Origin of the sequence: Paenibacillus chartarius, assembly GCF_042432825.1 — a bacterium.
Taxonomy (GTDB): Bacteria; Bacillota; Bacilli; order Paenibacillales; family NBRC-103111; genus Gordoniibacillus; species Gordoniibacillus chartarius.
The window spans coordinates 57,022-154,175 of record NZ_JBHLWN010000014.1 but is presented as its reverse complement, the minus strand read 5'-3'; the positions used below and the strand labels follow the sequence as shown (position 1 = coordinate 154,175).

General features: G+C 55.4%; 105 protein-coding genes, 3 tRNA genes, 1 rRNA gene and 3 riboswitches (1 of these 112 running past the window's edge). Of the genes, 81 read left to right on the top strand and 28 right to left on the bottom strand.

Going from position 1 to position 97,154, the window contains the following annotated elements:
* Window positions 1-123: 123 nt before the first annotated feature.
* The 8 genes from rrf (at window position 124) to ACFFK0_RS02725 (ending at window position 5,712) form a co-directional block, all read left to right on the top strand.
* Window positions 124-240: ribosomal RNA gene (gene rrf, locus ACFFK0_RS02760) — 5S ribosomal RNA — on the top strand.
* Between the two features lie 17 nt (window positions 241-257).
* A tRNA-Ala gene (locus ACFFK0_RS02755) sits at window positions 258-333 on the top strand.
* Window positions 334-337: 4 nt separating this feature from the next.
* A tRNA-Asn gene (locus ACFFK0_RS02750) sits at window positions 338-413 on the top strand.
* A 5-nt stretch (window positions 414-418) separates the two neighbouring features.
* Window positions 419-492: transfer RNA gene (locus ACFFK0_RS02745), tRNA-Pro, on the top strand.
* A 147-nt stretch (window positions 493-639) separates the two neighbouring features.
* Complete coding sequence (locus tag ACFFK0_RS02740; RefSeq protein WP_377468351.1) at window positions 640-978, top strand: hypothetical protein; 339 nt, start codon at window positions 640-642, stop codon at window positions 976-978.
* A 319-nt stretch (window positions 979-1,297) separates the two neighbouring features.
* Entirely contained in the window at window positions 1,298-2,593 is a 1,296-nt protein-coding gene (locus tag ACFFK0_RS02735; RefSeq protein ID WP_377468350.1) for a Gfo/Idh/MocA family protein, read from the top strand.
* A gap of 264 nt (window positions 2,594-2,857) precedes the next feature.
* Entirely contained in the window at window positions 2,858-4,483 is a 1,626-nt protein-coding gene (locus tag ACFFK0_RS02730) for an ATP-binding protein (RefSeq protein WP_377468349.1), read from the top strand.
* Between the two features lie 134 nt (window positions 4,484-4,617).
* Complete coding sequence (locus tag ACFFK0_RS02725; RefSeq protein ID WP_377468348.1) at window positions 4,618-5,712, top strand: DUF3900 domain-containing protein; 1,095 nt, start codon at window positions 4,618-4,620, stop codon at window positions 5,710-5,712.
* Between the two features lie 42 nt (window positions 5,713-5,754).
* On the opposite strand, the gene ACFFK0_RS02720 is transcribed toward ACFFK0_RS02725, so the two are convergent.
* The gene (locus ACFFK0_RS02720; protein WP_377468347.1) at window positions 5,755-5,979 is read right to left on the bottom strand and encodes a DUF3231 family protein; all 225 of its coding nucleotides are present in this window, start codon (window positions 5,977-5,979) and stop codon (window positions 5,755-5,757) included.
* Window positions 5,980-6,132: 153 nt separating this feature from the next.
* Here ACFFK0_RS02720 and ACFFK0_RS02715 point away from each other — a divergent pair, with 153 nt between their 5' ends.
* The gene (locus ACFFK0_RS02715; RefSeq protein ID WP_377468346.1) at window positions 6,133-6,642 is read left to right on the top strand and encodes a phosphoesterase; all 510 of its coding nucleotides are present in this window, start codon (window positions 6,133-6,135) and stop codon (window positions 6,640-6,642) included.
* A gap of 33 nt (window positions 6,643-6,675) precedes the next feature.
* Here ACFFK0_RS02715 and ACFFK0_RS02710 read toward each other — a convergent pair whose 3' ends face one another.
* Window positions 6,676-6,993, bottom strand: coding sequence for a hypothetical protein (locus tag ACFFK0_RS02710; RefSeq protein WP_377468345.1), 318 nt, complete (start codon window positions 6,991-6,993; stop codon window positions 6,676-6,678).
* A gap of 181 nt (window positions 6,994-7,174) precedes the next feature.
* Here ACFFK0_RS02710 and ACFFK0_RS02705 point away from each other — a divergent pair, with 181 nt between their 5' ends.
* The 7 genes from ACFFK0_RS02705 (at window position 7,175) to ACFFK0_RS02675 (ending at window position 12,083) form a co-directional block, all read left to right on the top strand.
* On the top strand, window positions 7,175-8,548 hold the full coding sequence (locus ACFFK0_RS02705) for a sensor histidine kinase (protein ID WP_377468344.1): 1,374 nt from the start codon (window positions 7,175-7,177) through the stop codon (window positions 8,546-8,548).
* Window positions 8,545-9,246: a response regulator transcription factor gene (locus ACFFK0_RS02700; RefSeq protein WP_377468343.1), complete on the top strand. Its 702-nt coding sequence runs from the start codon at window positions 8,545-8,547 to the stop codon at window positions 9,244-9,246. Before ACFFK0_RS02705 ends, ACFFK0_RS02700 begins: the two co-directional genes overlap by 4 nt.
* Before the next feature lie 179 nt (window positions 9,247-9,425).
* Complete coding sequence (locus ACFFK0_RS02695) at window positions 9,426-9,629, top strand: cold-shock protein (protein WP_377468342.1); 204 nt, start codon at window positions 9,426-9,428, stop codon at window positions 9,627-9,629.
* A gap of 101 nt (window positions 9,630-9,730) precedes the next feature.
* Entirely contained in the window at window positions 9,731-9,928 is a 198-nt protein-coding gene (locus ACFFK0_RS02690; RefSeq protein ID WP_377468341.1) for a cold-shock protein, read from the top strand.
* A 163-nt stretch (window positions 9,929-10,091) separates the two neighbouring features.
* Window positions 10,092-10,787, top strand: coding sequence for a futalosine hydrolase (locus ACFFK0_RS02685; protein ID WP_377468340.1), 696 nt, complete (start codon window positions 10,092-10,094; stop codon window positions 10,785-10,787).
* Window positions 10,784-11,629 carry a 1,4-dihydroxy-6-naphtoate synthase gene (locus tag ACFFK0_RS02680; protein ID WP_377468339.1) on the top strand — a complete coding sequence of 282 codons (846 nt, stop codon included), beginning with the start codon at window positions 10,784-10,786 and terminating at the stop codon, window positions 11,627-11,629. The genes ACFFK0_RS02685 and ACFFK0_RS02680 overlap by 4 nt, the downstream gene beginning before the upstream one ends.
* Window positions 11,630-11,735: 106 nt before the next feature.
* Window positions 11,736-12,083: a hypothetical protein gene (locus tag ACFFK0_RS02675; protein WP_377468338.1), complete on the top strand. Its 348-nt coding sequence runs from the start codon at window positions 11,736-11,738 to the stop codon at window positions 12,081-12,083.
* A 16-nt stretch (window positions 12,084-12,099) separates the two neighbouring features.
* Here ACFFK0_RS02675 and ACFFK0_RS02670 read toward each other — a convergent pair whose 3' ends face one another.
* Window positions 12,100-12,621 carry a GNAT family N-acetyltransferase gene (locus ACFFK0_RS02670; RefSeq protein WP_377468357.1) on the bottom strand — a complete coding sequence of 174 codons (522 nt, stop codon included), beginning with the start codon at window positions 12,619-12,621 and terminating at the stop codon, window positions 12,100-12,102.
* A 123-nt stretch (window positions 12,622-12,744) separates the two neighbouring features.
* Here ACFFK0_RS02670 and ACFFK0_RS02665 point away from each other — a divergent pair, with 123 nt between their 5' ends.
* Window positions 12,745-13,188 (top strand): hypothetical protein, encoded by a 444-nt coding sequence (locus ACFFK0_RS02665; RefSeq protein ID WP_377468337.1) that lies wholly within the window; start codon window positions 12,745-12,747, stop codon window positions 13,186-13,188.
* On the opposite strand, the gene ACFFK0_RS02660 is transcribed toward ACFFK0_RS02665, so the two are convergent.
* Window positions 13,148-14,530 carry an aldehyde dehydrogenase gene (locus ACFFK0_RS02660; RefSeq protein ID WP_377468336.1) on the bottom strand — a complete coding sequence of 461 codons (1,383 nt, stop codon included), beginning with the start codon at window positions 14,528-14,530 and terminating at the stop codon, window positions 13,148-13,150. The two genes, ACFFK0_RS02665 and ACFFK0_RS02660, sit on opposite strands and share 41 nt — an antisense overlap.
* Before the next feature lie 140 nt (window positions 14,531-14,670).
* On the opposite strand from ACFFK0_RS02660, the gene mgrA reads away from it, so the two are divergent.
* The 5 genes from mgrA (at window position 14,671) to ACFFK0_RS02635 (ending at window position 19,421) form a co-directional block, all read left to right on the top strand.
* A complete protein-coding gene (mgrA, locus tag ACFFK0_RS02655; RefSeq protein WP_377468335.1) occupies window positions 14,671-15,666 on the top strand; it encodes an L-glyceraldehyde 3-phosphate reductase in 996 nt (331 codons plus the stop codon).
* A gap of 165 nt (window positions 15,667-15,831) precedes the next feature.
* Window positions 15,832-16,176, top strand: coding sequence for a hypothetical protein (locus ACFFK0_RS02650; protein WP_377468334.1), 345 nt, complete (start codon window positions 15,832-15,834; stop codon window positions 16,174-16,176).
* A 332-nt stretch (window positions 16,177-16,508) separates the two neighbouring features.
* Window positions 16,509-16,814: a hypothetical protein gene (locus ACFFK0_RS02645; RefSeq protein ID WP_377468333.1), complete on the top strand. Its 306-nt coding sequence runs from the start codon at window positions 16,509-16,511 to the stop codon at window positions 16,812-16,814.
* A gap of 51 nt (window positions 16,815-16,865) precedes the next feature.
* Window positions 16,866-17,234, top strand: coding sequence for a DUF423 domain-containing protein (locus ACFFK0_RS02640; RefSeq protein WP_377468356.1), 369 nt, complete (start codon window positions 16,866-16,868; stop codon window positions 17,232-17,234).
* A gap of 36 nt (window positions 17,235-17,270) precedes the next feature.
* On the top strand, window positions 17,271-19,421 hold the full coding sequence (locus ACFFK0_RS02635; RefSeq protein WP_377468332.1) for a putative bifunctional diguanylate cyclase/phosphodiesterase: 2,151 nt from the start codon (window positions 17,271-17,273) through the stop codon (window positions 19,419-19,421).
* A 60-nt stretch (window positions 19,422-19,481) separates the two neighbouring features.
* On the opposite strand, the gene ACFFK0_RS02630 is transcribed toward ACFFK0_RS02635, so the two are convergent.
* Complete coding sequence (locus ACFFK0_RS02630) at window positions 19,482-20,006, bottom strand: hypothetical protein (protein WP_377468330.1); 525 nt, start codon at window positions 20,004-20,006, stop codon at window positions 19,482-19,484.
* Between the two features lie 220 nt (window positions 20,007-20,226).
* On the opposite strand from ACFFK0_RS02630, the gene ACFFK0_RS02625 reads away from it, so the two are divergent.
* The 3 genes from ACFFK0_RS02625 to ACFFK0_RS02615 all read left to right on the top strand — a co-directional run bounded on the left by ACFFK0_RS02625 (window position 20,227) and on the right by ACFFK0_RS02615 (window position 21,974).
* Window positions 20,227-20,529 (top strand): YunC family protein, encoded by a 303-nt coding sequence (locus tag ACFFK0_RS02625; RefSeq protein ID WP_377468329.1) that lies wholly within the window; start codon window positions 20,227-20,229, stop codon window positions 20,527-20,529.
* 76 nt (window positions 20,530-20,605) lie between these two features.
* Window positions 20,606-20,818, top strand: a complete 213-nt coding sequence (locus ACFFK0_RS02620) for a DUF378 domain-containing protein (RefSeq protein ID WP_377468328.1) — start codon at window positions 20,606-20,608, stop codon at window positions 20,816-20,818.
* Window positions 20,819-20,972: 154 nt separating this feature from the next.
* A complete protein-coding gene (locus ACFFK0_RS02615; protein ID WP_377468327.1) occupies window positions 20,973-21,974 on the top strand; it encodes a Gfo/Idh/MocA family protein in 1,002 nt (333 codons plus the stop codon).
* A gap of 90 nt (window positions 21,975-22,064) precedes the next feature.
* Here the strand turns inward: ACFFK0_RS02615 and mtnA are convergent, their stop codons facing one another.
* Together mtnA and mtnK are read right to left on the bottom strand one after the other, a co-directional pair.
* Window positions 22,065-23,138 (bottom strand): S-methyl-5-thioribose-1-phosphate isomerase, encoded by a 1,074-nt coding sequence (mtnA, locus tag ACFFK0_RS02610; RefSeq protein WP_377468326.1) that lies wholly within the window; start codon window positions 23,136-23,138, stop codon window positions 22,065-22,067.
* 15 nt (window positions 23,139-23,153) lie between these two features.
* On the bottom strand, window positions 23,154-24,359 hold the full coding sequence (mtnK, locus tag ACFFK0_RS02605) for an S-methyl-5-thioribose kinase (protein ID WP_377468325.1): 1,206 nt from the start codon (window positions 24,357-24,359) through the stop codon (window positions 23,154-23,156).
* 155 nt (window positions 24,360-24,514) lie between these two features.
* Here mtnK and ACFFK0_RS02600 point away from each other — a divergent pair, with 155 nt between their 5' ends.
* Both ACFFK0_RS02600 and ACFFK0_RS02595 read left to right on the top strand, forming a co-directional pair.
* Window positions 24,515-24,961, top strand: a complete 447-nt coding sequence (locus ACFFK0_RS02600) for a Dps family protein (protein WP_377468324.1) — start codon at window positions 24,515-24,517, stop codon at window positions 24,959-24,961.
* A gap of 90 nt (window positions 24,962-25,051) precedes the next feature.
* Window positions 25,052-25,234, top strand: a complete 183-nt coding sequence (locus tag ACFFK0_RS02595) for a hypothetical protein (protein WP_377468323.1) — start codon at window positions 25,052-25,054, stop codon at window positions 25,232-25,234.
* Between the two features lie 63 nt (window positions 25,235-25,297).
* Here the strand turns inward: ACFFK0_RS02595 and ACFFK0_RS02590 are convergent, their stop codons facing one another.
* The gene (locus tag ACFFK0_RS02590; RefSeq protein ID WP_377468322.1) at window positions 25,298-25,468 is read right to left on the bottom strand and encodes an asparagine synthase; all 171 of its coding nucleotides are present in this window, start codon (window positions 25,466-25,468) and stop codon (window positions 25,298-25,300) included.
* 143 nt (window positions 25,469-25,611) lie between these two features.
* On the opposite strand from ACFFK0_RS02590, the gene ACFFK0_RS02585 reads away from it, so the two are divergent.
* From ACFFK0_RS02585 to ACFFK0_RS02555, 7 genes are all read left to right on the top strand, one after another.
* Window positions 25,612-26,181, top strand: a complete 570-nt coding sequence (locus ACFFK0_RS02585; RefSeq protein WP_377468321.1) for a DUF1802 family protein — start codon at window positions 25,612-25,614, stop codon at window positions 26,179-26,181.
* Window positions 26,182-26,354: 173 nt separating this feature from the next.
* Window positions 26,355-27,182 carry a Fe-S cluster assembly ATPase SufC gene (gene sufC / locus ACFFK0_RS02580; protein ID WP_377468319.1) on the top strand — a complete coding sequence of 276 codons (828 nt, stop codon included), beginning with the start codon at window positions 26,355-26,357 and terminating at the stop codon, window positions 27,180-27,182.
* Window positions 27,183-27,201: 19 nt separating this feature from the next.
* Entirely contained in the window at window positions 27,202-28,494 is a 1,293-nt protein-coding gene (gene sufD / locus ACFFK0_RS02575) for a Fe-S cluster assembly protein SufD (protein ID WP_377468318.1), read from the top strand.
* The gene (locus ACFFK0_RS02570; protein WP_377468317.1) at window positions 28,491-29,717 is read left to right on the top strand and encodes a cysteine desulfurase; all 1,227 of its coding nucleotides are present in this window, start codon (window positions 28,491-28,493) and stop codon (window positions 29,715-29,717) included. The genes sufD and ACFFK0_RS02570 overlap by 4 nt, the downstream gene beginning before the upstream one ends.
* Window positions 29,704-30,141, top strand: a complete 438-nt coding sequence (sufU, locus tag ACFFK0_RS02565; RefSeq protein WP_377468316.1) for a Fe-S cluster assembly sulfur transfer protein SufU — start codon at window positions 29,704-29,706, stop codon at window positions 30,139-30,141. The genes ACFFK0_RS02570 and sufU overlap by 14 nt, the downstream gene beginning before the upstream one ends.
* A gap of 33 nt (window positions 30,142-30,174) precedes the next feature.
* A complete protein-coding gene (sufB, locus tag ACFFK0_RS02560; RefSeq protein WP_377468315.1) occupies window positions 30,175-31,572 on the top strand; it encodes a Fe-S cluster assembly protein SufB in 1,398 nt (465 codons plus the stop codon).
* A gap of 490 nt (window positions 31,573-32,062) precedes the next feature.
* Window positions 32,063-32,638 carry a CBO0543 family protein gene (locus ACFFK0_RS02555; RefSeq protein WP_377468314.1) on the top strand — a complete coding sequence of 192 codons (576 nt, stop codon included), beginning with the start codon at window positions 32,063-32,065 and terminating at the stop codon, window positions 32,636-32,638.
* Window positions 32,639-32,734: 96 nt separating this feature from the next.
* Here ACFFK0_RS02555 and ACFFK0_RS02550 read toward each other — a convergent pair whose 3' ends face one another.
* The 3 genes from ACFFK0_RS02550 to ACFFK0_RS02540 all read right to left on the bottom strand — a co-directional run bounded on the left by ACFFK0_RS02550 (window position 32,735) and on the right by ACFFK0_RS02540 (window position 35,200).
* Window positions 32,735-33,208: a CBO0543 family protein gene (locus ACFFK0_RS02550; RefSeq protein WP_377468313.1), complete on the bottom strand. Its 474-nt coding sequence runs from the start codon at window positions 33,206-33,208 to the stop codon at window positions 32,735-32,737.
* Window positions 33,209-33,284: 76 nt separating this feature from the next.
* Entirely contained in the window at window positions 33,285-33,857 is a 573-nt protein-coding gene (locus ACFFK0_RS02545) for an HAD family hydrolase (RefSeq protein ID WP_377468312.1), read from the bottom strand.
* Window positions 33,858-33,931: 74 nt separating this feature from the next.
* Window positions 33,932-35,200 carry a DUF2515 family protein gene (locus tag ACFFK0_RS02540; protein WP_377468311.1) on the bottom strand — a complete coding sequence of 423 codons (1,269 nt, stop codon included), beginning with the start codon at window positions 35,198-35,200 and terminating at the stop codon, window positions 33,932-33,934.
* A 182-nt stretch (window positions 35,201-35,382) separates the two neighbouring features.
* Here ACFFK0_RS02540 and ACFFK0_RS02535 point away from each other — a divergent pair, with 182 nt between their 5' ends.
* Window positions 35,383-37,035: a copper amine oxidase N-terminal domain-containing protein gene (locus ACFFK0_RS02535; RefSeq protein WP_377468309.1), complete on the top strand. Its 1,653-nt coding sequence runs from the start codon at window positions 35,383-35,385 to the stop codon at window positions 37,033-37,035.
* Between the two features lie 78 nt (window positions 37,036-37,113).
* Here ACFFK0_RS02535 and ACFFK0_RS02530 read toward each other — a convergent pair whose 3' ends face one another.
* Complete coding sequence (locus ACFFK0_RS02530) at window positions 37,114-37,308, bottom strand: type II toxin-antitoxin system antitoxin (protein WP_377468308.1); 195 nt, start codon at window positions 37,306-37,308, stop codon at window positions 37,114-37,116.
* A gap of 12 nt (window positions 37,309-37,320) precedes the next feature.
* A complete protein-coding gene (locus ACFFK0_RS02525) occupies window positions 37,321-38,163 on the bottom strand; it encodes an SPFH domain-containing protein (RefSeq protein ID WP_377468307.1) in 843 nt (280 codons plus the stop codon).
* A gap of 163 nt (window positions 38,164-38,326) precedes the next feature.
* On the opposite strand from ACFFK0_RS02525, the gene ACFFK0_RS02520 reads away from it, so the two are divergent.
* The 4 genes from ACFFK0_RS02520 (at window position 38,327) to ACFFK0_RS02505 (ending at window position 41,561) form a co-directional block, all read left to right on the top strand.
* Entirely contained in the window at window positions 38,327-38,674 is a 348-nt protein-coding gene (locus ACFFK0_RS02520; protein WP_377468306.1) for a thioredoxin family protein, read from the top strand.
* A gap of 89 nt (window positions 38,675-38,763) precedes the next feature.
* Window positions 38,764-39,717, top strand: a complete 954-nt coding sequence (locus tag ACFFK0_RS02515) for a COX15/CtaA family protein (RefSeq protein ID WP_377468305.1) — start codon at window positions 38,764-38,766, stop codon at window positions 39,715-39,717.
* Window positions 39,718-39,841: 124 nt separating this feature from the next.
* On the top strand, window positions 39,842-40,822 hold the full coding sequence (locus ACFFK0_RS02510; protein WP_377468304.1) for a DMT family transporter: 981 nt from the start codon (window positions 39,842-39,844) through the stop codon (window positions 40,820-40,822).
* A gap of 19 nt (window positions 40,823-40,841) precedes the next feature.
* Window positions 40,842-41,561, top strand: coding sequence for a Cthe_2314 family HEPN domain-containing protein (locus ACFFK0_RS02505; protein ID WP_377468303.1), 720 nt, complete (start codon window positions 40,842-40,844; stop codon window positions 41,559-41,561).
* 66 nt (window positions 41,562-41,627) lie between these two features.
* On the opposite strand, the gene ACFFK0_RS02500 is transcribed toward ACFFK0_RS02505, so the two are convergent.
* Window positions 41,628-42,176, bottom strand: coding sequence for a hypothetical protein (locus ACFFK0_RS02500; RefSeq protein ID WP_377468302.1), 549 nt, complete (start codon window positions 42,174-42,176; stop codon window positions 41,628-41,630).
* 185 nt (window positions 42,177-42,361) lie between these two features.
* Window positions 42,362-42,610 (bottom strand): NifU family protein, encoded by a 249-nt coding sequence (locus ACFFK0_RS02495; RefSeq protein WP_377468301.1) that lies wholly within the window; start codon window positions 42,608-42,610, stop codon window positions 42,362-42,364.
* A gap of 122 nt (window positions 42,611-42,732) precedes the next feature.
* Between ACFFK0_RS02495 and ACFFK0_RS02490 the strand changes: the two genes are divergently transcribed.
* Complete coding sequence (locus ACFFK0_RS02490; protein ID WP_377468300.1) at window positions 42,733-42,993, top strand: YuzB family protein; 261 nt, start codon at window positions 42,733-42,735, stop codon at window positions 42,991-42,993.
* A 9-nt stretch (window positions 42,994-43,002) separates the two neighbouring features.
* Here ACFFK0_RS02490 and ACFFK0_RS02485 read toward each other — a convergent pair whose 3' ends face one another.
* Window positions 43,003-44,070 (bottom strand): NAD(P)/FAD-dependent oxidoreductase, encoded by a 1,068-nt coding sequence (locus ACFFK0_RS02485; RefSeq protein ID WP_377468299.1) that lies wholly within the window; start codon window positions 44,068-44,070, stop codon window positions 43,003-43,005.
* Window positions 44,071-44,118: 48 nt separating this feature from the next.
* Window positions 44,119-45,219, bottom strand: coding sequence for an aminofutalosine synthase MqnE (gene mqnE, locus ACFFK0_RS02480; RefSeq protein ID WP_377468298.1), 1,101 nt, complete (start codon window positions 45,217-45,219; stop codon window positions 44,119-44,121).
* A 204-nt stretch (window positions 45,220-45,423) separates the two neighbouring features.
* Between mqnE and ACFFK0_RS02475 the strand changes: the two genes are divergently transcribed.
* From ACFFK0_RS02475 to ACFFK0_RS02455, 5 genes are all read left to right on the top strand, one after another.
* The gene (locus ACFFK0_RS02475) at window positions 45,424-45,645 is read left to right on the top strand and encodes an aspartyl-phosphate phosphatase Spo0E family protein (RefSeq protein WP_377468297.1); all 222 of its coding nucleotides are present in this window, start codon (window positions 45,424-45,426) and stop codon (window positions 45,643-45,645) included.
* Between the two features lie 52 nt (window positions 45,646-45,697).
* Complete coding sequence (gene erpA / locus ACFFK0_RS02470) at window positions 45,698-46,060, top strand: iron-sulfur cluster insertion protein ErpA (protein WP_377468296.1); 363 nt, start codon at window positions 45,698-45,700, stop codon at window positions 46,058-46,060.
* A gap of 125 nt (window positions 46,061-46,185) precedes the next feature.
* Window positions 46,186-46,716 (top strand): hypothetical protein, encoded by a 531-nt coding sequence (locus tag ACFFK0_RS02465; RefSeq protein ID WP_377468295.1) that lies wholly within the window; start codon window positions 46,186-46,188, stop codon window positions 46,714-46,716.
* 64 nt (window positions 46,717-46,780) lie between these two features.
* Window positions 46,781-47,005 carry a spore germination protein gene (locus tag ACFFK0_RS02460; protein WP_377468294.1) on the top strand — a complete coding sequence of 75 codons (225 nt, stop codon included), beginning with the start codon at window positions 46,781-46,783 and terminating at the stop codon, window positions 47,003-47,005.
* A gap of 293 nt (window positions 47,006-47,298) precedes the next feature.
* Entirely contained in the window at window positions 47,299-47,451 is a 153-nt protein-coding gene (locus tag ACFFK0_RS02455; RefSeq protein WP_377468293.1) for a sporulation histidine kinase inhibitor Sda, read from the top strand.
* Between the two features lie 78 nt (window positions 47,452-47,529).
* Here the strand turns inward: ACFFK0_RS02455 and ACFFK0_RS02450 are convergent, their stop codons facing one another.
* The gene (locus tag ACFFK0_RS02450) at window positions 47,530-47,775 is read right to left on the bottom strand and encodes a hypothetical protein (RefSeq protein ID WP_377468292.1); all 246 of its coding nucleotides are present in this window, start codon (window positions 47,773-47,775) and stop codon (window positions 47,530-47,532) included.
* Window positions 47,776-48,120: 345 nt separating this feature from the next.
* Between ACFFK0_RS02450 and ACFFK0_RS02445 the strand changes: the two genes are divergently transcribed.
* The gene (locus ACFFK0_RS02445) at window positions 48,121-49,311 is read left to right on the top strand and encodes an NAD(P)/FAD-dependent oxidoreductase (RefSeq protein WP_377468291.1); all 1,191 of its coding nucleotides are present in this window, start codon (window positions 48,121-48,123) and stop codon (window positions 49,309-49,311) included.
* Window positions 49,312-49,335: 24 nt separating this feature from the next.
* On the top strand, window positions 49,336-49,614 hold the full coding sequence (locus ACFFK0_RS02440; protein WP_377468290.1) for a hypothetical protein: 279 nt from the start codon (window positions 49,336-49,338) through the stop codon (window positions 49,612-49,614).
* A 141-nt stretch (window positions 49,615-49,755) separates the two neighbouring features.
* On the opposite strand, the gene hemQ is transcribed toward ACFFK0_RS02440, so the two are convergent.
* On the bottom strand, window positions 49,756-50,502 hold the full coding sequence (gene hemQ / locus ACFFK0_RS02435; protein ID WP_377468289.1) for a hydrogen peroxide-dependent heme synthase: 747 nt from the start codon (window positions 50,500-50,502) through the stop codon (window positions 49,756-49,758).
* A 192-nt stretch (window positions 50,503-50,694) separates the two neighbouring features.
* Between hemQ and ACFFK0_RS02430 the strand changes: the two genes are divergently transcribed.
* From ACFFK0_RS02430 to dnaI, 3 genes are all read left to right on the top strand, one after another.
* Window positions 50,695-50,979 (top strand): YuiB family protein, encoded by a 285-nt coding sequence (locus tag ACFFK0_RS02430; protein ID WP_377468288.1) that lies wholly within the window; start codon window positions 50,695-50,697, stop codon window positions 50,977-50,979.
* A 159-nt stretch (window positions 50,980-51,138) separates the two neighbouring features.
* Window positions 51,139-52,680: a replication initiation and membrane attachment family protein gene (locus ACFFK0_RS02425; RefSeq protein WP_377468287.1), complete on the top strand. Its 1,542-nt coding sequence runs from the start codon at window positions 51,139-51,141 to the stop codon at window positions 52,678-52,680.
* Window positions 52,681-52,691: 11 nt separating this feature from the next.
* Window positions 52,692-53,642, top strand: coding sequence for a primosomal protein DnaI (gene dnaI, locus ACFFK0_RS02420; RefSeq protein ID WP_377468286.1), 951 nt, complete (start codon window positions 52,692-52,694; stop codon window positions 53,640-53,642).
* A gap of 155 nt (window positions 53,643-53,797) precedes the next feature.
* Here the strand turns inward: dnaI and ACFFK0_RS02415 are convergent, their stop codons facing one another.
* A complete protein-coding gene (locus tag ACFFK0_RS02415; protein WP_377468285.1) occupies window positions 53,798-53,947 on the bottom strand; it encodes a YqzM family protein in 150 nt (49 codons plus the stop codon).
* Window positions 53,948-54,193: 246 nt separating this feature from the next.
* On the opposite strand from ACFFK0_RS02415, the gene ACFFK0_RS02410 reads away from it, so the two are divergent.
* From ACFFK0_RS02410 to uvrC, 3 genes are all read left to right on the top strand, one after another.
* The gene (locus tag ACFFK0_RS02410) at window positions 54,194-54,577 is read left to right on the top strand and encodes a MerR family transcriptional regulator (RefSeq protein WP_377468284.1); all 384 of its coding nucleotides are present in this window, start codon (window positions 54,194-54,196) and stop codon (window positions 54,575-54,577) included.
* A gap of 57 nt (window positions 54,578-54,634) precedes the next feature.
* Window positions 54,635-54,949, top strand: a complete 315-nt coding sequence (gene trxA, locus ACFFK0_RS02405) for a thioredoxin (RefSeq protein WP_377468283.1) — start codon at window positions 54,635-54,637, stop codon at window positions 54,947-54,949.
* A 100-nt stretch (window positions 54,950-55,049) separates the two neighbouring features.
* Window positions 55,050-57,158 (top strand): excinuclease ABC subunit UvrC, encoded by a 2,109-nt coding sequence (gene uvrC / locus ACFFK0_RS02400; RefSeq protein WP_377468282.1) that lies wholly within the window; start codon window positions 55,050-55,052, stop codon window positions 57,156-57,158.
* A 274-nt stretch (window positions 57,159-57,432) separates the two neighbouring features.
* On the opposite strand, the gene ACFFK0_RS02395 is transcribed toward uvrC, so the two are convergent.
* Complete coding sequence (locus ACFFK0_RS02395) at window positions 57,433-59,067, bottom strand: CPBP family intramembrane glutamic endopeptidase (RefSeq protein ID WP_377468281.1); 1,635 nt, start codon at window positions 59,065-59,067, stop codon at window positions 57,433-57,435.
* Between the two features lie 225 nt (window positions 59,068-59,292).
* A riboswitch (cyclic di-AMP (ydaO/yuaA leader) is annotated at window positions 59,293-59,472 on the top strand.
* Window positions 59,473-59,540: 68 nt separating this feature from the next.
* Between ACFFK0_RS02395 and ACFFK0_RS02390 the strand changes: the two genes are divergently transcribed.
* The 3 genes from ACFFK0_RS02390 to ACFFK0_RS02380 all read left to right on the top strand — a co-directional run bounded on the left by ACFFK0_RS02390 (window position 59,541) and on the right by ACFFK0_RS02380 (window position 62,259).
* Complete coding sequence (locus ACFFK0_RS02390; protein ID WP_377468280.1) at window positions 59,541-60,896, top strand: TrkH family potassium uptake protein; 1,356 nt, start codon at window positions 59,541-59,543, stop codon at window positions 60,894-60,896.
* Between the two features lie 15 nt (window positions 60,897-60,911).
* Entirely contained in the window at window positions 60,912-61,577 is a 666-nt protein-coding gene (locus tag ACFFK0_RS02385) for a potassium channel family protein (RefSeq protein ID WP_377468279.1), read from the top strand.
* Between the two features lie 169 nt (window positions 61,578-61,746).
* The gene (locus ACFFK0_RS02380) at window positions 61,747-62,259 is read left to right on the top strand and encodes a GyrI-like domain-containing protein (RefSeq protein ID WP_377468278.1); all 513 of its coding nucleotides are present in this window, start codon (window positions 61,747-61,749) and stop codon (window positions 62,257-62,259) included.
* Between the two features lie 51 nt (window positions 62,260-62,310).
* Here ACFFK0_RS02380 and ACFFK0_RS02375 read toward each other — a convergent pair whose 3' ends face one another.
* Window positions 62,311-63,201 (bottom strand): LysR family transcriptional regulator, encoded by an 891-nt coding sequence (locus tag ACFFK0_RS02375; RefSeq protein WP_377468277.1) that lies wholly within the window; start codon window positions 63,199-63,201, stop codon window positions 62,311-62,313.
* Between the two features lie 237 nt (window positions 63,202-63,438).
* Between ACFFK0_RS02375 and ACFFK0_RS02370 the strand changes: the two genes are divergently transcribed.
* From ACFFK0_RS02370 to sdhB, 3 genes are read left to right on the top strand one after another with little or no spacing between them, the layout of a single operon-like run.
* Window positions 63,439-64,101 carry a succinate dehydrogenase cytochrome b558 subunit gene (locus tag ACFFK0_RS02370; protein WP_377468275.1) on the top strand — a complete coding sequence of 221 codons (663 nt, stop codon included), beginning with the start codon at window positions 63,439-63,441 and terminating at the stop codon, window positions 64,099-64,101.
* A 17-nt stretch (window positions 64,102-64,118) separates the two neighbouring features.
* Window positions 64,119-65,879: a succinate dehydrogenase flavoprotein subunit gene (sdhA, locus tag ACFFK0_RS02365; RefSeq protein WP_377468274.1), complete on the top strand. Its 1,761-nt coding sequence runs from the start codon at window positions 64,119-64,121 to the stop codon at window positions 65,877-65,879.
* A 2-nt stretch (window positions 65,880-65,881) separates the two neighbouring features.
* Entirely contained in the window at window positions 65,882-66,649 is a 768-nt protein-coding gene (sdhB, locus tag ACFFK0_RS02360; RefSeq protein ID WP_377468273.1) for a succinate dehydrogenase iron-sulfur subunit, read from the top strand.
* 373 nt (window positions 66,650-67,022) lie between these two features.
* Here the strand turns inward: sdhB and ACFFK0_RS02355 are convergent, their stop codons facing one another.
* Entirely contained in the window at window positions 67,023-67,349 is a 327-nt protein-coding gene (locus tag ACFFK0_RS02355) for a hypothetical protein (protein WP_377468272.1), read from the bottom strand.
* 278 nt (window positions 67,350-67,627) lie between these two features.
* Between ACFFK0_RS02355 and ACFFK0_RS02350 the strand changes: the two genes are divergently transcribed.
* The 4 genes from ACFFK0_RS02350 (at window position 67,628) to ACFFK0_RS02335 (ending at window position 69,551) form a co-directional block, all read left to right on the top strand.
* On the top strand, window positions 67,628-68,095 hold the full coding sequence (locus ACFFK0_RS02350) for a YiaA/YiaB family inner membrane protein (protein ID WP_377468271.1): 468 nt from the start codon (window positions 67,628-67,630) through the stop codon (window positions 68,093-68,095).
* A 186-nt stretch (window positions 68,096-68,281) separates the two neighbouring features.
* Complete coding sequence (locus ACFFK0_RS02345) at window positions 68,282-68,884, top strand: TetR/AcrR family transcriptional regulator (protein WP_377468270.1); 603 nt, start codon at window positions 68,282-68,284, stop codon at window positions 68,882-68,884.
* Entirely contained in the window at window positions 68,881-69,240 is a 360-nt protein-coding gene (locus tag ACFFK0_RS02340) for a DMT family transporter (RefSeq protein WP_377468269.1), read from the top strand. The genes ACFFK0_RS02345 and ACFFK0_RS02340 overlap by 4 nt, the downstream gene beginning before the upstream one ends.
* On the top strand, window positions 69,240-69,551 hold the full coding sequence (locus ACFFK0_RS02335; protein ID WP_377468268.1) for a DMT family transporter: 312 nt from the start codon (window positions 69,240-69,242) through the stop codon (window positions 69,549-69,551). The genes ACFFK0_RS02340 and ACFFK0_RS02335 overlap by 1 nt, the downstream gene beginning before the upstream one ends.
* Before the next feature lie 310 nt (window positions 69,552-69,861).
* On the opposite strand, the gene ACFFK0_RS02330 is transcribed toward ACFFK0_RS02335, so the two are convergent.
* Both ACFFK0_RS02330 and ACFFK0_RS02325 read right to left on the bottom strand, forming a co-directional pair.
* Complete coding sequence (locus ACFFK0_RS02330) at window positions 69,862-70,524, bottom strand: DUF6483 family protein (protein ID WP_377468267.1); 663 nt, start codon at window positions 70,522-70,524, stop codon at window positions 69,862-69,864.
* Window positions 70,525-70,545: 21 nt separating this feature from the next.
* Window positions 70,546-71,532: a zinc-dependent alcohol dehydrogenase family protein gene (locus ACFFK0_RS02325; RefSeq protein ID WP_377468355.1), complete on the bottom strand. Its 987-nt coding sequence runs from the start codon at window positions 71,530-71,532 to the stop codon at window positions 70,546-70,548.
* Between the two features lie 220 nt (window positions 71,533-71,752).
* Here ACFFK0_RS02325 and sleB point away from each other — a divergent pair, with 220 nt between their 5' ends.
* The 13 genes from sleB (at window position 71,753) to atzF (ending at window position 88,634) form a co-directional block, all read left to right on the top strand.
* The gene (gene sleB, locus ACFFK0_RS02320; protein WP_377468266.1) at window positions 71,753-72,400 is read left to right on the top strand and encodes a spore cortex-lytic enzyme; all 648 of its coding nucleotides are present in this window, start codon (window positions 71,753-71,755) and stop codon (window positions 72,398-72,400) included.
* 150 nt (window positions 72,401-72,550) lie between these two features.
* Entirely contained in the window at window positions 72,551-75,025 is a 2,475-nt protein-coding gene (locus ACFFK0_RS02315; protein ID WP_377468264.1) for a trypsin-like peptidase domain-containing protein, read from the top strand.
* A 159-nt stretch (window positions 75,026-75,184) separates the two neighbouring features.
* A complete protein-coding gene (locus tag ACFFK0_RS02310) occupies window positions 75,185-75,667 on the top strand; it encodes a DUF2975 domain-containing protein (protein ID WP_377468262.1) in 483 nt (160 codons plus the stop codon).
* A gap of 10 nt (window positions 75,668-75,677) precedes the next feature.
* Complete coding sequence (locus ACFFK0_RS02305) at window positions 75,678-75,899, top strand: helix-turn-helix domain-containing protein (protein ID WP_377468260.1); 222 nt, start codon at window positions 75,678-75,680, stop codon at window positions 75,897-75,899.
* A gap of 7 nt (window positions 75,900-75,906) precedes the next feature.
* Window positions 75,907-76,425 (top strand): hypothetical protein, encoded by a 519-nt coding sequence (locus ACFFK0_RS02300; protein WP_377468258.1) that lies wholly within the window; start codon window positions 75,907-75,909, stop codon window positions 76,423-76,425.
* 215 nt (window positions 76,426-76,640) lie between these two features.
* Entirely contained in the window at window positions 76,641-78,257 is a 1,617-nt protein-coding gene (locus tag ACFFK0_RS02295) for a diguanylate cyclase domain-containing protein (protein WP_377468256.1), read from the top strand.
* A 228-nt stretch (window positions 78,258-78,485) separates the two neighbouring features.
* Window positions 78,486-78,603, top strand: a riboswitch (guanidine-I (ykkC/yxkD leader).
* A gap of 161 nt (window positions 78,604-78,764) precedes the next feature.
* Window positions 78,765-79,814 (top strand): ABC transporter substrate-binding protein, encoded by a 1,050-nt coding sequence (locus tag ACFFK0_RS02290; protein WP_377468254.1) that lies wholly within the window; start codon window positions 78,765-78,767, stop codon window positions 79,812-79,814.
* A gap of 21 nt (window positions 79,815-79,835) precedes the next feature.
* Window positions 79,836-80,636, top strand: a complete 801-nt coding sequence (locus tag ACFFK0_RS02285; protein ID WP_377468252.1) for an ABC transporter permease — start codon at window positions 79,836-79,838, stop codon at window positions 80,634-80,636.
* A gap of 1 nt (window position 80,637) precedes the next feature.
* The gene (locus tag ACFFK0_RS02280) at window positions 80,638-81,444 is read left to right on the top strand and encodes an ABC transporter ATP-binding protein (RefSeq protein ID WP_377468250.1); all 807 of its coding nucleotides are present in this window, start codon (window positions 80,638-80,640) and stop codon (window positions 81,442-81,444) included.
* A 16-nt stretch (window positions 81,445-81,460) separates the two neighbouring features.
* Window positions 81,461-81,605, top strand: a riboswitch (guanidine-I (ykkC/yxkD leader).
* 51 nt (window positions 81,606-81,656) lie between these two features.
* The gene (locus tag ACFFK0_RS02275; RefSeq protein ID WP_377468248.1) at window positions 81,657-82,373 is read left to right on the top strand and encodes an urea amidolyase associated protein UAAP1; all 717 of its coding nucleotides are present in this window, start codon (window positions 81,657-81,659) and stop codon (window positions 82,371-82,373) included.
* A gap of 34 nt (window positions 82,374-82,407) precedes the next feature.
* Window positions 82,408-83,058, top strand: a complete 651-nt coding sequence (locus tag ACFFK0_RS02270) for an urea amidolyase associated protein UAAP2 (protein ID WP_377468246.1) — start codon at window positions 82,408-82,410, stop codon at window positions 83,056-83,058.
* 36 nt (window positions 83,059-83,094) lie between these two features.
* Window positions 83,095-86,853, top strand: a complete 3,759-nt coding sequence (gene uca, locus ACFFK0_RS02265) for an urea carboxylase (RefSeq protein ID WP_377468244.1) — start codon at window positions 83,095-83,097, stop codon at window positions 86,851-86,853.
* Window positions 86,850-88,634 (top strand): allophanate hydrolase, encoded by a 1,785-nt coding sequence (gene atzF / locus ACFFK0_RS02260; protein WP_377468242.1) that lies wholly within the window; start codon window positions 86,850-86,852, stop codon window positions 88,632-88,634. The genes uca and atzF overlap by 4 nt, the downstream gene beginning before the upstream one ends.
* Window positions 88,635-89,092: 458 nt before the next feature.
* On the opposite strand, the gene ACFFK0_RS02255 is transcribed toward atzF, so the two are convergent.
* The 3 genes from ACFFK0_RS02255 to ACFFK0_RS02245 form a co-directional block, all read right to left on the bottom strand.
* Window positions 89,093-90,193, bottom strand: a complete 1,101-nt coding sequence (locus tag ACFFK0_RS02255; protein WP_377468240.1) for a metallophosphoesterase — start codon at window positions 90,191-90,193, stop codon at window positions 89,093-89,095.
* Between the two features lie 170 nt (window positions 90,194-90,363).
* A complete protein-coding gene (locus ACFFK0_RS02250; RefSeq protein ID WP_377468238.1) occupies window positions 90,364-91,314 on the bottom strand; it encodes a cation diffusion facilitator family transporter in 951 nt (316 codons plus the stop codon).
* A gap of 403 nt (window positions 91,315-91,717) precedes the next feature.
* Entirely contained in the window at window positions 91,718-92,608 is an 891-nt protein-coding gene (locus ACFFK0_RS02245) for a manganese catalase family protein (protein WP_377468236.1), read from the bottom strand.
* A 447-nt stretch (window positions 92,609-93,055) separates the two neighbouring features.
* On the opposite strand from ACFFK0_RS02245, the gene ACFFK0_RS02240 reads away from it, so the two are divergent.
* The 5 genes from ACFFK0_RS02240 to ACFFK0_RS02220 form a co-directional block, all read left to right on the top strand.
* A complete protein-coding gene (locus ACFFK0_RS02240) occupies window positions 93,056-94,099 on the top strand; it encodes an ABC transporter substrate binding protein (RefSeq protein ID WP_377468234.1) in 1,044 nt (347 codons plus the stop codon).
* Window positions 94,100-94,169: 70 nt separating this feature from the next.
* Window positions 94,170-95,078 carry an ABC transporter permease gene (locus ACFFK0_RS02235; protein WP_377468232.1) on the top strand — a complete coding sequence of 303 codons (909 nt, stop codon included), beginning with the start codon at window positions 94,170-94,172 and terminating at the stop codon, window positions 95,076-95,078.
* A complete protein-coding gene (locus ACFFK0_RS02230) occupies window positions 95,078-95,872 on the top strand; it encodes an ABC transporter ATP-binding protein (protein ID WP_377468230.1) in 795 nt (264 codons plus the stop codon). Before ACFFK0_RS02235 ends, ACFFK0_RS02230 begins: the two co-directional genes overlap by 1 nt.
* Before the next feature lie 142 nt (window positions 95,873-96,014).
* Window positions 96,015-96,464 (top strand): MarR family winged helix-turn-helix transcriptional regulator, encoded by a 450-nt coding sequence (locus ACFFK0_RS02225; protein WP_377468228.1) that lies wholly within the window; start codon window positions 96,015-96,017, stop codon window positions 96,462-96,464.
* Window positions 96,465-96,472: 8 nt separating this feature from the next.
* Window positions 96,473-97,154, top strand: partial view of an MFS transporter gene (locus ACFFK0_RS02220; protein WP_377468354.1) — the 5' portion only. It continues 494 nt past the right edge of the window; only the first 682 of its 1,176 coding nucleotides appear in the window; the start codon lies at window positions 96,473-96,475; its stop codon lies off the right edge, out of view.

The following is a 97,154-nucleotide window of genomic DNA, read 5'->3' as shown; positions in this document are numbered from 1 at the left end:
ATGTGTGGAGCTGACGAATACTAATCGGTCGAGGGCTTATCCAAATAAACAACCGAAAGAACACTACGCAGACCTGTTTCGTATCTAGTTTTCAGGGTGCAACTCCCTGAAACAAAGCAAACGTTTGGTGGCAATGGCGGAAGGGAACCACGCGTACCCATCCCGAACACGGCCGTTAAGCCTTCCAGCGCCGATGGTACTTAGACCGCAGGGTCTTGGGAGAGTAGGACGTCGCCAAGCGTTTGCACATAAAATATGGGGCCATAGCTCAGCTGGGAGAGCGCTTGCATGGCATGCAAGAGGTCAGCGGTTCGATCCCGCTTGGCTCCACCATTATTCCCTGATAGCTCAGTTGGTAGAGCACTCGACTGTTAATCGAGTTGTCACAGGTTCGAGTCCTGTTCGGGGAGCCACATTACGGGACGTAGCTCAGCTTGGTAGAGCACCTGGTTTGGGACCAGGGGGTCGCATGTTCGAATCGTGTCGTCCCGATCATATGCAAAAAGAGAAGGAGAATTCACCAATGTGGATTCCCCTTCTCTTTTTGCTGTGTTTCAACGTAGGCAGGCATCACGAACTTCACGGGATAAGCACCCAAAACTCCACTTTCTTCATACGATGCATTGCAAGCATTCATGATTGGAAAGGGAGATTATCGAATGGGTTACAATCAACATTACCACGGTCAGCATCCGCAGCATCCGCAGCATCCGCAGCATCCGCACCACCCGCAACACCCACACCATCCGCACCATCCGCACCATCCGCATCACCCACACCATCCGCACCATCCGCATCACCACTTTCCTCATTATCCGTGGCATCAGGTATGGCCATACTATGGCTATTACCATTATCCTTACGGACATGGCGTGCAACATCGCTGAGCCAATAAAAAATGCTGTTGAGAGTATTCTCAGCAGCATTTTTATTTTCATTTATGAGATGAAAAAATTGCTTCAACTGATAAAAGTATAAGTGTACAGTTCATACATTTTTATCTTGAAAACGCTGACATTACTTGTTACAGTAAGGAATAGCCCTGAGGCTGGACAGTCGTGCGCGATCGGGAGGGCTTGAATGAAATTTTCGGCTCTACGGTTTAGAATGAGGCCGGGTGTGAAGATGCAGGGCTACCGTGCAAGCGAAGTTAAATTATCTTTCGAAGAACCGATGCAGGTTCATCAAGCGAATTTCCGACCAGCGCGTTAAGGGTAGCAATAAGATGATCGATGAATTCATGCAATTTTATTAAGGCAACGAGAAGGACTATGCAGATGAAGGGGCTTTGAGATCGATGAGAAAACGATATGCAGTATGCGGTGTCAGCAACAGGGCGATCAACATGTTTATCGGGCCAATGCTAGGAACGTTCTCGGAAGGCAGCGAGCTTGTCGCTTTGCTTGACGCGGATCCGCAGCGGCACATTATTTGCAAGAAAAAGTATGCTGCCATTGCCAATGTACCGGAGTATGCTCCAGACGAGTTCGACCGTATGGTACGGGAGACAAAGCCCGATGTAATCATCGTAGCGGGACGTGACGACACGCATGTGGAGTATATTGTTCAAGCGCTGGCACGCGATCTCGACGTGATGACGGAGAAGCCGATGGCGACGACGGGGGCGGATTGCCGGCGCATTTTGGATGCGGAAGCCGCGAGCAAAGGGAAAGTAACGGTAACGTTCAACTACCGCTACGCACCGATTCACCGCCGAATTAAAGAGATGGTGCTTGAAGGAAAACTCGGACGCATTACGTCGATCGATCTGAATTGGTACATCGATACGTATCACGGCGCCAGCTATTTCAAGCGGTGGAACCGGCTGCGCGAGGTGTCCGGCGGACTGTCGATCCATAAGAGTTCGCACCATTTCGACTTGGTCGGCTGGTGGACAGGGCAGCGGCCCGTTGAAGCTTTCGCCTACGGCGCGCTGAATTATTACGGTCCGGACGGCGAGCTCAATCCGCGCCGCGAGGACGGAAGGTTCTGCGGCACATGCGATGTACGCCAGCAGTGCGCGTACTACATGCGCTGGTCGTCGCGGAGTGCAGATATTCAAGTGCGAGACGATCATATCGGCACAGTGAAGGTAGCTGGCGCGGGAGCGGAAGCACAGCAAGGCTACACCGGTTACCGTCCGGATGCGTGCATCTACGATTCGGAGATCAATATCGAAGACACGTATACAGCAACAGTCCGTTACGACGGAGGAGCATTACTCAGCTACTCGGTTAACTTCTCGCTTCCTTATGAAGGTTACCGTCTCGCGATCAACGGAACGAAGGGAAGGCTGGAAACAACTGAGTATCATATGCCGGCTCGTGTACCTTTCCCAACGCCGGAGCAGACGATCGATTACTTCCCGCTGTTCGGCTCGAAAGAAACGATTCATGTCGTACAGCGTGAAGGCGGCCACGGCGGCGGCGATCCGGTGCTGCTGGAGGATTTGTTCCTTGGTCCGGATCCGCTGCGCACGTATCCGATACTGTCGGGAGCTGCGGATGGTGCGTATTCGGTCGGCACTGGCGAGGCGGTCTGGCGCTCCGTCAAGGAAGGCCGTCCCGTTCGGCTTGATGAAGTATTGAAATAAGTATACATGCCGCGATTTCCCGGCTGATTCATCGTCCTTCTTGGCCCCGCTCTCAATCAGTTTATGGAGACGTTCTCGAAGTAACGCGAAGCTAACCGCTTGCTGCCTCCGGGCCCAGGCGGTTTTTTTCTGTTGATGATCAGCGGACTTTGATTTGGGGATCTGTTCCACTAGTATCTGTTATTGCCGTATAGCCTACAACCACGTAAAATATGAAGGAGTTCATCTAATGCTGACTATAGTTCGGGGAATAAAGGTGATTCCATGCTGAGTGAATATTTCTTGCAGATTGGACTCATTCTCTTCCCGATTACAGTATACCAAATATGGACGTTCGGGAAATCCTTCAATCAGCTGCCATTCAGGTCTTGTCTGATGGGGCTGTATGGCGGCGGATCGGCAATCTTATGCGAGCTTACGCCGGTTCATATCTTCGGTGTGGTCGAGAACTTCCAATGTGTTCCCATCATATTGTCCATACTGTACGGAAAAATGAGGGCGGGTATGCTGTCGATCGGTCTTCTTTCCGCATACCACTTGCTCGTCATGCCTCCCGATACCGCACTGATAAGCATTGCCGCCATGTTCGCTTATTCGGCGCTCCCCTTATTGGTTTGCGGAAGATTTGAAGAGTCCTCGCGCAGCAGGCGCTTTGCGATCGCCAGCGTGCTGTCGCTGCTGACGATGGTCATTCAGATTTTGTTCCTTACCGTGTACTTCTCCATTTTATTTGGTGCGGATGGACCCGGCAGGCTGCTTGTCGAATACGGCCATTTTCTAGGCGTGGCATGTGTCATTCAGCTGCTGCTAATGGCCGCGGCGTTCTTGCTGCTGGAGCATATCATCGATAACGGACGTGTCCGGCGAAGACTCGAATCGCTAGTCAAATATAATCCTGTCGGGATCAGTGCATTTGATATGGACAACCGGTTCGTGTCGGTCAATCCCGCGTATGAAAAAATAACCGGCTACAAGGAATCGGAGCTGTTAGGCAAATCCAGGCTGACGCTCTGGTTTGAAGACGATCACCATCTAGCCGAGAAGCTGCTCCAATACGCTCTGGATGGCGAGATCAAGAAAGACAAAGAGGCGGTCTTGCGCCATAAGCAGGGGCACCAAATTCACGTGCGGTTTACGGTCGTGCCGATCGTGGAAGGGGAGCGCATGTTTGGATATTTTGCCCTCGTTACGGATATTACCGAATCGAAGCTCGCGGAAGAGATGCTCCGCAATTCCGAGAAGCTGACGGCGATCGGGCAATTGGCCGCCGGTGTCGCCCATGAAATCCGCAATCCGCTGACATCGATCAAAGGCTTTCTGCAGCTGATGTCCGCCTCCGCAAATCCCGCGCATTCGAAGTATTACGAGATCATAGGCAGCGAGCTGACGCGGATCGAAAGCATCGTCAGCGAGATGCTGATCCTCGCCAAGCCGCAGGCGATTATGTTCCAGCACGTTTCGGTGCGCACCAGGCTGGAGGAGGTCGTCAGCCTGCTGGCAGGCGAAGCGAACATGCAAGGAGTCGAAATAATCACAGAGCTGGGAGAGTGTCCCGATAGCGTCATGGGAGATGGAAATCAGCTGAAGCAAGTGTTTCTCAATGTGGTGAAAAATGCGATCGAGGCGATGCCGGACGGCGGTAAGCTGAGCATTCGCTTATTGGATGAGCAGGATCGCGTGACCATTGCCTTCGCCGACGAAGGGGTTGGAATTCCGGAGGAAATGCTAAGGAAGATCGGCGAACCGTTCTATTCGACCAAGATGAAAGGCACCGGTCTCGGGTTTCTCGTCAGCAAACGGATCATCGCCAATCATCAAGGTACGATGCATATTTCAAGCGCCGTTAACGAGGGCACGACAGTTACGCTTTCTTTGCCGAGGGCCGTTTAGGGCGGCGGCATCGCATTCCAGCAGAAAGCTTTTGACACATCGGGACCTCCCCCGTTACAGTAGAATACGGTGTCATTCTTGCGGGCACCGGGATCGAAGCAGCAATAAGCATTGAGAAGGAGCGCTGGCCTCATATGGATTTTATCGTACAATTCGCTTCCTTCTTCGTCATTCAGACGGAGGACGACCGACGATATAAGCATTATCAAACGATGGACGGAGACGATTACGAGGACAGCGAATTGAAGCCGTTCCTGGATGGCGAATTCGCACGGATCGTCAAGCGCAAGGCGGAACGCAATCCGGTGTCGGAGAACGTGCCTACCAAGATCGGCCGGTTTGCCGTCGAGCCGGGCTTTGAGCTGGACAGCAACCCTAACTACAATTTGTTCCGCCGGCTGCGGCAAGCGGAATCCAAGGAGCAGTTTTTGAACTGTACGGACGAGCTCATGCGCGCCTACCTCGATACGAGCGCCGTTCGCGGCGGTGCGTTAATTGTAGTGAGAGCCCGTTGGTATCAAGTATCGGACGATCCGATGCTGTTCGTGTTAAAATGCGACTTCGAGCCGAAGATCGCCCGCATCGCCGACGAGAAGAAGCTGATCGACCAAGTGGAGATGGCCATTTCAGCCCGTAACATTAAATCGATCCAATACCCGCATATGCCGGAGGAAGGGGCTTTCGACGAATGGGAGCTCAAGATTCATCAGGCGTCGCATGCGCGGTATTTTGAAGATTTTCTGAAATACGTGTCGTATGAGAAGACGATGCCCGAAGTCATGAACGATCAGGTCATGACGATGGTCGGCAGCTATTTGCAGGAGGAGCTCCAAGCTCCGGACATTACCGAAGTACGGCAGCGCGAGCTTGAAATCGAGGCGCAGAAGTACGAAGTGTGGGCCGCAAGCGAGAAGCGGGAGCTGCAGGAGAGCTGGCCGCATGAGCGGGTCGTCGAAGCGACGAACTGGCTCGTCGAGCAGAAGCCGGATCTCGAGCTGAAGCTGAAGCTGGACGGCGTTCTTGTCAAAGGGAAGATGGCCGATTACGGCGGCCGTATCCATATTGCCAGAGTCGGCGGGAAATATGCCGTACTCATCACGGGAGATTTGTTTGAATTCGAGCATGGCGTTTCGCCGGTCGAGCTGCTGCAGCCCGATGAGCTGGAGCAGGTGCTGGAGCGGCTGGAGAACGGCCCTCGTCTTGAAAGGGACGATGAGATCCCCTATTGATCCGTGTTGGACAGGACCGTTCAGTCGGCTATTTGCTGCCGATCAACGCGCGCCGGTCCGGCGCTTGCGGCGGCTCTTCCAGCCAGCGGTGTTGCGGCTCGACGAGTCGTAAGCTTGACGAACGGCGGCATGGATCTCCGGGTCCTTGATGTTGTTGAGAAAATAAGACAAGATGCGAATGCTCATGCTCTCGGTCATGCAGGAATTCCATAACGCAGCGATTTCGGCTGAAGTAAGCTCAGCCCGGTGCTGCTCTTGACGGTTCAATTGTACTACCTCCGGGTATGGGATGCCCATAGAATCCCACAGCGGGAAACGTATCATACACATACGACACAAACGCGCGCTATTACGGAGATACGCGGCTGGTGTATACTGGGGTCATAACGATTTCGCATCGTAACATGGAGTGTGATGCTTATGCAAAATGTGTTTCTTACTTCAGACCACCATTTTGGCCACCGTCATATTATCGATTACGAATCGCGGCCGTTCGAAGACGCCGAGCAGATGAACGAAGCGCTGATCGAGCGCTGGAACGCCGTTGTCGGGCCGAAGGACCGGGTGCTGCACCTTGGCGACTTCTCATTTCTCAATTTGGAGAAAACACGGGCGATCGTGTCGAGGCTGAACGGCTCCAAGCAGCTGATTCTCGGCAATCATGACCGGGGCCGCTCCAGGAGCTGGTGGCTGGATGCCGGCTTTGACGAAGTAAGTGAGTATCCTATCGTGTACGGAGGCTTTTTCCTGCTGTCGCACGAGCCGATGTATGTGAATAAGCATATGCCGTACGTCAACATCCACGGTCACATCCACGGGCAGCGCTACGCCAGTCCGCAGTATGTCAACGTCAGCGTCGAGCTTTGGGACTACAAGCCGGTTTCGTTCGAAACGATCAAAGCTTCCGTCGTACCCGGCGAAGAGCAGTGAAGCGCGATAGGCGGGGATACGCAAATCGTTGAGTTATAGGCCGGGTGCTCGGTCAAGCTGAAAACGCCGCACTTGGTCCGCATGGCCTGCCCGTTTCAGGATTTCCGCTTGCTTGCGGCCGATCAGATCGAAGTGAGGAAACGGGGGCCGGTGGTGAATGTAGGCGGGATTGAGACCGTTCTCCTTGCACCATGCTGTCAGCTTGGCGAGATCGGCGCAGCCTACCTTCGTTACGGTACGTGCGTCCGGGAACCGCGGGTCCAGCCAATAATGGGTCAGAAAGGCGATTTCCCCGCGGGAAACCGCCTCTTTCCATTGGGTAAGCTCCGATCTTGTAATGCCGAATGCCATAGGCGATCCTCCTCTCCGGGTCGGTAATATTGCAATTATAACGCAGAGCAGGCCACAAAGTTTCAATCGTCAGGCAAAATGTACCCACAGGCGCTCAAAATTCGTGTATGATGAAGGATGAACGGTTTTAAGGATCGGTCCTTTTCGATTCATAACTTGTAGCTTCTAAGGGTGAGCCTTGATGATCTTTGTTCTGCTCATGCTGTGGACGGTGACGCTTGTACTGCTCGCAGCCGACGCTAAGCGCCCGTCGATCCGCTGGCTGAGCTTCGTTGCTTTCGCAGGAGGCGCAGGAGCATTGTCGGCCGTCCTCGGCGATACGGTCTTGCCGGGCATCGCGCCAGACAGCCCGTTGTACGGCACGCTATTCATAATGGAAAAAGCCGCCTCACTCGTGCAATATTACGGACTTCCATATACGTATGTGTTATTTGCGATTCATTATAACCCGGATACGAGGCTATTTACACATCGCCGGCTGCTGACGGTGCTGCTGCTGGTGCCGCCTGCGCTCACGCTGGGGTTGATTCGTCCGATGTATCCGGTTCCGTTCGCCCAGGCTGCCCTGTGGGTGCTGCCTTATATGGTGACTGGCTCGTGGATCATTATGGCGAAGCGCGAACCGGTGCCGGCGCTGCGGCGCATGCATCAGGTCACGGCTTGGGCGATTGTTCCGACCGTAGTGCTCTGTACGCTGTTCAGCTTCGTGTTTCCGCTGCTCGGCGTTTACGAGATGTGGCGGTACAATATCTGGGTTATCGCAGCCGCATTTCTGGCATTTGTCGTATCGATTTTCCGCTTCGGCTTTCTCGGCATCCAGTTTCTGTTTGAGAAACGGCGTCTCGATCACGCGTTCCGCGCCATCACATCGGGTACCGCCATTCTGAATCACGCCATCAAGAACGATTTGGGCAAAATGAGCCTGTTTACCGACAAGCTGCTTGCGGAAGCCCGGGAAGGCGGGTTGACCGAAATGGAGAAAGACCTGCGCATCGTGCAGTCGTCGGCGCGCCATATCGGGGAAATGATCCAGCGCGTGCATCAGCAGACCCAAGACGTCGTTCTGCGGCTAGCGCCGGTCGATTTGGCCGCGCTGCTCGAAGAGCTCCTCGACAGTATGGGACCGCTTCTGGCCGGCTACAGGGTTAAGGCGGCGTATCGGGTGAGACCGGTAATCGAGGGCGACGGCGCGCACATTGCCGAGACGGTGACGAATATTGTCACGAATGCGGTGGAAGCGATGCCGGAGGGCGGTGAGCTGAACATTCGCTTGTTCGAGACGAAACGGAGCTACTATGTGCGGCTGAAGGATACCGGTCCGGGCATTCCGAAGGAGCAGCTGAGGCGCGTGTTGGAGCCGTTCTTCACGACGAAATCGAAGCTGAACTTCGGACTCGGACTTGCGTATGCGTATAAGGTCATGCAAGTGCATGGCGGCAATCTGGAGATCGAAAGCGTCGTCGGCGAAGGAACGACGGTATATATCAGCTTTCCGAAGGCGAAGCCGGGGACGGGGCGGCGCTTCTGGAGAATGGGAAGGAGTTGGGGATCGTGACCGAATTCGAAGCAGGACCGCTTGAGAGGAACCGCATACGCATCGCCGTTGTGGAGGACGACGCGGATTGGCTGCGCGGCCTGCAGGCGTATTTGGCGAAGGAACCCGACTTCGACATCGTCGTGACGGCATCGAGTCTGGAGGAGGCGCGCGAAGCGCTCGCACCGGGCGGCTTCGACGTCGTGCTGATGGACGTCATGCTGGTATCGAGCTCCCGTGAAGGGATCGCATTGACGGCGGAAGTGACTTCGCAAACGGGCTGTAAAGTCATTATGCTTACGTCGATGGAAGACAAAGATATCATCATGGATGCGTTCCGGGCCGGCGCCGTTGACTATCACCTGAAATCGAACTACTACGATATCCCCGGGGCGATCCGGTCCGCTTTCCGCAATCGGCCGACGATCAGCGCCTCGGTTTCCGATACGGTGCGCAGCGAGCTGCAGCGGCTGGCCGGCGTCGAGCACGAATTCAAGAAGAAAATGACGGAGGATTTGGTTACGCCGACGGAGCGCCAAATTTTGCAATTGATCGATCAAGGCTACAGCCAATCGCAAATCGCCGATCGGTTTGTCGTTTCACTCCGGACGATCAAGGTGCATGTCGGCAACATTTTACGCAAAATGGGTAAGCCGTCGAGTAAGGAAGCAGCGGCTGAGCTTCGCAAGATGGGCTTGTTTGACGAGAGGGAAAAATAAGAGGAAGTAGTGCTTGCTTTTTACAGGATGATGTGATAAGCTTACTGTATTCGTGTATATGAGATCAATAATTCACAACGATGCAATAGTATTCGCGAATCCGATGGGATGCTTCTGCGTATTGTGAATTTTTTTCGAATCATACGGATATAATTGGGAAATTTGTGGAGGGTTTACACATGCAAACAGGTATCGTAAAATGGTTTAACGCAGAGAAAGGCTTCGGCTTCATCGAAGTTGAAGGCAGCAACGACGTATTCGTTCACTTCTCGGCTATTCAAGGCGAAGGCTTCAAGAGCCTCGACGAAGGCCAGAAGGTAACTTTCGACGTAGTTGAAGGCAACCGCGGTCCACAAGCTGCGAATGTCGTGAAAGTATACTAATAGTTAAGTAAGCTGCGAAAGAACTGTTCCATGATTTGGGCAGTTCTTTTTCCATTGGAGGACTGGCAGCATTTCGTTTACATGTGAAGGAGGCGGGGGATTTGAACTTTTCGAAAAGAACGAATGAACCGATTCCGGAAGAGATGACTGTGGTGTGGACTTGTGTCAAGCAAGGCTGCAAGGGCTGGATGCGGGATCAATTCAGCTTCTCCGTGAACCCGATTTGTCCGTTATGCCGTTCCGCAATGGAGAAGAATACGAAGCTGCTGCCTGTCATACAGGGCATGCATCATAGCTGAAATCGTCGTCCCCGACCCGCTTAGGCGTGCCGGGGATTTTTCTTTTTGGGTTGGGTCTGTTCGGAAGGAGTTCCTTGCAAGCGCAATTCCCGTTCGTTTCGTGGTAAAATGTAAAGATGCAGCAATGTTGGCGAAAATGTTGGCGAAAGGAGATACGCACTTGATGGAGGAATCGCGAAGGAACGAACGGGAGCGCGGAGCCGCTGACCTTGGCGGGAAAGTGCTCATCATGACGGCGGTTGATGTGGAAAGGGATGCGGTGCTTCGCGGCCTGGGCGGCGAAAGGGCCGGCTTCGATGTTCTTCTGGCCGGTGTCGGACCGGCCTCGGCGGCGGCGCGCACGTCGATGGCCCTGGCCGGCGGCAGATACCGGCTTGTTGTAAGCGCGGGGATCGGAGGCGGCTTTACGGGCAAGGCGGAGATCGGCTCGCTTGTCGTGGCGAAGACGATCGTGGCCGCGGACCTGGGGGCGGAGACGCCGGACGGCTTTCTCCGTGTGGACGAGCTTGGCTTCGGCTCCTCGGTCGAGCGGGTTGACGGGGCGGCGGCCATGAAGCTCACGGAGGCGCTGCGCCAGGCTGGACTGCCGGCTCAGCTGGGAGCGGTGCTGACGGTGTCGGCTGCAACCGGTACGGCGGAAACGGCGGCGGACCGTGCGGAGCGTATACCGGATGCCGCGGCAGAGGCGATGGAGGGCTATGGCGTGGCGGTAGCGGCGAGCCTTGCCGGACTGCCCGTACTGGAGCTGCGTGCGATTTCGAACGCCGTCGGTCCGAGAGATCGCGGAGCTTGGAAAATCAAAGAAGCGCTGGACGCCTTAGAGGCGGCTGGAAAAGTACTAGCGGAGGTATTCAAATGACATTAGACATCGCTTTTTCGCCATGTCCGAACGATACGTTTGTTTTTCATGCCTGGGTGAACGGTCATCTGCCTGGGGCGCCGAAGCTGAACGTCCGGTACGCGGACATCGATATTACGAATGGGCTGGCCGCTTCCGGCAACGGTCCGGACGTGCTGAAAATTTCGTTTGCGGCGCTGCCGTGGGTATTGGAGGAGTATGCGCTGCTTCCTTGCGGCGGGGCGCTGGGCCGGGGCTGCGGTCCGCTCGTTCTGACCGCCGAAGGCGGGGCGAAGTCGCCGGAGGAGCTTTCCGGACTCCGGGTTGCCGTGCCGAGCGAGCGTTCGACGGCGTATCTGCTGTTCCGGCTGTGGGCGGCGCAGCAGGTGCCGGGCGGCGTCGGCAGCATCATCGTGATGCCGTTTCATGAGATTATGCCGGCCGTACGGGACGACAAGATCGATGCCGGTCTCGTTATCCACGAGGCGAGATTTACATATCAGACATACGGGTTAACGATGCTGGCCGATATGGGGGCCTGGTGGGAAGAGGACACGGGACATCCGATTCCGCTCGGCGCCATCATCGCCCGGCGCAATCTGGATGTGCAGGCGATCGCAGGCTGGACCCGCGCTTCGGTTGAATATGCCTGGGCCAATCCGGAGGCGTCCGCTAAGTATGTCATGGAGCACGCCCAAGAGATGGACCCGCAGGTCGCGAAGGCGCACATCGAGCTTTACGTGAATGAATTTACCGCCGACCTTGGGGAGAGCGGCTTCGCCGCGATCGAGACGCTGCTCGGCCGCGCCGCCCGGGAAGGGCTTCTGCCGGCGGTCGATCCCGCTCTCTTGCATAGGCGATAGCCCGATAACAGCGGCTGCCCTATGAAACCCGGAGCTCCCTTTCGAAGTGTATAGCACTTCCGCAGACCGGCGGGAGAAACCGCAAATCGAAAGGGAGAGGATCGGCATGGAACGTTACCCTTCCAATGGCTATCACTCGCACGAAGAGCGGCATCATCCGGAGCGGCGTCCGACTCCGCAGCCCTCCAAGGCCTGGTATCAGCAAGGATGGCTGTGGATGATCATGGCGATGATCGGGATCAGCGTCATCGGGCTTGGCCTGTTCGGTTTAGCCGACCAGGCGGCGGAGCTGAACAATTCGGTGAAGGAACAGACGGACGTGCTGCGGGAGCAGAATGGGCTGCTCGCAGGGATACGGGAAAGCGCGGATCACATCGCCGGAGCCGTTCGACACGGGTTCGGGCGAGTCGTCGACGCCATCCAGTCTGCGGCCGACCGGATTGCTGCCGGGTAACGCCAAGCTTCCCGCTTTAGATCGACTTGTAATAGATCACAGTTGCTGCCAAAGAACCGTCTGCGGATCGGGCAAAATTCGGGATGGAGCCGGCTTCCGTATAGCCGATCGACCGATACAGAAGGTTGGAAGGATCGCCGGCTCGCGTGTCCAGGATGAGCAGGCTTCTTCCCAGCTGTTTGGCCCGATTCTCGGCGGCCTGCATAAGCATTCTCGCCACACCGTTCCTGCGTCCGGAAGGATGAACCATGAGCTTGGCGATCTCGGCGCGATGCGAGCCGTTGGGCTTCATCGCAAGATGCAGCTGTACGGTACCGACGAGTCGTTCTCCGCATATGCCAATCCACAAGTGGACGCCGGGCTCGATAACGTGCTTCCAATAAGCGCGAGCTTCATCGCGGTCAAGCGGCGGCAGAAAGCCGATCGAGGCGCCGTCCGCGACGACGTCGACGAGCAGATCGGCAAGCTCCTCCAGCAGCTGTGGGGACAGGTCGCTTAGTTCGATGACCTTTATCTTGTAGGTTGTCATATGTCTCAGCTCCCTCGAAGATTCGATGATAATCATTATGCCGGAAAATCGGAGAGACCGCATCCGCGGTCTCTTTGTCATGAGCGGAAAGCTTAAGCGTTCAAGCTTTAGATGTCATGACGGGCGGGTACTATGAATAGTAGTGCTGTTAGCGATTCTCGGTTGACGTTACATCACCTGTCTCACGCCGATGCGGTGCTGCTCGCACTTGTGCTGCTAAAGGAGGCGGCCTTCGCCGTTAACGATGCTATAGCCGAACGGTTCGCCAAGCTCGGCGGCGAGATGGTGCCGCTGCAGCTCGTCGAGGAGCTGGCGGCCAAATGGCGGCCTGGTCGAGCCGGCCAAATGGCGGCTGTCAGCGTGTCCGACGGGCGGAAAGGGGAGCGGATCGTCCTGATCGTGGGGAAGGCCAAGCCCGTTAAACCGCTTCAGCATAGCGGCACAGGCAGCATGCCGGCCAAGGAGCCGCGGCTTGCCGACTTCCGCGAACTGCTCTGCAGCGGCAAGACCGATTATGCCGCGCTGAAAGCGCGCCTCACTTCAGCAGACGCTTCATCAGCGCCAGGGAGCCTTTGAAGTTCATGTAACGAAACGGCAAGTCGAAGGAAGTCGTCTGCTTCAGCACGCTCTTGTGATGCGAGAACGTCTCGAAGCTCGCTTGACCGTGGTATGCGCCCAGCCCGCTGGCGCCGACGCCGCCGAAGGGCAGGTACGGGGACGATAGATGGTAGACCGTATCGTTGACGCATCCGCCGCCGAACGATACGCGGCGGAGCACGTCCCGCTGGACGGCGCCGTTTTCCGTGAACACGTACAGGGCGAGCGGCTTCGGACGCTCCTGCACGAACCGGATCGCTTCCTCCGTCTCTCCGTAGGAGATAATGGGCAGAATTGGTCCGAAGATTTCTTCCGACATGAGCGGCGATTCGGGGTCCGGCTCATCGACGAGCGTCGGCTCCAGCCGCAGCCTGCTGGCGTCGCCCCGTCCGCCGTAAAGCACGTGCTGTCCTTCGAGCAGACCGAGCAGCCTGCTGTAATGCTTCTCGCTGACGATACGCGGATAATCCGCACCGCCGAGCGCGTCCCCGGCTTGGCGTACGATTTCCGCCTTCAGCGCATCGACAAAGCGCCGCTTCACTTCGCGCTGGACGAGAATATAGTCCGGGGCGACGCAGGTTTGGCCTGCGTTCAGCAGCTTCCCCCAGGCAATCCGCCGCGCAGCGAGCTCAAGACGGGCATCGCCGTGTACGATGCAGGGGCTCTTGCCGCCCAGCTCCAGCGTATGCGGGGTCAGGTGAACGGCCGCTGCTTCCATCACTTTACGCCCGATCGCCGTACTGCCGGTAAAGAAAATATAATCGAACGGCTCGCGCAGAAGCGCTTGACTTGTATCCGCCTCCCCCTGGACAACCGCGACGTATTCCGGCGGGAACGTCGCCGAGATCAGCTCGGCGAGAACGCCGGAAGTCGCCGGTGCAAGCTCCGAGGGCTTGACGACAGCGCAATTGCCGGCGGCAATCGCACCGATCAGCGGCGGCAGCGACAGGAACACCGGGTAGTTCCAAGGAGCGATAATCAATACGGAGCCGTACGGCTCCGGGATGATCGTCGAGCGGGTGCCGAAATGCGTCAGAGGGGTTCGAACCTTGCGCGGCCTGGCCCAACGATGAAGGTTTTTCAGCGTGAAGCTGAGCTCCGCCATCGTAACGCCAAGCTCGGTCATGAACGCTTCCGTCTCCGACTTGCCGAGATCGGCGGCAAGCGCGTCCTGCAGGGCCGGCACGAAGCGGCGAATCGCCTCCTGCAGCTTACGGAGCATCCGTATGCGGAAATCTGCGTCCAGCGTTTCTCCGCCGGCATGGTATTGCTTTTGGCTTTGTACGAGAGAAGCAAGGTTCATGCGGGATACAGCCTCCATTGTCGATGTGCCGGCTATGCGCAGTTGAGGAGAATACTTGCTTATAGGTAAGCAAGATACATTCATTTCAGCTCTTTCCAAGTGTTGCCTAGTTACCTATACTGTAACATAGATCTACTGCCAAGGAGGCTGTAATTTAAATGGTATACGTTGCAGAACCGTCCCGATATGCGGACATGCCTTACCGGCGTACCGGCCGATCCGGCTTGAAGCTCCCGGCGATCTCGCTCGGTTTGTGGCACAATTTCGGCGGTGTAGACTCGTACGAGAACGGCAGAGCTATGCTGCGCAGCGCCTTCGATCAGGGCATTACGCATTTCGATTTGGCCAATAATTACGGTCCGCCGCCGGGCTCCGCCGAAACGATGTTCGGGCAAGTGCTGAAGCAGGACCTCGCACCGTACCGGGACGAGCTGATCATCTCCACGAAGGCCGGCTATTATATGTGGCCGGGGCCGTACGGCGATTGGGGGTCGCGCAAATATTTGGTCTCTTCGCTGGATCAGAGCTTGAAACGGATGGGTCTCGATTATGTTGATATTTTTTACTCGCACCGGCCGGATAAAGAAACACCTATGGAAGAGACGATGATGGCGCTCGATCATATCGTGCGCTCCGGGAAAGCGTTGTATGTCGGCATATCCAATTATAGCGCGGAAGAGACGCAGCGTGCGGCGGCGATCCTGAAGGAGCTCGGTACACCGCTTCTCATCCACCAGCCTCGCTATAATATGTTCGACCGCTGGATCGAGGACGGCCTTCAAGAAGTGCTGGATGAGCAAGGTGTCGGCTCGATCGTTTTCTGCCCACTGGCACAGGGACTGCTGACGAACAAATATTTAAACGGCGTGCCAAGCGACTCCCGGGCGGCGAATCCGAACAGCCCGTTCTTGACCGAAAACAGCATTCAGGCGGACAAAATCGCCAAAGTGCAGAAGCTGAATGAAATCGCTGTACAGCGAGGACAGAGCCTTGCCCAAATGTCGCTAGCGTGGGTGCTTCGCGGCGGGCGAGTGACATCGGCTTTAATCGGCGCCAGCCGGGTAAGTCAAATCGAAGAAAACGTCGCCGCAACGCGTAACCTTGAATTCAGCACGGAAGAGCTGCAGCTGATTGAGAGCATATTGAGAGCATAAAGAGGATTGGTTCGCTTGGAAGCCCGCGCCGGATTCATCGCCGTGCAACGGGCTTCCATTTGTGTATAGGGGATGACGAGCGCTAAGTGGCTCTTTTGCTGCGAGGCATTTTGTGTTATAATTCAAATGTAAGCGCTAACATATATTTTGAAAGGGGTACCGGCCATGCATGTAGCTCCGGACAAAGAGAGGGCGTTCGAGGAATTTGTGCTGGAGAGGGATATCCTGTACTTCCGAGTGGGCGACCATGGTCTAGTCAGCTTCCACGGACGGAATTTCAACTGGAGGAAGAGATTCTCGACCGAAGAGCTGCGGAAGGTTACTTCGCAGCAGGCCTTTTTTCAAGTGAATACCGATTGCTACGTGAATACGGCTAGAGTGTCGGTCATTCGGGACGGTTGTGTGTATTTCGATACCGGCGAATTGGACGGCAAGTCGGTTATGATTACGAAGCTGAGACAAAGCCGTCTGAAGGATATGTTAAGCCGTCGTTTAGCGAAAGAAGCGTAAGCGATTTCAACGAAAGCGGAGAACCGTCTTCACCGGGAAGTTTGCTCGGTGAGACGGTTTGTTTTTTTTGCCATATTGGAATTCAATTTCGCATGGCGAACTGTACGGTCGGATTGGCATGAAATGCTTCCTCTTACGCCGGGTCATGCTTCCTGGATAAGCTCCGAATAGGGGCTTTTCTTACCATGCCGCACGGTTCCTGTTGTCGGAATGGTCAAAATTTAACTTGTTCGAAACCAAGGACTCATCGTACAATGGAACTACTTGACGACAAATGTCGAATAATAGCTAAATTGCCAGGCTGATACCAAACGTGCAAGGGGAGAACAAACATGAGCTTTGAATTGCTGCAGCAGGTAAGAATTGTCGATATGAATAACGAGCTGTTAACGGAAGTTACGTTCCGCCACGGCAGCTATACCGGAATCGCGGTGGCGGTAGGCGCTACGGTCATCAGCTATCCCCTCGGGCTTAAGGAATTCGAAGTCGTTTACGACCGCCGCAGTCATGAGCCTGCACACTACAAGATCGTCGATATCGAGCTGGATCTGCTGGCGGAGCCGGTCGTGACCCGGGTACTGCTCGAGAAAGTGACTTTGATCGTAGGGCAGCACGACGTCGGCCAAATCGTTGAATGAGCCTTGCTCCGTATGGTAAGGTAAGAAGAAAAAAAGGAGTATCTTGCCATGCTGAAGATATTTGTCGCGCTAGGCGGGTTCAGCGCATTTCTGGCCGTCGCGTTGGGAGCTTTCGGAGCTCATGCCTTGAAAAATTTTTTAACCCCCGACAGATTGGCCATATATCAGACCGGGGTTCAGTACCATTTTATTCATGCTTTGGGCTTGCTGCTCGTTGCGTTGCTTGCGGACAAGCTGGGCGGCGGAACGCTAGTTTCCGTATCCGGCTGGGCGATGTTCATCGGCATTGTCCTGTTTTCCGGAAGCTTGTATGCTCTCAGTCTGAGCGGCGTGAAGGTGCTCGGCGCCATTACTCCGCTCGGGGGCGTAGCTTTCCTGATCGGATGGGTATGCCTTGCAGTCGCGGCCCTGCGGGCTTAATTCATAGTCGGCAACTTAAGAAGGGGGAGGGGTAACATGAGCAAATGGTTCTCGAAGCTTCAGCGGACAGCTCAGCCGGAGGACGCTTTGCAGTCAGAGCACCTTCTTGAGCTGTTTGCCGAGTGGTTCGGCCAGGCTCCCGACCCCATTCTTTTCATTCAAGCCGAGCCTCCGTTCCGTATGATTGAAGCCAATGCTGCCGCATGCCGTATGCTTGGCTATGAGCATGACGAGCTGCTCAGCTTGAATCCTGCGCATGTGATTCAGGAAATGGCCGTACAGGCGGATTTGGCCCAGTGGACGGAAAGGCTGCTTGCGGATGAGGGACGGACGTATGTATGGAAGCTGCGGTCAAAGGACGGGCGGGATATTCCGTCGGCGATTCATTGTCGGGCGGTCGGCACGGAAAGGGACGCTCCATTCTTGTTTGTGGAAGTCAGGGACTTGTCCGAGCGGCTGCGGACGGACCGGGACTTGGCGGAATCCGAACAAATTTTCGATTCGTTGTTTGCCCATAACCCGAACGGTATCGGCATATTCGACCATGAAGGACGGTTTCAGAAAGCGAACCCGATGATGGGGCTCATTCTTGGATACGACTGCTCCGAGCTGACGGGATTGCCGCTTCTGTCTCTTGTGTCCGAAGAACATCTGTTAACGACTATAGATATCGTGGATCGCTTCCGTGACGGACAGCCCGTGGGCTTCGATACGGCAATGCTGCATAAACGGGGTTACCGTGTCGACATCCATGCAACAGGAATACCGCTCCATTCCGGACAAGAGGTCAACGGGTATATCGTCGTTTGTCAGGACATAACGGAGCGTAAGCGGACCGAAGAGCAGAACCGGTACTTGGCGTATTTCGACGATCTGACAGGACTGCCGAATCGGCGCTTTTTCCGCGAGCGGCTGCAGGAGACGCTTGAACTCAATCGGCGGAGCGGTCTTCAGACGTCCGTGTTTTATTTGGACATCGATCGATTTAAGCTTGTCAACGACAGCTTCGGTAACGATTACGGCGATATGCTTCTGATGCAGGTCGCCGAGCGGCTGCAGCACCTGATCCGGGAAACCGACCTGCTTGCCCGTACCGAAGGGGATGAGTTTGCCATTTACTTTTCGGGGTTGACGGATTACGGGGATCTTCTGCTGCTCGTGCCGAAAGTCGAGAAGGTGCTGGAGCAGCCGTTTGCTTTGGGCGAATATCAGATCCACGTTACCGTTTCGATAGGCATCTCGCTCTCTACAGGCAGCGGGGATGAAGCCGGCCTGCTGATGAAATATGCCGATATCGCCCTATCCAGAGCGAAGGAACGGGGCAAGAGTACATATCAAATCTATAATGCCGATATGAAGTCGGTATCGCTGAAGAAGCTGACGCTGGAGAACGAGCTGCGCAGAGCGCTCGCTCAGCAGGAATTTCTACTGTATTATCAGCCCCAAATGGAAATCGAGACCGGTCAAATCGTCGGCATCGAAGCGCTGATTCGTTGGCATCATCCGGAGCGGGGCATGGTTCCGCCGAAAGATTTTATTCCGTTCGCCGAAGAAAGCGGACTGATCGGACCGATCGGCGACTGGGTGCTGTATGAAGCATGCCGGCAAAATAAGGCTTGGCAGGAGGAAGGCTATCTGCACGTACCGATATCGGTCAACTTATCGTCGCGGCAGTTTCTGAAGCACGATCTGAAGACGCGAATCGCCGATGTATTGACCGAAACCGGACTGGACGCGCAATATTTGGAGCTTGAGATTACGGAGAGCATGACGATGGATGTGGATCATGCGACGAGCTGCCTGTTGGATTTGAAGCGGCTTGGCGTTCATGTGAGCATCGACGATTTCGGTACAGGCTACAGCTCGTTATATTATTTGAAGAAATTTCCGATTGACAAGCTGAAGATTGATCAGTCCTTCGTGCGTGATATTATGACGGATCCGAATGACGCGGCTATCGTCGCCACGATTATTTCGATGACCAGGCATTTGAACCTGAAAGTGATCGCCGAAGGGGTGGAGACGGTGGAGCAGCTGCAATTCCTGCATCAGAACCGGTGCAACGAGGTGCAGGGCTATTGGTTCAGCCCGCCGGTCGCAGCGCAGCGGATGGAGGAGCTGCTGCAGAGGCATAGCCAAGCTGCCGCAGCAGCGGTGCCGCCGGAAACGGAAGATTCGCCGCAATAGTATACAATAAAGAAAAGCAGGGCCGGCGGGCCCTGCTTTCATTCGTCTTTTCGGAGCGATTCATCGTGCCTGCAGGTCTTCAATTTCGCTCAGACTGAATAAGTACACTTTCTTCTCATCGACATGATACACGGTCACGTTCTGAGATGCGGGATCGAAGTTCAGAATGCGGCAAGGCAAGCTTAGCCTGATTCCTTTCCCTTTCACGATCGTCATTCGGATTAGCGTATTGTTGGCTTTGTAACGCTCGATTTCGTCATGGAAGGATAGGCCCGCTCCGGCTTCGGTTTCGGAAGGAGCGGGTTTATTCGCTGCCTTGTCCTTAGCTGCCGGCTGCTTCTCTGCGCCCGGCGTCTTGGCGGTAGCTTTCTTGCTTGACGCTTGCTCTCCCTCCGCCTGAAGTGCGGCTTCGATCGTCTTGCCGAGCTCGATGCCGCTGACAATCCGATAGTCCTTCACATCCGCGGAGTTCAACAGTCGCAGCAGGCGCTCGAGGGCTCTGCCGTTATGGTCATTCTCGATCAAGATGTCCACGGTGAACAGATGACCGCGTACTGATCCGGTTAAGGATGGTTCGATACTCATGGATTCTCGCCTCGAGAAAAGGATTATGTGTCCATTATATCACGATCGGTTGTGAAACAACAGAAACTGCTAATTTGAACAGATAGTACATAGTATGGGCTTGCTTCGAAGGAATTACTCCTTGACTGTACTTCCGAATTAGGCGGGCGCTTGCGGAAACAATTCGCTGCTCATCTTCGTATACTGTAACCAGCATACTGGATGAAGGGAGACGATCACCATGATGAATATGACTCCAATCGAGCTGGACGGTTCGCACGTGATCGGCATCGAAGTCAAGCTGCCCAAAACTACGCTGCTTGCCGTAACGACAGGCAAAGGTTACATCATGTGCGGGGCGCTCGACATCGGTTTGCTGAACGACAAGCTGAAGGACCGCGGCATTATCGCAGGCAGAGCCGTCGGGGTAAGAACGCTGCAGCAGCTGCTCGATGCGCCGCTGGAGTCGGTAACCTTTGAAGCTGAAGCGATCGGCGTTAAAGCGGGCATGACCGGACGAGACGCAATTCTGAGAATGCTGTAGCTTAATTTTGAATAACCATAGGCAGCGCTGCGCATATTACCCATAGCAAGTACATCCGAATAAAGAGGTGGAAGCTATGGGTAAAATTGCGCTGACGCTTGTCATTATTGGAGCGCTGAACTGGCTGCTGGTCGGTTTGTTCGAGTGGGACCTCGTGGCGGCTTTGTTAGGTGGGGACTATCATCGGGAGTCGTCCTGGTTCAGCCGGATCGTATACATTGTGGTTGGTCTCTGCGGGTTATACTGCTTGAAATATTTGTTCATGGACGAGTCCCGGGCGAGAACGTAAGGTAGACGGAGCAAAGGGAGGTCGGCGTTTGCCGGCCTGTTTGGCTTTTAGGTTGTCAACATTCGTCCGTTTTTTCAAGAACTTATCGTTCTCAGTAAGCGCCTAAAGTGATAAAATATAGAAGAATGTGGTGAGAAATGGAGGCGCTTACAGAATGATTCGAGTGGCGATGTTGAGCTATTGGCACGTGCATGCGGGAGATTATGCCAAACAAGCAAGTGAGCACCCGGAAACGCAAATCGTTGCGGTTTGGGACGAACTGCCGGAGCGCGGGCAGAAGGAAGCGGATCTGCTAGGCGTAAAATTTTATGCGGATGTACACGACTTGCTTGCGCAGACCGACATCGACGCGGTGATCGTAGACGCGCCGACGAACCTTCACCGTGACGTGCTGGCTGCTGCGGCGAAGGCCGGGAAACATATTTTTACGGAGAAGGTCGTCGCTCCGACGCTGGAAGAAGCGAACGAAATTATCCGCGCTGTAGAGGAAAGCGGCATCAAGCTGACCGTATCGCTGCCTCGTCTGTACGAAGGCTATACGACGGCAATTCAGGAGATCGCGGAGCAGGGACTGCTCGGCCAGCTGACGCTTGTTCGAACGAGGCTGTCTCATAACGGAGCAACACGCGGCTGGCTGCCGGAGCACTTCTTCAGTAAAGAGCAGTGCGGCGGCGGCGCGATGATCGATTTGGGCTGTCACCCGATGTATTTGGCCCGCCTGTTTCTCGGCATGCCGCAATCGGTCAGCTCGACCTACGGTTACGTCACGGGAAAGGAAGTGGAAGACAATGCGGTTGCGGTTCTGCGCTATGAAAGCGGTGCTATCGGGATTGTTGAGGCGGGTTTTGTCAACGAGCATTCGCCGTTCGCGATTGAGCTTCACGGGACGGAAGGCTCGGCGCTGTTCTCGTCAAAGGAAAATACGGTTAAGCTGCGTTCCGCCCGGCTGGAAGATCAAGCAAGAGGGTGGATTGCCCGCGGGATTGCGGGGAATAAGCCGTCCGCGTTCGAGCAGTGGGTCAATCATATCGTAAACGGTACCGTCGCATCGGAAAATATCGCATTAGCCGTCGACTTGACGAAGCTGATGGAAGCGTCCAACCGTTCCGCCGCAGAGGGCGGCCGGCCGGTCGCCATAGCCGATCTGCGGGGGTAGCATCTTTGCAGTCGTCTAGTCGAATGAAACGCATGCAAAGAGGGACCCGGCTCGAAAGCCAGGTCCCTTACGTATCTAAGCCGAACGATTTTACTCAAACAGCTTGCGCAAGTTTTCCTCGTAAGGAGCTCTCACAGCGCCCTTCTCCGTAATGATCGCCGTCACATACTCGCTTGGCGTCACATCGAACGCCGGATTGAACACTTTAATTCCTTTCGGAGCGGTCCGCTTGCCGAAGCCCTGCGTAATTTCGTCCTCGTGCCGTTCCTCGATCGGAATATCGGCGCCGGACGGCGTTTCCAAGTCGATTGTCGACAGCGGGCAGGCGACATAGAACGGGATGCCGTGCGCTTTCGCCAATACGGCTACGCTGTAGGTGCCGATCTTGTTGGCGACATCGCCGTTCGCCGCTACACGGTCGGTGCCGACGATGACAGCCTGCACCCAGCCTTTGGACATGACATAGCCGGCCATATTGTCGCAAATAAGCGTCACGTCGACTCCGGCCTGCTGCAGCTCGAACGCGGTCAAGCGGGCACCCTGCAATACCGGGCGCGTCTCATCCGCGAACACTTTGAGCTTCATGCCGCGCTCCTGCGCCAAGTACATCGGCGCCAAGGCCGTGCCATAACGCGCTGTAGCGAGCCCGCCGGCATTGCAGTGAGTGAGCACACCCATGCCGTCCTGGAACAGAGCAAGCGCGTGCTCGCCGATCAACCGGTTCGTTTCCTCGTCCTCGGCTTGAATCCGCTGCGCTTCGGCCAGCAGGGCGCTCTTGAAGCGCCCAGGCTCCGCGCCTTCCGCCGCAAGCTGCTCCGCGCTCGCTTTCATCCGGTCCAGCGCCCAGAACAAGTTCACGGCCGTCGGGCGCGACGTGGCCAAATAGTCCGCATGCCTTCGTACTTCCGCCAGCAGCTCCGCAGCTCCGCCGGGGGCATCAGCGATGCCCAAATATACGCCATATGCAGCGGATATGCCGATCGCCGGGGCTCCGCGCACCTTCAGCTCACGGATCGCTTCCCAGACATCCTGCACCGTATCGAGCGGCAAATAGACAATCTCTTCCGGCAGAAGCCGCTGATCGAGCAGATCGAGCCTCGTGCCGTTCCAGCGTACCGACTGCAGCCACTCCGGCGCCGCCGTTTCCATCTCTTTTGCTGTCATTTCCGCATTCACTCCTTATTTCGTGGCCGACAGCGCGATGTCGAGCACTTCATCGATGGAACGGGCCGAACGGCCGCGCTTGATCAGCGCCGTACCGATCGCCAGCGCCAAGCGCTGCGCCCGCTCGCGAACGGCTGCATCCTCGATGCGGTCGATGTCGGCGACATGGGAGAGACCGTGGATACGGCGTACCATCTTCGCACCGGCAAAGCCGATCGTATCCTGTAGCAGGCCAGCTACATACAGGTCCTGATAGCCCGGCGTCTTCGCCATGCGATCGGCAGCGTGCTCGTTCCAGAGCGCCCTGAAGCGAGTCTCGAACTCCGTCCATACGTCCCGGACCGTATCGAGCAAGTACCTTCTGTAGTCAGCACGATCGGCATCGCTTGGACTCCAGCCTTCCTGGCCGGCATAATTCAGCAGCAGGTTTGCGATGACCGCGCCGATATCGAAGCCCATCGGTCCGTAGTAAGCAAATTCCGGGTCGATCACTTTCGTCGAATCCGGTTTAATAAAAATGCTGCCCGTATGCAGGTCGCCATGCAGCAGCGCCTGAGCCTTGGTCAAAAACTTCTCCCGCAGCAGCGCCACTTCGAGATGCAGCTCCGTATCCGCCCATATCGACTCAACCGCATCGCGAAGATGCACATCGAAGCTGTTGTTCGGGGAGTCCGTATACGGGTCGTCAAAAATCAAATCCTCGGTAATTTTGCACAGCTCCGGATTAATGAACGCTTTCACCTGCAGCTTCTTCTCCTGCTGATTCATCGCCAGGTCGGAGGTGAAGAACAGCGTCTTTGCCAAGAACTCGCCGATATGGCCGGCAAACAGCGGGTACCGGTTCCGCTCCATTAAGCCGCGGCGCATGATGATATGATCGCTGAGGTCCTCCATGACCGTCAGCGCCAAATCCGGCTCATAGGCGTATACCTTCGGCGTAAGGTCCGGGCACAGCCTTCCTTGAATGATGAGCGCCTCGCTTTCGATACGCGCGCGGTCGAGCGTCAGCGGCCATGACTCGCCGACAACTTTGGCGTACGGTACAGCCTGCTTCAGAATGACGCTGCGTCCCGAGACCGGGTCCGATATATGAAATACGAGGTTTAGATTGCCGTCACCAATTTCCCTGCTTACGAGCTGCGCGCCCTCGGGGAACATTCCCTCGATGCCGCGTGCATACTCGATCGCTTCGGCTTCCGTAAAAGCATGATAATTGCTCATTGTCCGATCCCTCCGATACCGATTCACTATCTAGCCTAGTATAGAAAAACCGCGCAAACTCGTCAATCCTGAGCAATTGATCCGAAAATCATACATAGCGCAGCGAGTTTTGGTACATACTGGCGCTAGACCCATTCTCGACAGGAGGCATTCACATGACAGTAGCGACACTAACCGTAACCGAAGTTCTGAGCAAGCAGATCGCCAATTGGAGCGTTCTCTTTGTTAAGCTCCACAACTTTCACTGGTATGTTAAAGGAAATCAATTTTTTACGCTGCATGCGAAGTTTGAAGAGCTGTATACGGAAGCCGCCCAATATATCGACGAACTTGCCGAACGCCTGCTAGCTATTCAAGGCAAGCCGCCGGCGACGATGAAAGAGTATTTGCAGCTTGCTACCATTAAGGAAGCGAACAATGGGGAGTCGGCGACGCAGATGGTCGAAGCGACGGTGAAAGATATCGATACGCTGACAACGGAGCTGAAGCAAGGAATGGAAGTCGCTCAAGCTGCCGGTGACGAGACGACGTCGGACATATTGCTGGCAATCCACACATCGCTGGAAAAGCATCGCTGGATGCTGAGCTCGTTCTTAGGTTAAAGAATTTTTACATTTTGTTAATACGAGTGTAATACGGAATTAACGCAGATGGGTACAATGAGGGAATATACTCGGACGGAGGATGTCCCTATGAGCAGAGCGCTTCACATTGTCCTGTTTGCCGCAACGTGTGCGATCGTTATATACCTTGCTGCCGAAAGCGATCCGGTACAGGGAACGAACGGTGCAGCCAAAGACCCTAATCCTATGAAAATCAATCAAGAGCAATTCAACCGGATGCAGCAGCAGCCGGAGCAGTTCGTTTCCCGATAACATGGACAAGCCCGGTGCCATATTGGCGCCGGGCTTTCGAATATGTGTACAGGCTTAAAGCGATTAAATCCAATCTTGGCGGCGGTGCTCAACGAGATCGATGGCGCCAAGAACGATGTGAGCCGCGCCGAAGCCCATGATGCCCATAGCGAGGTTGCGGTTGCGGCCAAGGAGTGCTGCTCCGGTAGCGGTGACCGCCGTTCCCAAAATAGCAGGAATAAGACCTTCTCTCATTGTCATCGTTTCTCCTCTCGGTCGATTTTTGATGGTTTACGGATATAGAATAAGCCTGACCGGTTATTTTCATACGGTTTGCATTTGCATTGTTTTGCCTGCAACTTTATAATTGAAGAACGTGCGAAAGGGGGATTTTCCAGTTGACGGAGCGTATAGCTTTGAAGGAGTGGGCGTCCACCGTCGCAGCGCTGCGGGAAGGGAAGCAGATCGTACTGCTGCGCAAAGGGGGCATCGCGGAGGAAACGAGAGATTTTCGGCTTCGCTCGCATTCATTTTACTTATTTCCCGCCTATGAGCATCAGAAAAAAGAGCTTCTGAAGGAAGAATACCGCCCGCTCGTCGATGAGACACTAGCGGTGTGGAGTCCGGAAGACGAGACCGTGACGATAGATTGCCGCGCCGAGGTGGCGGAAGATATCGAACTGACCGAATTGTCGGACGTTGAGAAGCTGCTCCCTTATCATATATGGACGGAACGGTTTGCCGAGGAGCGTCTGCACTGGAAACGTCTGAAGCCGCTGCATCTTCTGATCGTTCGGGTGTACAAGCTCGACACGCCGTTAGAGCTGAGGCTGGATCCCGGGTATTTCGGCTGCAAGTCTTGGGTAGAACTGTTGGAAGAGCCTGCCGGGCGGAGCGGGACCGCCGTTCTGCCGGACAGCGAATTTCAGAGCAAAGTCGACGACATTCACAGGGCGCTGCGGAGATAAGCGCCGTCCACTTGCATTGCGAAACTCCGTGAAGGAGTTTTTCTCATTTTCGGAACAAATGTACTTTTAAGTTCTCATTTTGTTTGTTATAATAATTATTATTTGAGAATCACTGATAATCATTCACAGAGTGATTACTGATAAATGTAAATGCCACGGAGGTAGGAAGAGAAATGAGCACACCGAAATTAACGATTGATGGGCTGCGTGCCACGATTGAAGGCAAAGAAATTTTGAAAGGTCTGAATCTGGAAATCAAAGGCGGCGAAGTTCATGCCATCATGGGTCCGAACGGAACCGGTAAATCGACGCTGGCTTCCACGCTGATGGGCCACCCGAAATACGAGGTAACGGAAGGCTCTGTAACGCTGAACGGCGAAGACGTCCTGGAGATGGCTGTTGACGAGCGCGCCCGCGCCGGCCTGTTCCTGGCGATGCAGTATCCTAGCGAAATTACCGGCGTAACGAATGCGGACTTCCTGCGCAGTGCCATCAATGCCCGCCGCGGCGAAGGCAACGAAATTTCGCTGATCAAGTTCATCCGCCAGATGGAAGCAAAGATGAAGGAGCTGGAGATGAACCCGGAGTTCATGCACCGGTATTTGAATGAAGGCTTCTCCGGCGGCGAGAAGAAGCGTAACGAAATTCTGCAAATGCTTATGCTCGAGCCGGGCATCGTGATTCTCGACGAGATCGACTCCGGCCTTGACATCGACGCGCTGCGCATCGTAGCTACCGGCGTCAACGCTATGCGTTCCCCGGAGCGCGGCTTCCTGATCATTACTCACTACCAGCGCCTGTTGAACTACATTACGCCTGACTTCGTTCACGTCATGATGCAAGGGCGCATCGTTAAGTCCGGCGGACCGGAGCTGGCGGAGCGCCTCGAGAACGAAGGTTACGATTGGGTAAAAGAAGAGCTGGGCATCGTAGACGAAACGGTCGGCGGACAAGAAGAAGAGTTCAAAGTGCCGATGAATACGACTGCGCCAAAATATTAATGCGGGGGAGGTAACGAGGATGACACAGGCAACACTTCCGATCGACTCCCAAGCGGTATTGGAGAGCGCAAAGAGCCGGCAGGAGCCGGAATGGATGACAACACTGCGCAGCAAAGCATTGGAGCTGGCGCAAACGCTGGAGCTGCCGAAGCTGGAGAAGACGCGGATCGACCGCTGGGATCTCAGCTCGTTCGGCGCCTATAAGCAGCCTGCCGCACTCGGCAATCTGGAAGACCTTCCGGAAACCGCCAAGTCGCTGGTAAACCCGGACAATTTGATCATTCAGCGGAACTCGGGCAAGGTGTATGGCACATTGTCGCAGGATCTGGCGGCCCAAGGCGTGATTTTCACGGATTTGGAGACGGCCGTACGGGAGCATGGCGAGCTGGTACAAAACTATTTCATGAAAGCAGTGAGCACGGACGAGAACCTGCTCACCGCGCTGCATACCGCTTCCTGGAGCGGTGGCGTCTTCCTGTATGTGCCGAAGAACGTTACGGTATCGCAGCCGCTTCAAGCGCTGTTCCTTACGGACGATGCGACGGCAAGCTTCTCGCCGCACGTGCTGATTGTCGCTGAAGCGAACGCCTCCGTCACTTACGTCGATAATTTTATCTCCGAGGGCGAGGGCGCACAAATCGTTCAGAACGGCGTTGTGGAAGTATTCGCAGCGGCGGGAGCATCGGTACAGTACGCCTCGGTGCACAGCATGGGCAAGAACGTAACCGATCTGACGTACCGCCGGGCTATTTTGGATAATGATGCGAAGATGCAATGGGTCGTTGGCGAGCTGAACAACGGCAATACGATGTCGGACACCACTTCGGTGCTGCGCGGCAACGGCTCCAATTCGGATACGAAAGTCATTTGCGTAGGCACGGATGAGCAGAAGCTCAACCTGACGACGCGCAACATTCACTGGGGCAAAGCGTCGGAGAGCGATATGATCACCCGCGCAGTTATGCGTGACGAAGCGACGGCAATTATCAACGGCATTACGAAGATCGAGAAGGGCGCAACCGGCGCGAACGGCCAGCAGACGGAAAAAGTCCTGATGCTGAGTCCGAAAGCGCGCGGCGACGCCAACCCGATCCTGCTGATCGACGAAGACGACGTAAAGGCGGGCCATGCCGCTTCCGTAGGCCAAGTGAACGCGGAGCAGGTGTTTTACTTGATGTCCCGCGGTATCTCCCGTGAAGAAGCGCAGCGGCTTATTATTTACGGCTTCCTTGCACCGGTCGTGTCGGAAATTCCGATCGAGCGGCTGGAGGAGCAGCTGCAGCGCCTTGTAGAAAGGAAGCTGGGCCAATGAACACGTCCGCGATCCGAGAACAATTCCCGATTCTGCATCAGCAGGTGAACGGCCATCCGCTCGTTTATTTGGACAGCGCCGCGACTTCTCAGAAGCCGATATCGGTTATCAACGCAGTGAAGGCGTATTACGAGCTCGACAACGCCAATGTTCACCGCGGCGTTCATACGCTCGGTTCGCGGGCTACGGACGCTTACGAAGGTGCACGCGCCAAGCTGGCGCGCTTCATTGGAGCGAAGTCGGAGCAGGAAATTATTTTCACGCGCGGCACGACGACGGCGATAAATCTCGTAGCGTCGAGCTATGCGCGCTCGATTTGCGGCGAAGGCGACGAAATTGTGCTGACGCCTATGGAGCATCACAGCAACTTGATTCCGTGGCAGCAGGTCGCCAAGGCGACCGGCGCTACCTTGAAATATATTCCGCTGCAGCCGGACGGAACGATCTCGCTGGCGGATGTGGAGCAGACGATCACCGGCCGGACGAAGCTCGTTGCCGTCGTGTACGTCTCCAACGTTCTTGGCGTTATCAATCCGGTCAAGGAAATCGCGGCAATCGCGCATAAGCACGGGGCCAAAATTTTGGTCGACGGTGCGCAGAGCACACCGCACATGAAAGTCAATGTACAAGAGCTCGATATTGATTTCTATGCTTTGTCCGGTCATAAAATGTGCGGTCCGACCGGAATCGGAGCGCTGTACGGCAAGAAGTCGCTGCTGGAATCCATGGAGCCGATCGAGTTTGGCGGCGAAATGATCGACCATGTCGATTTGTACGAATCGACGTGGAAGGAGCTGCCCTGGAAGTTCGAGGGCGGAACGCCGATCATCGCCGGAGCGGTCGGATTGGGCGCGGCGATCGATTTTCTGAACGAAATCGGACTGGATGAAATCGACCGGCATGACCGCCGACTGGCCGCTTACGCGGTGGAGCGGTTTAAGGAGATACCGGATCTGCACATCTACGGTCCGCTGGAAGGCCGAACCGGTCTGGTTACCTTTAACATCGGCGATATTCACCCTCACGATGTGGCGACGGTGCTGGACGCGGAAGGCATTGCCGTTCGGGCCGGCCACCACTGCTGCCAGCCTCTGATGAGGTGGCTGCAAGTTACGGCGACCGCGCGAGCGAGCTTCTATCTGTATAACACCGAAGACGATATCGACCGTCTTGTTGATGCGATACAGAAGACAAAGGAGTACTTCGGCCATGCAATTGGATGATTTGTACCGCCGCGTCATTATGGATCATTATAAGAATCCCCGGAACCGCGGCCAGTTCGCGGATGCGGAATCGGTAACGATCGATCTGAACAACCCGACCTGCGGGGACAAAATATCGCTGCAGATGAAGGTCAAGGACGGCGTTGTCGATGCGGCCAAATTCGTCGGCGAAGGATGCTCGATCTCGTTGTCCTCCGCCTCGATGATGACGGATGCCGTTAAGGGGAAGTCGCTGGACGAAGCGCTGCAAATGGCGGAGAGTTTCTCCGGGCTCATGAAGGGCGAGCATCCGGAGTTTGAATATGAGGATATTGAAGCATTGTCCGGCGTCAGCAAGTTTCCTGCCCGCATCAAGTGTGCCACGCTTGCGTGGAATGCGCTGCGCAAAGGAATCGAGCAGGTGAAGAGTCAAGAACAAGCGTAACGGAATAAGCAAGCTAATAGGAGGTTGAATTCGATGGCGAAGCAAATGCCGGAATTGGATGATTATAAGTATGGGTTCCGCGACGAGCATAAAGCGGTTTTCCAATCAGGCAAAGGCTTGACGCGGGAAATCGTTGCGGAAATCTCGCGCATGAAGGGCGAGCCGGAGTGGATGCTGGAATTCCGCTTGAAGTCGCTGGAGCAGTTTTTCAAGATGCCGATGCCTCGCTGGGGCGGCAACTTGGACGATTTGGATTTTGACGACATTCAGTACTACGTGAAGCCTTCCGATGTGAAGGGCAAGACGTGGGAAGAAGTGCCGACAGAGATTAAGGAAACGTTCGACAAGCTGGGTATTCCGGAAGCGGAGCAGAAGTTCCTCGCCGGCGTTTCGGCGCAATACGAATCCGAAGTCGTTTATCACAGCATGCAGAAGGAGCTTGAGGATCAGGGCGTTATTTTCACGGATACCGACACGGCGCTTCGCGAATATCCGGAGCTGTTCCGCGAGTACTTCGGTACGGTTATTCCGCCGAGCGACAACAAGTTCGCCGCGCTGAACTCGGCTGTATGGTCGGGCGGTTCGTTCATTTATGTGCCGAAGGGCGTCAAGTGCGAAATTCCGCTGCAGGCGTACTTCCGGATCAACTCGGAAAACATGGGCCAGTTCGAGCGTACGCTGATCATCACCGATGAAGATTCGTTCGTACACTACGTAGAGGGCTGTACGGCACCGATCTACTCGACGAACTCGCTGCACAGCGCCGTCGTTGAGATCATTTGCAAGAAAAATTCCCGCGCCCGTTACACGACGATTCAGAACTGGGCGCCGAACATTTATAACCTCGTTACGAAGCGCGCGGTCGCGGAAGAGAACGCAACGATGGAATGGGTCGACGGCAACATCGGCTCCAAGCTGACGATGAAGTATCCAGCTGTCGTGCTCAAGGGCCGCGGCGCGAAGGGCATGGTGTTGTCCATCGCGGTTGCAGGCAAGGGCCAGCATCAAGACGCAGGGGCGAAGATGACGCACCTGGCGCCGGAAACGACTTCGACGATCGTCTCCAAGTCGATCTCGAAGCACGGCGGCAAAGTGACGTACCGCGGTCTCGCCTCGTTCGGCCGCAACTCGGCCGGCTCGAAGGCGAACATTAAGTGCGATACGCTCATTCTCGATAACCAGTCGACGTCGGATACGATTCCGTACAACGAAATCCTGAACGACAACATCACACTGGAGCACGAAGCAACCGTATCGAAGGTGTCGGAGGATCAGCTGTTCTATCTGATGAGCCGCGGCTTGAGCGAGGCGGAAGCAACTCAGATGATCGTTATGGGCTTCATCGAGCCGTTCACGAAAGAGCTGCCGATGGAGTATGCGGTGGAGATGAACCGCTTGATCAAGTTTGAGATGGAAGGCAGTATCGGTTAAGCCTTGTAGCATCGATTTCTGTAATACGAGCGATACCGGTTCAAGAAGCTTGATAAAATTAATGCCGAAGCTGCGCGGCCGCAAACGAAAAGAGGCACCTCAAAGTCATCATTGATGATCGAGGGGACCTCTTTTCTCATTTTTTACAACACTTCATTCTTCTTCTCACTATTTCAAGAAATAGTACCAATACGCCATTTCAATGGATTCCCCGACCGTTTTCGGTACATAGCCTCCATATCGCGACATTGCATGCGTATCTGTCCCCCCGGCGAAAGTTCCGATCCCTACGGCTGCAACAAGGAACCCAAAGATGACCCCGGCCTTCCGTTATATCGATGACTATTCGAAATCTACAACTGGCTAGGCAGCCATACTTGTGTCGATCGAAATCCCGCCTGTTGCGGACATTAACACACACACTCGGAGTCCATAACGGATATTTTGTTGATAACTGGTGCACCTTAGAACCGAAGGGGGTTGCACATTGATGACTCAGACCGTAAATGAGTATTTTGAACAATTGGTTTCTAGCCAAGAAAATCTTACGCATCAAGGTGTTGCCTATTGGTTCGCCTATTCGAACTTTTCAACTTGGCAGTTTTGGACTAATCTGGTCATGCTTATTGCTCCACTGATACTCGTTTACTTGTTCATTGATCGTTCGAGGATATACCAGATTGGTTTTTTTGGATATTCTACGCATGTGCTTTTTGCCTATACAGATACGTCTGGCATACGTTATGGGCTATGGGGATATCCCTATCATGTCCTTCCTTTCCTGCCCAGTATTTCATTAGATGCGTCACTGATTCCTGTAGCTATTATGTTCGTATATCAATGGACCCTCGAACGTAATAAAAACTTTCATTTATATGCTTTTTTGACGGCATTGGCATTTGGATTTGGATTCAAGCCAATTTTGGTCATGTACGGATTATTTGTTAAGTATAAATGGGTAAATTACATCATCATCTTTTTGATTTATTTAGTTCTTTTTGAGGGAGCTTACATGTTAACCTCTTTGTTTCAAAAAATGAAAACATCAAAAATCAAATCGATTTAAACTGATGTAGCGGGAGGAGTACACTCAACTGATGGGAACTGCTGGAGATCATAAACGAAGACAATATCTTAGGGGGCCTGCAAAGATCCAATGCGATCAGCGGGCCCCCGTTCTTTTTTTCATAAACCAGATGAAATACATACGAGATAAGCCGAAAGTCAGCAGTAAGGAAAGCCATGTCCAGTACCAGCTCCAGTTGACGTAATGAATGAGGTTCGTATACTTCTCCACTAAGACCTCAAGGATGGTCATCCAGGACGGGAACCATACAAACCAGCCGATCTGATGGAGCATGCTCTTCTTTCTGGGGAATCTCAGATTAAACATGATACAAATAGCAGGGTAAATGAAATACTCGAAAGAAAAGCTGCTTTTTGACGCATAGGGAAACTCCCTGACGGGATATTCGATGAGTTTATATTCAACAACCAATAAGCCAAACAGCCATGTTAACGAGTGCTTGAACATGAAGATGGCCAGAGCTTCGCGGAGCATGTCCCGAGGCGTTGTTGTTACGACCATAACAAAGGTCAAGATCCAGATTAAGCCCAGAATGAGATAGTCTATCATCGACATGTTCCTTGTTGTTTAGTTGATGGATTCATTTTTTCCAAAATGGAAACAGGATAGTCGATGGGAGAACGGGTTAATGCAAAAGCTTGGTCAGCCAGCGGCTGTCCGGATCGGCAAGCAGCGTCGACCACCCGAGGGAAGCCGCGGCGTCGAGGTTGTGCCGGGCGTCGTCGACGAACAGAATCGATGCGCCGGCCGGGGCGTGGGCGGCGGCGATCCGGTAGATGGCCGGATCCGGCTTGGCACAGCGTACTTCGGCTGAGATCGTGATACTGTTCAAGTGGCTTCTTACCGGCACCAAGAAGGGGTTCAACCATTCAACCCGGTGATTGCTCAAAATGTGAATGTCGTACTTTCGGCTAAGCTGGGGCAGCGACGCAAAGGCTGGCATTGGCTGCAGATGGGTTAGCAGCAAGGCGCGGGCTTCGTCGGGAGCCTTGGCGCTTTGCAGCGAGCAGACCCAGTCCCAGAAGCCGTGCTCGCTTAGTTCTCCGGTCCACAGTGTATTGCGGAGCTCGGACTTATAGCGTCCTCGAAGCTGATCGTGCGGGATGGCGGCGGCTCCGGCCAACCAATGCCAAAACCCGTCCAAGTTCGTGCCCAGCACGCCGCCGACATCGAGATACAATTGCGTACGAATCGTCATGAACATGTTCCTTTCACTCATTGTTGAGGAACGATTCGTCATGCCAAGCCCGTATTCCTTCCGCCGAAACGGATTTATGCCTTCGTCCCGAGCTCCTGTGCAGCCATGATCGCTAGTTCTATTTTATTCAAGGCATACGGGTATTCCTGAGACATATCGAAATCGAACGGAACGTGCAAGCGGCTCGGCAGCAGTTTAAGCGCATTTCGGCCGACCTGGCCACGGCACCAATCCCCGGGCTCGGGTGGCTCTACTGGCCGGTCTTTCCATGCATGCGCAAGCCTGGGGCTGAACAGAGGCTCCGCTCCGGCGGCGAGGCAGCTGCCGTTTAGCCGAGGCCGGTAAACCGGATTCGGCGCACTGTGCCGAACTTCGGCGAACAGCTCCGGCCAATAATCGGCGCGAGAGCCGGTATGCGGCGTGCTCACGGCGAAATGATGGGCGCCGCGGTACACATCGGGTTGGGCGAACAAAATCGCGTATAAGGACTGGCCGAAGCGGATGCGTTCGGAGAGGTCGGCGAAATTTTCCAGAATGAGACCTGCAAGACGAAGACGGTTTCCGCCTTCAGGGCCGGCATAAGGAAACAGCACTTGATTCATCTGCAGCAGAGATTGAGTCTTAAAGGCCAGTGTGTCGAGTACGTGTTCTTTAAAATAAGCGCTCTGGACGATTCGTTCCTCGATAAAGTGCTGCTCGTTCACGATCAGGCAGCAAGTGAGCAGAGCCGAATCGCGCGTGCGATGAAATTCGTCCCATACGGCGATCATGAACTCCGTTACGCCGAGGTGAGGCAGCAAATGCGTGAGCCGCCTGCCGGTACGAGTGCTCTCGCGGTACAATAACAGCTGCGGGTAGGCGTCGTAGAAAATCAATCCGTTCGCCCGTTCGAGGAAGCGAAACAAGCTCTCGCGCTGCCCTGCGCCGAGCAGGCACGGCAGCAGCTCGCCCTTCAAATCGGTCATCGTCCAGCCGCCGTTGCGCGACACCATATGAGCGAGGAATGCCCAGTGCAGTTCGGGATGCTGGCGGTAGATGTCCAGATAAGCGGCGGTGCGGGTCACGTTGTTCCGGTTCAAACGGGCGGCTTCCTCGCGAAGCCGCTCTACCAGGTATTGCTCTGCAGCGGGTAAAGGAGCGATACCCCGGGGAGGACGGCGGAGCAGGCTGTCGGTTTGCTGCTTGATAAGGTTAACGCCGGCGGGCAGCGGATGGAGTACGCCGGCGGCCGGTGCTTCCTCCAGCGAATACGCGACGTTGCCCATTTTCCCTTTCAGCAGATTCAGTATTTGCTGCGGCAAAGCCCGCAGTCGCTCCAGCCATCGCCTCTTAGCTTTCCACATCGATATGGTACCCTCCCATCCCGCTCAAGGATTATTTTGTCTTGATCGGCGGACCGTTACTCTGATACCGTATGCAGAACAATTCATGGTTAGTAAAATGACCGCTATTCAAGTTGAGCGGTTTATGGTTAACTAAGGTAGGATAGGAAAGTTTGATAGAATCGTTGTGAGGAGTGGTAGCATTGATACATAAGTGGAAGCGGGCCGGGTTGACCCTCATGATGGGTGCCGCATTGACGGTCGCCGGCGGATGTCAGTCTGTGGGCGGCGTAGATCTCGGGAAAGCGCTGGATCAGTATGTGTCACAAACGTCGATTGAAGGGAAAGGTTCTTGGAACATTGAGTTGATCCCTGGTAAAGGAACGTATCGAACAGATGAAGAGAAGGCGATCGCGCAGCTTCTCGGCGGTCTGAAGCTGGAGCTGACGCGCATGGCTGTCAAGGATCCAAGGCATGCTTCGCTCGAGGGGACGATTCGTTATCGGGAGCAGGCCGTTCCGTTTACGTTCCAGCTCGATGATCAAAAGTATGTGCTGCAGCTCGACGGCGGCCAAAAGCCGATCATATGGGATCGAGCGCAAGAGGCCGAGAATGGCTTGTCTTTATCGATGTTCAGCACGTTATGGCCTGAGCTGGCCAAGCATGAGCACGAGTTCTCCACATTGCTCGCGAAGTTTGCCATCAAGCATGCACCGAACCCTTCGGTGCTGACGGTATCGCAGGCGAACGAATCCGTGAACGGTGAAACGATGAATCTTCAGAAAGTCCATGTGGAAGTAAAGGGAACGGAATTGGCGGAGCTCGGCAAAGCTCTGCTGAAATCCGCTGTGTCCGACGAGGAAGGCATGAAGGAGCTGCTCGGTCAGCTGTATGATCTGTTTGCTCCGGTGCTGAAGGAAGCGTACCAGAAGTCCCTGGACGAAATGAAGAGCGAAGAGGAAGATGGTTACGTCGAGATATACGAAGAAATGATGTCTTTATATATGGCTTATTTGGACAATAAGACGTTAACCGTCGAGTTCCTGTTCACCTCCTTGCAGCAGTATGCCGGCAAAGTGCTGAAGGAGCTTGAACAACCGGAACCGGCCGAAGACGAGTTCGAGGACTTCGAGGACTATGAATACGATGAATATGGCAGCGAATGGGATCGGCTCTTTACCGAGCGCTTCTCCCTGAAGGCCGACTGGTCGCTCGACAGCTCGCTTAACGTGCGGAAATCCCATGTCGAGCTGGAGCTGCCGTTGGAAGACGATGAAGAGCAGGAGCCGGTGATCGGGCTGCGAATCGTCGGAGATACGGAGCTTTGGAATCACAACCGGCCGGTGGAAGTGACGGCTGTCTCCACGACAGCCGGGGCGCTGCAGGTGGGCGGGGAGGACGGCGCGGAAGGCGTGGACGTACTCGCCAATTTCAAACCGGGCTCGGCCGTATACAAGCTGCTGAAAGACGATTTGCATATTACCCGCCAAACGGTAACGTTGTTCGTTAACGATGAGTACGGTATGTACGAATACGATTCCTCCCATCCTTATGTTACTTCCGACGGCGTGTCGATGGTACCTGCCCGTTTCATCGCCGAGCGCTTCGGCGCCGAAGTGACGTGGGACGAGGCGAACCAGTCGGTCGGCATTAAGGACGAGCGTTCCGGCGCGGTCATCGGGCTGAAGCTTGGAGAAGCGACCGCTCAGTTGAACGGCACCGAGGTAACGCTGGTTAGCGCGGCGGTGAACCGGAATGGAACGACTTATGTTCCGCTGCGCTTTATTGCCGAGTCGTTCGGCGCCAAGGTGGAGTGGGACGAAGAAGCGGGACTTGTAACGATGACAAGGGAATAACCTATACACAACGTAAACAAAGCACCTCCTGCAGTACCGGTCTTGACGACGGTCAACTCAGGAGGTGCTTTATTTTGCCTATTCGTCTTCGGACCTGGGCCCCGGCATCTTTGCCGAAGTCCGCCCGGGCAGTCTGCCGGCACGCTGGGCCGCATCGCGCAGCAGAAATTCGATATGCCCATTCACGCTGCGCAGCTCGTCGGCCGCCCATCGTTCAAGTATCTCATAGAGCGCCGGATCGAGGCGCAGCGGAAAATTTTTCTTACCGGCCATCTCAGTTCGCGCTTAGTACAAGCTTCCGGCGTTGATAATCGGACTCGCGGCCCGGTCCGATACGATCGCCACCATCAGATTGTTGATCATGGCCGCCTTGCGTTCGTCGTCGAGCTCGACGATATTATGCTCCTGAAGCTGGGCCAGCGCTTGCTCTACCATACCGACTGCGCCTTCCACGATCTTCTGCCGCGCTGCCAGAATGGCGGTTGCCTGCTGCCGCTGCAGCATCGCGCTGGCGATCTCCGTCGAGTAGGCGAGGTGAGTCAGCCGCGCTTCGACGACTTGAACGCCTGCGGTTTCGAGCCGGTATTGCAGCTCGCGGGTCAGCTCGGTGGCCACGAAATCGGCATGGCTGCGCAGCGAGATTTCATCCGTGTCGTAGGCATCATAAGGATATTTCGAAGCGACATGGCGAAGCGCGGCCTCGCTCTGAATTTCAACGAACGTTTCATAATCGTCAACCTCGTACAGCGCTTTTGCCGAATCGACGACCCGGAATACGACAACCGCGGCAATCTCGATCGGATTTCCTTCCACATCGTTCACCTTGAGCTTGGCACTGTTGAAATTGCGAACTTTCAGCGATATTTTCTTGCGGACCGTGAAAGGAGTGACCATCCAAATGCCGCTGTCGCGGACCGTACCTTTGTACTCGCCGAAAAAGGTAAGCGCCAGAGCTTCGTTCGGCTGTACGACGGCAATGGAGGAGACGATCAATATAGCCGCGACCAGACTTGGAATCGCCAGAAGGAAGCTTTGCATGACGAAGCCCAGAATACCGGTCAGAAGCAAAAGGATGAAGGCGAGCATTGCGATAAAGCCGTTCAGAGCATACGCTTTGTTCTCTCTCATAGGGTAACAGCTCCTTGTTCATGTTATATATCAACTTGATATTTACATGATATCACTTTTTCAAATAAATGTAAACTTCCATTTCGTGTATGTACACAGCTTTGACTTTGCATGACAGGAAGTGCTATAAGTGAATCAAATCGATTGGAGGAGGCAGGGGAAGATGGAGCATATCAAAACGGAGGAAGCTTTTCGGGAGCGCATCGCTGACGGCACGATGACGGTGGCCGTATTCAAGACGACCTGGTGCAAGGACTGCCATTTCATTGAGCCGTTCATGCCGGATCTCGAGCGCGACTATGAAGGACGGATCCGGTTCATCCAGATCGACCGCGATGAGCTGCCGGACTTGTCCTTGGAGCTGGGCATTATGGGCATTCCAAGCTTTATCGCCTATCGGGAAGGGCAGGAGCTCGTACGTTTCGTCAGCAAGCTGCGCAAGACGCGGGACGAGATCGAGCAATTTTTGAATCGGGCTCTGGAAGTGGCTGCCGCCCTGCCCAAATCGTAAAGGCTCTCGTTTCAACCTTTTGTAACAATTGCGAATGGCATTGCCGGGCCGCGTTCGTTATAATTGATAACGAAAGTAGGTGCTAACACATGAAATTCCAAGCGTTAAAATGGTCCGCCTACGGGTCGGCAATCGTCATGTTTATCGTCGTGCTCATGGGGGCGCTTGTCACCAAGACCGATTCCGGCTTGGGCTGCGGCCGCGAATGGCCGCTCTGTAACGGCAAGTTCGTGCCGGAATACACGATCTCCACTATGATTGAATATAGTCACCGCGCTGTCACCGGCGTTATCGTGCTGCTCTTGCTCGCGGCTGCGATTCTTGTCTGGCGCGTGGATAAGCGCCGGGATGCGAAGCGCTTTGTCGGCGGTGCGATCTTCTTCACGTTCCTGCAGGCGGTACTCGGGGCAATGGCCGTCGTATGGCCGCAGTCGCCGCTTATTTTGGCCTCGCATTTCGGTTTGTCGCTCCTCGCCTTCGCCTGTACGCTGCTTCTTGCGATGCTGTATACCCGCAGAGGCCAGACGGCGGCCAAGGAGGAAGCCGTGCGGCCGAGCATGCCGTCTCCGCCTCTGTTCCGGGCAGCGGTATGGCTGTCTACGGTCTATTCGCTAGTCGTCATTTATCTTGGAGCATACGTCCGGCACATGAAATCGACGGGAGGCTGTTTAGGATGGCCGCTGTGTAACGGCGAGCTCATTCCGGAGCTGTCCGGGGCAACGGGGATTGTGTTTATGCACAGAGTCGCCGCTGCGCTGCTGTTCATCGTGCTGCTTCTGCTGTTCCAGATGGCGAGACGCAGCTTTCCGGCCGAACATCGATTGACGGCAAACGCCCGTAACGCGTTCATCCTGGTCACCTTGCAGGTCATCTCCGGCGCTTTCGTTACATGGACGGTGGGCATTTCAGGCTGGGGACTGCTGGCGGCGCTCGCACACACTGTATTAGTTTGCGGATTGTTCGGTGTCCTGAGCTACTTGTGCGTTGCGACCTTAAGCTCGCAGCGGGCCGTCGTATTACAAACTCAGAGGAGCACGGTCTGATGGAAAGTCCTCTGCGTGCTTACACTTGCAAAGAAGGGCATGCCTTGACGCCGATTAGCGGCGCCAAGGGCAGCCCTTTTCCTATTGCTGATAATACCTATCAAAGAAAGATCAGGTGCGCACAATGACGAACCCGCAGCTTCAATCGAATGCTTCCAGCGGAATTGCCGGACTATGGCCGCATTTTGGATTTGTATTGGTCTATGTCCTGTGGGGGATTAATATTTCCTCGCTCAAAATCGGCGCGCAGGAGTGGAATCCGCTCGTCTTCAACGGGCTAAGATATGTCATTATCGTTCCTTTTCTATGGATTTACGCTTACGGGTTCCTGCGCCGGCGCGAGCTTTCCTTCCGCATGCCGCCTCGCGATCTGCTGCTGATCTGCGGGCTCGGCGTCTTGTCGGCGATCGGCATGGAAGCGATGCTGCAGTATGCGCTGCAGTTCTCCAATGCGGCGAACGGAGCTGTACTGGGAAGAGGCTTTATGCCGATCGTTACGGTCATTTTGTCGCTGCTGCTGCGTGAGATAAGGCTCAGCTGGAGCATTGCGATCGGTTTGCCGGCGGCCTTCGCAGGCGTCCTGCTGATCGTGTCCGGAGGGGCCGGCGGTTTCCATTTCGGTCCCGATACGCTGCGCGGGGACGTGCTGCTGCTGCTGCGCAGCTTTATGGGAGCCTTTTACCTGATCGGGATGAACCGTCTTGTCGCCAAGTACCCGCTGCCTTTGCTGCTTGCCTTTGAGATGACCGCAGGGGCCGTATCGCTGCTGCCGTTCGTCTTGACGCTTACCGATACCCATCAATTGGCGCAAATCAGCCCGGTCGGTTGGGGAACTCTACTATATACGGCCTTATTGGCCACACTGGCAGGCTTCGCTATACATAATGCAAGTCTGGCCCGGCTCGGACCTTTCAAATCTTCGGCTTACGGGTATTTATTGCCGCTTACCGCGGCGGTCGGCGGCTGGCTGCTCTTGGGTGAAGGGATTTCCGCTTACCAGTATGCAGGCGGAGCTTTCATTCTTGCGGCCATGTACGTAATTCAACGCGACCGCATGCAGACGATGCATAGGAAGCAGCCGCAGGCGCCGGGAGGCAACCACTAAATGATTCGAGGTGACATCCATGCTGCGCGTATTGTTTAACGAACCGAAACGGACGATGAAGGACGGGCAGCGGCAGGTGACGGAGCAGTTGAACCGGTTTATCGGCGGCTTGTCCGACGGGACGTTTCGCGCGGCTAAGAGTGAACAGAAGCTTGCTCAATATGCGATATGGAGCCGCGGCTTTCAAGTCGGTCTGGATGAATTGGAGCAAAGCGTATATTGCAGCGTCCGCTACGCCGAGAGCATCAAGTCATCGTTCGTCGAGGATATGGAGGAAGGCGAGCATGACGAATATCGGCGATTCGTCTATTTTTACAAGAACGGCTTGATCCGCGTCTTTTCGCTTCTCGACAAGCTCGGATATTTTTTGGACGATTGGCTGCAATTGCAAACGGAGCAGGTAAAGCCGCATTTTTCGTTCTTTACGGTGCTGCGGCGCATGTATGAGCGGCATGCCGTACCGCAGCTGCAGCAGCAGCTGTACGAGCTGAAAGCCGCCCATAAGCAATCGCTTACGAATCTGCGGAAGCAGCGCAATATGGAAATTCATTATGTCAACGCTGAAATGCTGGACGATTGGAAGCTGAACGCTTACCGCCCGGGAGACAAATTCGCCGTGGAAAATGTCAGGTTTGAAGCACAGGAGCTCAGCGACGCCTATGCCATGGTGGAGGGCTGCTTGCTGGCCGTGTTCCGATATTTGAATGAAACGGCCGAAGAGAAACAGCAACGCAAATAAAGAGCCGCAGCAGGCTGGCCATTTGGGCACTCCTTGCTGCGGCTTGACGTTTACCGACCGGATGCATTACGGGGAAAGAGAGCCGGGCACCGGATCATGATCGTATTTGAGCGGGTCGGCACCAAAAGGAGGAGCTTCATCCGCTGTTCGTTCTGTCGTGCCGGATTGCCGCATTTCCCGCTCTAGCTCAAAATCGGCATCCAGCAATTCCGTATTCAGACTGCTTAGCAAATCATGAAGGCGGCCGACCTGATGATAGGCTTGAAGGCTGCGGAACGCTTCAGGTTTGTACTCCTGCTGCAGTTGCTTCGACAGCTTCTCGTAAGCCTCTTTCTCTTCGGTGCCGATCTGGCCGCGGTAAGCTTCGGCGCACTGGGACATCAGCTCTCTCGTCGTTTCCTGCAGCTTGTGAACGGCCTGCCTCATTCCGGCAATGACCTCGCGCTTTTGCTCATGGGACATGTCCGCCTTTAACAGAGCGGAGCCGTCCAGCAGGAGCTGGTTGCCGTAAGCCTCGCAGGTTTTCCGGGCGTTTGCGGCTGAAGCCTGATCCAGCTGGAGGCCGTCGATCGCTTCCTTCAATTCCGACAACCGCTCTTGCACGTCTGTTAACATTCCTCGTTCCACCGCCTTGTTATCTTCGCAACGATCAACTCTATTGTTCGGCAGTTCCGGCCCAAATATGCAATCAGCAAAAGTCCACCACGTATCCCCCGAGGATATGCTTCGTATAATATTGGGGCTACCCAGAAAAAAAGAGCCTGCCGCTAGCCGGCAGACCCTTCTGTGATACATTTCAATCAAAACACTTGAACGACTTCTTGTACGCCTTCCACTTCTTCAACAAGCGCGCGCTCGATACCGGCTTTCAGCGTGATCGTGGAGCTCGGGCAAGAGCCGCATGCGCCCATCAGCTTCAGCTTGACGATGCCGTCTTCTACGTCGACGAGCTCGACGTCGCCGCCGTCGCGCTGCAGGAACGGACGCAGCTTATCGAGTACCTCCAGCACTTCGTCATACATCGATTCGTTTTTCGTTTGCTCTGTCATATATAGAACTCCTCTCGGCTTGAATTTGAATGATACTTCCTCTATATTATATGATATTTACGACAAAATGAAAATCATTATCATAACTATAAATGAATGAAGAAAGAAGGCTTGCCTCCCGTATGAGACCGATCATCGAATTTTGCGCTTCGAACATGCATCACGGTACGGACCGTTTGATGAAGAAGCTGGAAGCAAACCCTGAATATGATGTCGTTGAATATGGCTGTCTGGGTAACTGCGGGACTTGCTATCTCATTCCGTACGCTCTCGTTAACGGTGAGATCGTCGAAGCGGCCGATGCGGACGAGCTTGAGAAGAAGGTCATGGCCAAGATCGAGGAGATCGAAGCCATGTACAAGCTGCTTGGCGACGACGACTGACGAATGGGATCAGCCAAAATGGCGCTTCGACATCCACAGCACACCGCTCTTCAGCGCACGGGGGATCGTACCGGTCATAACGGTTCGCTTGCCCATAATGCCGAACCCGGCTTTCTTGCCGAGCGAGCCTAGCGTGCCCTTCAGCTTGATCGTGCCGAGCCGCGGCGTCTCGCCTTTCCAGAGGGCGCGGATCACTTCCGCGATTTGCTTCCCTTGCGCTTCGGCGGCTTGTCCGCTCGGGGAGAATGGCAGACTGGCACAGTCGCCTACGACATATACGTCGTTGTGATCCGGGAGCTGGTGGTACTCGTTAATGATCAGTCTTCCTTGCTTGTCCTTCGGCAGCTCAAGCGCCTGGACGACCGGACTCGGCTTGATGCCTGCCGTCCATACGGTTACGTCCGTTTTAATAATGTCGTCTTCACCGTTGTACAGATCCCCGCCGTCAAGGCGCGTCAGCGAAATGTGAGAACGCATCTCGATATGATGCTCCATCATCCACTCCCGAACGAATTGTTGAAGCTTGCTCGGGAAAGCCGACAAAACACTAGTTCCGCGGTCAAGGATACGGATGTTAAGATCAGGCCGGCTTTCGCGCAGCTCCGCCGCGATCTCGACACCGCTGAGACCGCCGCCGACAACCGTTACTTGACCATAGGGGGCCACATTGCTGACCTGGGCGTACGTCAATCGCGTTTGGTGGAAACTTTGCAGGGAACAGGAAAACTGCTCGGCTCCGGGGATGCCGTGGTAATTGTCTGTACAGCCGAGTCCGATGACGAGCCAATCGTAAGTCAGCGGCTCCTTGCCGTCGAACAGCACCTGCTTGTTCTCCAGATCGACCGCCGTGACATCGCCGTATTTCATGATGAGTCGCGGATCCACCGGATATTGAATTCGGACGTGAGTTTCGGCGACAGTACCTGCAGCCAAAGCATAATATTCCGTCTTAAGGCCTTGGAAGGGGCTCCGGTCTACGAGTACAATGACCGTATCCGGCGGCAGTTCTTTTTCCAACAGATTCAAAACAATCGTTAAGCCGCCATAGCCTCCGCCAAGTACAACCAGCTTCTTCATAGCTTGCAATCAACTCCCTATCGACCATTCAGGCACTGATTAGTATCTCTAATATCTGCGAATTTCATGATAGAACGTGTCGCGCTCTACTGGAATGCGGCCCGCTCCTTTAATGAGCCACACAAGCTCGTCTTTGGTGAGCCCTTCGGGCGAGGTTGCGCCCGCTGCGTGAGAAATGCGTTCCTTCACGATCGTTCCATGCGCGTCGGAGGCGCCGAAGGCGAACGACAGCTGCGTCAGCTTGGTGCCGATGTTAATGAAATACGCTTTAATATGCGGGAAATTGTCCAGCATGAGCCGGCTGATCGCAATCGTCTTCAGCTCGTCGAAAGCAGGCACGCGCCGCTTCAGGCCCGCATTTTTGGACGACGGTTGTACCGAGTTCGGGATAAACACCATGAAACCGCCGGTTTCATCCTGAAGCTCCCGCAGCAGTATCATATGCCGGATTCGCTCCTCGAGCGTTTCGATCGATCCGTACAGCATCGTAGCGTGCGTCTTCATCCCGAGCTCGTGGGCGGCGCGATGGACGGCGAGCCATTCTTCGGAAGAAGCCTTCTCCACCTTCATTTTGGCCCGATACCGCTCCGTTAAAATTTCCGCACCGCCGCCAGGAAGCGTCGACAAGCCCGCATCCATCAGCGTTTTCAATACTTCCTTATAACTGAGACCGCTGATCCGCGAGAAAAATTCGATTTCGGCAGCCGTATGCGCCTTAATCGTCACCTGCGGGTAAGCCTGCTTCAATTGCCGCAAGCAATCGACGTAATATTCGAAAGGAACGTGCGGATTATGCCCTTGGCTGATATGGAATTCCAATAGCTCAGGGTGATAATGCTCCGCAACATACTCCAGCATTTGGCCGGGTGTCAGCGTATAAGCGCCTTCTTCCCCTTCGTCGCGGCGGAAGTGGCAAAATGCGCAGTGCTCCTCACAGACATTGGTAAAATACAAACTCATATTTTGAATAAAATAAACGAGCTTGCCGTTCTTGCGCTGATTGACGATATTGGCCAGCTGGCCGATCGTCGGCAAATCGTCGGATTCATATAAAAATACCCCGTCCTCCAGCGTCAGCCGTTCGCCGTTCTGCACTTTCTCGGCGATTTCGGCCATGCGCTTGTCGGGGCTGCCTACTGCAATATTCATCCGGGCTTCCCTCCTATGTAACGTGTGTAACGTACCCTTGTAATAAGATTCACAATCCTCACTATTATAAACCTGTTGTATAGCCCCGGCAACACCCGATAGCTGCCTAATGCTGTTCGGTCACCTAAACAATTGAACATTCCCAAAACGGACAAAATCTAGTATACTTGTCTGCGTACTTTAATCTTTATTTAGGTGATTGCCTTGAAAGCAGCCGAATGGCGGGAAGCGCATAATCGCATATGCGAAGAGATCGAGGAGCTGCGGAGCGAGATGGTGACGCTCGGCATTAAATTCGGATTTCTTCATCCGGACGTGCAGTTGTGCAGCAAAAGGTTGGATCAGCTGCTGCTGCAATATTATGCACTTGTTTCCATATCTCAGCAAGAACTGCAGACGGCTGCCGCCCTTGAGTCGGTATACTAAGAGGAGTATACTATAAGTAAGCTTTACTGTACTCAAAGAGGAGGTACTCATAATGGTGACTATTAGCGAGTCCGCTACAGATAAAATTAAAGAATTGCTTGCCGCCGAGGAAGCTCCAAACCTGTTCCTGCGGCTTGGTGTGAAGCCGGGCGGCTGCAGCGGCTTTTCCTACGGTATGGGCTTCGACGACGATCAGAAGGAAGACGATCAAGTGCTCGACATCCATGGCTTGAAAGTTGTGGTCGATGCGGACAGCTACAAATATTTGTACGGCGTCGAGATCGATTTCAAGGATCAAGGCATGGGCGGCGGCTTTACCATTCATAACCCGAACGCCATCGCGACATGCGGCTGCGGCTCGAGCTTCCGGACGAAGCCGGAGGAAGAGAAGCTCGCGGAGAAGTGCGAGGATTGATGAAGAGAAGGCTATCCAAGATGGATAGTCTTTTTTCTATGAACGACACTCCCCAGGGCGACTAAATTTGTTCCGCTTGGACGAATACTATCCTGTATCACGTTTGAAGCAGGAGGAATCGCAGGATGTGGAAGAAGCAAATCGGTTTGGTCATGTTAGCGGGAGCTCTTATGCTGTCGGGCTGTGCGAAGAAGGACGGCGCGGCGGCACCGGGGCAAGCGGCAAACGATAGTTCGGGAACGGCGGGAAGCGCGACGTCCGGCGGCAGCACCGGGTCTGGTACTGCCGGAGGCGGCGATACTTCGACCGGCGGCACAACGTCTGGTGGTACGGCATCGGGCGGTACGGCTGGCGGAACTACAGGGGGGACAGCAGGCGGTGCAGCGAACGGCGGTACGGCAGCGGGCGGCGGAGGATCGGCAGCGCCGGCGCAGCCGCAGCAGCTGGACAAGGTCAGCCGCGACCAAGTGACGAAGATTGCCCCGGGCACGACCTACGAGCAGTTCGTTCAAGCGGCAGGCTCGCCGGGGAAGCTGGTTGCGGAGTCCGGAGACCGCAGGACGTATCAATTCCAGCTCAAGGAAGATCCGAAATACTACGTCAATGTCGTCTTTAACAAAGGCATATTTGTGGAATCCTCGGTCTTCCTCATGTAATGGTTCCAAAACCGGGCAGACGCACATAAGATAAACCATCTGAAGATAAAGGATGCGGATGCTTATGCCTTCTTTCGTCGGTGCCTTCAAAGTCGTCAGCAACGGCGGCACGCTGAATAATGGAGATACGTTCATCATCGCGCCGACCTCCAGTACGAAAAGCTACTTTGGCGCAGGAAGCTCCGTTACCGGCGATTTGTCGGCTACATTCTCTTTGTTCAGTGCGACGATTACGAATGACCCGGATGTTGTGGACGACAGCACCGCCAAGGCCGCCACGGGTTCTTAACGAGAAAATGCCGCTTCGACCGTCAATTCGGTCGGGCGGCATTTTTGCTTATTAACATCATTATCGAAATTCGAAACCTGATAAAACATTTTAATCGATTTAGGCGTTGTGAACTTGTGTATAACTTTATCCACATTATCCCCCGCGCTATAGGACAGTTTTTGACATGTATCAACATTATACCCACAGCTTATACACATATTCATGTGGATAACGGAACGGTTGTTCTATTACTGGCCTCATGGTAATATAAGGACATTCTTAAGAGGAACAGGTGATGGTCCTTGAGGCTCATGAGCAACGAAACGCTGATTGACTCCTATTTTAAAGCAATTGATTTGAAGCTGGACGAAGAATTCATTCGTTTGCTGCTGGCCGAGATCAGACGCCGGCGTCTGCACTTGGACACCGGATATGATCGTATGCCGAAAGCGGCGGCTAACTGATTCATATACATAGTTGACTGACATGGATTTCGAAAGCTCGACAGGCTGCGTGCCGGTTCGGGCTTTTTTTGCAAGCTGTCAATCGATTTCGGCAAAGCCGATCGTGTACGATTTGGAACAGCTTGGACATGAAAGAACATGCATGCATTGATGTCTCGCCAAGTCCAGATAGCCGTTCGTCATGCTGATATCGTCAATCGGACGGTAAGGCGAATAAGGACCGAGAAAATCGTTAAAACGGCCATGGTCGGACAAGCTTGTTCCGCATTTCGGGCAGCGGGTATCCGCTTGCTCGATGCCGTTGCATATGGCACAGTATGACAAAGGGCATCCCTCCGTTTCCTAACGGATAGTATGCCCATTCATACCGACTTTATTTTTGAATGCTTCCGATTCCCGGCAACGTGTTACGGCTGACAACACTGGGGACGCTTGTGAAACAATCCAATATTTTTCGGCAAAAACATGCTTGCACTTTAATACCGATCATTATATTATTGCATGAGAATTGGTTAATTATGTTGGAATTTTTCCGCTCGGTGACGTTTCGAATGGGCAAATTCGGACTTGGGCAAGCTACAGGCAATAACTGTAGCTTGGAACCGTTTGTGGCAATTTTCACATAATATAGAGAGACCAAAAAGAATAAGGATACGGATGTGAGAGAAGATGAGTCGAATTCCGAGAATCGTCATACTTGGTGCTGGCTACGGCGGAATTGTTACGGCGATCCGTCTGCAGAAGGTGCTCAATTATAACGAGGCCGATGTCACGCTGGTGAACAAGCACGATTATCATTATATTACTACTGATCTCCATATGCCTGCCGCAGGCACCGGCGACCCGGAGAAGGCCCGCGTCAACATCCTTAAGCTGATTGATGAATTTAAGGTCGATTTCGTGAAATCAACGGCGGTGCAAATTCGGCCGCATGAGAAGAAAGTCATTCTCGAGGACGGTACGCTTTCTTATGATTATTTGGTTGTCGGCCTCGGCGGAGAGCCGGAAACGTTCGGCATTCCGGGGCTTAAAGAGCATGCGATGAACATTCGTTCGATCAACAGCGTACGCTTCATCCGCGAGCACATTGAATATCAGTTTGCAAAATTCAAGCGTGAACCCGACCGCAAAGATTATTTGACGTTCGTGGTCGGCGGAGCCGGCTTTACCGGCATCGAGTTTGTCGGCGAGCTGGCAGATCGCGTACCGGAGCTGTGCAAAGAATTCGACGTCGATCCGTCCCTTGTAAAAATATATAATATCGAGGCGGCGCCGACAGCTCTTCCCGGCTTCGATCCCGAGCTGGTCGAATACGGCATGAAGGTGCTGGCGGACAAGGGAGTTATTTTCAAAATCGGCACGGCAATTAAAGAATGTACGCCGGAGGGCGTGCTTATTGCAGGTGACGAATTCATTAAGGCGGCAACCGTCGTATGGACCGGCGGAATCCGCGGCAACCATATGCTGGACGATGCCGGCTTCGAGACGATGCGCGGCCGCGTGAAGGTCGATGCACATCTTCGTTCTCCGCAATTCGAGAACATCTTTATCGTCGGCGACTGCTCGATCGTGATGAATCCGGAGGGCAAGCCTTACCCGCCGACCGCGCAAATTGCTACCCAGCAAGGCGAATGCTGCGCCCACAATCTGGTTGCTGCAATTCGCGGCAACCCGCTCAAGGAGTTCACGTTCGTGAACCGCGGTGTCGTCGCCTCGCTCGGACGCGGCGAAGCGATCGGCGTTGTCGGCAATCGCAAATTCCGGGGCTGGATCGCATCGGTGCTGAAGAAGCTCGTTGACATTCGTTATTTGTACATCATCGGCGGCATCCCTCTTGTTCTGCGCAAGGGCCGCTTCTAGTCGACGGGACTGGAGGCGGGCGGAATGAGACATTGCAGCGTACAAGTGCGCGGGTTGCTGACGAGAGAAGAACTGGATCGCTATAATGCGCTGTTCGAGGTTGGGCATTATCTGGAGGAGCAGAAGCGGTACGATCTGGTCGCCATTGTCCAGAAAGAGATCGATTTGTTGATCCTGCCGGCGATTGAGCGCCTTAAAGAAAAAAGCCGCCAACGCGACCGCGATACGGAACAATATTTGCGGCGCAAGGCGGAAATGGAAGCTCAGCTAAAGGCGCTGGAGGATGAAGACGAGGAAGATTGAAGGGTTTGTCATCATATGGCATGAGCCAAGGCCGGGGAGCGCTCCGGTCTTGGTTTTTTTTTGCATGTAGTCCTCCCGTAGCGATGAGAAAAGCCGAGTGCAGCCCCGTCTAACGGGATTACCCTCGGCCACGGCCATGTATTAGATGCGCAGCAAATCGTTGAAGAGAGCTTGATCGAGACGATTGCCGACGTAGAAGTCGCCGAACTCGCCATAGCGGGCGCTGACTTCGTCAAAGCGCATTTCGTACACGAGCTTCTTGAACTGAAGCGCATCGTCCGCGAACAGCGTAACGCCCCATTCCCAATCGTCGAGACCGACGGAGCCGGTGATGATCTGCTTGACTTTACCGGCGTAGCTTCGGCCGATCATGCCGTGCGAGCGCATCATGCCCTTCCGGGACTCCATATCGAGCATGTACCAGTTGTCATTGCCTTCGCGGCGCTTGTTCATCGGGTAGAAGCAGATATGCTTCGCCTTCGGCAGCGTCGGATACAGGCGCGCTACAATTTCCGGATTCTGCATCGGATCTTCGCCGGGCTTACTCATATAGGAGCTAAGCTCGACAATCGAGACGTACGAATACACCGGTACCGTGAACGAGGCGAATATCGACTTGTTGAAGGCGTTCTCCAGCGCGTTCAGCTCCTCCAGCGATTCGCGCAGATGCATGAATACGAAGTCCGCTTTCTGGCCGACGATCGAATACGTGGCCGTGCTGCCTTTCTTATTATCTTCGACCTGCTGATACTCGGCCAGGAACGAAGCGAGCTCTTCGCGAGCCTCGCGCCGTGTGGCGTCATCCGCCGCTTTCCACAGCGTCCAATCGATCAATCGAAAATCATGCAGGGCATACCAGCCCTCTAGCGTTTGAGCCGCTTCACTCATCGGGAACACTCCTCTTTGCGTGCTTGATCTTGTCCCATTTTACCCCAAGGAAAGAAGAGGAGCAAATGACAATGGTGTGAAGGGCGGGGCCGATTGTTCAAAATCCGTCCACTTTACCTCAGCCCGTGTGTTCGTTACAATGAAGGGTGGATAGGCACAGCTTTTTAACGACGAAAGGAACGATGATTCGGGATGCTCCAATTAATCATTGTTACGGTTCTCATGTTCGTGCTGTTTTTCGGCATCGGATTTATTCTCAATATGTTGATGAAGACGACGTGGTTTCCGATTTACGGCTATATCGTGCTGGTCATCGGGCTGCTCGTATACTGGGCGTGGGGCACGGGCTCCCTGTGGAGCAACCTGGCGGATTACACGTACGCCGATTACATTCCGGCCATCGGAGGCCTGATCGGGGCGATCTTGAGCGGTTCGGCGATCAAGACGCTGCGGCAAAAGGGCTTCAAGATGTTTTAAAAAGACATCCGTCCTTCCTTCTTCGCCCCCGGATCGGCCGATTCGAGGGGCGTTTTCATTGTCGCAGAGGAGAAAGATGGGTGTCCCGCGCTGTCGGTTTATGTGGTAAAATGGGATACCGATACTTTCGGACGGATGGGGATGGATGAGCACGTGCAGGTGACAAACTTACATCATTTTACGGAGCGTCACCGCTATTTGGTGTACCGGGGCTTCTCGCTGAGTTCCCTGGATCATAAAATGCTGACGAACGCCTATCAGCCGATGATCGGCGCGGGCGCGATCGGCTTGTATTTGACGCTGAGCAAGCAGCTGCCGGCGGATCGGATCGGCTTCTCGCCGCTGGAGCAGCACCGCAGGTTGTTTCTGCTGACAGGGGCCGAAGGCGAGGCCGGAAGAACCGAGTGGCTCGAGCAGACGTCGCGTTTGGAGGCGGTAGGACTGCTGCATACGTACCGCAAATACATAGCGGCCTCCGAGGAGTACGTATATGAATACCGCTTGTTTGCGCCGCTGGGGCCTGTCGAATTTTTTCGAAATCAGCACCTGACAATGCTGCTGCGCGACAAAATCGGCCGTCACCTCGTACTGTCGCTGCGCGAGGAGCTGCTGGCGGACGAGCCCGCTGAGCTTGCCGGGGCGAATGAGGAACAATTATCCGTCTCCTTCATGGAGCTGTATCAGCTGTACGCCGGGGCGATCGACTTCGAGCTGGAGGAGGGCCTGCAGCAGACGGCGGTCGCCCGGCAGGCGGAAGTGAAGCCGATGCTTGCCGCGAAGGTGCTCGATTATACCGATATCATTAACAATTTTCCGCGCTTCTCGGAGAACCGCCCGTTCGTGGAGCAGCTGAAGCACGTGCCGGAGATGCTGGCCGAGATTAATTTCGTCGCGAAGAAATATCATCTCGATGAAATCGATGTGCGGCGGCTTCTCGACGAGGTGGGCGTATTCCACGAGGACGGAAGCTTGAATGTCGATACGCTGCAGCATAAGGCCAATCTCGTGTACAGGCAGCGGCTGAAGCAAGACGAGTACCGGGAGCGGGCATTGACACGTCTGGAACGGTCGGCGTCGGAGGAGACGGAGGCCGATGCTTCGGCGGACGGTGCGGACGGCGGTGCGGGCGAGCGCTCCGTCGAGTGGCAGTATTCGCTGGACGTCCCGGCCAAACTGCAGGGCTATTGCGACCGGAACCAGTACAATTATATGCTCCGCAACGAGTCGTATACGAATGTGCTGAAGCTGTTTTTCCCGCGAGGGAACGTGCCGGACAATTTGCTGGATATTTTCGAGAAAATTAATTTAAATTACAAGTTTCCCGATAAAGTTATCAATGTACTTATTCATTTGTTTAATATCGATACACGGCGTTCGTTCACGTATTTGTCGGTGGAGAACGTGGCGTCTGACATGATGCATAAGAAGATCGAAACCTACGAGCAGGCTGTGGACTACGTTCGCGAACGTCTGACGCTCAAGCAGAAGCTGGAGGAGAAGGACAAGGCGGCTTCGGCCGGAGGGCGCGGACGCGGCCGAAGCGCAGGCGGCGCAGGAGCGGCCGGCAAGGCGAAGCCGCAAATCCCGGTCGTGAAGAACGGACAGGGCACGGCCGTATCTCCTGAGCGGCTGGAGGAGCTTCTGCGCGAGGCGGAGAAGCTGGATAAGAAGTTCAATAACAAAACCAACCGCAATTCATAGGGGGGCCGGATATGGAATCGTTATCTCATATATTAAAGCAGATGCCGAACCAGTCCATGCTGCGGCAGGCGGAGGAGCGGGTGCAGCTCATGCTGGCCGACCCGCTCGTCAAGAAATTTCGCGCCAAATATCCGTTTGTCGATGACCATACGATCAAGATCAATATGAACAGCTTGTACCAGTACGTCAAGGAGCACAAAGTGTGCTCAAGCTGTCCCGGATTGGAGCGGTGCCCGAACGATTTGACCGGACACTACACGATGCTGTCGGCGGAGATGATCGGCGACCGGCCTTATGTTCATGAGGAGCGGGTAGCGTGCAAGAAGTTCGTCGCCTATGAGCTGGAGCAGGCCATTCGAGGACGCATTCGGACATTTCATATCGATGAGAAGGCACTGTTTGAAGATCATTCGTTTTCCGATTTGATGAAGAAGGATCTGGAACGGGCGGAAGCAGTCGGTTTGATTACACGTTATATAGACCGGACTACGGAGCAGGGACTGCAGCCGAAGGGGCTGTACTTGACCGGCTCGTTCGGTACCGGTAAGACGTTCCTCATGTGCTACATGCTGTACCAGCTGGCCAAGGTGGGGATGACGGGTGCGATCGTGTATATGCCGGATTTTGCCGAGGATCTGAAAGGGATGTTCAACGACAATCAGAAGCTGCGCGAGACGATCGAGCTGCTAAAGGAAACCGATCTGCTCGTTTTCGACGATATCGGCGCGGAGAACCTCAACCCGTGGCTGCGCGATCATGTGATCGGGGCGATCCTTAACTACCGGATGAACCGGAAGCCGACGTTCTTCACGTCGAACTACGACTTGAACGGGCTGGAGAAGCATTTCAGCTTTACGAACAAGGACGGAGAAGAAGAGCATAAAGGGCTGCGGCTCATGGATCGGGTACGGCCTTTCGTCGAGGTCGTGACGGTGAATGGGTACAATAAACGCGGTGTGTAGCTGCTCTGAGGCCTTCATAGCTTTTGCCCTTCGCAGCTTGCGGGGGGCTTTTTTGCCATGGTTGGCTGGAGCATGATCGGGATACTCTCTCAATCGAAACTAAAAAGCCTTTCCGTCCAGGATGGAAGGAAAGGCTTTCGGCCGTTAAGCGTGGCTTACTTCATGAGAAGGGACACGATCGTAGCCACGAGTGCGATCAGGAACAGAACGCCAAAGAAGCCGCCGAAACCCACCGCTACATCGATCAGGTCGTTGCGTTCCTCTTCGTACACGTGCAGCTCGGGATGATATTGTTGCTCGCTCATGAGTGGGACCTCCTAACGTACTTGCATAGCTACGCTTTAGTATACCCAAGTTGCGCGAAACTTGTAAAGGGTGGGAAAGTGACAATTGTGCAAACAATATATGCAGAGTCAGACGGGCATGGCGCGGTGGACACACTCACTCATTTTTGATAAGTTAATAAAAAAGTGTTGACCTTGACATTAGTGTCAGGGTTTATAATACAGCTACGGATCGAAAATATAGCGGCGATGGAGGCGAACGAACGAATGAGAATCGGCGAATTGTCGCGGGTGACCGGAGTCAGCTTACGGTCGCTGCGCTATTACGAGGCGAAAGGGCTGCTCGTTCCCGACCGGGAAGAGAACGGCTACCGGGTGTTCAACGCCACCGCCATCGAACGCGTAAATACGATCCAGTTTTACTTACGGCTGGGCTTCTCGACGGATGAAATTGAAGGGTTTCTGAACTGCGTGATGAAAAAGAAAGAGGCGTTCTGCGAGGAAATTTTGCCGATGTATGAGCAGAAGCTCGCCGAGATCGACCGGCAGCTGCATCAGCTGAGCGAGATCCGGTCGAACCTGATCGAACGCATCGACGTCATCAAGCACGAGCAGGTTACCCAGCAATTCACATCGGGCGAGTCCGGTTGAAAACCGCAGGTGCTGTGGTATACTTTACATGTTGACAACCGATAAGGAGGAATTACAATGGCTATCGTGAACGTTACGGACGAAAGCTTTAAGAACGAAGTAGAATCTACCGGCACTGTACTTGTTGACTTCTGGGCGCCTTGGTGCGGACCTTGCAAAATGATCGCACCGGTTCTCGAAGAACTCGATAAAGAAGTTACGAACCTGAAGATCGCGAAGGTCAACGTTGACGACAATCCGGAATCGGCCAGCCGTTTCGGCGTCATGTCGATTCCGACGCTGATCGTGTTCAAGGACGGCCAGCCGGTTGACAAAGTGGTCGGCTTCCAGTCCAAGGACGCGCTAAAGAACGTCGTATCCCGCCACCAATAAGCGGTAACGATTGCCGCGTGATCGAAAGCTCTTTTTCTGCTAGACTGGGAAAAAGAGCTTTTTTGTTGTGGTCTTTTTTTGGGGAGAGGGGGAACGTACGTTGGCATCCAAGGAATATTCCGAGTTGATCCGCAGCAAGCTGGCGCTGCTTCCGGATAAGCCGGGCTGCTATTTGATGAAAAACCGCGAGGGTACGATCATTTACGTAGGGAAGGCGAAGGTGCTGAAAAACCGCGTCCGGTCGTATTTTACCGGGAGTCATGGGGCGAAGACGCAGCGGCTTGTCATGGAGATCGCCGATTTCGAATATATCGTAACGGCTTCCAACATGGAGGCTTTGATTCTGGAATGCAACTTGATCAAGCAGTATCATCCGCGTTACAACGTGCTGCTGAAGGACGACAAGTCATTTCCGTATATTAAAATCACGCACGAAGAGCAGCCCCGGCTGGAGGTGACGCGGCGCGTCGTGAAAGATAAGGGCAAATATTTCGGCCCGTATCCGAATGCGTTTGCGGCACAGCAGACGAAGAAGCTGCTTGACCGCCTATACCCGCTGCGCAAGTGCAAGGTGCTGCCCGACAAAGTGTGTTTGTACTATCATTTGGGACAGTGCTTGGCGCCTTGCGAATATGAGGTGACTCGGGAACAGAACGAGAAGATGGTGAACGAGATTTCCCGGTTCTTGAACGGCGGGCACGATGCGATTCGCAATGAGCTGGAGGAACGGATGCTCGCGGCGGCGGAGGAGCTGAATTTCGAGCGGGCGAAGGAGCTTCGCGACCAAATTCAGCACATTGACGCGCTGATGGAGAAGCAGAAGATTACGACGACGGATGCGGTCGATCGCGACGTATTCGGCTACGCCGTCGACAAGGGCTGGATGTGCGTGCAAATATTGTACATGCGTTCCGGCAAAATGATCGAGCGGCACGTCACCTTATTCCCGTATTACGGGGACGAGTATGAGGACTTTTTGTCGTTCGTCACGCAATATTACAGCGAGAACCCGGCGCTGCCGAAGGAGATCGTGCTGCCGAGCTCGTCGATGCCGGCGGCGGCCGAGGCTGCTGCCGGCAAGGCGGAAGGGGCCGCCAATGCGCCGGACCCTGCGGCAGCGGATGCCGATAAGGGAGGCGCCCTGCTGGCGGCGGAAGCGGCGGCGGTCTACGAAGCCGACACGGCTTCGGCCGTGGAGAACGGCTCGGCTGCGGCGGACGATGCAGCTCCGACGGCCGAGGACCGGGATGTGAAGCAGGCGCTGGAGAGCTGGCTGAAGCTGAAGGTGCATTTTCCGCAGCGGGGCCTAAAGAAACAAATGACGCACATGGCCCGGGAGAACGCCCGCGTTGCGCTCGAAGAGAAGTTCCGCATGCTGGAGCGGGACGAGGAGCGTACCGTCAAGGCGGTCGAGTCGCTTGGCGAATGGCTCGGCATCGGTCCTGTACGCCGCATCGAAGCGTTCGACAACTCCAACATTCAGGGCGCCGACCCGGTGTCGGCGATGGTCGTGTTTACGGACGGCAAGCCGGACAAGAAGGAGTACCGGAAATACAAGGTGCGCACGGTGCAAGGGCCTGACGACTACGAAACTATGCGCGAGGTCATTCGCCGCCGCTATGAGCGGGTGCTCAAGGAAGGGCTGGAGCCGCCCGATCTCGTCGTCGTGGACGGCGGCAGAGGCCAAATATCGGCGGCCGTCGATGTGCTGGAGAACGAGCTTGGCTTGTACATTCCGGTGTGCGGACTGGTCAAGGATGCGAAGCATAAGACGGCACAGCTTATGGCCGGCGATCCGCCGGAGGTCGTACCGCTGCGCCGGGACTCGCAGGAATTTTACTTGCTGCAGCGCATTCAGGAAGAGGTGCACCGCTTTGCCATCACGTTCCACCGCGAAACGCGCGCAAAATCGATGATCGTCTCGCAGCTTGATGCGATCCCCGGTATCGGTGAGAAGCGGCGCAAGCTGCTGCTGAAGCATTTTGGCTCCGTGAAGCGGATGCGCGAAGCGTCGGTCGACGACTTCCGCGGTATCGGTATCGGCGACAAGCTGGCGCGGGATATTATCGCCGCCCTGCGCGGACCGGAGGCGGATGGGGATGGCGCAGCAGAAGGAGCAGAAGGCGCTTTCGAAGATGGGCTGACCGCTGTCGCACCGGCTATGGAGCAGGGCTCGGATTCGGGCTCGGAGCCGGTTTCAGAGACGTAACACGTCCGTTTGATCGGCTCGAACTGCGTTATTTCCAAGCGGCCAAGAGACGGCGTATTGACGAAGCGGTCGAAGACATTGTGAGCATAGCGGCAAAACGAGGGCCGGTCCTATGGGAACCGGCCCTCGTTGATTCACGCAGCTCAATTTGGTTATGTTACTTGGTCAGCGACCAGCTGCTGTCCGGCTCCTGCGCTTATCGCGCGTCTCTCCGGCACACTGCCGGCACAACGGCAGGCCATGCAAGAACTGTCCTCTTACCGCAGCCAAACCGTCAACCCGCCGCCGCACCGCTGCCGTCCGCCTCCAGAATACCGGGCCGCCGGCGGCGCTGCGAACGGCCGTGCAGCCAAGCCAGCACCGCGGCAATAAGCAGCGGGCTCGCCATATGGAACAAGCCCCAGCCGATATCCGCTCCGCTGCCCGTGACGAGCAAATCGAGCCCCATGAGCAGCAGGTCCATCGTCGCGTGCGCGAACATCACCGTCATAAATCCGTATTTCAAAAATACATAGCCGAAAATGATCCCAAGGATCGTCACCTCAACCAGCCGCGTGTATACGGGATAAATCGGATACTGCGTATGGCTCGCCGCCCAAATTATGCTGGGCAGCAGCACGGCGGCAAACCGCCAGCGGACGATCCGCTCGAAGAAGGCGATCCCGAACAGCCGGAACGTCGCTTCCTCCGAGATGGCGGCGCACCAGGCAAGCAGCGGAAACAAGCTGGGCACAAGCATATTTAGCGGAGAGTTCGAAGCGTCGGCGACAGCCCATATGCCGAAGCCGTGTTCCGCTACAAAAAACAGCACCTGCTGAACTCCGAGTATAAACAAACAGATTAAATACCCGCGTCCCATCGACACCCACACTTCAGCCCCGAACGCAGCCTCCCGCCAGCGCGGCCACGGATTCCAGCCCGTACGGCGCCACAGCTCGGCGCCCGAGACGAAAGAGACGTACACGCCGATCGTCAGCAGCAGCGTAACGAAATTCATGAAGATCGAAATCGCAATGATGTCCAATTGTGAAGCGGCCGTCCCCGACTCCGCTTTGAACGCCGGGAACATATTCAAGTTATTCGTGCAATAGAACACCGCGTAAATGAGCGTCAGCAGCGCTCCGCGCGCGAAGGAGATCTGTTTGCGGTACACGATCGCATAAATAAATCCGGCGACGGCCATCAAAAACATGAAGCCGAGAGAAACCCATGTCATCAAGGACGCCTGCCAATCCTGCGAGGCCTTCCAGTCGATATGCTCCTGAGGCACCACGAACACCGGGGAGAAGCCGAACACCTCCCGCTCATCGGCATCGATCTCCAGTTGCAGCTTGGCGTCGCCGATCGCAACCGACTTGCTCTCGAACAGGAACAGCGTCGCGCGCTGATCCGTACGGCTCATGAGTGTAAAGTCGCCAGGATCATAGCCCAGTCGTTTCAGCTCCGCGGAGGCGACGGTTTCGCTTTTCGTTCGATCCGGATTTGCTTTCAGGCGAGCGTCCAGCACATCATCGGCAACCGCCCAGCCCAAAATTTGTTTATTCGTATAATTCACATCGATGAAGCGATGCTGATCCCCGGACTTGCTGCGAATTTCTACCGTAAAATACTCGATCGGGTATTTGTCCCCATACTTCTTCTCGTAGGTATCGGCCAATGTTTTGCGCTCCAGATACGTACTGCGAAGCTGGTGCGTCCGGTACGTAACGAAAGTGTCCGCTTCCCCGACGCCAAACCGTTCGCGGGCGAACGCAAGCGCCGCTTCAGCCGCCTCCCGCTTGCTGACGACTGGCTTCTCCGTCCCGGCCTCTCCCGGCTTGAGCCAGCTTGAAATTCCGATGACGGCTCCATACAAAAATACGCCAAGCGCGGCGAGCAGCAGTAAATTTCGGTTGAAAAACAGCTTCATCGTCCCTTCCTCCGTCCCCAAGTTGATATATTAAAATTACCATAATCAGGTGACATAAGCGAATGAAGAAGATGAAAATGAAAGAAAACACGGGTAAAGAGCATCATTTCGAATGAAAACAATGCTTCCGTTCTTTCATTGCCGCTAAACACCTGTCAAAATCCCCCACTATCGCGGAAAAACGGCTTTGTACTGCGAATGAAATAGGACTATAATTCAAATCAATTGAATGTAAAGCCGAATTTCCAATGGAAAACGGGGGAACCATGATTTTCAGGGGTGAATTTCGCCGCAGCGGCAGCGAGGATTTGTGCACGAATCCGACCGGGCCAATTGTCAGGCGAATAGGGCAGCCAGTGTGTCCGAATCCGTCAGCTAACCTCGTAGGCTTCACACGGGAACCTATGCGGCATTGGGCTTCCAGTGTCCTTTTTTTTGTCTTTTTTACGCTCATGCCGAGAAGGAGCACTTGAATGCCAAGAAAATTTACATTGTGGAACTTAACCCCCCCGCAAATATTGGTTCTCGGTTTCGCGGGCATTATTTTGCTGGGGGCTCTACTGCTCATGCTCCCCGTTTCATCGACAGACGGACGCATGACGCCGTTCATCGACGCCTTGTTTACGAGTACATCGGCGACTTGCGTAACTGGTCTTGTCGTTGTGGATACGAGTTTGCATTGGTCGATCTTCGGCCAAATCGTCATTATCTCCCTCATTCAAATCGGCGGACTCGGCTTTATGAGTATGGCGACGCTGATCTTCTTCCTGACAGGCAGACGCATTTCTCTAAAGGAAAGACTGCTGCTGCAGGAAGCGATGAACCACGGCTCTATGGATGGGGTCGTGCGGCTGTTCCGGAAAGTCATTCTGTATTCGCTGACGATCGAAGGCATAGCGGCCGTTATTTTCACGATTCGCTGGTCGTTCGATATGCCGTTCGGGCAAGCGCTCTACTTCGGAATGTTTCACGCCGTCTCCATGTTCAACAACGCCGGCTTCGACCTGTTCGGGCAAATTTCCGGCACGCCGTTCACGAGCTTAACCTTGTATGCGAACGACTTCGTTATTAATTTTACGGCTTGTGCGCTCATCATTCTCGGCGGTCTCGGATTCATGGTCATCTCCGAAGTGGTCGAGTACCGCAAATGCAAGAAGCTGTCGCTGCACGCCAAAGTCGTGCTTAGCATGACGGCATTCCTGATCGTAGCCGGTGCGGTGATCGTGTTCATCTTCGAATATACGAATCCGCGGACAATGGGTCCGCTGCCGCTTCACGGCAAAATCTTGTCGGCGTTCTTCCAGTCCGTTACGCCGCGTACGGCCGGGGCCAATACGCTGGACATCGGCGGAATGCGTCAAGCGACGCTGTTCTTCACGATTATTCTCATGTTTATCGGCGCTTCGCCGGGGTCGACGGGGGGCGGCATCAAGACGACGACGTTCACCGTTCTCGTCGCAGCGATGATTTCCATGATTCGCGGCAAGGAAGACATTGTGGTATACCGCAACAGACTCAATCAGAACCGGATTATGAAGGCGACGACGATGACGCTGCTCGCACTTTTTATGGTCACTTTCGTATCGATGATCCTGTCGACGACGGAGCCGTATCATTTTCTGAAAATATTGTTTGAGGTGACGTCAGCGTTCGGTACGGTTGGACTCACCATGGGGCTCACGCCGGATTTGACTGATTTCGGCAGAGTAATGATTGCATTAACGATGTTCGCCGGACGTTTGGGCCCGTTGACGCTTGCATACGCCTTACAGCCGAAGCCGGAAAAAGAGATGTACCGGTACCCGGAAGGCAAAATCACGATCGGATAAAGGAGATCAAGAGAGATGAAACCTGTACAATATGCCGTTATCGGACTGGGCCGCTTCGGCAAGTCGCTGGCAAAAGAACTGATGAACCTTGGTTACGAGGTGCTGGGCATCGATAAAGAGGAGGAAGCGGTCGACGAGATGGCCGACAAGCTGACGCATTGCGTCGTCGCCGATACGACCGACGAGGAAGTGCTGAAATCGCTCGGCATCCGGAATTTCGACTGCGCGATCGTCGCGATCGGGGACGATATTCAGTCCAGCATTATGACGGCGATCATGCTCAAGGATTTGGGCGTGCGTCAAGTCGTAGCCAAGGCGATGTCGGAACTGCACGGTAAGGTGCTCACCAAGATCGGCGTGGACCGGATCATTTACCCGGAGCGGGATATGGGCGTTCGGGTTGCGCATCAGCTCGTATCGCCGAACTTGCTCGACTTTATCGAGCTGTCGCCGGAATATACGCTTGTCGAGCTGACGGTGCCGAAGCATCTGAGCGGCAAATCGCTCAAAAACTTGGACCTGAGAGCACGGTACGGCTGTTCCGTCGTAGCGATCAACAAGCAGAAGAAGGTGCTGATTGCACCGGTTGCGGACGATATTTTATATGAAGATGATATTATGGTCGTCATCGGAACGAACAAGCAGGTTGCGGCATTTGAACGTGAAGTGAGCCGGGAATAAACCGGAATCGCTGCCCGCAAGCTTGGGCTGCAAATCGATAAGCAGGAGATAAGGGAGGGGGCGAAAGCCTCCTTCTATTTTTTTTGCGCAGGTGCCGATAGATTCACGCAGGCTCCGGCGTCTAATGATCAGGAAGGAAAACTTTCCATAATATTGGAGGCTGGTATACATGTCCTTGGAGCAAAGAGCGTCTACCCCATCTGTCGTGGAGCTTCCGGCGATGACCGTGATCGGCGTCAGCTTCGACGCGAATCTGAAGCAGATCGCGGAGGAGGAGCTCGGGAAGAAAGCGTATGAAGACTTGACGGCAAGGCAGGCTTCGATTGCAGGCAAAGCGGACGGGCACGTTCGCCTCGTACAGACGTATCCGATGAAGCCCGGCTTCAACCCGAACGTCGATCCGTTCAATCAGCTGATCGGATACGTCGTGGAAAGGGAGGATACGCCGGTGCCGGAGCGCATGACGAAGCGAACGCTCCCGGCCGGCGAATATGTGCGAATGACCCATCGCGGACGGGAATCCGAGCTTGGGCGTACGTATGACGAGCTCTACGGGCGGTGGATGCGGGAACACGGCCGCCGGCCTGCGGGCCACGACTTCGAGATTTGGGACGAGCGTTACAGGCCCGATCAGGAGGATAACGAAATCGACGTGTACGTGGCGCTGGCAGCGAACTCATGAAGCCAATAAGGCATGGCCCGGAAATGCGATCCGCGGCTATGCCTTATTTGTTTAAAGACGCCCGTATTGGCGCTTGGCTTCCTCGACGAAGTCCCGCGCCGTATCCAGCAGTGCGCCGTCGCTGTATATGAGCGCCGTCGTGCGCGTCGTCTGGCGGAGCTCGGGGATGTCGCGGACGGTCAATTCATTTTGCCTGATGAGACGGTCCCGCAAGTACGATTTGGGCAGCAGGGTGGCGGCGCGGCACGTGGAGACGAGGCGAATGATCGCCTCGAACGAATCGATCTCCATCTTGACGTCGGGAAAGACGCTGTACCGGTGCAGCAGCTCGTCCGTCAGGACGCGATACCACGTTCCCTTTGAAAATAAAATCATCGACAGGTCGTTGAGGTCGGTCACGACAAGCTCGGGCTTTGCGAGATAAGGGTGGCCGTGCGGCAGCACGAGGCACAGATGGTCGTCAAACAGCGGCTCGCAGATGAGTCCCGGCGTATGGATGGAGGATGCGACGACGCCGAGATCGACTTTGCGTTCCTTGACCATGGAGACGATTTCGTGCGTTTTGCCGGTGAGCGCTTTAATGTCGGTTGCCGGAAAATGGGCGGTGTAAGCCGTAATCAGATCCGGCAGCGTCGACTGCAGCGTCGTCAGACTGGCGCCGATCGTCAGCGTCGCAGGGCGCCCCGCTTTGACGAACTCGCGCAGCGACAGCTGAAACTTGCGCTCCAGCGCGCGGAATTCCAGCGCATATTCGTAGCACAGCTCCCCGGCCCGCGTCAGGGCCAGCCTTTTGCCTCGCCGCTCAAACAGCTGCACCCCAAGGTCCTCCTCCAGCTTCATGATCTTGCGGGATAGAGCCGGCTGAGATAAGTTTAACAGCTGCGAGGCTTTATTGAGGCTTTGCTGTTCGACAACTACCGAGAAAATGTCCAAGCCTTCCAACGGAGCTCCTCCTTATATGCAAATATGTTATAAAGGATTATACGAAATAAGCACTTCCATTATAAGCGGGAAAGGAGTAGGATGTATATGTCACCGGTTGTTCACATTTTCCTAAGATTGGGTATGCTATGAATACGGATTGACGCCTATTCCTAGCGGGAGTACAATGGAACATGGTTTTGTCATGGGGAAAAATGTTGAAGTTTGACAAATTTGTTTAAGGGGGACCCGCGTTTTATGTCTGGTGCAAACTCGTATTTCTACCGCAAGCTGCACTCGCTGCTTGGGGTAATTCCGGTCGGCTTTTTCTTGATCGAGCACCTGCTGACCAACTATGCCGCTTTCAAAGAAGGGCATCAAGGCTTCATCGATCAAGTGCTGTGGATCCACAGTCTGCCGCTTGTCCTGGCGCTGGAAATTTTCTTCATCTGGCTGCCGCTGCTCTATCACGGAGTGTACGGCTTGTACGTAGCCTTTACCGCTCGCCATAATACGAGCAACTTCGGCTATTTCCGCAACTGGATGTTCCGGCTGCAGCGCATCACCGGTGTCGTGACGTTCATTTTCGTCTTCTGGCACTTCTTCAATACGCGGTTCCAGATCACGCTCGGTAATGTCTCCGAAACGACGCTCGGCCCGCATATGCACGGCATTGCGACGAACTCGCTGTACTTCGCTCTGTATGTGATCGGCGTCATCGCCGCTACGTTCCACTTCAGCAACGGCATGTGGTCATTCCTTGTAGCGTGGGGCATTACGGTAGGTCCGCGCGCCCAGCGCGTATCTACATATGTATGGATGGGCGTATTCGTGATCATGACGGTAATGTTTATCCTTTCCTTGTACGCATTTACCGATCCTTCGTTCTCCAATACATCGAATCTTAAACTGGACCATTAAACGAGGAGTGAACATCAATGGCGAATTCCAAAGTAATCGTAGTTGGCGGCGGATTGGCCGGGCTCATGTCGACGATCAAAGTCGCGGAAGCCGGCGTTCACGTCCAGCTCTTCTCTCTAGTACCTGTTAAACGTTCCCACTCCGTCTGCGCACAGGGCGGCATTAACGGAGCCGTAAATACAAAGGGCGAAGGCGACTCGCCTTGGGAGCACTTTGACGATACCGTATACGGCGGGGACTTCCTTGCCAATCAGCCTCCGGTCAAGGCGCTTTGCGAAGCGGCACCGGGCATTATTCACCTGATGGACCGGATGGGCGTTATGTTCAACCGGACACCGGAAGGACTTCTCGATTTCCGCCGTTTCGGCGGTACGAAGCATCACCGTACGGCGTTTGCGGGCGCTACAACCGGCCAGCAGCTGCTGTACGCACTGGATGAGCAGGTTCGCCGCTGGGAAACAGCGGGACTCGTCACGAAGTTCGAGCATTGGGAATTCCTCGGCTCGATCATCGACGACGAGGGCGTATGCCGCGGCATCGTGGCGCAGGACCTGCGTTCGATGGAAGTCAAATCGTTCCCGGCTGACGCCGTTATTTTGGCAACCGGCGGCCCTGGCATTATTTTCGGCAAAACAACGAACTCCGTCATTAACACCGGTACGGCGGCTTCCGCTGTGTACCAGCAGGGCGTCAACTACGCGAACGGCGAGTTCATCCAGATTCACCCGACGGCCATTCCGGGCGACGACAAGCTGCGTCTGATGTCCGAGTCGGCGCGCGGCGAAGGCGGACGCATCTGGACATACCGCGACGGGAAGCCTTGGTACTTCCTCGAGGAAAAATATCCGGCGTACGGCAACCTCGTACCGCGGGATATCGCGACTCGCGAAATTTTCCACGTGTGCGTCGATCTGAAGCTCGGCGTCAACGGCGAAAACATGGTGTACCTCGACCTGTCGCACAAAGATCCGAAGGAGCTGGACGTGAAGCTCGGCGGTATCATCGAAATTTATGAGAAGTTCATGGGCGACGACCCGCGGAAAATTCCGATGAAGATTTTCCCGGCAGTTCACTATTCGATGGGCGGCCTGTGGGTCGACTACAATATGATGACGAACGTTCCGGGTCTGTTCGCAGCAGGCGAAGCCGAGTATCAGCACCACGGCGCGAACCGTCTCGGCGCGAACTCGCTCGTATCGGCGATCTTTGACGGCATGGTGGCCGGACCGAAGTCAGTCGAATATATTAAAGGCCTTAGCAAGAGCGCGGAAGACGTATCGTCCACCGTATTCGACGCGGAAGCGAAGAAGCATGCGGAGAAATACGAGCGTACGCTGAAGATGAACGGTACGGAGAATGCTTACGTGCTTCACAAAGAGCTCGGCGAGTGGATGACGAACAACATGACGGTCGTGCGGACGAATGCGAAGCTGCAGCAAACGCTCGACAAGATCAAAGAGCTGAAGGAACGCTACAGCAACATCAACATCAACGACACGGCGAAGTGGAACAACCAAGCGGCTCCGTTCACGCGTCAGCTGTGGAACATGCTCGAATTGGCCGACGCGATGACGCTCGGCGCCCTGCTCCGCGACGAGAGCCGCGGCGCGCACTACAAGCCGGAGTTCCCTGAGCGCGACGACGAGAAGTTCCTGAAGACGACAATTGCTTCGTGGTCGAAGGAAGGTCCGAAGATTTCCTATGAGGATGTCGACGTATCTTTGATTCCGCCGCGGAAGCGTGACTATTCGACGGACAAGAAGAAGGGAGGACATTAATCATGGCAGAGGCAGTAGCAGCGAAGAGCAGAACGGTTAAGTTTATCATCACCCGCCAGGACAGCCCGGAATCGAAGCCGTATACCGAAGAGTTCGAAGTGCCGTACCGCCCGAATATGAACGTGATTTCGGCGCTGATGGAAATTCAGCGGAACCCGAAGAAAGCCGACGGCGGCGCGACGACAGCGGTATGCTGGGAGTCGAACTGTCTTGAGGAAGTATGCGGCGCTTGCTCGATGGTCATTAACGGCAAGCCGCGGCAAGCGTGCTCGGCGCTGATCGACCAGCTGGAGCAGCCAATCCGCGTCGCTCCGATGTCGACGTTCCCGGTACAGCGCGACCTCGTTATCGACCGCGGCCGCATGTTCCATGCTTTGAAGAAGGTGAAAGCATGGATTCCGATCGACGGCACGTATGATCTTGGTCCGGGTCCGCGGATGGCGGAAGCGAAGCGTCAGGAAGCGTATGAGCTTGCCCGCTGCATGACTTGCGGCGTATGCCTCGAGGCATGCCCGAACGTAAACGACAAGACGTCGTTCATCGGACCGGCAGCCATCTCGCAGGTGCGTCTGTTCAACTCTCACCCGACAGGCGAGATGAACGCTCACGAGCGTCTTGAAGCGCTCATGGACGACGGCGGCATCGAGGGCTGCGGCAACTCGCAGAACTGCGTGCGCGCTTGCCCGAAAGGCATCCCGCTCACGACGTCGATCGCCGAGATGAACCGTGCGACAACGAAGCATCTGTTCAAGCGTTGGCTTGGCATGTAAGTATAATTAGGGAGAAGGCCGTTTCTTCCATAGCCCGAATCGTTGGGTTATGGGGGAGCGGCCTTTTTTATGCCAAATTAGAACGGATCTGTTCCACTTAGAGACTTGTTATTTCTAAATGGCATGGAAAGCTACTCTTGCGTTGAGGCAGGCTTCGTGAATGGGCTTCGATTAGGGGAATTTCTTATTGGTCTGCGGTATTATGCCTGAGTTGTTCGAGTGAGTGCTGTATGTATGCAGGCCTTTTATGGCTATCCGCTTATTTGCCAACCTTTTCAAGCCAATCCGTCGAACAATCAATGTGCAGAAAATCTTGTGAGCTATAACGGTTTCCGAGACCGTTATCTGGTTCGAGACGCGATATCTTACCATTTTAGCGGATTTTGAGGGCGTTATTTTCCAGCGATGTGGAAAAATCAAGCCCAATCTCACCATTTGGCGTTGTATAACGCCACCAAAGTCCTCTATTTTGAAGAAAAAGTGCGATAGCGGTAAAATAAGGCCCTGAAAGTCCATTAACGAACCGCATCGGCCACGCCGAGCTCCCGTAGAAAATCGCTTCAACGGGAAGCCCCGTTTTTTTGATCCAGGATTGTATACTCTTGGCATGAAGCTTACCAGTGAAGCCTGCTAGAATACATTTATACATGGAGTTATGTCTAACGAGCTGGAAAGTTACTTCAAAATTGATCTTTCTCAACCTTTAAAGAGCTGCGGGAATACGATTGACATTTTCGAATAGCAATATCCACCGCAGAAGGCCTAGAATCGAGTCGTTATAGCCATCGCACTCCATGCCCGAGGGCATGTACGGCAAACGAACACGGCATTTCCGTATGTAAATAAGCATTTCGACGGTACTATAAAAGAATAAGCCTATTCACCACACGCGGCAACGAATATGATAAACACAAGAAGGAACCAGCTGCTAATAATACATCTTAAGAGCTGATCCTAAATCTTAGAGGAGGGACTCCCATGAACGCAAAATACCAACGCCGCAACACTCCGGCTTTCACCGCCGCTTCTTACTTTGCTTTGGCTGCAGGAATATTCTTGTACTGCCTTGGCATTTACAATGCCGATTGGCAGCTCAACGTGAAAGGGTATTACTTGCTCTGTATGTTCTTGATCACGATCACGAGTATCGTCACTCAGAAGGTGGTCAGAGACAACGCCGAGGATAAAGCGCTGAGAATCGAAAATCCGAAGCACCGGATGCGGAATACGTCGGCATTTAGCGCTATGGCTATAGCCGGGCTGATCATCGGATTTGCCATGTTTTTCATCGGATTGTATAATGCGCCGTTCGAGCTGAACATCAAGGGCTACTATATTGCAGTCATGCTGCTGATCGCGTACAGCTCTATCGCGGTTCAGAAGGTAACGCGGGACAACGCCGAGGACAAAGAGATGCTGGAAGGATCTAATCATTCTCAGGAATAACATACAACAGCTGCGCTACCCGCTTCCATCGGAGAAGCGGGTGTTTTATTGCTAGGGGAAAGCGGATGTATGAAAGGAAGGATACGGCTTGCGGAGCCATTTTGACTGTGTTATGATAGCTTCATTGCAATTTTCCGGCCTAACGAACGTTAGTTAATAGGGAGGCGGAGGAGGTAAAACGAAGGTATGGCCATGCAGGATATACGTGCCGAGGCGCTTGCGCTGTTCGCCCGCTACGGCTATGAGGGGACGTCGCTTGCCGATATCGCGAAGGCGGTTGGGATCAAGACCCCGTCGATTTATGCTCATTTTGCCTCTAAGGACGCTTTGTACTTGGCGGTGCTGGACTGGGTGCTGGACGAACAGGAGCGCCTTTTGGAGAGGAGTGTAGGGGTACCGGGTACAACGGAAGAGAAGCTCAAGCGGATGTACGTCGATTTCACTGCCGGTTACACGAGTCGAACGGAGAGTATGTTCTACAAACGGGCGATATTTTTCACACCGCACCATTTGCTGCCGGTTGTAAGGGAACAGGTGCTGCGGGTGGAGACAAGGGCGGCTCAGGCGATCGGCGTAGTGCTGGAAGAGGGCTGCAGGAGCGGTGAACTGGCCGACATCGACCGGGATGAGGCGACGGCGAGCTTCTTTTGCTTGGTGGACGGCATGTTTGTCGAGCATGATCTTTATGAGGAGGAGCTGTACACCCGGCGTCTTGAGCAGGTATGGCGTGTATTCTGGCGCGGTATTGCGGCACATCCGAAGGAGCGAAAGGGAGATGGAGAAGGATGAACAATTGGGTGCTGCTGCTGGCCAGCTGCGCGGCCGAAATACTTTGGGTAATGGGGCTCAAGCTGTCGAACGGCTTTACGCATCCGGTGTACTCGATACTGACGGGCTTGTGTATTGCACTTAGCTTCTGGCTGTTCGCGAAGACGCTGAAGCGGTTTTCCATCAGCACGGGCTACGCGCTGTACACGGGCATTGGTACTGTAGGCACAACAATAGCTGGCGCGCTTTGGCTGGGCGAAGCCTTGACGTGGAGCCGGGTGTTATTTTTGGCGCTGCTGCTGTTCGGTATTATTGGGTTAAAGATGCAGTCGGAGCGTAATGAGGCCGAAGTTACTGCGCAAGGAGGAGATGTGTAATGGATTGGCTGCTGCTGATCACGGCCGGCGCGGCGGAAGTCGGCGGGGTCATGATGATGAAGGCGTCAAACGGCTTCAAGAAGCTGAAGCCTACCATTGCCGCCGTAATGTTCGGTGTAGTTAGTTTCTACTGCTTGTCGCAGGCGATGCGTTCCATTCCGATCGGTACGTCTTACGGGGTATGGACGGGCATCGGTTCGGCCGGCAGCGTGCTGCTGGGCATGCTGGTATGGGGCGAGACGTTTCATTGGCGTAAGCTGCTGCTGCTGCTCTGTATCATTGTCGGTGTTGTCGGATTGAAGATGACATAACGGGTGTTGGCGAGCATACCGTCGTTACCTCATCGAGAACAGCCTGAGCAGGCGGCGCGAAAATGAAACGGCTGCCGGTCTTGTATCGGCGGCTTGAGCTTCATGGAATGGATGTTGAGCGCCGGGACGTTCGGTACGGCCGAGAGCTTGTTTTGTCGGGCTAGTGCGGCGGGACTGTTGCTCGCGTACAAAATATTGAGTGGAATACATTGTAATCCCTCCAACCGGATGACTATGTTATGTATTATAACATAGTCATCGCTGTTTTGTGAGGGGTCAACCCGAAAAACATATGCCGCGTCATGTTAGATTACATAAGAGCGTGGAGTCCCTCGAGCACTTCGTCGCGGGGGAGTCCCCCGGCGGAAAGCTCCGTGTCCTCCATCTTCAGCAACCGCTCGTAGAAATCGTGAGCCAGCTGCCGGAATTCCGCGTGACGATCGCCGGGAACGGCGGCTTTGAGGAGGCGGTACAGCATGTTTTCCGCCTGGTCGTACTGGCCGGCCGCTTCGTAGTATGCGGCAAGCTTGGCTATAACATGCAGCGGCAAATGGTAGTGGTCGAGAGCGCGAAGCAGCTTCTCGATCTCCTCGGCATGAGCGGGGGCGGCGTTGTCCTGCTCTTCGTGCAATGCGGCTTCGGCACGGAGGAACAGGGCGGTCGCATACCGCAGATAGGCGTCCTCTTCCCGGCCCCAATCCCGGCTTACTTCGGCTTCTTCGGTCAGGAGGAGAGAAGCGGCGGCCATTTTGTCCGTTTCGATAATGTCGTTGGTGCGAAATAACGCGAGAAGGTCGGATTCGGACAAATGAACGAGAACTTTGGATTTCGGCAAATACAGCCGTGAGAATAAGCCCTCCAGCAGGTCGAACGCCTCTTGATGCTTTTTGTCCTGCCTTTGCAGAGATAACACGGTGGCCATCATCTTCGACATTTCCTCAATTAATCTGGTGATGTAATCGCGGTGCTGCATAGCGGTGATGCGCCTCCTTTGTTACATCCAAGGATTCGTGAGCGTGATTTTGCCGACCGCTTGGCCGGATTCGGCGTGTCGGTGCGCTTCGGCGACCTGCTCGAAGGTGAAGCGGCGCTCGTCGAGCAGCGGGCGGACGTGACCGGCATCGACGAGCTCGGCTATCCGGGCGAGCGCTGCGCCGTGCTGCTCCAGGCCGACGCCGAGCCGCACCTGCAGCAGCGTGAAGATGCCGTGCAGCGTCAGCGACTTGCTGTGCAGCGGAGTCAAATCGTGTGTCGACCGGGCGGAGGCGGTGACGACCTGCCCGAACGGCCGCGCGGCTTCCAGCGAGCGGTCGAGGTTGTCCTTGCCGACGGTGTCGAAGACGACGTCGAAGCCGAGGCCGTCCGTGAGCTCGCGGACATAGGACTCAACCGACTGCGACCGGTAGTCGATCGCAGCGTGGGCCCCAAGCTGGCGGGCGATCGCCAGCTTCTCCGGGGTGGAGGCGGTCGCAGCGACGACCGCCCCTGCCCATCGCGCGAGCTGCAGCGCGATGTGGCCGACGCCGCCTGCGGCGGCGTGAATGAGCGCCCGCTGCCCCGGGCGCAGGCGGGCCCGCTCGATGAGGCCGTACCATGCCGTCAGCCCGACAACGGGCAAAGCGGCGGCTTCGGCCATCGAGCACGTGCCGGGGATGCGCGCGGCGAGCCGCGCATCCAGGACCGCGTATTCGGCCAAGGCCCCTTGGCCGATCAGCGCGTAGACGGCGTCCCCGACCCGCAGGTCGGTCACGCCGTCGCCGACTTCGGCGACAACGCCGGCGGCGTCGCCGTGCAGCACCGCCGGCAGCGGCGGGGCGAGCTGCGGATGCAGCCCCCGCCGCAGCCGGCAATCGATCGGGTTGACGCTCGTCGCTTCAACCCGGATGACAATCTCGCCCGGACCGGCTTGGGGGCGCGGCACTTCGCCGAGCCGGAACGACTCCTCCGGCTCGCCGAAACGCTCCAGCAGCATCGCTTTCATCATCCTCTTCGTCATTGTCATTATGAATCCGACCTTTCCGTTTGGCTGCCGATCCGGCGCGGGCACTGGCCTCCATCCCGTCCGGCGCAGCCCGTTTTATATGTCTATTCTCGCATAGCGCAGCGGCATTTTCCACAGCTTGCCTGATTGCTGCCAATATGTGCGGGTTGGTCTCCCGCCCGATACCCGTTATAATGGGGTACCGAAAGGAGAGGATAACATGCTGCAAAGGAAGATTTGCGCTTTCCTGATCGGCTTGACGATTCTCGGAGGCGCCTTTCTGCCGCAAGCCCCTGCCGACGCTGCAGTCATAACGCAGCCGGGAAGCACTGGCGGCGACGTATGGGACTTACAATACCGGCTAAAGACGGTCGGTTTCTATACAACAGCTTTGGATGGGATATACGGCAATCAAACGAAGTCGGCCGTTGCCCGCTTTCAGCAGCAATACGGGCTGTCCGTTGACGGAATAGCGGGCGGAATGACGTGGCAAGCTATGCGCAGGGTGACCTTGAACCGCTCGGAGATGGATCTCCTGGCCAAGCTGATTTACAGCGAGGCCCGGGGCGAGCCTTACAAAGGACAAGTCGCCGTCGGAGCCGTTGTCTTGAACCGGATACAATCGAGCCAATTCCCGAACGACATTCGCGGCGTTATTTTTCAGCCGGGCGCATTTACGGCGGTGGACGACGGCCAATTCTGGCTGACGCCGGACCGGACAGCTTATTTGGCGGCTATGGATGCAGTGCGCGGCTGGGACCCAAGCGGCAATGCTCTATACTATTTCAATCCGGCAACGGCTACAAGCAAATGGATTTGGTCACGCCCGCAAATCGTAACGATCGGCAATCATATATTCACAAAATAATGTCAAAAGGGGCGCCTGCAGCAGCAGGCGCTCTTTCCTCTTATTCAGAAAAATTTATTTGTGGAATATTCCTTTATATGTTATTTTTGAGTTGGTTTGTCTACTGCATTTTACAAGAGTGCTAGAGTCGATCATGAGGGGAGCAAGAGAATGAGCAAAGGAAACTGGTTTCATAAGGGGATGCTTGCGGGAGCGGCCCTGCTCTTGGCATCTGCTGTAGCGTCCCGGCCTGCTGCGGCGGCGGACGAAGGCGAGCTGCCTGCAGTTATCGCCAAGACGACGCCGTCGGTCGTCGCCATCATCGGCAAGCCAAGCGGAACCGGCGACGATGAGTGGGAGTCCGACCGATTCAATTTGGGGCACGGAACCGGCGTTATTATGGATCGCAACGGGGTGATCATTACGAACGCCCATGTGGTCAAAGACATGAAAAACTTGGTCGTCGTAACGGCGGACGGCAAATCGTACCCGGGCAAAGCGACGAACATCGATGAAGAGAGCGATCTTGCGCTGGTGAAGATCGAAGCCTCGAATTTGCCGACGGCAACGCTTGCTGCGGCAGGCGACATTGAGGTCGGCGAAACGGTGGCGGCGATCGGTACGCCGATTTCGTTCGCACTGCGCAATTCGGTCACGGTCGGCATCGTCAGCGGCCTGGATCGGTCGCTCAGCTCGCGTTACCAGCTGATCCAGACCGACGCGGCGATCAATCCCGGCAACAGCGGGGGCGCACTGGTCAATATGGAAGGTGAAGTCGTCGGCATCAATACGATGAAGTTTACAAGCTACGGCGTGGAAAACTTGGGCTTTGCGATTCCGATGGATACGGTGCGGTATGTGCTGGACCATTTTCAAAAATACGGCAAAGTGAAGCGTCCTTATTTGGGCGTCGAGCTTGAGGAAAGCTGGGAAGCGGTTGTCGGGCTGCCGAGTCAGGACGGGCTGCGCGTCGCTTATGTCGAGCCGGAATCGCCGGCTGCGAAAGCCGGTTTTGCGGAAGGCGACCAGCTGCTGAAGATCGGCGATGCGGCGGTCAATACGCTTGTCGGTTATCATGAAGCGCTGAAAAAATATTTGCCCGGCGATTCGCTCAGCGTAAAGGTGAAGACGGAGTCCGGCCAGCAAACCGAAAGATCGGTAACGTTAGGCGAAGATACGAGCGTACAGAAGCCGGTCGCAGAGGGCGGCGACGATTCCGGCATCGATGCCGACCAAGGGAAGACGTTGATCGGCGACAGCTACTACGGCTGGTCGATGAAATATCCGGCGGGCCTCGTCAAGGAAAGTCAGAGCGACGACGGGGACGAAGTGGATTTCGAAGACGCGAAGGGCGAGTTTTCGCTGAACATTCAAGTGAAGGATATGAGCGGGAGCGAGCTGTCCATTGCAGGCCTGTTCGGCAAAATGTCGGCTGCCGGCACCACCGTGCTGGAGAAAAAATATGTGAAGCCGGAATCGGGCTTGCCTTATGCGAAGCTGGTGGCCAAATCTTTCCGCGACTCGTATACGCAAAGCAGAGCTTATCAGAAGGACGGCAAAGTGTACATCGTCAGCTTGTATGTCGGCGATGAAGAAACGTACACGAACAAGTTCAAGCTGAACAGCTACGACGATTTGCTGGACAGCTTCAAGCTGTCGTTCGATAAATCGAATGCCGCATTGAAGGATATCTCCGTACATAAGACGACCGGCAGCAAGGTGACGAACGAATACGGGCTTAGCCTGCAGCTGCCGGCGGATTGGGACGACGAAGGCTCCCGGTTTAACAGAAACTTCTTCATGAGCGACGACTACGAGCAGTACGTAAGCTTCGAGGTCAGCTCCGCGTCCTCCGGCGAAACGCTCGACGCTTGGCTGAAGCGGAAGCTGCAATTATTTAACGATCAATACGCGGCGGCGTTCAGATCGGCCGGAGAAGCGCAGGATGTAACGATCGCCGGCGCTCCGGCCAAGCGGATCGAAACGTCGTCGACGATGGGCAGCGAGTGGAATTCTACAACGACTTTGCTGATTCTGAAGGATAAGTACAAGTACGAAATCTCTATAGGCTACCCGAAGGACAGCCAAGGCCGCGAAGCGTTCGTGAAGGGAATTATCGATTCGATTCAGATCGACAAGAGCGCAATGAATCCGGCGCTCGGCTTCATTCAAGATGTGGAAGAGCTGCTGGACCCGAACAAGACGGTCCGGTACCAGAGCGAGAAGTATAAGTATGCCTTGACGGTACCGGAAACGTGGGAGGACCTCGAGAACTCCTACTCGGACGAGAAGGATCCGGCCCGTATCGGTTACTATTTCACGGGAGGCGGCTTCGCCCTCGAGGCCGATGCCAACGGCAAAGCGGAGACGAAGCTCAAGGACCTGGAAACGGCCCACAGGAAAAATGCCAACGACGACGCGGAGTACAAGTACACGGTCAGCGATGAGAATGTGTTCGGCGTCGCAGCCAAGAAGATCGAGCTCGTATACAACAACTCGGAGGCTCCTTACCGTCAGACCCAGTACGTGTTCGAGAAAAATCATATCGTCTACACCGTCACGCTCCGGATGAACGATGCGGTTCGCACGGAAGCTAATGAAAAACGGCTGAGCGATGTGCTCGCTTCATTGCAGTTCACGGAATAGTGAAGAGTGAAACCGGAGGCCGGGTGCCGCGCAGTTGCGGCATCCGGCTTCTTTGTGTTGTGTAACAATAAGAATAACATCCAATTCGGTAATTATTTATTGTAAAACGATAAATCCTGTGTTACATTCAAATCAACTATAATAAGTGAGGTGCTTTTTGTGAAACGAGGAACAACGCTCTTTTTGAAGGCGGCCATTATGTTAATCGGAACCCCGGTTCTTGCCATGTGTATATTTTTGGTGCCTGAAATCGGAAAATTTGCAGCTGACTTATATCCCGAAATGGCTTATTTACAATATCTCGTTTTCATTGATTTGTATGCAACGGCGGTCCCTTTTTACTTTGCTCTGTATCAGGCCTTCAGGCTTCTCGGCTTTATTGATAAGAACATAGCTTTCTCGGAACGGTCGGTAGGCGCATTAAAAACGATTACATACTGTGCAATCACGTTCAGCGGTTTGTACGTGTTAGGCATGCCGCTCTTTTATTTCATGGCGGAGAGGGACGATGCCCCGGGGATTATCCTCATCGGAATGGTCCTTATTTTTGCGGGCCTGGTCATAGCCGTATTCGCTGCCGTTCTTCAAAGGCTGTTACAAGAGGCTATCGATATCAAATCGGAAAATGACTTAACGGTCTGAGGTGAACACTATGGCGATTATTATCAATATTGATGTGATGCTGGCAAAGAGAAAGATGAGCGTTACAGAGCTTTCGGAGAAGGTCGGAATCACGATGGCGAACCTGTCCATATTGAAGAACGGAAAGGCCAAGGCGATTCGAATATCAACTCTGGAGGCGATTTGTAAAGCTTTAGATTGTCAGCCTGGAGATATATTGGAATACAAAATGGACGAAGACATTCAAGGATGAACGGAATATGTCATTAATGTTGATAATCGGCCTTCTCGGCGTCGCGGCTCTTATTCTCTTTAGGAATCAAATAAAAGGAATCGTCCGTAACGATCATTACTTGGTGCAGAAACTAAGTCGGGCGCAATGGTACCACAATTTTTGGTTAAGCGGCCTTTTCTTATTCGTTACGAATGCTGTGCTATTTTCTTGTACGCTTCTCTTGATTATCTTACAGCTGCATTTTGCCATTCCGATCGTCCACTTGCTTGTCATGATGGCTGCTGTGATCGTAAGTTTATATGTATGGTCCGTCATGCATCGGGCGTGGCAGGGCAGTACAAGCGGCCGATTGAAAATGGGCTGTATCGGAAGCAGCTTTTATGCTCTCTTGACGTTGGCGTTCATTTATATGCTAATCACGTTAGAGCCTGCTTATCCAGGCGAAGATACGTTTATGGCTGCGGTCGGGCTTGCATGTGGAATCGTCGTGACAGCCGTTGCGTGTACCGCTTGTTTGGCCTTTACATCAATTTCGGGGGAATAGGATTTTACGAAATAACAAAGCGGCAGTTTAGGACGATGTTCTCGTTCTAGGCTGCCGCTGTTTCCCGTTGCCGGTGTCATTGAAAGCAGGAACGCTCCGTTGATATAATAATGCTAGATTTGACGACATTCGACATGCTGCTGCGGTGCTTGGGACGGGTCGACTACCAATGCACATCAACGCTCACACTTCTGAGATAAGGGTGGTTGAAAGCTTTGTCAGGTACCCAGGTTCTGATTGCATTTCTTCTGTATATTGTCCCGTCCATGTATTTTATGTATTTGACCGCCGACATCTACATGCGCAATAAGGACAGCTCCACGAACCGGTTCTTTGCCATACTGCTCATGTGCTTCGCCATTCAAAATGTGTTTCAATACTTGGCCTACATGCTGCCGCAAGACAGCGGCATCTTGATCTACCGATGGGGCACGTTTCCGATGTCCATCGTCACGCTCTATGTATCCGTTCGATTTTATTTGAAAGTAACCAAGCTTGAATGCAAAATTCCGAGGCCGCTCCTTCATGCATTCGGCTACGTTCCCTTTGTGCTGGTTTTCGTAGCGTCCGTGTTTACAGACTCGCTGATCCGCGGCGGGTATATGGATGGAGCCTGGGTTCGGCCCGTTAAGGGCTACGCCTATTATTATTACAACGTCTACATGCTGGTCATGTCTTTCGCCGGGATTGTGCTTCTTTCCATTGGTTTGAAGAGAGCGCAAACGGCCAAAGAGAAAGGTAAATTTCGTAAAATGCTTTATTTGGCGGCGGCCAGTATGGTCATCGGTTTCGTTACGGCCGCTGAAGCCGGACTCATTACCCATGTGAAGCACGGCGAAATTCCCGAGCTCGGGTTAATCGCCTCGATTTTCTGGGGCTGGTCGTTTCAGAGGGTTATGGCAAGCTACAACTTTTTCCCATATCAGCTTCAAATCTACGAAATGCTGCACAGGCATTCCACGTTCGGGATTGTGATTACGGATGCGGAGGGGTTCATTGTTCAGGCGAATCCGGCCGGCCAAGCCTTGCTGGATAACGCCGATGTTTTGCCTAAGGTGAACCGGATCACCGACATGTATCCCGAACCGATCCGCAAGCGGCGGCTGGAGGAATATAAGCTTCGCTACGAGCAGCGCAAGGTTGTCAAGACTCAGGAGGCCGAGATGCTGTGCAAGAACGGCGACTCTCTCATCTTGGAGTGGGAGAACGGCTTCCTTGATTTTGACGATCAACAGCTGCAAGTGATCATTATTCGCGACATAACGGAGCAGAAGGCGAATGAGAGGAAGGTCGCTTTCCTCGCCTACCACGATCCGCTTACCGGATTAGCCAATCGCGCGCGGATTTATGAACGGATTGAACAAGCGATCGGGCGGGTCCATGAACGAAAGCTGCCGATGTTCGCCGTGATGCTGATTGACCTGGATGATTTCAAATTAGTCAACGATAGGCTCGGGCATCACGCAGGAGACAGATTGCTCACTCACGTGGCCGATAAACTGCGAGGTGCCGTGACGGAGCGGGATACCGTCGCGCGGCTTGGAGGCGACGAATTCATCGTTCTGCTGACGAGCGCGTATTCGGAGGAAGCCGTACGGAATACGGCCGAGCGGATCATCGCCTCCTTCCAAAGCGAAGCCGTAAGGTTTCCTTCACAAGATATTTATATCTCATCGAGCATCGGCATCAGCAGCTGTCCCAGTGACGGACAAGAGGTAGATACGCTGCTGAAAGCGGCCGACATTGCCATGTACCATGCCAAGGGGAGCGGCAAAAATCGCTTCAAGCTGTTTGCCGCAGGAATGAAAGTAAATACTGCCGGAGACGCTTGAAGGCTCGTTGTTCATATTATCGTAAGCGGATCCGAAATGGCAGCGGCAGTCAGGGCTTGCACAAGTCCTGGACTGCCGCTATTTTTATGACCATTTCAACACTCATGTCAAATCACCTGACGCGGATGTTAGATAATATGGAATTGACATGCAATCAAACTTTTTGTGTGAAGTATATTGACACAAGTGAATATCGTCGTGTACAATGACGACATTACAACTGAATAACACCATGTTTTCTAGGGTTCCGCGGAACAATACCTTACATAGGTTGCCGGCTGGTCCGAGAGAAGACGCATACGCGATACGCAGCGTATGTACACGGAGGGAGAAAAGCCCGGGAGGATATCAGATCAAACCGATATCTTTCCGGGTTATTTTGCTACATCAGAAAGTATAAACAGTCGTTTATACTTGGCTGATTCCGCTACGGTAAACGCACTCGTCCGGAAGGACGGCGAAGCCGTTTATCCTTGGCATCACCAAACCGGGAGAGGATGGTTACCGATGAAAAGAACAAAGTGGGTCCCGATCGTATTGGCGGCAGCCGTCATGGCGGTTGTCGTGCTTGGCGGCTGCGGCAGGAATGCAGCGACGTCAAGCGCCGGAGCATCGTCCGGCAGCGGTTCGAATGAGCCGATTAAGCTCGCGCTAAGCCCGTGGCCGGGCTGGTTCGTGTGGTATCTGGTCAAGGAGAAAGGGTTTTTCGAGAAGGAAGGCGTCAAGGTTGACCTCGTATGGTTCCCGGTATACAGCGACTCCCTGTCGGCGCTGGCCGCAGGCAAAGTGGACGCCAACAGCCAGACGCTGTCCGATACGATCGCACCGGCTTCCAAAGGCATTAAGCTGAAAGCCGTGCTGGTCAACGACAATTCGAATGGCGGCGACGGGATCGTCGTCAAACCTGGCATCAGCTCCCTGCAGGAGCTGAAGGGCAAGAAGGTGGCTACGGAGCTGGGCACCGTCGACCATCTGCTGATGCTGACCGGCCTGCAGAAGGCAGGGCTTAAGGAATCGGATGTTAACTTTACGAACATGGCGGTCAATGACGCCGGTCCGGCGTTCATCTCCGGCAACCTCGACGCCGCCGTCCTGTGGGAGCCGTTCCTCAGCAAGGCGCTGGAGGAAGGCAAGGGCAAGCTGCTGTTCTCGTCGGCCGATACGCCTGGACTCATTCCGGATTTGCTTGTCTTTAAGGAAGATGTCGCGAAGAACCGTCCTGAAGACGTGAAGAAGATCATAAAAGCTTGGTTTGCCGCACTCGATTACTGGAAGGCCAATCCCGAGGAGTCGCTGGCGATCATGGCGAAGGCCGCGGAGACGCCGGTCGAGGACTACAAGAAGGGCGTCGGCAGCGTGAAAATATTCAGCCTCGACGACAACATAAAGGCGTTCGGTAAGCAGCAGGATTTGACATCGCTCAGCTACACCGGACAGAAGACGGCCGAGTTCCTGAAAAGCGTCGATATGATTTCGAAGCTGCCCGATTTGTCCAATGTGATCGACGGACATTTCGTCGAGGAAGTAGCGAAAGAAACGAGCGGCGGCGGCAAATGACATCATTTGGAGGAGATGGACATGAAGAAGCGTTCCCCGATCCTGAACATACGCACGGACATTAGCCGCACCACGTACTCCTTCGGCGTCGCCCTTACGTTCGTCATCGTACTTGGACTGTGGAGTGCGGCGAGCTGGGGCGGACTCGTGGAGGAAGCGTTCCTGCCGACACCGTATCAAGTGCTGCTGCAGCTCGGCAACCAGCTGGTCAGCGGCGACTTCTGGCATCACGTCGGGATGTCCGTCTACCGCGTAACCGCCGGCTTCCTGCTGGCGTGCTTGCTCGGCATTCCGCTCGGCATCGCCGCAGGCACGTTCAAATTCGCCGAGTCGCTCGTCATCCCGCAGTCCGAATTCATTCGCTATATGCCGGCTACGGCGTTCGTACCGCTTATTATGGTGTGGGCCGGCATCGGCGAGACGGCGAAAATTCTCGTCATTTTCCTCGGCTGCTTCTTTCAGATCATTCTGATGGTGGCGGACAACGTGCGCTCGGTTTCCGGCGATCTGCTGCAGGTATCGTACACGCTCGGCGCGAACCGCCGGCAGGCGATCGAGCGGGTGCTGCTCAGGGCGGTTATGCCGGATCTGATGAATACGATGCGGATGATGCTCGGCTGGGCGTGGACGTACCTCGTCGTCGCCGAGCTGGTGGCGGCGAGCTCCGGTCTCGGCTTCTCGATCATGAAGTCGCAGCGGTTTTTGAATACGGATGTGATTTTCGTAGGGATTATGGCGATCGGGCTGCTCGGCCTGTTGACGGATCGGGCGTTCGCCTTCTGTCACCGCCGGTTTTTCCCTTGGCTGGAAGGAGGCCGATAATATGCTGTCCGCCTTACGTAACGTTTACCCGGTTCCCGAGCCTGCGGAGCTGAAGATCAGCGACCGGGGCATCAGCAAAATATTCCGCAGCAAGCGCCGCGAGCTGCTCGCGCTCGACAACGTATCGTTCGAGGTGTACGACAATCAGTTCGTCTCCTTCGTCGGACCTTCGGGCTGCGGCAAATCGACGCTGCTGCGCATGATAGCGGGGCTCGACGAGCCGACGAGCGGCGAGCTGGAGATGCATGGCAAGCCGATCGAAGGACCGGGCGCCGACCGGGGTATGGTATTCCAAGCGTACACGCTGTTCCCCTGGCTGACCGTCCGCGAAAATATCGAGTTCGGCTTGACGCTCAAGAAGGTGCCGCTGTTCGAGAAGCGGGCGATCGCCGACCGGTTCATGGAGCTGGTCGGGCTTGCGAAGTTCGCCAAGGCGTACCCGAAGGAGCTGTCCGGCGGTATGAAGCAGCGTGTCGCAATCGCCAGAGCGCTGGCGTCCAACCCGGAAGTGCTGCTGATGGATGAGCCGTTCGGCGCGCTCGATCCGCAGACGAAGGAAGCGATGCAGAGGCTGCTGCTAACGATATGGGAGCAGGAGAAGACGACGATCGTCTTCATCACGCATGATATTGAAGAAGCGGTGTTCCTGTCGCAGAAGGTGTATGTCATGGACCCGAACCCGGGCCGCGTCCGCGCCGAATTCACGATTCCGGCCGAACTGAAGCAGCATCCGGACGGCCGCGACGCGGAGCCGTTCATGAAGCTGAAGCGGCAGATCGTGTCGCTGATCGGCCATCATCACGATTGACCGACAATTACATATCGGTAAAGCTGTCTAGGGTTCCGTTGGCCAAGGGCGTTATTGCCGGAAGGTCAAGACTGGTCCGAGAGACGGCGTATCGCCTGCGAGGCACCCTGGAGTGCGGCTCGCTGAGCGGTATAACACGGAAGGACAAAAGCCTGGGAGATCAAGAACGTTTGATTTTCCGGGCTATTCGACTTTTCAAGGAGGGTATTCGGATGAGCGGGACATGGAGCAAGACGGTGCCGGCGGGAGGCAAGTGGTCGGGACGGATCGGCAAGGGCAAGGAGCTGACGTTCACGGCGCTGGAGGCCGGTGCGAATATAGCGGTGCTGCTGTACAATGCGGCCGACCTGACGGAGCGGTACAATATGCCGGATACGCTGAAGGCGCAGTATACGGCGCATCTTACGACGGGCAACGTGCTGATGAGCGATAACGGACGCGTGCTGGCCAGCATTGTGGAAGACACGTTAGGCTGGCACGATCCGGTTGCGGGGCTGACGACGCGGGCGGCAACGGACGCGAAGTACGGGACGACGACGTATCAGGCGCAGCGCAACGAATGGTTCCGGAGCGGACTGGAAAATGTGACCGTCGAGCTCGTCCGAAACGGATTAGGGGCGCGGGATATCGTGCCTCCGGTGAACGTATTTTCCAAGGTGGTCGTGGAGGAGTCGGGCGCGCTTCGTTTCGTGGAAGGGCATTGTCCGGCGGGAGCAAGGCTGACGCTGCGTACGGAGATGGATGTTCTCGTCGTTGTGAGCAACACGCCGAATCCGCTGGATCCGCGTACGGCGTATCCGTCAGTGCCGGTTGAGCTCACTGTGCGGGAGGCCCGGCCGGTCGATGCGGAGAATGACGTATGCGTTAATCATCGTGGCGAGAACCGCCGGGCTTTCGAGAATACGTGGGACTACTATGCCCTTCTGTAGAAGGGGCTGACCTATATCGGAGGAGGAATCGGACATGACGCAATTCAGACGAGTGGAAAGCTCCCGGCGGGAAGAGGACGCGGTACTCGATGTAACGGTGCTCGCCGGCGACGGCTGGATGGGCGAGCTGAAGCCCGGGCAGGCGCTGCGGATCGTTGATCTTGAGGGGAATCAGGCGGCGGATACGCTGTTCTATGATGCCGACAAGCCGGAAGACCATTACAGTGCGGCGGCGACGATTGCCGGCCAAGGCAATCTGTATTTGACCGCTGGCTCCGTGCTGCGCACGGAGTCCGGCGAGGCGCTGCTGAAGATTACAGCCGACACGGTAGGCCGCCACGATACGGTCGGCGGCGCTTGCTCGGCGCAAAGCAACACGGTGCGGTATTCGCACGATACGCTGCCGATGCACAATTGCCGGGACACGTTCATGCTGCAGCTGGCGAAGTCCGGTTTGGAGCTCGGCAAGCGGGATTTGGCTCCGAACATCAACTTCTTCATGAACGTCCCGGTTACGCCGGAGGGCGATCTGACGTTTGCCGACGGCGTCTCCGCTCCGGGCTGTTATGTCGAGCTCGTGTCGATACGGCGGACGATAGCGCTGATCAGCAACTGTCCGCAGCTGAATAATCCGTGCAACGCCTACAATCCGACGCCGATCCGGGTGCTCGTCTGGGATCGGTAGGGCAGCGCCGTTAACGTACTACAGGGAGGGGTCCATATGTTTACGAAAATTTTGATTGCCAACCGGGGCGCCATCGCCTGCCGGATTGAACGCACGCTGCGCCGAATGGGCATCGCTTCCGTAGCGGTGTATACGCAGGCCGACCAGGACAGTCTGCATGTCGACGGCGCGGATGAGGCGGTGCTGATCGGCGAGGGTGCGGCGAAGGACAGTTATTTGAATGCAGAGCTGATTCTGCGGACGGCGGAGAAGATCGGTGCGCAGGCGATACATCCCGGTTACGGCTTTTTGAGCGAAAATGCCGACTTCGCCCGCGCCTGCCGCGAGCGCGGGATCGTCTTCATCGGACCGACGCCGGAGCAGATGGAAATGTTCGGGCTGAAGCATGCCGCCCGGGACATTGCCCAGCGCGCGGGAGTGCCGATGCTGCCGGGAACGCCGCTCATCGCGTCGCTGGACGAAGCTTTGGAGCAGGCGGAGAGGGTCGGCTATCCGGTTATATTGAAAAGCACCGCCGGAGGCGGCGGTATCGGCATGCGCGTTTGCGTGGACGAGGCGACTTTGCGCGGCGCCTACGAATCGGTGCGTCATCTTGCCGAAACGAATTTTAAGAACGGCGGCATGTTTCTGGAGAAATATATCGCCCGGGCCCGGCATGTGGAGGTGCAAATCTTCGGCAACCGGTTCGGCGAAGTTGTGGCGCTCGGCGAACGGGACTGCTCGGTGCAGCGGCGCAATCAGAAGGTGATTGAGGAAAGTCCGGCGCCGGATTTCCCGGCGGAGGTGCGGGAACGCATGCTGGCGGCGGCGCAGCGGCTGGCGGCGGAGGCCGGCTACCGCAGCGCGGGTACGGTCGAGTTTCTGTATGATGCGGCGACGCGGGAGTTTTATTTTCTCGAGGTGAATACGCGGCTTCAGGTGGAGCACGGAGTAACGGAGGAAGTGCTCGGCGTCGATCTCGTGGAATGGATGGTGCGCGAGGCAGCCGACGAGCTGCGGGGGCTGGCGGCGCTCGTGCCGGAGCCTTCCGGTCACAGCATGCAGGCGCGCATTTATGCCGAGGATTGCCTGCTGGGCTTCCGGCCGAGCGCCGGGCAGCTGGATCAAGTTCTGCTTCCTGAGGGGGTGAGAGTCGAGACGTGGGTGCGTGACGGCATGACGGTAACGACGTTATATGATCCGATGCTGGCGAAAATTATCGTGCACGGCCGCGACCGGGAGGAAGCTTCGGCGAAGCTGAGCGCGGCGCTGGAGGCGTCCCGCTTCTACGGGATTACGACGAATCTCAGCTACGTGCGGGCATTGCTGCAGGAGCCGGACTTTGTCAGCGGCGGCGTATTTACGCGCATGCTGGAGAAGTTCGCTCCGGGAGAACATGCGCTCGAAGTGCTCGACGGCGGCGTACAGACGACGGTGCAGGACGTTCCGGGGCGTACCGGCCTGTGGAATGTCGGCGTACCGCCGTGCGGACCGATGGATCCGTATGCATTCCGTATCGGCAACAAGCTCCTCGGGAACGATGACGGGGCAAGCGGGCTGGAGCTGACGCTGCGCGGAGGCGCCTACCGGTTTCGCGAGGCGATGTGGTTCTGCGTTACCGGCGCCGACATGAAGCCTGAGCTGGACGGTGCTGCGGTGCCGCTGTATAAGCCGGTGTATGCCGAACGGGGCGCGGTGCTGCAGTTCGGGGAAGCGGCGATCGGGATGCGCTCGTATTTGCTCGTGGCGGGAGGCTTCGATATGCCTCGCGTGCTGGGGAGCTCGGCGACGTTTACGCTGGGCGGCTTCGGCGGGCACGGAGGACGCGCTTTGCGGCCGGGAGATGTGCTCGGCGTGCGTCGTGGCGAAGTTGCAGGCGTAGGCGTAGGTGCAGGCGCAGGCGCAGGTGCAGGCGCAGGCGCAGGAGTAAGTGTAGGTGCAGGTGCAGGCGTAGGTGCAGGTGCAGGCGCAGGAGTAGGTCAGCCGACCGTGCTGGAAGGGTTGGCGGCTGAAGCGCGGCCGGAGCTGACCCGGGAGTGGACGATCGGCGTCGTGCCGGGGCCGCATTGCACAGGAGAGTTCTTGAAGCCGGAATATTTGGAGCAGCTCACTTCGGTCAGCTGGGAGGTTCATTTCAATTCGTCGCGCACCGGCGTGCGCCTGATCGGGCCCGCCCCGCTCTGGGCGCGCGAGGACGGAGGGGAAGCGGGACTGCATCCGTCGAACATCCACGACAATGCATATGCGATCGGGACTTTGGATTTGACCGGCGACATGCCGATCCTGCTCGGCCCGGACGGACCGAGCCTGGGCGGGTTCGTTTGCCCGGTGACGACGGCGACGGCGGAGCTGTGGAAGATCGGCCAGCTGCATGCAGGCGACAAGGTCAAGTTTCAGCTGCTGACGCTGGAGGAAGCGGAGGCGATGCGCCGCAGCATGGAGGCTCAGCTGGCGGCGATCGGCGAGGGGCGGCGCGAGTCTACAGGAAGGGTCGGTCTGCCGTTGGCTCATGCCGGCGCGCGCCTGACACCGGATTATCCGCTGCTCGCCGCCGAGTCCGAGGGGCGGCGCTTCCCGCTGACGGTACGCTGCTGCGGCGACAGCTACCTTCTTGTCGAGTACGGACCGATGGAGCTGGATCTGATGCTGCGCTTCCAGGTGCATGAGCTGATGCAGGCCATCGAGACCCGCAGCGACGAGCTTGCGGTGCTGGACTTGACGCCGGGAATACGCTCGCTGCAGGTGCATATCGATCCGGCACGGATGACGGTCAAGGAGATGTGCCGCCGGATCGTCGAGCTCGACCGGGAGCTGCCCGCGCTGGAGTCGGTTCGGGTGCAGTCTCGTATCGTTCACCTTCCGCTTTCATGGGACGATCCTGCAACACAGCTGGCCATCGAGCGCTACCAAGCGAACGTGCGCCCGGATGCTCCCTGGTGCCCGAGCAACCTCGAGTTTATCCGGCGGATCAACGGGCTGGACGGTATCGACGAGGTGAAGCGGATCGTATATGATGCGACGTATTTGGTGCTCGGCCTCGGCGACGTCTATTTAGGAGCGCCGGTGGCGACGCCGGTCGACCCTCGGCACCGGCTCGTGACGACGAAGTACAATCCGGCCCGGACATGGACGCCGGAGAACGCCGTCGGCATCGGCGGCGCGTATATGTGCGTGTACGGCATGGAAGGGCCGGGCGGCTATCAGTTCGTCGGCCGGACCGTGCAGATGTGGAATAAGCTGCGCTCGACGGCCAGCTTCGTTCCGGGGAAGCCGTGGCTCTTGCGTTTTTTTGACCAGATCCGGTTCTACGAGGTCGGAGCGGAGGAGCTGCTGACGTTACGCGAGGATTTCGTGCGCGGACGCTTTGACGTCAAGATTGAGGAAACGACGTTTGATTTAGGCGAATATTTGGCGTTCCTTGCTTCCATTGAGGGAGACAGCGCCGATTTCCGCGACATGCAGCGATCGGCATTCCAAGCGGAGCGGGAAAGCTGGAAGGCGCTCGGGCTGGCGGAATACGTATCGGTGCATGAGTCAGGGACGGAAGCATCCGAGGAGGAGCTGCCGGAAGGGGCCGCTGCGGTAAGATGCAACATGCCGGGAAGCGTTTGGAAAGTGCTTGTCGAGCCGGGGCAGCGGGTCGTGAAGGGCGAGGCGCTGCTTATCGTCGAAAGTATGAAAATGGAATTCCCGCAGCACGCACCGTGCGACGGCGTCATAGAGGCGGTGTTCGTCGCGCCGGGCGACGAGGTGCATGCGGGACGGCTGCTCGCGGGACTAACCGCAGCGGAAGCGAAGGAGGCGATGGCGGGATGACTTGGACGATCAGCGGGCTGCGCGAGCAATACCGGCAGGGGACAATTACGCCGGCGGAAATCGTCGCCGATATCGTGCGGCGGGCGGAAGCCGATAAGGATATGAACATTTGGATCACGCCGCCTGCGCCGGACCGGATTCAGCCGTATGTGGACGCTTTGGCGCTAATGGATCCGGACCAGGCGCCGCTTTGGGGGATTCCGTTCGCCGTCAAGGACAACATTGATGTGGCGGGGATGCCGACGACGGCCGCATGTCCGGACTACGCTTACGTGCCGGATACGCATGCGACGGTCGTCGACCGGCTCGTCGCAGCAGGAGCGATACCGGTCGGGAAGGCGAACCTCGACCAGTTCGCGACCGGTCTGGTCGGCACGCGCAGCCCGTACGGCGAGACGCATAACGGCTTGCGCCCGGAGCTGATCAGCGGCGGCTCCTCTTCGGGCTCCGCCGTTGCCGTAGCGCGCGGCCATGCGGCGTTCGCGCTCGGGACCGACACCGCCGGCTCCGGAAGGGTGCCGGCGGCGCTGCACGGGCTTGTCGGCTACAAGCCCGCCGTCGGCGCATGGCCGGTACGAGGCGTCGTCCCGGCCTGCGCCAGCCTCGATTGCGTGACGGCGTTCACGCATACGCTGGCCGACGCGCTGACCGTCGACGCGGTCGTGCGCGGAGCCGATGCGCTGGACCCGTGGTCCCGCGCATCGGCTGCGCCGGCGGCGGCCCTGCCGGCTCGCGTGCTGCTGCCCCGCGAGCCGCTCTCCTTCTACGGCCCTTGGGCGAATGACTACGAGCGGGCGTGGCAGACGGCGGCGAAGCGTTGGGAGCGTCAAGGCATTCAAGTAGAGTATATCGATACGGAATTCCTTCGTGAGGCGGCGGCTCTGCTGTATGAGGGTCCTTGGGTTGCAGAGCGCTGGGCGCAGCTGGGCGAATTCATCGAATCGCATCCCGGCACGGCGTTTCCGGTAACGGAGCGCATCCTGCGCTCCGGCTCCGCGGCAGCGGGCTCCGGATATGATGCCGCTTCCGTCTTTCAGGCAATTCACCGGCTGCAAGCGCTGAAGCTGGAAGCGAAGAAGCTGCTGCAGGATGCCGTGCTCGTGCTGCCGACATGCGGAGGTACATGGACGCGTGAACAGGTGCGTACAGCCCCGATCGAAACGAACCGCGACATGGGGCGGTATACGAACCACTGCAATTTGCTGGACCTCGGCGCTATCGCCGTACCGGCCGGCGAAGCGGCGGCGGAGCTGCCGTTCGGCGTCACGCTGTTCGCACTTGCCGAGAACGAAGGCATGCTGGCCGGGGCGGCGGCCCAGTGGACAGGAGAAACAGGGGGGGTTGCGGAAACAGCCTCTGTGACAGCATCGTCAGACCGTAATGCTGTATCCGCCCAGGCGACCACACTGGTTGCGGTATGCGGACTGCACATGAGAGGCTTTCCGCTGGAGAAGCAGATGCTCGGGTACGGGGCACGCTTCGTCCGCGAAACGGTCACGGCTCCGGTGTATCAGCTGGTGAAGCTGCCCACCGAGCCGGCGAAGCCGGGGATGATCAAGCGCCTCTCGGGCGGTGCGGCCATCGCTCTTGAAGTATGGGAGATGCCGCTCGAATCGTTCGGCGGCTTCGTCGCTTCGATCCCGGCTCCGCTCGGCATCGGCAAGGTCGAGCTGGCCGACGGCACGGCGGTCCCCGGCTTCGTATGCGAGGCTTATGCCGCCCAAGGGGCCGCGGACATCAGCGCTTACGGCGGCTGGAGACAGGTTCCTGCCGCTAACTAGCCGATCCGTAAGTCACACTTATTAGGTAGAGACGCAGCTCGATGATTTACTCAAAGCTGCGTCTTTTTCTATATATAGTCAAACTTCTCAGCCTCACGACACGAATCGATGGCGTGGTGCTTCTCCTGATCGCTACTAGAGGAGCGGCAAGTCGTTATTTCCACGAAAAACGTCATGTTGGCGGGGATAGCGGTTTTTGAAGGTGTTATTTTGGCATACATTCATCAATCTACTCGAAAAGGGCCGCATCGCGTCAACATAGCACCTTGAAAATCCGCTATTCCGGAACTTGTCGCACCAAACCCGGAATTAATGCCCTGACAGTCCGCAATTTAGCAACTCTTTACGGCCTCCCCATCCTCCGAACGGCTTTTCCCGTCCGAGGGAGGGCTTGTTCGTTCATGCAGCGCTATTAAGCGCCGGTACCTCCGGGTCCCAGCCGAATGGGCAATGTTCCGCTATTCAAACTGCACGTTAATGCTCACAATCTCAGACCTCGTACCGATCCGAATCGGCGGTCCCCAGAAGCCGAAGCCCGATGTAACGATCGAGTGCAGCTGTTCCTTTTTCACGTAGCCCCAATCATTTTCGTAGATCGCATCCGTAATCAGGTTGCCGGGAAACACTTGCCCGCGGTGCGTATGCCCCGACACCATCAGGTCGACGCCCGCCTGCTGCGCGATGTCCAGCTCATAGGGCTGGTGCTCCAGCAAAATGACCGGCTTCGCACCATCGACGCCCTGCATGAGTACATTCAGCGGCATCCGCCCGCGGTCGCTTCGGTCTTTGCGCCCGATCAGCGTCAGCTGGTCCTGCACCGTAACCGTTTCATCGTAAAGAACGTTGATACCGCTGCTCTCCAGCGTTTCGATCAATTGCCGCATCGTGCCTTTATGCTTATCATGATTGCCCAGCGTGGCATACACGCCGTACGGTGCTTGAAGCCCGGCCAATATCCGGTCGATCTTCTGGTTGATAAACGGCTGAATATCGTCGTCGAACATATCCCCCGGCAGCAGGATGAGATCCGGCTTCAGCGCATTCATTTCCTTCACAAGCCGCTCGGCGTGATCTTTACCCGACAGCAGGCCGAAATGCGTATCCGCCGCCATCGCAATGCGTAATGAAGGGAGCGATGATGCGCCTCTCTCCACCTTGATCTCGTATGAGCTGACGACAGGACTGTAGGCGTTGTACGAGCCGTAGGCAAGTAACGCAACGAGCAGCGCCAGCGTCGCAACCCCTGCCCACACTTGCGTTCCGCGCCGCGGCAGCCGGGTGAAGCGCAGCAAAATAACCGTTACATGCGCAACGGGCACTAGAAGCAGCAGCAAATAAAAAACAGCCATCCAATAAGCGCCGATCATACCGAGGATCTTGGATTCCCATATGCGGCCGGTAATGAACGAGCTCGCGGCCAGCGCAACGACGATGATATAGAGGGTCTTAAACCGCCGCGTTGCCGCCCCCGGGCGGAGCCAGCGATACCCGCGCCAGCCGATATAATAGACCAGCCCGCCATAAATGAGCAGCGCAATAATTGCGATTGCTAGGAACATGTCCATTCTCCTGACTCTGGTTGTAATAGGTATAGTATAATACGCCGCGAGCTGCTTTTCATTATTCCGCGGTCCCCTGATGACAGCTATCCGGACTTACGCGCAACGCAAAAAAAATCCTTAAGCTCGCGGCCGCGTCGGTTCCGCCGGCTTAAGGATTTTTCCGTAGGTTATTGGTGATTAGCCCGATTGCGCAGGAACTCTTTGCCGTATTCCCCGTGCGGGTGAATGTTGGCATGCTCCATTTGGATGGTGGAATGGGTGATGCCGTACTTTTCCTGAAGCGTTTCGTTAATCGCCAGGATGATGCAGAACGGCTGGATGTCCGGATCGACGAACACGTGCGCGGTCAGCGAGTAGTGGTCCGTAGAGATCGCCCAAAGGTGCATTTCGTGTACGTCCTCCACGCCTTCCACCTCGGCAAGCGATGCGCGGATTTCCTCCAGATCGAACTTCTCCGGAACGGATTCCATAAGAATGAAATATGATTCCCGAATGATTTTGTAGCCGCCGGAAGATAAAATGATGCCGATGACGAGCGAAATGATGGGGTCAAACCAGGTCAACCCTGTAAATAAAATCAATACGGCCGAAACGATAACCCCGATTGAGGAAATCAAGTCGCCGATAAAATGCCACAGCGCACTCTGGATGTTCAGGTTCTCTTCCTCTTCCATGGAGCGGTGCAGCACGATCGTTAAGACGATATTGACGACCAGTCCGATCGAGGCGATCGTCAGCATCGTGTAGAAATCGATTTCCTGGGGATTCAAAAATCGCTTCACGGCTTCGATGAAGATGCCGGCGGCAATGACGATAAGCGCCAGTCCGTTCAGGAACGATGCAATAATCTCAAAGCGCAGGTATCCGAACGTAAACCGGGGATTCGGAGGTCTTCGCGCCAAGTATACGGCCAGCATGCTCAGTCCGAGCGCCAGCACGTCCGATATCATATGAGCCGAATCCGACAGCAGCGCAAGCGAACCCGAGACGAGTCCTCCGATCACTTCGACAATCGTGAAGAACAGCGTTAAGAAGAGAGTAATCCATAACGTTCGCTGCGATTTGCTTTGTTCCTTGACGTGTTCAAGATGGTGATAATCGTATTCCGGTGCACTCATGTCCGATTCCTCCTCCGGAATGCGCCCATATGGGCGACGCATCCTTGCTGGCATTATACGCTAGAACGCTTGTTCCTGCAACGATTTCCGGCAAGCAAGTTTGCAGCAAAAGCGTTCCTTAGGCCGGCTATGAATAATCCTTGTTAGGATACTCGAACATATTGATTATCTGAGGCATAAAATAGACTCCTTAAGAAATATGCCGGCAGCTAATGCGAGTAACTTGGATGAGGTTGATCGAGTGGAGTGGACCTATTATTCGAAGGGAAGGCAATCATCATGCCGGAAGAGATACATTTCCGCAGTGAGGTAATGGTCTAGACAAGTCCACTGCGTAGACCAATAAAAAATCGGCAGCCTGCCAGCTGCCGATCTTATTTGCAGTGTGCTCTTGTGCTTGATGTTACGCCATAACCGGCTGCTGCTGTTGTTGTTGCGCCGCTGCAGGAGACGGCACCGGAATGCCAGGGCTGTGCTCCATCGGACGCTCGGCAAGTACCGGCACCGGGAACCCTGCCGGAGGCGGCTCGACGGACAGCATGCCGCCGCTGCGGTCCGGAGAAGGGCCGCTGAAGATCTCCCCGATCCGTGTAGGGTCCAAGCGGAAATTGAACTGCACGTTGTTCCAGCCGCGCTCCAAATATTTACGGCATTCCGGGTATTGGTTCAAATCGTATTGGGGTACCGGCAGCACTTTGCCCCAATTGACGCCGAGCGTTTCCAGCGCTTTCGCGTACGCGTTCTGGTGCGCATTGTCGCGTACCATCAAGAAGGCCAGCGTTTCGCGCAGCGTCTTGTTGGAGCTCATCTCGTAAATCCTTGACTTCTGCAGCGTGCCTGTCGCCTCCAGGACGAGGTTGTCCAACAAATTGCTGACGAGATTGCCGTGATCATACACCCACGAGCCGTTCCACGGGTTGCCGGCGGAATCGACCGGAAGCGAGCTTTGGGCCCCGATGATGTAATGGTACGTGATACCGTCGCCGGTGGCGTTCTTCAAGGCCGCATCGCCGGAGGCTCCGTCCTGCTTCGGGGTCCCCGAGCCGTCCAGCAGCTGGTTGATCGTCGTTTGCACCAGCTCGACGTGAGAAATCTCTTCCAGGAAAATGCCGCGGATCAAATCGCGGTATTGGGTCGCCGGACCGCGGAAGTTGGCGCTCTGGAACGAGAACTGCATCATCGTTCTCATTTCGCCGAAATGGCCTCCCAAAATTTCTTGCAGCGCTTTGGCTGCGGCCGGATCCGGCTCATCCGGAACGATCTCGTTAATCAGCTGTTCTGTATAAAAAAACATGCCATCAACCTCCAAAGAATATGCTGCTTTCGCAGGTTAGATTACCCTGGCGGATGTCCGGCTATGCCGATACGACGAGAACGATTCCGGAAATAAACGGTATCCAAACAGGAAAAAGGTGGGTTTGATTGGTCTCATTTATTTGCCGGACCCGAATGAGGAGACGACCACCCCAATGAACGCAATCTCTTGAAAAATTTGGCGAATGATAGATCAGCCGATTGGGAGCGGGCCTGCTGCACGAGCAGTGGTCCGTCTTTTTCATTTTGGCTCTAGCAGATATTTATCATTGACGGAGCGCAGCAAGCACATTAAACTATGGTTAATTAGAGGCGCTTCGTGGGCACGCAGACAGTTAGGTGCTTGAAACAGAGGACTTTAGACCTAATTTGGCACTTTCCCGCGCGAAAGCGGTAACACACTAGAATTTGAAAGGGGTACATATTCTTGAAAAACAAAGCTCTGCTTTCCCTCGCTTTATCCGCCGTTATGCTCGGCGTCGTCGGCTGCGGCCAGAAGGATGCCGCACAGCCGAACACAGCAGGCTCGACGGCTCCCGCACCTGCCGCCGGCGGCAAAACGTATTCCGTCGCGATCTCGCAGATCGTCGAACACCCGTCGCTTGATGCGACCCGTCAAGGCTTCCTTGCGGCGCTCAAGGACGCGGGAATTGTCGAAGGCCAAAACCTGAAGCTGGACTACAACAACGCACAAGGCGATCAGGCGAACAACTTGTCGATCGCTCAGAAGATCGCGTCCAAGAATCAGGATCTCGTACTGGCTATTGCGACGCCGTCCGCGCTGGCGGTCGCCCAGCAGGTGAAGAGCGCGCCGGTTCTGTTTGCCGCCGTTACCGATCCGGTCGCTGCAAAGATCGTACCGAATCTCGATAAGCCGGGCGGCAACATCTCCGGCGCCGCGGATACGAACCCGGAAGCGATCACTCAGCTCATGAGCTTCATTACAACGAATTTCAAGAACGTGAAGAACGTCGGCATCGTGATCAATCAGGGCGAGCCGAACGCGGTCATTATGGCCGACAAGGCCGAGAAGGAGCTGGCTAAGGCCGGCGTGAAGCTGGTCAAGGCTCCGGTTACGAATACGTCGGAAGTGAAGCAGGCGGCGGAATCGCTCGTCGGCCGAGTCGATGCATTCTATATTACGCTCGACAACATGGTCGTGAGCGGCGTCGATACGATCATTCAGACGGCGCAGAAGAATAAGATTCCGTTGTTCTCCAGCGACCGTGAAACCGTCGAGAAGGGCGCTTTCGCAACCGTCGGCTTCAAATACTACGATCACGGCTACCAAGTCGGTCAAATGGCGGTTGACGTTTTGAAGAACGGCAAGAAACCGGCGGATATGAAAGTCACCCTGCCGGAGAACCTCGATTTGATCCTGAACCTGAAAGCGGCGGCGGCGCAAGGCGTCACGGTTACCGATGAAATGAAAAACGCGGTGAAGGACAAAACAACGAACATTATTCAATAATTCCAGCTTGAACCGGGGTGGACGCGCCTAACGTTCACCCTTCTTTTATTCGTAAAGGAGTGAAATTGATATGTTGGAATCCATGACCGGCGCCGTCGAGCTCGGTCTGCTGTATGCGCTGATGGCGCTGGGCGTTTATATTACGTATCGCATTCTTGATTTTCCGGATTTGACGGTGGACGGCAGCTTTGCGACAGGCGGGGCGGTCGCGGCCATACTCATTACACACGGCGCATCTCCATGGCTGGCTACGCTGGCGGCTCTTGCGAGCGGTCTTGCCGCCGGTGCGCTGACCGGCCTCTTGCATACAAAGGGGAAAATCAACGGTCTCCTGTCCGGTATTCTCATGATGATTGCCTTGTATTCGATCAATATGCGCATCATGGGCGGTAAACCAAACATTTCACTGCTCGGCACCGGGACGATATTCAACCCGGAGACAACCTTGCTCATGATGCTGATCGTCGTAGTCGTTGTGAAATTGCTGCTCGATGCATTTTTCGCTACCGATCTGGGTCTTGCGCTCAGGGCGACCGGTGACAACTCTCGAATGATCCGCTCGTTCGGCGCCAATACGGACACGACGAAGATTATCGGCGTCAGCTTATCGAACGGTCTTGTCGCCTTATCCGGAGGGCTGATCGCCCAGCAGTCGGGCTTTGCCGACATCTCGATGGGTATCGGCATGATCGTTATCGGACTTGCTTCCGTTATTATCGGCGAAGCGATCTTCGGCGGCGGCTCGATATTCCGGGCGACGCTCGCGGCCGTGCTCGGCTCGATCGTGTACCGGATGATTTATGCGATCGCGCTCCGGGTCGAATGGCTCAGCGCATCCGATCTGAAGCTGATTACCGCGCTGATCGTTATTGTAGTGCTTGTGCTGCCTTCGGTGCGCAGAACCGTCGGCCAGAAGAAGGCCGCGCGCAAGCGCGTCATCGAGCTGACCGCCGCGCCTTCCCAAGGAGGTGGACGTTAATGCTGGAGCTGAATCAAGTATCGAAGCTGTTTAACCCCGGCACGCCCGACGAGAAGATCGCTCTGACGAACATTCAGCTGAAGCTGAATCCGGGAGATTTCGTCACGGTCATCGGCAGCAACGGCGCCGGCAAATCGACGCTGATGAATATAATCTCCGGCGTAATGAAGCCGGATTTCGGCGATGTGCGGATCGACGGCAAGCAGATTCAGGCGCTGCCGGAACACGAACGCAGCCGCTGGATCGGCCGGGTGTTTCAGGACCCGATGGCCGGAACCGCGCCAAACATGTCGATTGAGGAAAATTTGGCGATGGCCTATGCCCGCGGCAAACCGCGGGGCCTCAGCTTCGGCGTAACGTCGGCCAAGCGAACCTTGTTCCGCGAGCAGCTGAAGCGGCTCGGCATCGGCCTCGAGAACCGGCTGCGCGCCAAGGTCGGCCTGCTGTCCGGCGGCGAGCGCCAGGCGCTCAGCCTGCTGATGGCGACCTTCACCAAGCCCAGCATCCTGCTGCTTGACGAGCATACGGCGGCGCTCGACCCGGCTCGAGCGGAGCTGATTACCCGCTTGACGGACGACATCGTGCGCGAGCTGAACTTGACGACGCTCATGGTCACGCACAACATGGAGCAGGCGATCCGTCTCGGCAACCGGCTGATCATGATGGATAAGGGGCGTATCATTCTCGACATTCCTCAGGAGCGCAAGCGCGATCTGACGGTCGAGCAGCTGCTCGGCGAGTTTGCGCGAATCAGCGGCCAGCAGCTGGCGGACGACCGGATTGTGTTAGGTTAATTAGGCAAAAATAAAAAGGCTGTCACACCAAGCAGAGGAGATCTGCTGGAAGTGACAGCCTTTTGTTCATATGCAGCTCATTGACGAAATTGATTGGTGTACATATAATTGTTATAGCAATTAATTTGAAGGGAGCTACACGATGCATTTTGAAGAGTCGCTCGGATTTCAAATCAATCATGCGGGGCGCCGATTGTCGCAGCTGCTAACGAACCGCTTCCAGCCGTTCGAGATTACGACCGAGCAGTGGACGGTGCTGAACAGGCTGGCGGAGAAGGATGGAATCAGCCAAAAGGAGCTGGCACAGAAAGCGGAGAAGGATCCCACAAATTTGACCCGTATCCTCGATCAGCTGGAGCGCAAAGGTCTCGTTGTACGGCAGCCGAATGCATCCGACCGGCGTTCCTACCTTACGTTGATTACCGATAAAGGCAGAGCGCTCAATGAGCAGCTGATCCCGATCGAGCAAGAGACGATGCGCAGCGTCATGTCCGGATTGGCGGACGAGCAGCTTGCTCAATTGCGAATCATGCTCCGCCACATCACCGAAAAAGCAAACGACAGCATAAGAGAGATGGAGGAAGCACCTTGAATACGACGATGGAGAAGTTATGGAACCGGCATTTCGTTGCTGTTTGTCTCAGCAGCTTTTTTTTGTTTATGACGTTCTACATATTGGCGGTAACTTTGCCGATATTCGTTACGGATGAACTGCACGCACCGCAGAACCGGATCGGTCTGGTGATGACCGTCTTTGTCATCGCAGCCGTCATTTTCCGGCCGTTAGCGGGAAAATGGCTCGATGAGAGAGACCGCAAGCGGATCTTGCTGTATTCGATGGTCTTGTTTCTGCTTTGTACATGCGCCTACCTGATTGTTGGACAATTTTACGGCCTGCTCGTGCTCCGTTTTATCCACGGCATCGGCTTCGGTGTCGCGGCAACGGCGACGGGAGCCATCGCGGTAGAGCTCGTGCCCGCTTCCCGCAAGGGGGAAGGGGTCGGCTTCTTCAGCTTGTTTATGAGTCTCGCTATGGTTGTCGGGCCGTTCCTTGGCTTGACGATGCTGCAGTATTTTGATTTCAACGTGTTGTTCGGCTTATGTGCGGCGCTGTCCCTGCTATCCGTCGTTTGCGTATGCGTAATGCGCTTGCCGGAGCGGATGCCTCGCAAGGAAGAGCCCGCTAAGGGCTGGCGCAAGTTCGCCGAGCCTGCTGCCGTTCCGGTTTCGCTCGCAGGAAGCCTGCTCGCCTTCTCGTACGGGGCGATCACTACATTTTTAT

Bases quoted from the DNA above. Each gene is read 5' to 3' on its own strand.
- hemQ (WP_377468289.1), bottom strand. From the start codon at position 50,502: ATGAGTGAAGCGGCTCAAACGCTAGAGGGCTGGTATGCCCTGCATGAT.
- ACFFK0_RS02290 (WP_377468254.1), top strand. From the start codon at position 78,765: ATGAAAAGAACAAAGTGGGTCCCGATCGTATTGGCGGCAGCCGTCATG.
- ACFFK0_RS02520 (WP_377468306.1), top strand. From the start codon at position 38,327: ATGGAGCATATCAAAACGGAGGAAGCTTTTCGGGAGCGCATCGCTGAC.
- ACFFK0_RS02415 (WP_377468285.1), bottom strand. From the start codon at position 53,947: ATGAGCGAGCAACAATATCATCCCGAGCTGCACGTGTACGAAGAGGAA.
- ACFFK0_RS02345 (WP_377468270.1), top strand. From the start codon at position 68,282: ATGGCCATGCAGGATATACGTGCCGAGGCGCTTGCGCTGTTCGCCCGC.
- ACFFK0_RS02550 (WP_377468313.1), bottom strand. From the start codon at position 33,208: ATGATAGACTATCTCATTCTGGGCTTAATCTGGATCTTGACCTTTGTT.
- mtnK (WP_377468325.1), bottom strand. From the start codon at position 24,359: ATGAGCAATTATCATGCTTTTACGGAAGCCGAAGCGATCGAGTATGCA.
- ACFFK0_RS02490 (WP_377468300.1), top strand. From the start codon at position 42,733: ATGAGACCGATCATCGAATTTTGCGCTTCGAACATGCATCACGGTACG.
- sufB (WP_377468315.1), top strand. From the start codon at position 30,175: ATGGCGAAGCAAATGCCGGAATTGGATGATTATAAGTATGGGTTCCGC.
- sdhA (WP_377468274.1), top strand. From the start codon at position 64,119: ATGGCGAATTCCAAAGTAATCGTAGTTGGCGGCGGATTGGCCGGGCTC.
- ACFFK0_RS02300 (WP_377468258.1), top strand. From the start codon at position 75,907: ATGTCATTAATGTTGATAATCGGCCTTCTCGGCGTCGCGGCTCTTATT.
- ACFFK0_RS02715 (WP_377468346.1), top strand. From the start codon at position 6,133: ATGCAAAATGTGTTTCTTACTTCAGACCACCATTTTGGCCACCGTCAT.
- ACFFK0_RS02455 (WP_377468293.1), top strand. From the start codon at position 47,299: ATGAGCAACGAAACGCTGATTGACTCCTATTTTAAAGCAATTGATTTG.
- ACFFK0_RS02445 (WP_377468291.1), top strand. From the start codon at position 48,121: ATGAGTCGAATTCCGAGAATCGTCATACTTGGTGCTGGCTACGGCGGA.
- sleB (WP_377468266.1), top strand. From the start codon at position 71,753: ATGCTGCAAAGGAAGATTTGCGCTTTCCTGATCGGCTTGACGATTCTC.
- ACFFK0_RS02710 (WP_377468345.1), bottom strand. From the start codon at position 6,993: ATGGCATTCGGCATTACAAGATCGGAGCTTACCCAATGGAAAGAGGCG.
- ACFFK0_RS02645 (WP_377468333.1), top strand. From the start codon at position 16,509: ATGAGCTTTGAATTGCTGCAGCAGGTAAGAATTGTCGATATGAATAAC.
- sufD (WP_377468318.1), top strand. From the start codon at position 27,202: ATGACACAGGCAACACTTCCGATCGACTCCCAAGCGGTATTGGAGAGC.
- ACFFK0_RS02370 (WP_377468275.1), top strand. From the start codon at position 63,439: ATGTCTGGTGCAAACTCGTATTTCTACCGCAAGCTGCACTCGCTGCTT.
- ACFFK0_RS02600 (WP_377468324.1), top strand. From the start codon at position 24,515: ATGACAGTAGCGACACTAACCGTAACCGAAGTTCTGAGCAAGCAGATC.
- ACFFK0_RS02275 (WP_377468248.1), top strand. From the start codon at position 81,657: ATGAGCGGGACATGGAGCAAGACGGTGCCGGCGGGAGGCAAGTGGTCG.
- erpA (WP_377468296.1), top strand. From the start codon at position 45,698: ATGGTGACTATTAGCGAGTCCGCTACAGATAAAATTAAAGAATTGCTT.
- ACFFK0_RS02335 (WP_377468268.1), top strand. From the start codon at position 69,240: ATGGATTGGCTGCTGCTGATCACGGCCGGCGCGGCGGAAGTCGGCGGG.
- ACFFK0_RS02630 (WP_377468330.1), bottom strand. From the start codon at position 20,006: ATGAGTATCGAACCATCCTTAACCGGATCAGTACGCGGTCATCTGTTC.
- ACFFK0_RS02665 (WP_377468337.1), top strand. From the start codon at position 12,745: ATGAATAGTAGTGCTGTTAGCGATTCTCGGTTGACGTTACATCACCTG.
- mgrA (WP_377468335.1), top strand. From the start codon at position 14,671: ATGGTATACGTTGCAGAACCGTCCCGATATGCGGACATGCCTTACCGG.
- ACFFK0_RS02545 (WP_377468312.1), bottom strand. From the start codon at position 33,857: ATGACGATTCGTACGCAATTGTATCTCGATGTCGGCGGCGTGCTGGGC.
- ACFFK0_RS02225 (WP_377468228.1), top strand. From the start codon at position 96,015: ATGCATTTTGAAGAGTCGCTCGGATTTCAAATCAATCATGCGGGGCGC.
- sdhB (WP_377468273.1), top strand. From the start codon at position 65,882: ATGGCAGAGGCAGTAGCAGCGAAGAGCAGAACGGTTAAGTTTATCATC.
- ACFFK0_RS02725 (WP_377468348.1), top strand. From the start codon at position 4,618: ATGGATTTTATCGTACAATTCGCTTCCTTCTTCGTCATTCAGACGGAG.
- ACFFK0_RS02730 (WP_377468349.1), top strand. From the start codon at position 2,858: ATGCTGAGTGAATATTTCTTGCAGATTGGACTCATTCTCTTCCCGATT.
- ACFFK0_RS02525 (WP_377468307.1), bottom strand. From the start codon at position 38,163: ATGAGAGAGAACAAAGCGTATGCTCTGAACGGCTTTATCGCAATGCTC.
- ACFFK0_RS02255 (WP_377468240.1), bottom strand. From the start codon at position 90,193: ATGTTCCTAGCAATCGCAATTATTGCGCTGCTCATTTATGGCGGGCTG.
- ACFFK0_RS02465 (WP_377468295.1), top strand. From the start codon at position 46,186: ATGTGGAAGAAGCAAATCGGTTTGGTCATGTTAGCGGGAGCTCTTATG.
- ACFFK0_RS02485 (WP_377468299.1), bottom strand. From the start codon at position 44,070: ATGAAGAAGCTGGTTGTACTTGGCGGAGGCTATGGCGGCTTAACGATT.
- ACFFK0_RS02495 (WP_377468301.1), bottom strand. From the start codon at position 42,610: ATGACAGAGCAAACGAAAAACGAATCGATGTATGACGAAGTGCTGGAG.
- ACFFK0_RS02590 (WP_377468322.1), bottom strand. From the start codon at position 25,468: ATGAGAGAAGGTCTTATTCCTGCTATTTTGGGAACGGCGGTCACCGCT.
- ACFFK0_RS02500 (WP_377468302.1), bottom strand. From the start codon at position 42,176: ATGTTAACAGACGTGCAAGAGCGGTTGTCGGAATTGAAGGAAGCGATC.
- ACFFK0_RS02340 (WP_377468269.1), top strand. From the start codon at position 68,881: ATGAACAATTGGGTGCTGCTGCTGGCCAGCTGCGCGGCCGAAATACTT.
- ACFFK0_RS02235 (WP_377468232.1), top strand. From the start codon at position 94,170: ATGTTGGAATCCATGACCGGCGCCGTCGAGCTCGGTCTGCTGTATGCG.
- ACFFK0_RS02250 (WP_377468238.1), bottom strand. From the start codon at position 91,314: ATGAGTGCACCGGAATACGATTATCACCATCTTGAACACGTCAAGGAA.
- mqnE (WP_377468298.1), bottom strand. From the start codon at position 45,219: ATGAATATTGCAGTAGGCAGCCCCGACAAGCGCATGGCCGAAATCGCC.
- ACFFK0_RS02380 (WP_377468278.1), top strand. From the start codon at position 61,747: ATGTCCTTGGAGCAAAGAGCGTCTACCCCATCTGTCGTGGAGCTTCCG.
- ACFFK0_RS02430 (WP_377468288.1), top strand. From the start codon at position 50,695: ATGCTCCAATTAATCATTGTTACGGTTCTCATGTTCGTGCTGTTTTTC.
- ACFFK0_RS02395 (WP_377468281.1), bottom strand. From the start codon at position 59,067: ATGAAGCTGTTTTTCAACCGAAATTTACTGCTGCTCGCCGCGCTTGGC.
- ACFFK0_RS02625 (WP_377468329.1), top strand. From the start codon at position 20,227: ATGATGAATATGACTCCAATCGAGCTGGACGGTTCGCACGTGATCGGC.
- uca (WP_377468244.1), top strand. From the start codon at position 83,095: ATGTTTACGAAAATTTTGATTGCCAACCGGGGCGCCATCGCCTGCCGG.
- trxA (WP_377468283.1), top strand. From the start codon at position 54,635: ATGGCTATCGTGAACGTTACGGACGAAAGCTTTAAGAACGAAGTAGAA.
- ACFFK0_RS02270 (WP_377468246.1), top strand. From the start codon at position 82,408: ATGACGCAATTCAGACGAGTGGAAAGCTCCCGGCGGGAAGAGGACGCG.
- ACFFK0_RS02460 (WP_377468294.1), top strand. From the start codon at position 46,781: ATGCCTTCTTTCGTCGGTGCCTTCAAAGTCGTCAGCAACGGCGGCACG.
- ACFFK0_RS02530 (WP_377468308.1), bottom strand. From the start codon at position 37,308: ATGGCCGGTAAGAAAAATTTTCCGCTGCGCCTCGATCCGGCGCTCTAT.
- ACFFK0_RS02635 (WP_377468332.1), top strand. From the start codon at position 17,271: ATGAGCAAATGGTTCTCGAAGCTTCAGCGGACAGCTCAGCCGGAGGAC.
- ACFFK0_RS02680 (WP_377468339.1), top strand. From the start codon at position 10,784: ATGACATTAGACATCGCTTTTTCGCCATGTCCGAACGATACGTTTGTT.
- ACFFK0_RS02620 (WP_377468328.1), top strand. From the start codon at position 20,606: ATGGGTAAAATTGCGCTGACGCTTGTCATTATTGGAGCGCTGAACTGG.
- ACFFK0_RS02615 (WP_377468327.1), top strand. From the start codon at position 20,973: ATGATTCGAGTGGCGATGTTGAGCTATTGGCACGTGCATGCGGGAGAT.
- ACFFK0_RS02705 (WP_377468344.1), top strand. From the start codon at position 7,175: ATGATCTTTGTTCTGCTCATGCTGTGGACGGTGACGCTTGTACTGCTC.
- ACFFK0_RS02305 (WP_377468260.1), top strand. From the start codon at position 75,678: ATGGCGATTATTATCAATATTGATGTGATGCTGGCAAAGAGAAAGATG.
- ACFFK0_RS02245 (WP_377468236.1), bottom strand. From the start codon at position 92,608: ATGTTTTTTTATACAGAACAGCTGATTAACGAGATCGTTCCGGATGAG.
- sufU (WP_377468316.1), top strand. From the start codon at position 29,704: ATGCAATTGGATGATTTGTACCGCCGCGTCATTATGGATCATTATAAG.
- ACFFK0_RS02390 (WP_377468280.1), top strand. From the start codon at position 59,541: ATGCCAAGAAAATTTACATTGTGGAACTTAACCCCCCCGCAAATATTG.
- ACFFK0_RS02505 (WP_377468303.1), top strand. From the start codon at position 40,842: ATGCTGCGCGTATTGTTTAACGAACCGAAACGGACGATGAAGGACGGG.
- atzF (WP_377468242.1), top strand. From the start codon at position 86,850: ATGACTTGGACGATCAGCGGGCTGCGCGAGCAATACCGGCAGGGGACA.
- ACFFK0_RS02440 (WP_377468290.1), top strand. From the start codon at position 49,336: ATGAGACATTGCAGCGTACAAGTGCGCGGGTTGCTGACGAGAGAAGAA.
- ACFFK0_RS02660 (WP_377468336.1), bottom strand. From the start codon at position 14,530: ATGGAGGCTGTATCCCGCATGAACCTTGCTTCTCTCGTACAAAGCCAA.
- ACFFK0_RS02515 (WP_377468305.1), top strand. From the start codon at position 38,764: ATGAAATTCCAAGCGTTAAAATGGTCCGCCTACGGGTCGGCAATCGTC.
- ACFFK0_RS02570 (WP_377468317.1), top strand. From the start codon at position 28,491: ATGAACACGTCCGCGATCCGAGAACAATTCCCGATTCTGCATCAGCAG.
- ACFFK0_RS02230 (WP_377468230.1), top strand. From the start codon at position 95,078: ATGCTGGAGCTGAATCAAGTATCGAAGCTGTTTAACCCCGGCACGCCC.
- ACFFK0_RS02410 (WP_377468284.1), top strand. From the start codon at position 54,194: ATGAGAATCGGCGAATTGTCGCGGGTGACCGGAGTCAGCTTACGGTCG.
- ACFFK0_RS02315 (WP_377468264.1), top strand. From the start codon at position 72,551: ATGAGCAAAGGAAACTGGTTTCATAAGGGGATGCTTGCGGGAGCGGCC.
- ACFFK0_RS02650 (WP_377468334.1), top strand. From the start codon at position 15,832: ATGCATGTAGCTCCGGACAAAGAGAGGGCGTTCGAGGAATTTGTGCTG.
- ACFFK0_RS02510 (WP_377468304.1), top strand. From the start codon at position 39,842: ATGACGAACCCGCAGCTTCAATCGAATGCTTCCAGCGGAATTGCCGGA.
- ACFFK0_RS02695 (WP_377468342.1), top strand. From the start codon at position 9,426: ATGCAAACAGGTATCGTAAAATGGTTTAACGCAGAGAAAGGCTTCGGC.
- sufC (WP_377468319.1), top strand. From the start codon at position 26,355: ATGAGCACACCGAAATTAACGATTGATGGGCTGCGTGCCACGATTGAA.
- ACFFK0_RS02325 (WP_377468355.1), bottom strand. From the start codon at position 71,532: ATGAAAGCGATGCTGCTGGAGCGTTTCGGCGAGCCGGAGGAGTCGTTC.
- ACFFK0_RS02735 (WP_377468350.1), top strand. From the start codon at position 1,298: ATGAGAAAACGATATGCAGTATGCGGTGTCAGCAACAGGGCGATCAAC.
- ACFFK0_RS02675 (WP_377468338.1), top strand. From the start codon at position 11,736: ATGGAACGTTACCCTTCCAATGGCTATCACTCGCACGAAGAGCGGCAT.
- ACFFK0_RS02385 (WP_377468279.1), top strand. From the start codon at position 60,912: ATGAAACCTGTACAATATGCCGTTATCGGACTGGGCCGCTTCGGCAAG.
- ACFFK0_RS02595 (WP_377468323.1), top strand. From the start codon at position 25,052: ATGAGCAGAGCGCTTCACATTGTCCTGTTTGCCGCAACGTGTGCGATC.
- ACFFK0_RS02285 (WP_377468252.1), top strand. From the start codon at position 79,836: ATGAAGAAGCGTTCCCCGATCCTGAACATACGCACGGACATTAGCCGC.
- ACFFK0_RS02350 (WP_377468271.1), top strand. From the start codon at position 67,628: ATGAACGCAAAATACCAACGCCGCAACACTCCGGCTTTCACCGCCGCT.
- ACFFK0_RS02685 (WP_377468340.1), top strand. From the start codon at position 10,092: ATGGAGGAATCGCGAAGGAACGAACGGGAGCGCGGAGCCGCTGACCTT.
- ACFFK0_RS02280 (WP_377468250.1), top strand. From the start codon at position 80,638: ATGCTGTCCGCCTTACGTAACGTTTACCCGGTTCCCGAGCCTGCGGAG.
- mtnA (WP_377468326.1), bottom strand. From the start codon at position 23,138: ATGACAGCAAAAGAGATGGAAACGGCGGCGCCGGAGTGGCTGCAGTCG.
- ACFFK0_RS02555 (WP_377468314.1), top strand. From the start codon at position 32,063: ATGACTCAGACCGTAAATGAGTATTTTGAACAATTGGTTTCTAGCCAA.
- ACFFK0_RS02540 (WP_377468311.1), bottom strand. From the start codon at position 35,200: ATGTGGAAAGCTAAGAGGCGATGGCTGGAGCGACTGCGGGCTTTGCCG.
- dnaI (WP_377468286.1), top strand. From the start codon at position 52,692: ATGGAATCGTTATCTCATATATTAAAGCAGATGCCGAACCAGTCCATG.
- ACFFK0_RS02330 (WP_377468267.1), bottom strand. From the start codon at position 70,524: ATGCAGCACCGCGATTACATCACCAGATTAATTGAGGAAATGTCGAAG.